This window comes from Plantactinospora solaniradicis, assembly GCF_042658085.1.
Classification (GTDB): domain Bacteria; phylum Actinomycetota; class Actinomycetes; order Mycobacteriales; family Micromonosporaceae; genus Plantactinospora; species Plantactinospora solaniradicis.
Map to the genome: position 1 here is coordinate 1 of NZ_JBHSPR010000095.1, position 97,836 is coordinate 97,836.

The 97,836-nt window shown below is 71.3% G+C and carries 93 protein-coding genes and 4 pseudogenes; 47 read left to right on the plus strand and 50 right to left on the minus strand.

Features of this window, described 5'->3' with window-relative positions; translation table 11 throughout:
• Positions 1–318 precede the first annotated feature (318 nt).
• On the minus strand, positions 319–1,179 hold the full coding sequence (locus ACFP2T_RS45835; RefSeq protein ID WP_377433794.1) for a class I SAM-dependent methyltransferase: 861 nt from the start codon (positions 1,177–1,179) through the stop codon (positions 319–321).
• Positions 1,180–1,367: 188 nt separating this feature from the next.
• Here ACFP2T_RS45835 and ACFP2T_RS45840 point away from each other — a divergent pair, with 188 nt between their 5' ends.
• Positions 1,368–2,828 (plus strand): NF041680 family putative transposase, encoded by a 1,461-nt coding sequence (locus ACFP2T_RS45840; protein WP_377433797.1) that lies wholly within the window; start codon positions 1,368–1,370, stop codon positions 2,826–2,828.
• Between the two features lie 8 nt (positions 2,829–2,836).
• On the opposite strand, the gene ACFP2T_RS45845 is transcribed toward ACFP2T_RS45840, so the two are convergent.
• From ACFP2T_RS45845 to ACFP2T_RS45855, 3 genes are all read right to left on the minus strand, one after another.
• On the minus strand, positions 2,837–3,289 hold the full coding sequence (locus ACFP2T_RS45845; protein WP_377433800.1) for a YbhB/YbcL family Raf kinase inhibitor-like protein: 453 nt from the start codon (positions 3,287–3,289) through the stop codon (positions 2,837–2,839).
• 134 nt (positions 3,290–3,423) lie between these two features.
• Positions 3,424–3,894 carry a DoxX family membrane protein gene (locus ACFP2T_RS45850; RefSeq protein WP_377433802.1) on the minus strand — a complete coding sequence of 157 codons (471 nt, stop codon included), beginning with the start codon at positions 3,892–3,894 and terminating at the stop codon, positions 3,424–3,426.
• A gap of 126 nt (positions 3,895–4,020) precedes the next feature.
• Positions 4,021–5,205, minus strand: a complete 1,185-nt coding sequence (locus ACFP2T_RS45855) for a low temperature requirement protein A (protein WP_377433805.1) — start codon at positions 5,203–5,205, stop codon at positions 4,021–4,023.
• 110 nt (positions 5,206–5,315) lie between these two features.
• Between ACFP2T_RS45855 and ACFP2T_RS45860 the strand changes: the two genes are divergently transcribed.
• A complete protein-coding gene (locus tag ACFP2T_RS45860) occupies positions 5,316–6,311 on the plus strand; it encodes a threonine ammonia-lyase (RefSeq protein WP_377433808.1) in 996 nt (331 codons plus the stop codon).
• Between the two features lie 28 nt (positions 6,312–6,339).
• On the opposite strand, the gene ACFP2T_RS45865 is transcribed toward ACFP2T_RS45860, so the two are convergent.
• Positions 6,340–7,512: a winged helix DNA-binding domain-containing protein gene (locus tag ACFP2T_RS45865; protein ID WP_377433811.1), complete on the minus strand. Its 1,173-nt coding sequence runs from the start codon at positions 7,510–7,512 to the stop codon at positions 6,340–6,342.
• 182 nt (positions 7,513–7,694) lie between these two features.
• Positions 7,695–8,099 carry a nuclear transport factor 2 family protein gene (locus ACFP2T_RS45870; protein WP_377433813.1) on the minus strand — a complete coding sequence of 135 codons (405 nt, stop codon included), beginning with the start codon at positions 8,097–8,099 and terminating at the stop codon, positions 7,695–7,697.
• A gap of 67 nt (positions 8,100–8,166) precedes the next feature.
• On the opposite strand from ACFP2T_RS45870, the gene ACFP2T_RS45875 reads away from it, so the two are divergent.
• Positions 8,167–8,703, plus strand: coding sequence for a TetR/AcrR family transcriptional regulator (locus ACFP2T_RS45875; protein WP_377433816.1), 537 nt, complete (start codon positions 8,167–8,169; stop codon positions 8,701–8,703).
• Between the two features lie 78 nt (positions 8,704–8,781).
• Here ACFP2T_RS45875 and ACFP2T_RS45880 read toward each other — a convergent pair whose 3' ends face one another.
• A complete protein-coding gene (locus tag ACFP2T_RS45880) occupies positions 8,782–9,582 on the minus strand; it encodes an SDR family NAD(P)-dependent oxidoreductase (protein WP_377433818.1) in 801 nt (266 codons plus the stop codon).
• Positions 9,583–9,835: 253 nt separating this feature from the next.
• Here ACFP2T_RS45880 and ACFP2T_RS45885 point away from each other — a divergent pair, with 253 nt between their 5' ends.
• From ACFP2T_RS45885 to ACFP2T_RS45910, 6 genes are all read left to right on the plus strand, one after another.
• Complete coding sequence (locus ACFP2T_RS45885) at positions 9,836–10,603, plus strand: SIR2 family NAD-dependent protein deacylase (RefSeq protein ID WP_377433820.1); 768 nt, start codon at positions 9,836–9,838, stop codon at positions 10,601–10,603.
• A gap of 289 nt (positions 10,604–10,892) precedes the next feature.
• Positions 10,893–12,365, plus strand: coding sequence for an OFA family MFS transporter (locus ACFP2T_RS45890; RefSeq protein WP_377434049.1), 1,473 nt, complete (start codon positions 10,893–10,895; stop codon positions 12,363–12,365).
• Entirely contained in the window at positions 12,362–12,484 is a 123-nt protein-coding gene (locus ACFP2T_RS45895; protein WP_377433822.1) for an MFS transporter small subunit, read from the plus strand. The genes ACFP2T_RS45890 and ACFP2T_RS45895 overlap by 4 nt, the downstream gene beginning before the upstream one ends.
• Positions 12,485–12,735: 251 nt before the next feature.
• Positions 12,736–14,607, plus strand: a complete 1,872-nt coding sequence (locus tag ACFP2T_RS45900) for a hypothetical protein (RefSeq protein WP_377433825.1) — start codon at positions 12,736–12,738, stop codon at positions 14,605–14,607.
• Positions 14,604–16,070, plus strand: coding sequence for an NADH-ubiquinone oxidoreductase-F iron-sulfur binding region domain-containing protein (locus ACFP2T_RS45905; protein ID WP_377433828.1), 1,467 nt, complete (start codon positions 14,604–14,606; stop codon positions 16,068–16,070). Before ACFP2T_RS45900 ends, ACFP2T_RS45905 begins: the two co-directional genes overlap by 4 nt.
• An 86-nt stretch (positions 16,071–16,156) precedes the next feature.
• On the plus strand, positions 16,157–16,975 hold the full coding sequence (locus tag ACFP2T_RS45910) for an inositol monophosphatase family protein (protein WP_377433829.1): 819 nt from the start codon (positions 16,157–16,159) through the stop codon (positions 16,973–16,975).
• Positions 16,976–17,077: 102 nt separating this feature from the next.
• Here the strand turns inward: ACFP2T_RS45910 and ACFP2T_RS45915 are convergent, their stop codons facing one another.
• The gene (locus ACFP2T_RS45915; protein WP_377433832.1) at positions 17,078–17,749 is read right to left on the minus strand and encodes a class I SAM-dependent DNA methyltransferase; all 672 of its coding nucleotides are present in this window, start codon (positions 17,747–17,749) and stop codon (positions 17,078–17,080) included.
• A gap of 115 nt (positions 17,750–17,864) precedes the next feature.
• On the opposite strand from ACFP2T_RS45915, the gene ACFP2T_RS45920 reads away from it, so the two are divergent.
• Positions 17,865–18,788, plus strand: a complete 924-nt coding sequence (locus ACFP2T_RS45920) for a DUF1295 domain-containing protein (RefSeq protein WP_377433834.1) — start codon at positions 17,865–17,867, stop codon at positions 18,786–18,788.
• Between the two features lie 50 nt (positions 18,789–18,838).
• Here the strand turns inward: ACFP2T_RS45920 and ACFP2T_RS45925 are convergent, their stop codons facing one another.
• On the minus strand, positions 18,839–20,542 hold the full coding sequence (locus ACFP2T_RS45925; protein WP_377433837.1) for a cholesterol oxidase substrate-binding domain-containing protein: 1,704 nt from the start codon (positions 20,540–20,542) through the stop codon (positions 18,839–18,841).
• Between the two features lie 167 nt (positions 20,543–20,709).
• Positions 20,710–21,198, minus strand: coding sequence for a MarR family winged helix-turn-helix transcriptional regulator (locus ACFP2T_RS45930; RefSeq protein ID WP_377433839.1), 489 nt, complete (start codon positions 21,196–21,198; stop codon positions 20,710–20,712).
• Positions 21,199–21,364: 166 nt separating this feature from the next.
• Here ACFP2T_RS45930 and ACFP2T_RS45935 point away from each other — a divergent pair, with 166 nt between their 5' ends.
• From ACFP2T_RS45935 to ACFP2T_RS45950, 4 genes are read left to right on the plus strand one after another with little or no spacing between them, the layout of a single operon-like run.
• Positions 21,365–22,273 carry an NADP-dependent oxidoreductase gene (locus tag ACFP2T_RS45935; protein WP_377433841.1) on the plus strand — a complete coding sequence of 303 codons (909 nt, stop codon included), beginning with the start codon at positions 21,365–21,367 and terminating at the stop codon, positions 22,271–22,273.
• 50 nt (positions 22,274–22,323) lie between these two features.
• Complete coding sequence (locus ACFP2T_RS45940) at positions 22,324–22,515, plus strand: hypothetical protein (RefSeq protein WP_377433843.1); 192 nt, start codon at positions 22,324–22,326, stop codon at positions 22,513–22,515.
• On the plus strand, positions 22,512–23,642 hold the full coding sequence (locus ACFP2T_RS45945) for a sensor histidine kinase (RefSeq protein ID WP_377433845.1): 1,131 nt from the start codon (positions 22,512–22,514) through the stop codon (positions 23,640–23,642). Before ACFP2T_RS45940 ends, ACFP2T_RS45945 begins: the two co-directional genes overlap by 4 nt.
• Positions 23,639–24,301: a response regulator gene (locus ACFP2T_RS45950; RefSeq protein WP_377433847.1), complete on the plus strand. Its 663-nt coding sequence runs from the start codon at positions 23,639–23,641 to the stop codon at positions 24,299–24,301. The genes ACFP2T_RS45945 and ACFP2T_RS45950 overlap by 4 nt, the downstream gene beginning before the upstream one ends.
• 56 nt (positions 24,302–24,357) lie before the next feature.
• Here the strand turns inward: ACFP2T_RS45950 and ACFP2T_RS45955 are convergent, their stop codons facing one another.
• Together ACFP2T_RS45955 and ACFP2T_RS45960 are read right to left on the minus strand one after the other, a co-directional pair.
• Positions 24,358–25,623, minus strand: coding sequence for an MFS transporter (locus ACFP2T_RS45955; RefSeq protein WP_377433850.1), 1,266 nt, complete (start codon positions 25,621–25,623; stop codon positions 24,358–24,360).
• Positions 25,620–26,903, minus strand: a complete 1,284-nt coding sequence (locus tag ACFP2T_RS45960) for a GH1 family beta-glucosidase (protein WP_377433852.1) — start codon at positions 26,901–26,903, stop codon at positions 25,620–25,622. The genes ACFP2T_RS45955 and ACFP2T_RS45960 overlap by 4 nt, the downstream gene beginning before the upstream one ends.
• Before the next feature lie 115 nt (positions 26,904–27,018).
• Here ACFP2T_RS45960 and ACFP2T_RS45965 point away from each other — a divergent pair, with 115 nt between their 5' ends.
• Positions 27,019–27,534 (plus strand): GNAT family N-acetyltransferase, encoded by a 516-nt coding sequence (locus ACFP2T_RS45965; RefSeq protein ID WP_377433856.1) that lies wholly within the window; start codon positions 27,019–27,021, stop codon positions 27,532–27,534.
• Between the two features lie 123 nt (positions 27,535–27,657).
• Positions 27,658–28,509 carry an SAM-dependent methyltransferase gene (locus ACFP2T_RS45970; RefSeq protein WP_377433859.1) on the plus strand — a complete coding sequence of 284 codons (852 nt, stop codon included), beginning with the start codon at positions 27,658–27,660 and terminating at the stop codon, positions 28,507–28,509.
• A gap of 143 nt (positions 28,510–28,652) precedes the next feature.
• Here the strand turns inward: ACFP2T_RS45970 and ACFP2T_RS45975 are convergent, their stop codons facing one another.
• Positions 28,653–29,942, minus strand: coding sequence for a helix-turn-helix transcriptional regulator (locus tag ACFP2T_RS45975; protein ID WP_377433862.1), 1,290 nt, complete (start codon positions 29,940–29,942; stop codon positions 28,653–28,655).
• Positions 29,943–30,291: 349 nt separating this feature from the next.
• Between ACFP2T_RS45975 and ACFP2T_RS45980 the strand changes: the two genes are divergently transcribed.
• Together ACFP2T_RS45980 and ACFP2T_RS45985 are read left to right on the plus strand one after the other, a co-directional pair.
• A complete protein-coding gene (locus ACFP2T_RS45980) occupies positions 30,292–30,543 on the plus strand; it encodes a DivIVA domain-containing protein (RefSeq protein ID WP_377433863.1) in 252 nt (83 codons plus the stop codon).
• On the plus strand, positions 30,540–30,752 hold the full coding sequence (locus ACFP2T_RS45985) for a hypothetical protein (RefSeq protein WP_377433866.1): 213 nt from the start codon (positions 30,540–30,542) through the stop codon (positions 30,750–30,752). The genes ACFP2T_RS45980 and ACFP2T_RS45985 overlap by 4 nt, the downstream gene beginning before the upstream one ends.
• Positions 30,753–30,786: 34 nt before the next feature.
• On the opposite strand, the pseudogene ACFP2T_RS45990 reads toward ACFP2T_RS45985, so the two are convergent.
• Positions 30,787–31,140, minus strand: a pseudogene (locus ACFP2T_RS45990) (transposase family protein); the annotation flags it as partial.
• A gap of 130 nt (positions 31,141–31,270) precedes the next feature.
• Positions 31,271–32,443 carry an Ig-like domain-containing protein gene (locus ACFP2T_RS45995; RefSeq protein ID WP_377433868.1) on the minus strand — a complete coding sequence of 391 codons (1,173 nt, stop codon included), beginning with the start codon at positions 32,441–32,443 and terminating at the stop codon, positions 31,271–31,273.
• Between the two features lie 368 nt (positions 32,444–32,811).
• On the opposite strand from ACFP2T_RS45995, the gene ACFP2T_RS46000 reads away from it, so the two are divergent.
• From ACFP2T_RS46000 to ACFP2T_RS46020, 5 genes are read left to right on the plus strand one after another with little or no spacing between them, the layout of a single operon-like run.
• On the plus strand, positions 32,812–33,834 hold the full coding sequence (locus tag ACFP2T_RS46000; protein ID WP_377433870.1) for an RNA polymerase subunit sigma-70: 1,023 nt from the start codon (positions 32,812–32,814) through the stop codon (positions 33,832–33,834).
• The gene (locus ACFP2T_RS46005) at positions 33,831–34,364 is read left to right on the plus strand and encodes a DUF6069 family protein (RefSeq protein ID WP_377433873.1); all 534 of its coding nucleotides are present in this window, start codon (positions 33,831–33,833) and stop codon (positions 34,362–34,364) included. Before ACFP2T_RS46000 ends, ACFP2T_RS46005 begins: the two co-directional genes overlap by 4 nt.
• A 16-nt stretch (positions 34,365–34,380) precedes the next feature.
• Positions 34,381–34,887: a ribonuclease HI gene (gene rnhA, locus ACFP2T_RS46010; protein ID WP_377433876.1), complete on the plus strand. Its 507-nt coding sequence runs from the start codon at positions 34,381–34,383 to the stop codon at positions 34,885–34,887.
• A 60-nt stretch (positions 34,888–34,947) separates the two neighbouring features.
• Positions 34,948–35,685: a Clp protease N-terminal domain-containing protein gene (locus tag ACFP2T_RS46015; protein ID WP_377433878.1), complete on the plus strand. Its 738-nt coding sequence runs from the start codon at positions 34,948–34,950 to the stop codon at positions 35,683–35,685.
• Complete coding sequence (locus ACFP2T_RS46020; RefSeq protein ID WP_377433881.1) at positions 35,682–36,971, plus strand: MFS transporter; 1,290 nt, start codon at positions 35,682–35,684, stop codon at positions 36,969–36,971. The genes ACFP2T_RS46015 and ACFP2T_RS46020 overlap by 4 nt, the downstream gene beginning before the upstream one ends.
• 79 nt (positions 36,972–37,050) lie before the next feature.
• On the opposite strand, the gene ACFP2T_RS46025 is transcribed toward ACFP2T_RS46020, so the two are convergent.
• The gene (locus ACFP2T_RS46025; protein WP_377434050.1) at positions 37,051–37,353 is read right to left on the minus strand and encodes a cellulose binding domain-containing protein; all 303 of its coding nucleotides are present in this window, start codon (positions 37,351–37,353) and stop codon (positions 37,051–37,053) included.
• Positions 37,354–37,458: 105 nt separating this feature from the next.
• Positions 37,459–38,532, minus strand: a pseudogene (locus ACFP2T_RS46030) (PQQ-dependent sugar dehydrogenase); the annotation flags it as partial.
• Positions 38,533–39,253: 721 nt separating this feature from the next.
• Here ACFP2T_RS46030 and ACFP2T_RS46035 point away from each other — a divergent pair.
• Together ACFP2T_RS46035 and ACFP2T_RS46040 are read left to right on the plus strand one after the other, a co-directional pair.
• A complete protein-coding gene (locus tag ACFP2T_RS46035; protein ID WP_377433883.1) occupies positions 39,254–41,809 on the plus strand; it encodes a beta-xylosidase/alpha-l-arabinosidase in 2,556 nt (851 codons plus the stop codon).
• Between the two features lie 69 nt (positions 41,810–41,878).
• Positions 41,879–42,646, plus strand: a complete 768-nt coding sequence (locus ACFP2T_RS46040; RefSeq protein ID WP_377433885.1) for a DUF72 domain-containing protein — start codon at positions 41,879–41,881, stop codon at positions 42,644–42,646.
• On the opposite strand, the gene ACFP2T_RS46045 is transcribed toward ACFP2T_RS46040, so the two are convergent.
• The 6 genes from ACFP2T_RS46045 to ACFP2T_RS46070 all read right to left on the minus strand — a co-directional run bounded on the left by ACFP2T_RS46045 (position 42,636) and on the right by ACFP2T_RS46070 (position 47,035).
• The gene (locus ACFP2T_RS46045) at positions 42,636–43,100 is read right to left on the minus strand and encodes a DUF2267 domain-containing protein (protein WP_377433887.1); all 465 of its coding nucleotides are present in this window, start codon (positions 43,098–43,100) and stop codon (positions 42,636–42,638) included. The two genes, ACFP2T_RS46040 and ACFP2T_RS46045, sit on opposite strands and share 11 nt — an antisense overlap.
• A 48-nt stretch (positions 43,101–43,148) precedes the next feature.
• The gene (locus ACFP2T_RS46050) at positions 43,149–44,018 is read right to left on the minus strand and encodes a DUF72 domain-containing protein (RefSeq protein ID WP_377433890.1); all 870 of its coding nucleotides are present in this window, start codon (positions 44,016–44,018) and stop codon (positions 43,149–43,151) included.
• Between the two features lie 98 nt (positions 44,019–44,116).
• The gene (locus ACFP2T_RS46055; RefSeq protein WP_377433892.1) at positions 44,117–44,515 is read right to left on the minus strand and encodes a TraR/DksA family transcriptional regulator; all 399 of its coding nucleotides are present in this window, start codon (positions 44,513–44,515) and stop codon (positions 44,117–44,119) included.
• Between the two features lie 127 nt (positions 44,516–44,642).
• Positions 44,643–45,281, minus strand: coding sequence for a nucleoside/nucleotide kinase family protein (locus tag ACFP2T_RS46060; protein ID WP_377433895.1), 639 nt, complete (start codon positions 45,279–45,281; stop codon positions 44,643–44,645).
• A gap of 12 nt (positions 45,282–45,293) precedes the next feature.
• On the minus strand, positions 45,294–46,124 hold the full coding sequence (locus tag ACFP2T_RS46065; protein ID WP_377433898.1) for an ABC-2 transporter permease: 831 nt from the start codon (positions 46,122–46,124) through the stop codon (positions 45,294–45,296).
• Positions 46,121–47,035, minus strand: coding sequence for an ABC transporter ATP-binding protein (locus ACFP2T_RS46070; RefSeq protein ID WP_377433900.1), 915 nt, complete (start codon positions 47,033–47,035; stop codon positions 46,121–46,123). The genes ACFP2T_RS46065 and ACFP2T_RS46070 overlap by 4 nt, the downstream gene beginning before the upstream one ends.
• Positions 47,036–47,220: 185 nt before the next feature.
• On the opposite strand from ACFP2T_RS46070, the gene ACFP2T_RS46075 reads away from it, so the two are divergent.
• Positions 47,221–48,495, plus strand: coding sequence for a sensor histidine kinase (locus tag ACFP2T_RS46075; protein ID WP_377433903.1), 1,275 nt, complete (start codon positions 47,221–47,223; stop codon positions 48,493–48,495).
• A 1-nt stretch (position 48,496) separates the two neighbouring features.
• The gene (locus tag ACFP2T_RS46080; RefSeq protein WP_377433906.1) at positions 48,497–49,177 is read left to right on the plus strand and encodes a response regulator; all 681 of its coding nucleotides are present in this window, start codon (positions 48,497–48,499) and stop codon (positions 49,175–49,177) included.
• A 1-nt stretch (position 49,178) separates the two neighbouring features.
• Here ACFP2T_RS46080 and ACFP2T_RS46085 read toward each other — a convergent pair whose 3' ends face one another.
• A complete protein-coding gene (locus tag ACFP2T_RS46085) occupies positions 49,179–49,793 on the minus strand; it encodes a winged helix-turn-helix domain-containing protein (protein WP_377433909.1) in 615 nt (204 codons plus the stop codon).
• Positions 49,794–49,987: 194 nt separating this feature from the next.
• On the opposite strand from ACFP2T_RS46085, the gene ACFP2T_RS46090 reads away from it, so the two are divergent.
• Positions 49,988–50,911, plus strand: a complete 924-nt coding sequence (locus ACFP2T_RS46090; protein ID WP_377433912.1) for an AEC family transporter — start codon at positions 49,988–49,990, stop codon at positions 50,909–50,911.
• A 37-nt stretch (positions 50,912–50,948) separates the two neighbouring features.
• Here the strand turns inward: ACFP2T_RS46090 and ACFP2T_RS46095 are convergent, their stop codons facing one another.
• The 11 genes from ACFP2T_RS46095 to ACFP2T_RS46145 form a co-directional block, all read right to left on the minus strand.
• Positions 50,949–51,656, minus strand: coding sequence for a winged helix-turn-helix domain-containing protein (locus ACFP2T_RS46095; protein WP_377433915.1), 708 nt, complete (start codon positions 51,654–51,656; stop codon positions 50,949–50,951).
• A gap of 53 nt (positions 51,657–51,709) precedes the next feature.
• Positions 51,710–52,213, minus strand: a complete 504-nt coding sequence (locus tag ACFP2T_RS46100) for a rhodanese-like domain-containing protein (protein WP_377433916.1) — start codon at positions 52,211–52,213, stop codon at positions 51,710–51,712.
• A gap of 55 nt (positions 52,214–52,268) precedes the next feature.
• Positions 52,269–52,730 carry a cysteine dioxygenase gene (locus ACFP2T_RS46105; RefSeq protein WP_377433917.1) on the minus strand — a complete coding sequence of 154 codons (462 nt, stop codon included), beginning with the start codon at positions 52,728–52,730 and terminating at the stop codon, positions 52,269–52,271.
• 83 nt (positions 52,731–52,813) lie between these two features.
• Complete coding sequence (locus ACFP2T_RS46110; protein ID WP_377433919.1) at positions 52,814–53,956, minus strand: ABC transporter substrate-binding protein; 1,143 nt, start codon at positions 53,954–53,956, stop codon at positions 52,814–52,816.
• A gap of 92 nt (positions 53,957–54,048) precedes the next feature.
• Positions 54,049–54,864: an ABC transporter permease gene (locus tag ACFP2T_RS46115; RefSeq protein ID WP_377433921.1), complete on the minus strand. Its 816-nt coding sequence runs from the start codon at positions 54,862–54,864 to the stop codon at positions 54,049–54,051.
• Positions 54,861–55,685, minus strand: coding sequence for an ABC transporter ATP-binding protein (locus ACFP2T_RS46120; protein WP_377433923.1), 825 nt, complete (start codon positions 55,683–55,685; stop codon positions 54,861–54,863). Before ACFP2T_RS46120 ends, ACFP2T_RS46115 begins: the two co-directional genes overlap by 4 nt.
• Positions 55,682–56,569: an ABC transporter permease gene (locus ACFP2T_RS46125; protein ID WP_377433925.1), complete on the minus strand. Its 888-nt coding sequence runs from the start codon at positions 56,567–56,569 to the stop codon at positions 55,682–55,684. Before ACFP2T_RS46125 ends, ACFP2T_RS46120 begins: the two co-directional genes overlap by 4 nt.
• A gap of 5 nt (positions 56,570–56,574) precedes the next feature.
• The gene (locus tag ACFP2T_RS46130) at positions 56,575–57,663 is read right to left on the minus strand and encodes a TIGR03842 family LLM class F420-dependent oxidoreductase (protein ID WP_377433926.1); all 1,089 of its coding nucleotides are present in this window, start codon (positions 57,661–57,663) and stop codon (positions 56,575–56,577) included.
• Between the two features lie 6 nt (positions 57,664–57,669).
• On the minus strand, positions 57,670–59,151 hold the full coding sequence (locus tag ACFP2T_RS46135) for a CoA-acylating methylmalonate-semialdehyde dehydrogenase (protein WP_377433928.1): 1,482 nt from the start codon (positions 59,149–59,151) through the stop codon (positions 57,670–57,672).
• Between the two features lie 18 nt (positions 59,152–59,169).
• Complete coding sequence (gene hydA / locus ACFP2T_RS46140; RefSeq protein ID WP_377433930.1) at positions 59,170–60,573, minus strand: dihydropyrimidinase; 1,404 nt, start codon at positions 60,571–60,573, stop codon at positions 59,170–59,172.
• Positions 60,574–60,590: 17 nt separating this feature from the next.
• Positions 60,591–61,430 carry a nitrilase-related carbon-nitrogen hydrolase gene (locus tag ACFP2T_RS46145; RefSeq protein WP_377433932.1) on the minus strand — a complete coding sequence of 280 codons (840 nt, stop codon included), beginning with the start codon at positions 61,428–61,430 and terminating at the stop codon, positions 60,591–60,593.
• 151 nt (positions 61,431–61,581) lie between these two features.
• On the opposite strand from ACFP2T_RS46145, the gene ACFP2T_RS46150 reads away from it, so the two are divergent.
• From ACFP2T_RS46150 to ACFP2T_RS46185, 8 genes and pseudogenes are all read left to right on the plus strand, one after another.
• Positions 61,582–62,964, plus strand: coding sequence for an aminotransferase class I/II-fold pyridoxal phosphate-dependent enzyme (locus ACFP2T_RS46150; RefSeq protein ID WP_377433934.1), 1,383 nt, complete (start codon positions 61,582–61,584; stop codon positions 62,962–62,964).
• 76 nt (positions 62,965–63,040) lie between these two features.
• The gene (locus ACFP2T_RS46155) at positions 63,041–64,108 is read left to right on the plus strand and encodes a serine hydrolase domain-containing protein (RefSeq protein ID WP_377434053.1); all 1,068 of its coding nucleotides are present in this window, start codon (positions 63,041–63,043) and stop codon (positions 64,106–64,108) included.
• A 46-nt stretch (positions 64,109–64,154) separates the two neighbouring features.
• Positions 64,155–64,733, plus strand: a complete 579-nt coding sequence (locus tag ACFP2T_RS46160) for an SMI1/KNR4 family protein (protein ID WP_377433937.1) — start codon at positions 64,155–64,157, stop codon at positions 64,731–64,733.
• 105 nt (positions 64,734–64,838) lie between these two features.
• Complete coding sequence (locus ACFP2T_RS46165) at positions 64,839–65,384, plus strand: MOSC domain-containing protein (RefSeq protein ID WP_377433939.1); 546 nt, start codon at positions 64,839–64,841, stop codon at positions 65,382–65,384.
• Positions 65,385–65,514: 130 nt separating this feature from the next.
• Entirely contained in the window at positions 65,515–66,240 is a 726-nt protein-coding gene (locus ACFP2T_RS46170; protein WP_377433942.1) for an ABC transporter ATP-binding protein, read from the plus strand.
• Entirely contained in the window at positions 66,237–67,007 is a 771-nt protein-coding gene (locus ACFP2T_RS46175; RefSeq protein ID WP_377433945.1) for an ABC-2 transporter permease, read from the plus strand. The genes ACFP2T_RS46170 and ACFP2T_RS46175 overlap by 4 nt, the downstream gene beginning before the upstream one ends.
• Positions 67,004–68,350: a sensor histidine kinase gene (locus ACFP2T_RS46180; protein WP_377433947.1), complete on the plus strand. Its 1,347-nt coding sequence runs from the start codon at positions 67,004–67,006 to the stop codon at positions 68,348–68,350. Before ACFP2T_RS46175 ends, ACFP2T_RS46180 begins: the two co-directional genes overlap by 4 nt.
• Positions 68,351–68,364: 14 nt before the next feature.
• Positions 68,365–69,010: pseudogene (locus ACFP2T_RS46185) on the plus strand (LuxR C-terminal-related transcriptional regulator).
• Between the two features lie 43 nt (positions 69,011–69,053).
• Here the strand turns inward: ACFP2T_RS46185 and ACFP2T_RS46190 are convergent.
• The gene (locus ACFP2T_RS46190) at positions 69,054–69,758 is read right to left on the minus strand and encodes an N-acyl homoserine lactonase family protein (RefSeq protein WP_377433950.1); all 705 of its coding nucleotides are present in this window, start codon (positions 69,756–69,758) and stop codon (positions 69,054–69,056) included.
• A gap of 182 nt (positions 69,759–69,940) precedes the next feature.
• On the opposite strand from ACFP2T_RS46190, the gene ACFP2T_RS46195 reads away from it, so the two are divergent.
• Positions 69,941–71,071 carry a cellulose binding domain-containing protein gene (locus tag ACFP2T_RS46195; RefSeq protein WP_377433953.1) on the plus strand — a complete coding sequence of 377 codons (1,131 nt, stop codon included), beginning with the start codon at positions 69,941–69,943 and terminating at the stop codon, positions 71,069–71,071.
• 120 nt (positions 71,072–71,191) lie between these two features.
• Here the strand turns inward: ACFP2T_RS46195 and ACFP2T_RS46200 are convergent, their stop codons facing one another.
• Together ACFP2T_RS46200 and ACFP2T_RS46205 are read right to left on the minus strand one after the other, a co-directional pair.
• Positions 71,192–71,563 (minus strand): cupin domain-containing protein, encoded by a 372-nt coding sequence (locus ACFP2T_RS46200; protein WP_377433955.1) that lies wholly within the window; start codon positions 71,561–71,563, stop codon positions 71,192–71,194.
• Positions 71,564–71,784: 221 nt separating this feature from the next.
• Complete coding sequence (locus ACFP2T_RS46205) at positions 71,785–73,245, minus strand: LVIVD repeat-containing protein (protein WP_377433956.1); 1,461 nt, start codon at positions 73,243–73,245, stop codon at positions 71,785–71,787.
• 199 nt (positions 73,246–73,444) lie between these two features.
• Between ACFP2T_RS46205 and ACFP2T_RS46210 the strand changes: the two genes are divergently transcribed.
• A complete protein-coding gene (locus ACFP2T_RS46210; RefSeq protein WP_377433959.1) occupies positions 73,445–73,852 on the plus strand; it encodes an ankyrin repeat domain-containing protein in 408 nt (135 codons plus the stop codon).
• Between the two features lie 66 nt (positions 73,853–73,918).
• Positions 73,919–74,872, plus strand: a complete 954-nt coding sequence (locus tag ACFP2T_RS46215; RefSeq protein ID WP_377433962.1) for a DUF3500 domain-containing protein — start codon at positions 73,919–73,921, stop codon at positions 74,870–74,872.
• A gap of 97 nt (positions 74,873–74,969) precedes the next feature.
• Here ACFP2T_RS46215 and ACFP2T_RS46220 read toward each other — a convergent pair whose 3' ends face one another.
• The 3 genes from ACFP2T_RS46220 to secA2 all read right to left on the minus strand — a co-directional run bounded on the left by ACFP2T_RS46220 (position 74,970) and on the right by secA2 (position 78,858).
• Entirely contained in the window at positions 74,970–75,476 is a 507-nt protein-coding gene (locus tag ACFP2T_RS46220; protein ID WP_377433964.1) for a DUF2231 domain-containing protein, read from the minus strand.
• A gap of 108 nt (positions 75,477–75,584) precedes the next feature.
• On the minus strand, positions 75,585–76,322 hold the full coding sequence (locus ACFP2T_RS46225) for a GAF and ANTAR domain-containing protein (RefSeq protein WP_377434055.1): 738 nt from the start codon (positions 76,320–76,322) through the stop codon (positions 75,585–75,587).
• A 241-nt stretch (positions 76,323–76,563) separates the two neighbouring features.
• Positions 76,564–78,858 carry an accessory Sec system translocase SecA2 gene (secA2, locus tag ACFP2T_RS46230; protein ID WP_377433967.1) on the minus strand — a complete coding sequence of 765 codons (2,295 nt, stop codon included), beginning with the start codon at positions 78,856–78,858 and terminating at the stop codon, positions 76,564–76,566.
• Between the two features lie 219 nt (positions 78,859–79,077).
• Here secA2 and ACFP2T_RS46235 point away from each other — a divergent pair, with 219 nt between their 5' ends.
• The 4 genes from ACFP2T_RS46235 (at position 79,078) to ctaD (ending at position 84,053) form a co-directional block, all read left to right on the plus strand.
• Positions 79,078–80,085 (plus strand): glucosyl-3-phosphoglycerate synthase, encoded by a 1,008-nt coding sequence (locus ACFP2T_RS46235; RefSeq protein WP_377433969.1) that lies wholly within the window; start codon positions 79,078–79,080, stop codon positions 80,083–80,085.
• A 52-nt stretch (positions 80,086–80,137) separates the two neighbouring features.
• A complete protein-coding gene (locus ACFP2T_RS46240) occupies positions 80,138–81,286 on the plus strand; it encodes a glycosyltransferase (RefSeq protein ID WP_377433972.1) in 1,149 nt (382 codons plus the stop codon).
• A 132-nt stretch (positions 81,287–81,418) separates the two neighbouring features.
• Positions 81,419–81,865, plus strand: coding sequence for a DUF4383 domain-containing protein (locus ACFP2T_RS46245; protein ID WP_377433975.1), 447 nt, complete (start codon positions 81,419–81,421; stop codon positions 81,863–81,865).
• Between the two features lie 172 nt (positions 81,866–82,037).
• Positions 82,038–84,053 (plus strand): aa3-type cytochrome oxidase subunit I, encoded by a 2,016-nt coding sequence (gene ctaD, locus ACFP2T_RS46250; protein WP_377433977.1) that lies wholly within the window; start codon positions 82,038–82,040, stop codon positions 84,051–84,053.
• 27 nt (positions 84,054–84,080) lie between these two features.
• Here the strand turns inward: ctaD and ACFP2T_RS46255 are convergent, their stop codons facing one another.
• From ACFP2T_RS46255 to ACFP2T_RS46270, 4 genes are all read right to left on the minus strand, one after another.
• Positions 84,081–85,217 carry a SigB/SigF/SigG family RNA polymerase sigma factor gene (locus ACFP2T_RS46255; RefSeq protein ID WP_377433980.1) on the minus strand — a complete coding sequence of 379 codons (1,137 nt, stop codon included), beginning with the start codon at positions 85,215–85,217 and terminating at the stop codon, positions 84,081–84,083.
• Positions 85,218–85,529: 312 nt separating this feature from the next.
• The gene (locus tag ACFP2T_RS46260) at positions 85,530–86,933 is read right to left on the minus strand and encodes a hypothetical protein (RefSeq protein ID WP_377434056.1); all 1,404 of its coding nucleotides are present in this window, start codon (positions 86,931–86,933) and stop codon (positions 85,530–85,532) included.
• 241 nt (positions 86,934–87,174) lie between these two features.
• Complete coding sequence (locus tag ACFP2T_RS46265; RefSeq protein ID WP_377433982.1) at positions 87,175–89,076, minus strand: thiamine pyrophosphate-binding protein; 1,902 nt, start codon at positions 89,074–89,076, stop codon at positions 87,175–87,177.
• Positions 89,069–90,193: a baeRF2 domain-containing protein gene (locus tag ACFP2T_RS46270; RefSeq protein ID WP_377433984.1), complete on the minus strand. Its 1,125-nt coding sequence runs from the start codon at positions 90,191–90,193 to the stop codon at positions 89,069–89,071. Before ACFP2T_RS46270 ends, ACFP2T_RS46265 begins: the two co-directional genes overlap by 8 nt.
• A 173-nt stretch (positions 90,194–90,366) precedes the next feature.
• Here ACFP2T_RS46270 and ACFP2T_RS46275 point away from each other — a divergent pair, with 173 nt between their 5' ends.
• Positions 90,367–90,912 (plus strand): hypothetical protein, encoded by a 546-nt coding sequence (locus ACFP2T_RS46275; protein ID WP_377433987.1) that lies wholly within the window; start codon positions 90,367–90,369, stop codon positions 90,910–90,912.
• 16 nt (positions 90,913–90,928) lie between these two features.
• Here the strand turns inward: ACFP2T_RS46275 and ACFP2T_RS46280 are convergent, their stop codons facing one another.
• Positions 90,929–91,315, minus strand: coding sequence for a DUF3817 domain-containing protein (locus tag ACFP2T_RS46280; RefSeq protein ID WP_377433990.1), 387 nt, complete (start codon positions 91,313–91,315; stop codon positions 90,929–90,931).
• 295 nt (positions 91,316–91,610) lie between these two features.
• On the opposite strand from ACFP2T_RS46280, the pseudogene ACFP2T_RS46285 reads away from it, so the two are divergent.
• Positions 91,611–92,417, plus strand: a pseudogene (locus tag ACFP2T_RS46285) (DMT family transporter); the annotation flags it as partial.
• Between the two features lie 88 nt (positions 92,418–92,505).
• On the opposite strand, the gene ACFP2T_RS46290 reads toward ACFP2T_RS46285, so the two are convergent.
• Positions 92,506–93,597: a PrsW family intramembrane metalloprotease gene (locus ACFP2T_RS46290; protein ID WP_377433992.1), complete on the minus strand. Its 1,092-nt coding sequence runs from the start codon at positions 93,595–93,597 to the stop codon at positions 92,506–92,508.
• 23 nt (positions 93,598–93,620) lie between these two features.
• Between ACFP2T_RS46290 and ACFP2T_RS46295 the strand changes: the two genes are divergently transcribed.
• A complete protein-coding gene (locus tag ACFP2T_RS46295; protein ID WP_377433995.1) occupies positions 93,621–94,244 on the plus strand; it encodes a hypothetical protein in 624 nt (207 codons plus the stop codon).
• Positions 94,241–94,618, plus strand: a complete 378-nt coding sequence (locus ACFP2T_RS46300) for a winged helix-turn-helix domain-containing protein (protein ID WP_377433998.1) — start codon at positions 94,241–94,243, stop codon at positions 94,616–94,618. The genes ACFP2T_RS46295 and ACFP2T_RS46300 overlap by 4 nt, the downstream gene beginning before the upstream one ends.
• Before the next feature lie 18 nt (positions 94,619–94,636).
• Here ACFP2T_RS46300 and ACFP2T_RS46305 read toward each other — a convergent pair whose 3' ends face one another.
• From ACFP2T_RS46305 to ACFP2T_RS46315, 3 genes are all read right to left on the minus strand, one after another.
• On the minus strand, positions 94,637–95,809 hold the full coding sequence (locus tag ACFP2T_RS46305) for a zinc-dependent alcohol dehydrogenase (protein WP_377434001.1): 1,173 nt from the start codon (positions 95,807–95,809) through the stop codon (positions 94,637–94,639).
• A gap of 31 nt (positions 95,810–95,840) precedes the next feature.
• Entirely contained in the window at positions 95,841–96,788 is a 948-nt protein-coding gene (locus tag ACFP2T_RS46310; RefSeq protein ID WP_377434004.1) for an SRPBCC family protein, read from the minus strand.
• A 150-nt stretch (positions 96,789–96,938) separates the two neighbouring features.
• The gene (locus ACFP2T_RS46315; RefSeq protein WP_377434006.1) at positions 96,939–97,667 is read right to left on the minus strand and encodes an acetate uptake transporter family protein; all 729 of its coding nucleotides are present in this window, start codon (positions 97,665–97,667) and stop codon (positions 96,939–96,941) included.
• Positions 97,668–97,836: the final 169 nt, after the last annotated feature.

Here is a 97,836-nt window from a genome sequence, read left to right on the forward strand (position 1 = left end):
GCCTACACCACTACGAAGGACGGACCTGGCAAGGCTGGCACCACCACGTCACCCTCGTCTCCGCCGCTCATGCCTTCCTCACCCTGCACCGCCTGAACCCAGAAGCGGCAGCGCCGGCCTGACCCTCTACGCCGTACTCCGCAACCTGCAACACCAGCTCGTCCGCCTGGCCGGCGCCTGCCCCACCTGCAAAACACGGTTCCCGACAACGAAACCCCGCTACCCACTCAGATTATGACAAAGCACTACTAGCGGACCGAAGGAACGGACAGTCGAAGGCCGCCCCCCGCCATACGCGGGGGCCGGCCTTCGTCGTGCTCAGTGCGCGGCGCGAACCGCCGAGAGGAGTCCGCCCTCGCCCTCGTCCTGCTGCGGCGGGGTGAGCACCGGACGCCCGTAGGCCTCGGCGCGCTCACGCAAAGTAAAGGTCTCCGCCTCCCAACCGAGGCCGTCTAGCCAGCCGACCGGGTCCTCCGGCATCTCCCAGACCCACATCGACGCTGCCGATCCCGGAGCGGCATCCCCGCGAAAGCGTTCGACCACACCGCGCGAGCCCAGTGTGAGGCCCATCCTGCTGCCTGCAGCGGACAGCGCGCCGACCCGTTCGAGCAGCGACTCCACTGCGTCCTCGGGCAGATAGATCAGCAGTCCCTCGGCGATCCACACCGTCGGCTGCGCCGGATCGTGCCCGGCCACGGCCAGGGCGCCGGGCCAGTCCTCGCGTAGGTCGACCGAAACGGTGATCCGCTCGCAGCGCGGAACGGCACGCTCCTGACGCAGCACCGAGGCCTTGAAGCCTAGCGGTTCGGCCGTGTCGACCTCGAACAGCCGCGTTCCCGCGGGCCAGTTCATCCGGAAGGCCCTGCTGTCCATCCCGGCTCCGAGCAGCACGACCTGCCGGACGCCGGACGCGACCGCCCGATCCAGCAGGTCGTCCAGGAACTTCGTCCGGATGACGATCGAGAAGGCCACACCGAGCCAGCGGCGCCGCGCCGCCTCGTCCGCGCGCGGGGGCGGCGGCGTCCCGGGGCCTCTCCCGCCGGCCGTGGCGAAGGCCAGCGCCAGCGGGTCCCGGAATAGCGGCTGTTCGCGTGCCGTCTCCATTGCCCTCACCCTGGCCACGCCCACGGCTGTGGCCCACACCCCGGACGGCTCGATCGGTCCCGCCGCATGAGTCATGCGTTCAGCCTAGCTACGCGGCGTGTCACCCAACACCGTGAACGTTCGTGGTCACAGCACAAGCTTGTCTTTTAACCTTCGGGTTGGTTGGCCTGCTGTTTCATGGTGTCGTGATTGGACAGCAGGACGGCCCTCGGTGATCATGGCGTCTCGCTGAAGATGACCATGATCCTGATCCGAAGGCCGTGATGAGCAGTGTGCCTGACCCCGCTGACCGCGTCGAGTCGCTGCGGCGACTCGGCTGGTTCCGGGAGGAGTTTTACGCCTGTCTGACCAGGCGGCCCGACGCCCTGTTCGAGTTGACGGACGCGCTGTTGTGCGCCGACGGCCCGGTCCAGAGTCTGGTCGGACTGAGCTTGACCGTCGAGCACCGCCGGGGCCATGGCGCCCTCTACGACGCGATCAACCACGGCCGGGTCGACCTGGGCCGACTGCGCCAGGCGGTGACAGCCCTGCCTGTCCCGCTGGCCGCTGACGGGCGGATCGTGCTGGCTATCGACGTGTCCCCGTGGCTGCGGCGGGAGGCCCACACCAGCCCCGAACGGCTCTACTGCCACGTGTCCGGGCAGACCCGAGCCCAGGACCAGCGGGTTCCCGGCTGGCCCTACTCGATCGTCGCCGCTTTGGAGACCGGCCGCACGTCTTGGACCGCGATCCTGGACGCCGTGCGGCTCGGGCCGGCCGACGACGAGATGGCTGTGGCCTGCGCCCAGCTTCGGGAGGTTATCGATCGGCTGATCACCGCAGGACACTGGCGCCCGGGTGACCCGCCGATCCTGATCGTGACCGACTCCGGCTACGACACCGCCCGCCTTGCCCACGACCTGGCCGGCCTACCCCTGCAGATCCTCGGCCGGCTGCGCACCAGCCGGGTGATGCGTTTGCCCGCACCGCAGCGCACACCCACCACGGTCGGCCGGCCTCGCCACCACGGCCCAGAATTGCGGTTGTCCGACGAGAGCACCTGGCCACAACCAGCCCATCACACCCGGACCGAGACCCGCCGCTACGGCATCGCCCAGGCCGTCGCCTGGAATCGGGTGCATCCTCGGCTGACTCGCCGCGCCGCCTGGATCAGCCACAGCGGGCCCTTGCCAATTCTCGAGGGCACCCTCATCCGCCTGACCGTCGACCGTGTTCCATCCGGGCAGAACCCTAAACCGATCTGGCTGTGGTGCTCCACGCCCGACCTGAGCGCCGCCCAGGTCAACCTGCTCTGGCAGGCTTACCTACGGCGTTTCGACCTCGAACACACCTTCCGGCTGCTCAAACAGACCCTCGGCTGGACCCGGCCGCGGCTACGCGACCCGGCCGCCGCCGACACCTGGACCTGGACCTGGACCTGGCTGATCATCGCCGCCCACAACCAACTCCGCCTGGCGCGCAGCCTGGCCGACGACCTACGCCGCCCCTGGGAGAAACCCGCCACTTCAGCCCGGACCGGCCGACTAAGCCCGACACGGGCCCGACGCGCCTTTAGGAACCTCCGGCCGCAGACCAGCCAACCCGCGCAGGCGCCAAAACGCACCCGGCCCGGCCCCGGACGCCCACCCGGCAGCCCCAACCGACACCGCGCACCCCACCACGACGTCGGCAAAACCATCCACCGCGCCCGCACCCAAGCCGACCTGCAGAAACCCGAAGGTTAAAAACAAGACTAGCGGGCGAAGGTGCCGACCATGTTGCCGCTGGCCAGTTCCAACTCCTCGACGGCGGCGTGCACGTCGGGCGCCTGCGGGGCACCGGGAAGTTCCAGTGGCCGGTTCACCGCGTAGAGCCGGAAGAAGTACCGGTGCGGATCGTCGTTCATCGGCGGGTGCGGGCCAGCCCAGCCGGCCGTGCCGAAGCCGTTCGTCCAGGTACGTCCGCCCGGCGGGACCTCACCCTCGTCCACGCCGCCGGAGACCGCCTCGATCCCGGTCACGAGCCAGTGCAGGAACGGTGTCCGCCCCGCGTCCCGGTCCTCGACCAGCAGGACCAGTTCGGTGGCCTCTTCGGGAACATCGAACCACTCCAACGGCGGAGAGATGTTCCCACCGGACCGGGAGAACCGGTCCGGCAGCCGGTCGTGGTCGTTGAAGGCAAGACTCCGCAGGACGATCCCAGCCATACCGTCGCCCTCCCTCCGGATCCCGTCCTCCGGCATCCGGTCATGATCGCGGTGGTGATCCCGGTGGTACATCCGCGCCGCTGCTCCGCTCGCGGGTACCCGGCGTCGGCGCGGCGAAACGGGAGCGGACGGGATCAGCGCCGACGTTTTCCGCAGTTCCGCGCAAAATGCATGCCCGTGGCCCGGCGCTTGCCCGACATCCGCCCGAAGAGGTCGTCCAGCAGCAGCGTGAGTCCCGCACCGATCAGCCAACTGTCCTTGGCGATCGGGACGCCCTGCTGGGTCGGCCGGACGCTGCCCGGCTCGCGGAGCCCGGGGGTGGCCAGGTACAACCGCATCAGGCCGCCGCCGAATCCGACCAGTCCCGTGCCCACCAGTGCCGACGGGATGACCGGCACCAGCAGGGCAGCGCCGAGGGCGAGTTCGGTGCCGGCGAGCAGCCTGGCGAAGACGTCGGGTCCGATCCGCCTGACCTGGGGGATGGCGCCGACGGCCATGCCGTGGGTGGCGGCCGCCGACTCGCCCTCCAGATTCCACTTGGAGAGGCCGGAATTCAGGAAGAACGCGCCGATGGCGACGCGCAGCGGAAGATGGGACAGATTCATCGGTCGCTCCACTCTGCCGGTGCCGCTGTGGCGACCGCCTACCCAGAAAGCCCGGTCGCACACCGCCGGGGCCCCCTGGCCAGCGCTCCGGGTCGCCGCCGCCGATCCACTCCCCCGCGCCCCGGCCTACGCCGGGGGCGCCGGCTGCTCCGGGGTCCGACCCCAACTGCGCGCGGTGTCCACCGCCGCCATTCCGGCCAGCACCAACATGGCGCAGGCCGCCACCGCGACCAGCGGCAGCAGCGTCATCGCCGGAGAGATCGCCCCGAGTACGCCCAGGGCGACCAGCCGGGACGGGGAGACCCGGCCGAAGACCTCGTACTCGAACCGGGACCGGCCGATCAGGAACAGCGCCGGCCCGCCGAGCACGAGTGCGATCATCGCCCAGCCCGAATGGTCGAGCGGATGCGCGATGATGAGTTCGAAGCTGGACGCCTTGAGCACCACCCCGGTCACCATCATCAGATGGGTGTACGGGGCGATCCGGAAGAACCGCCGGGTCTCGATGACCGACTCGATCGCCAGCGGCAGGACCTCCCCGGCCCGGTGGGTGTAGATCCGCCACAGCAGTACGGTGCTCAGGAACGCGATCAGGAACGCCCCGGAATGCGCCGGTCCCGCCCGCACTCCGCTGTAGGCGAAGCCGGTGATCAGGACCGCGTCGCCGAGCGCGATCGTGAAGAACTGCTGGTAGCGCTCGGCGAGGTGGGCGGCGGTGACGTTGTACTGCGACTGCGGCAGCCGCCCGAGCCACGGGGTCGGATAGCCCAGGCTGAAGGCGAGGTAGTCGATCAGCACCGCCAGTGCCCAGAGAGCGATCCGGACGCCCTCCCCGGACATCAGTCCGCCGACGATCCATGGCACCGCCGAGATGGCGAACCAGAAGAAGATCCGGATCGCCCGGCCCTGTGCCCGCTGACCCCGCAGGCTCGGCACCAGGAACAGTCCACGGCCCAGATGGATCCCGACGTACGCGCACGCGAAGACCAGGCCGCCGGAGCCGAACGCGTGTGGCACGGTCGCCGCCATCAGCAGGCTGCCCAGCATGACGGCGACGGTGAGCAACTGGATCGAGACCTGCTGCGGATCGTAGAGGTCGGTCAGGAACGCGGTGATCGCCCACACCCACCACACCCCGGCGAGCAGCACCGCCGACTCGGCGACGCCGAACCAGTCCAGGTTCTGCACCAGGTGTCGCGAGATGAGGGCGAGCGCGACGACGTACACCAGGTCGAAGAAGAGTTCCAGGAGCGAGACCCGGCGCGACCCCTCCGGGTCGCGCTCGAGTGCCGCCTTGGTACTCGCCCTCACCTTGCCAAGACTGCGGCAGAATGAGGTCTTTTGTTGGGGTTAATCCGTATTCCCTGAGCCGTGCGATCTCGGCGTGTCCGCTCCCCGAGCGCCGAGTACCGTCCGTGGGCATGGTTGAGCTGATCCCCGCCGCCCGGATAACGGAAGCCGCTGCCCGTATCCAGCCGCACGTCCTGCGTACTCCCACCGTCGCCAGCCCCGGGCTGGCCGAGGTACTGGACGTCCCGGTCGCGCTGAAGCTGGAGATCCTCCAGCATTCCGGCAGTTTCAAGCCCCGGGGGATCGCCAACAAGCTGCTGTCGCTCTCGCCGGAGGACTTCGCCGCCGGGTTGGTCACGGTCAGCGGCGGCAACCACGGCATGGCCCTGGCGGCGATGGCCGGCCGGATGGGCGGCCGGGCGACCATCGTGATGCCGGAGTCGGCCCCGGCCCGGTCCATCGCCCGGGTCCGCGCCACCGGGGCGACGCTGCTGCTCACCGCCGACGTCTCCCACGCGTTCGAGATCGCCGAGGAGCATCGGCAACGGGGCATGACCTATGTCGATCCGCTGGGGGATCCGGCCATCGTCGCCGGGCACGGAACGGTCGGCGCCGAGTTCATCGCCGACCGGCCGGACCTGACCGACGTGGTGGTCAGCATCGGCACCGGCGGGCTCATCTCGGGGGTCACGACCGCGATCAAGGCGGTGAACCCGGCGGTACGGATCTGGGGCGTGGAGACGGTCGGTGCCGAGAGCATGTCCCGGTCCCTGGCCGCCGGCCACCCGGTCCGGGTCGACGTCACCTCGATCTCGAGCACACTCGGCGCGCCGACCGTCAGCGAACTGACCCTGGCGCACGTCCGGGCGTACGTCGAGGAGGTCCTGGTGGTCTCCGACGCCGAGGCGATCGACGGGGTGCTCACCGTGGCCGACGAGGCCAAACTGTGGTTGGAACCGGCGGCCGGCTGCCTGGTCCCGGCCGCCCGGCGGGTGATCGAACGGGTCGGCCGGGACGCCGTCCTCGGACTCGTGCTCTGCGGCGGCAACGCCACCGTCGCGGACGTCGTGGCCTGGGCGACCCGGACGGGTGGGCTCACCCGCCCGTACCAGCCCGTCGCGGGGTAGATGCCGACGACTCGGCGAGGTGCGCGGGTCAGGCCGACAGTTCGCGCTCCAGTGGGGTCCGGAACTGCGGCGTGACCCGCGCCTCGCCGAGCCGGTCGGTGAGGTCCGCGGCGGCCGTCCGTACCGCGCCGAGCGCGTCCGAGCCGACGTCTTCGAGCATCCGGTACGCGATCTCGCCGTCCTTGCGCTGCGCCCAGCCACCGACGATCCGGCCGTCCCACCACACCGTCGGACCGATGTTGCCGAACCGGTCGAAGAGGTGGGGCGCGTGCGCGCCCAGGAACCAGTCCCGCCGGGACCAGCCCATCGGGGTGGGGTCGAGGCCGGGCAGCAGCGCGGCCCAGGGCTCCACCGGAGCCACCGGTTCGAGATCGTCGGCCAGGACCAGCCCGGTCCCGTCGTCGAGTTCCACCTCGACCGGGTCCAGCCGGGCCAGTGCCCGACGCACCTGGCCGACGGTCCATCCGGTCCACCAGCGCAGGTCCTCGGCCGGAGCGGGCCCGTACGCGGCCAGCCAGCGACGGGCCAACTCGACCTCGGCGTCCTCGGCCGACCACTGCGCCAACGGCTCCGGGTACCAGCGGTCGGCGAGCGACCAGCGGTACGGGCCGTATCGCCAGGTGCTCCGGGGCCGGCCCCGGACGATCCGCCCGTCGGCGGCGAGCAGAAGCAGTAACCGGGTGACGACCCGCTGCCGCCCCTCGTAGGACTTGCCCGGCGACAACACCAGCGGCTGGCGCAGCCGTGGATCCTCCTCGGCCAGTTCCATCGAGGTCAGCTCGCCGCGCGCCTCGATCGCCCGCAGCGCCACCTCCTCGACCTCGGCGAGCCACCGCTCCACGTCGTCGCCCACGCCGGCCTCGGTGAGGAAGCCGAGCATCTTGCGGCGCTCCCGGCCGGCGACCGTACGGGCGCACGCCTCGTGCAGCACCGGTACGAGTTCCACGGGGGTGACGAACATGGTCCGGCGCATCGCCAGCATCCGGATCAGGGCCCGATCCTCGTAGAGGGCCCGGTCGATTGTCGCGACGTCGGCGGTCGTCGACCGGGCGAACAGCGCCAGGTAGACCGTGGGCGGATCGGAGGCGTGCAGCGCCACCAGGTCCCGGGCGACCTCGACCGGATCGTCGGTTCGGGCCGCCGCCGCCAGCCGGTGTCGCCGGCCGATCCTGGCCCGCCGCTGTGCCCCGTCGATCCGCACCCTGCCGTTTCCCTTTCGACTGTCCGACGGGCCCGATCCGCTGTGCGAGGTCAGCGAACGCCCGCCAGCCTGCCCGAAGACGAGCGTGCCGCCCGGCGGCAGGAAGTGCCTGGCTGCGGGTCCCTTCCCATGTGGCGGCCAGCCTAACAACCTCCGCCGGGCCGCTGATTCTTGATCCAGACCTATGCCTGACCCACGGCCTGGGCGATGGCGAGGGTGTGCTGATATTCGCGCCAGTGGGCCAGTTTGCCGTCCCTGGTCCGCAGCACCCCGATGAACGGCGCCGAGGCGGTGACCCCGGTCGCCGTGTGGGTGCCGACCAGTTCGTACTCGACCACGATCACCTCGGGGTCACCGGTCTCGTGCATGACCACGTTGCGGCAGTCGTCGAACCTGACCGGGAACGCCGCCCGGCTCGCTTGCGTGTACTCGAGGACCCGTTGCTTTCCCTCGGTACGCGTAGGGCGACCGGGTGCGGCGAACGGCGTCTCGAGCACCACGTCGTCGGCGAGCAGGTCCGACTCGTAGGTGGGCAGGTTCGCGAGCCACCGGGCGCGCATGCTGTCGAAGATCTCGCTTGGCGTCATGTCGTCCCCCTGGATAATGAGTCAGGACTCGACTTGCGTCACCGATAATAATGAGTGGAGACTCACTTTGCTAGAGGGGCCACCGCTGCGTGCCGACGCGCAGCGCAACCGGGCACGCATCCTGGACGCCGCCGAGGCGGTCTTCGCCGAGGCCGGCACCCGCGCCTCCACAGAGGAGGTGGCCCGTCGGGCCGGCGTTGCCATCGGCACGGTCTTTCGTCACTTCCCCACCAAGGACGACCTGCTCGCCGCGATCATGAAGCGACTGCTGGCGCAGCTCGTGGAGGAGGCCGGAAGACTCGACCTCTTCGCGTTCTTCACGCACGTGGTGGCGCAGGCCGCGGCGAAGAAGGCCGTCGTCGATCTGCTCGCCGGGTCCGGCGTGGACATCCGGCTTCCGGACGCGGTAGGTCGGCTGGAGGAGGCGGTGGGCCGGCTGCTGGAAGCGGCCCAGGCCGCCGGAGACGTCGCCGCCCCGGTACGGCTACCCGAGGTGATGGCGCTCTTTCTCAGCGTATGCCAGGGCGCCCTGCACGCCGGATGGGACAACCAGTTGCAAGCCCGTACGCTCGCGGTCATCTTCGCCGGCCTGAGGTGCGACTGACCGCCGGCCTCGGGGACCAGGTGCGCGTTCACCGGCACCGATCGACCGAACCGTCGTCAGGGCGGGCCGGCTGTGCCGTTAGGGGACGATCGCGTCGACGTAGCCGCCGTCGACCCGGACCGCCGCACCGGTGGTGGCCGAGGCGAGCGGCGAGGCGAGGTAGGTGACCAGGTTGGCGATCTCGGCGGGCTCGATCAGCCGCTGGAGCAGGGACTGCGGCCGGTGCGCCCGCATGAACTCGCGCTGCGCCTCCTCCCACGGCAGTTGCCGGTCCACCAGTTCGTAGACGAAGTCCTCGACCCCACCGGTGTGGGTCGGGCCGGCGATCACGGCGTTGACCGTCACGCCCGTACCGGCGGCTGCCTTGGCGAAGCCCCGGGAGACGCCCAGCAACGCCGTCTTGGAGACGCCGTAGTGGATCATCTCGGCCGGGATCACCACCGCGGAGTCACTGGCGATGTACTGGACCCGTCCCCAGCCGCGCTCCATCATCCCGGGCAGGTATTCGCGGGTCAGCCGGACCGCGGCCAGGACGTTCACCTCGAAGTACCGGCGCCACTGCTCGTCGTCGATCTCCAGGGCCGGAACGGCGCCGAAGATGCCCAGGTTGTTGACCAGGATGTCGACGGTCGGCAGGACCTCCAGAGTCCGCGCCGCCCCCTCGTCACTGGCGACGTCGGCCGCGACCTCGATCACGTCGGCACCGGGCACCTCGGCCCGCAGCGCCGTCGCCGCCCGCCCCACACTGTCGGCGGTACGGCCGTTCACCGCCACCCGGGCGCCGGCTCGGGCGAGCTGGGTGGTGATGGCGGCGCCGATGCCCTGGGTCGAGCCGGTGACCAGCGCGGTCCGGCCGGTGAGGTCGATATTGACGGTCATGCGGTTCCTCTTCGTCAGCACGTTGTCCGGGCCGACCGGCCCGGGTGGGGCCGGCCCGGCTTCCCGACCAGCCCGACCGTAACGGCACCGGCCGGACCTCGCAGCGGCGGCGGTCCGGCCGGGGTGGCCCACGTCACGGCTTCTCACGGGGCCGGCCTCGGTGCGTCGCACATCGCAAGGCGGGCACCGACCCGGCGGGCGTCGAACGATAACCGCTCGCTCCGAGCGTGCGCCGCTGCCTAGATTGGCGGCCATGAACGAGGCGGAGGTCCCCGAGTGGGGCCGGGGCGTCCGGCGGGTCGCCGTGCTGACGGGGGCGGGCATCTCCACCGACTCGGGGGTGCCCGACTACCGGGGCCCGAACGGGGTGTGGACCCGGGACCCCGCGCTCGCGGACGCTTTCCGGTACGACCGCTTCATGGCCGATCCGGACGTCCGGGCGCGGTTCTGGCAGACCTATCTCGGCCACGCCGCCTGGCGGGCCGAGCCCAACGCCGGGCACCACGCCCTGGCCGAACTGGACCGGGCCGGGCTGGCGGTACGGATCCTGACCCAGAACGTCGACGGCCTGCACCAGATGACCGGGATCGCTCCCCGCAAGGTTCTGGAGCTGCACGGCAGCATGCGCTCGGTGGTCTGCACCGGATGCCGGCAGCGGAGCCCCGCCTCGGAGACCCTGGCCAGGGTGGCTGCGGGCGAGACGGATCCGGCCTGCCCCGCCTGCGGTGGCATTCTCAAGCTCGCCGTCGTGCTGTTCGGCCAACATCTCGACCACGACACCTTCGCCCAGGCCGAGAAGATCGCCGAGGCGAGCCAACTGCTGCTGGCGGTGGGCAGTTCCCTCCAGGTCGAGCCGGTGGCCTCGCTGTGCCGGGTCGCGGTGCTGGCCGGTGCCCGGCTCGTGATCGTCAACCGCGACCCGACGCCGTACGACGGGATGGCGGACGCGCTGGTCCGCGAGCCGATCAGCACGGCGCTGCCCCGGATCACCGCCGCGCTCACCGCCGCCCAATCGGCCTGAACCGCCGCCCAAGCGGTCTGAACCACCGCCCGGCCGGCTGAACCGTTCTACGCCGTACCGTGAGCGGTCCGTCACGGCATCGTGTTCGTACGCATGCCGGACGACCGTTCGGCTCAGCCGATCGACCGTCGAGCGATCGGCCGAACGGAGTTGATCATGTCAGCAGGAGCCGGCGACTAGGTTCCGGGCGGTAGAGCAAGCCACGGCGGAGCCGACGACGCGGGCCGTCCACCGCCGTAACCCCCACGCCCTCGCCCGCCCTGCCCGCAAGCGAGGTACGACCGTGCCGCTGCTGTCCGCACTCGACCATCAGCACACCGTCGCCGCCCCGGGATACAGCCGCTGGCTGATTCCGCCGGCCGCGCTGTCCGTGCACCTCTGCATCGGTCAGGCGTACGCGACAAGCGTCTACAAGAACTCTCTGATCGCCCACTTCGACGCCAGCCAGACCGCCATCGGTGTCATCTTCAGCATCGCCATCGTGATGCTGGGACTGTCGGCGGCGGTCGGCGGAACCTGGGTGGAGGCGAACGGACCACGCAAGGCCATGTTCGTCTCGGCGTGCTTCTGGGCCACCGGCTTCCTGGTCGGCGCGCTCGGCATCGCGACCGGGCAACTCTGGCTGGTCTACCTGGGCTACGGCTTCCTCGGCGGGATCGGGCTCGGCATCGGATACATCTCACCGGTGTCCACTTTGATCAAATGGTTCCCGGACCGCCCCGGCCTCGCGACCGGGTTGGCCATCATGGGCTTCGGCGGCGGCGCGATGCTGGCCAGCCCGCTGTCCCGGCAGCTGCTCTCGTTCTACGACCCCGGTTACGATCCGTCGAACTCCGCCTCGGTGGCCTCCGGCGGGGCGCTGGTGGGGCTCTTCGTCACGCTGGGTGTCGGCTACTTCGCCATCATGATGTTCGGCGTGTTCAACGTCCGGGTGCCCGCACCCGGCTGGCGACCGGCCGGCTTCGATCCGGCCACGGTGGCCGCCAAGCCGCTGGTCACCACCGCGAACGTCTCGGCGACGAACGCCATCCGGACCCGCTCCTTCTGGTTGCTCTGGATCGTGCTGTTCTGCAACGTCACCGCCGGCATCGGGATCCTCGAACAGGCCAGCCCGATGATCCAGGACTTCTTCCGCGACGGCGGGACGTCGACCGTCACCATCGCCGCGGCCGGTGGCTTCGTCGGACTGCTGTCGCTGTTCAACATGGCGGGCAGGTTCGTCTGGTCGTCGACCTCGGACGTCATCGGACGTAAGCCGATCTACATGGTCTACCTCGGCGTCGGCATGGTGCTCTACGCCCTGCTGGCCCTGATCGGCTCCACCGCGACCGCGCTCTTCGTGCTGCTCGCCTGCGTCATCCTGTCCTTCTACGGCGGAGGGTTCGCCACCGTCCCCGCCTACCTGCGGGACCTGTTCGGCACCTACCAGGTCGGTGCGATCCACGGTCGGCTGCTGACCGCCTGGTCCGCCGCCGGGATCGCCGGGCCTCTGATCATCAACGGGTTCCTCGACGCCCAGGGCAAGCCGGGCACCCTCACCGCGTCCGCGTACCAGCCGGCGCTGTTCACCATGGTCGGCGTACTGGCCATCGGGTTCGTCGCGAACCTCCTGATCCGGTCCGTACCGGAACGCTTCCACGAGCCGGCCACTCCGGGCGGACCCAGCCCGGCCACAACGGTCGGTGACCAGTCCACCACTACCTCCGAGGGCGGCACCGACGCCGCCGATCCGATCGGTACCGAGAGGAGCACCGCGCGATGACGGAGCAACCGCACGGCCAGTCCGCCCGTCTCTGGATCTCGTGGCTGCTGATCGCCGTCCTTCTTGGCTACGGTGTCGTACAGACCGTCATCACCGCGGCGAAGCTCTTCACCGGTTGACCCCGGATTGCCCACCCCGGAGGGGACCCAACTCCACCGATCGTGAAACATAATCGGCACGGGACTCATCCCCCCGGCCTGTTTCTCCGTACCTGTTGTGGGTCGGACCGCCGGCAGTAGATCGTCGGCGGTGCGACTCCGGCCAAAGTGGCACGATCGGGACGGGGCAGAATAGGCGACCGTGCTCGTCGAGCCGACGGGCGGTCAGCTGGGGCGCGGTGGTGGGCACCGAGGCGGAGATCGAGGAGCGTATGGCCCGGACGAGGCAGATTCAGCGAGCCAGCATCCCCAAGAGCTTCACCAGCCGGGGCAGTACACCTCGGCCGAAGGGGGCTCTCGCGGTACTCGTTGTCTCGGTGTTGGCCGCCCTGTGGGCTGCGGCGATGCTCAGCCCGATCGGCAGTCTGATCAACGCGTACATGTTCGTGTTCATCGTGTTCTTCGCCGGTCCGGTCACCCTGGTGTCGCTGAGCCTGACCGTGATGGCCGGTCTGGTGGCGACCGACCGCATCGTCCTGTTGATCCGGCACCGGGTCCTGCTCCAGTCGGCGCACCGGTCGCTCGGCATCATCGCGGTGATCGCCCTGGTACTGCACGTCTTGACCAAGATCACCGCCGGGCACGTCAGCGCGGGCACCGCGTTCCTGCCGTTCGTCGGTGGTGCCAATGTCTACGTTGGACTCGGCACCGTCGCCGGGGTGCTCATGGTGAGCGTGCTCTGGACCGGCCTGGTCCGGGTCCGGTTCGCCGGTGTCGGCAAGCCGTGGCTGTGGCGCGCCCTGCACAGCGTCTCGTACGCCGCCTGGCCGATCGCGCTGGTGCACGGCTTGCAGGCCGGCCGCGCCGCGGCCACCTGGGTGACCGTCAGTTACCTGCTCTGTGTGGCTCTGGTGGTGGGCGCCCTGCTGGTCCGGCTCTCGGTCTCGCTGGGACGCAAGCGGGAGGAGCAGGGCCAGGGCACCGGCTCGCTGGCTCCGGTCGGCAAGGCGGCCCGGTCGGCCGGACCGGTGCGGAACGGCATCGGCACGGCTCCCGCCAAACGCCGCACGGCGGACGAGATCCGGGCCAGCCGGCAGAATTCCCCGGTCACGGCCGGTCGCCGGAGCGCGACGGACGGTCGAGGGAGCGGCCGGGACAGCCGGTGGGACGACGACACCATGAGCGGTCGCAGGAGTGACCCGGACATCCGGATCGGCCGGGCCGACGACACCATGGGCGGCCGCAGGAGCGACCCGGACATCCGGATCGGCCGGACCGACGACACCATGGGCGGCCGCAGGAGCGACCCGGACATCCGGATCGGCCGGACCGAGGACGGGGGCACCCTGACCGGGCGCGACGACGACCGGGGCACCCGGGTCGGTCGCCGACGCCGGGAGAGCCTCAACGACCTGCGCGACACCGGGTCGGGTTCGGCCATCGACACCTGGGCCCGGGCCGGGGAGTCCGACACGACGGACTCGTCCCGCCGCCGGTCGGACCGGTTCGCCGTCCCCGAGGTGCCGCTGGCGCGGGACGTGGCGACCGGCGCCGGACCCGACGTACCGCCGAGCGACCCGGAACTGCCCTGGGACAGCCCGCGACGCTGGGCGACGAGCGAGCCGGAGGACCCCTGGGACAGGCCGCGACGCGGCGCGGACGACTCCGCGTACCGCCGACCGCTGGCCGACGAGGACGTGCCGCTCCGCGCCACCGACCGCGACGAGCCGCGACCGCCGGTGGTCGACGAGGAACGGCGGCCCCGGTACGACACCGACGGCGCCGGACGGCGCTCGTGGCGGGAGCCCGACGACGAGCCGACGACCGGCGCCACCAGGCCCGGCCGGCGACGCCGGGCGGCGGACGAGGAACCCGCCACGGAGCGCCCCGGGCGGCGGGCCAAGGGCGACGACGACGCCGAGGAGAGTACGAACGAGTGGGGCCGCGCCGTCCGGTACGAGCCCAACCTGGCGGCAGGTCGGGACGACGACGATGACGCCGACCGACCGGCCCTGATCGACCTCGCGTCCCGCCGGGCCCGCAAGTCCGGCGAACCGCCCAGCCGGTCCTCCCGCCGCAAGAAGTCGGACGACGCGGCCGAGGAAGGGGCGTACTGGACCAACCTGAAGGGAGACGCACGGTGAGCCTGACCGCCGTACCGCCGGTGGCCTGCTTCGGCGAACCTCGGCTCACCGCCGGATTCGACGAGTTCGGCAGGCTGGACCTGACCGCGCACGAGATGGTGCACGGCGCCGTCAACCCGCTCTCCCCCAAGGGTCTGCTCCGGTTGGTCGAAGGGATCGAACTCAAGGGCAAGGGCGGCGCCGGCTTCCCGTTCGGCCGCAAGATCCGGGCGGTGCTGGAGTCGGCGGACCGGCAGGACCTGCCGACCGTGGTCGTGGTGAACGCGACCGAGGGTGAGCCGGGCGCGTGGAAGGACAAGGCGCTGCTCACCCGGGCCCCGCACCTGATCCTGGACGGCGCCGCGATCGCCGCGTACGCGCTGGACGCCGAGGAGATCGTGATCGGTGTCGCCGACGACGGCATCGGGGAGGCGTCGCTCACCGCCGCCCTGGCCGAGCGCCGGATGCCGGTACGCACCGGCATCGTCACCGTGCCGCACCGGTTCATCTCCGGCGAGGGCGGTGCACTGGTACGCGGAATCAACGGCGAGGCGCACATCCCGCCGGGGCGCAAGCAGCGGGCCAGCGATGCCGGGGTGGGCGGCCTGCCGACGCTGCTCTCCAACGCCGAGACGTACGCGCAGCTCGCGCTGGCGGCCCGGCTCGGCCCGTACGAGTACGGGACGGTCGGCACCGCCGACGAGCCCGGCACGGTGCTGCTGACCGTGACCGGCGCCGCCGGCCGACCGGCGGTGGTGGAGTGCCCGACCGGTATCCCGCTCCGGGACGTGCTGGAACTCTGCGAGACGCCGACCGGTCCGGGCGTGCTCACCGGCGGCTACCACGGAAAGTGGATCACTGCTGAGGGCGCGGCCACCGCCGAGGTGTCCCGGGCCGGGTTCACCAAGGTCGGCGGCGCGCTCGGTGCCGGCATCATCATGCCGCTGAGTGCCGACGTCTGCCCGCTCGGCGAGGCCGCTCAGGTGGTGACGTACCTGGCCGGAGAATCCGCCGGACAGTGCGGCCCGTGCCGGCTCGGCCTGCCGGACCTGGCCCGGTCGCTGGACCTGATCGTCGGCGGCAGCGCCGCCCCCGAGGTGGTCCGCGCGGCGGCGGGCGCGGTACGCGGCCGGGGAGCGTGCAGCCACCCGGACGGCACCGCCCGGTTCGCCACCTCGGCCCTGGAGGTCTTCACCGAGGACCTGGAGGCGCACGCCAACCGGGGCGGCTGTGGCCGGAAGGTGAAGGGCGTGCTGGGCCTGCCGTCGGCGGCGGATGCCCCGACGTCGAAGCTGGTGGTGGACTGGTCCCGCTGCGACGGGCACGGCCTCTGCGCCCACGTGGTGCCGGAGTTCGTCCGGCTGGACGCCAACGGCTTCCCGTCGTTCCCGTCCACGCCGGTGCCGACCTGGCTGGAGGCGGGCGCCCGCAAGGCGGTGCGGATGTGTCCGGCGCTGGCGCTGCGGATGATGCCGGTGAACTGACCCGGCGTAGCCGATCCGACCGGCACGGCCGGCCGAGCGGAACCCCCGGTCCGGTGGTCCGCTCGGCGGCAGGCGAGGATGAGGTCGTGGAAAACGATCTTCTACTGGCCCGGCGTGCCGCGCTGGCCGGCGCCGCGGTCGGCCTCCGGTACTTCGCGGACCTCGCCCGGCTCGCCCCCGAGCACAAGTCGGACGGCAGCGTGGTGACCGAGGCCGACCGGGCGGTCGAGGCCGCGATCCGGGCGGTCCTGGCCGAGGCCCGGCCCGACGACGCCGTGCTCGGCGAGGAGGCGGGACAGGTCGGCGCGGGCAGCCGCCGCTGGATCGTCGACCCGATCGACGGCACCGCGCAGTTCGTCGTCGGCGACGACCGGTGGCTGGTCCTCGTCGCGCTGGAGGAGGCCGGCGAGATCGTCGTCGGGGTGGCCGCGGTTCCGGCGCAGGCGAAGATCTGGTGGGCCCGGCGCGGCGGCGGCGCGTACGAGGCCGACATCGCCGAGGGACGCGAACGCGACGCACGGCAGATCTTTGTCGACCGGACCGCGCCGGAGCGGTTGTCCGGCAGCCGGCTCGGCGTGGTACCCGTCGACGACCAGGTGTTTCCCGCCGAACGCGAGATGATCGCGCCGCTTAGCGCGGTGACGACCCCGAGCCCGTGGCGCCGGCACGCCGCACTGCTCGTCGCCCGGGGCGAGTTGGACCTCGCCGTGCAGACCCGTGGCCAGGTGTGGGACTTCGCCGCCACCTCGCTGATCGTGACCGAGGCCGGCGGCCGGTACAGCGGGTTCGACGGCCGGACCCGGCCCGGACCCGGCCCGGCGCTGTTCGCCCGGAGCGACGCCCTGCACGCCGCCGCGCTCCGGGTCCTCGACGCCCGGAACGCTCCGACGGCGACGGCCGGCTGAGTTCCGGATACGGCCGCCAGCCCCGCCAGGGCTCAGGCCCGTCGGGGGCGCGGCTCAGGCTGGTCGACGGGGCGTGCGTCAGGCTCCTCGACCGGCTGCGGCTCAGGCTGGTCGACGGGCCCGGACGGCGAACATGATCGGGGTGGGCGCGCCACCCTCGGTGAACCGTTCCAGGGTCAGGCCGGCATCGAGCAGGGCGTGCAGCAGGTCCGGCAGGGGTCGGTGCATGGCACCGACCTTGTCCCGGATCCCGTGGTCGGTCCACGAGTCCTTCGTCCAGTACGTGTCGAGGTAACCGGGGCGGATCAGCACCGCCTCCCGATCGGTGTGGTCGGCGAACCCGCCGCAGAAACAGGGGTGCACCCCGATGTGCACGAAGACCCCACCCGGGGCGAGCACCCGGGCCGCCTCGCGCAGCACCGCCGGGTAATCCGGCATGTCGGTGTGGACCATCACGGCGACGGCCGCCGGAACGGAACCGTCCCGGACCGGCAGCCGGGTCGCGTCGGCCCGGGTCACCGGCAGCCGCCCGGCGGCGTGCCGCAGCATGCCCGCCGACAGGTCGACGCCGAGCGGGGTACGACCGAGCGCCCGGACCTGCTCGGCGTACGCGCCCGTGCCGCAGCCGAGTTCCAGGCAGGGACCGGACCCGGGGCCGAGCAGCAGCCGCAGGGCCGCGCCGATGCCGAGCGGATCGTCGTCGGCGGCCAGCCCGCCGAGGAACTCCCGCTCGTACCAGTCCGCGATCTCGTCGTACGCCGGCACCGTCCCCATCGGACCCTCCCCCGTCGCGCCGCTCGCTCGCCTCCATTCAGCCACCCGTTCGGGGGACGGGGCCAGGGATTCCGCGCACGGCGAAAGCCGGCCGACCAACGGTAAGGTGCTCAGGATGCGGACGTACCGGATCGGCGGTGCCCTCGCCGGGGCGTCCCGGACGATGTCGTTCGGCGTCGTCGGCGGGATCTACCTGGTCGCCGGGCTCGGTGCGGTGCTGACCTGGCAGCTCGCCGGAGCACGGCATCCGCTGACCGGCGCCCTGTACGCGGACCTCGTCGCGACCCTGCTCGTCTTCGCCGCCTCGATGCTGCTGCGCAACGCCAGCATCTACGACCCGTGCTGGAGCGTGGCACCGCCGCTGATCATGGTCGGTTGGATCGTGGCGGCGGCCGAGGACGGGGTGGTGCTCCGCCAGTTCCTGGTGACGGCGCTGGTCACGGTGTGGGCGTTCCGGCTGACCGCGAACTGGGCACGCGGCTGGTCGGGGTTGCGGCACGAGGACTGGCGCTACCGCCAACTCCGGGCACAGACCCGGGGCCGGCTGCCGTGGTGGCTGGTGAACCTCACCGGCATCCAGCTGATGCCGACCCTCGTCGTCTTCGCCGGCCTGCTGTCGGGCTGGCCCGCCGTGGCCGGTGACCGCGCGGTCGGCCCGCTGGACGTGCTCGCGGTGCTGGTCACCGCCGGGGCGATCGGGCTGGAGGCGGTCGCCGACGACCAGCTGCGCCGATTCACCGCCGACCCGGCGAACCGGGGCCGGATCTGCGACCGGGGCCTCTGGCGGTACTCCCGGCATCCCAACTACCTCGGGGAGATCGCCTTCTGGTGGGGGCTGTGGCTGTTCGGCCTGGCCGCCGACCCGAGCTGGTGGTGGACGGTGATCGGCCCGCTCACCGTACTCACGCTGTTCGTCGGGGCGACGATTCCGTTGATGGAACGGCGGTCGCTGGACCGGCGGCCGGGGTACGCCGCGCACCGGCGCGAGGTGCCGATGCTGCTCCCCCGGCCGCCGATCCGGCACCGTATCCCCGACTGAGCCGCCGATCCGGCGACGCATCCCCTGCTGAGCCGCCGGGCCCGGTCAGGTCAGGACGTGCCGGGCAGCAGGACGTCGAGGAACGGGTTGCTGAAGAGTCGGTGCGGGTCGTACCGGTTGAGGGTCGCCACCGCCCAGTTCCAGGTCGGGTCGGGTCCCTGCCGGTACGAGTCGGGGACGACCTGGGTCAGCATGGTCGGATCGGCCCAGGCGGCCCCGTCGGTGTACCCCCAGCCCTTCGACCACTCCACCCGGCAGCCGGCGTACGCGCCGCTGTAGTTGGTGAAGAAGAAGACCTCCATCTCCCGGTAGAAGGCGTGCGCCCGGGGAGCCGTCGGGAAGGTGAGGACGTCGAACCAGACCACGGTGTCCCACTCGGGGTGGTCCGCCCGGGGCCGGACGGCGGACAGGGCCGGCGGCTCCGCCCCGGGTACGCCGACGTCGGCGGCCCGGTCCAGCCCGGCGACCCGGATCTCCACCTGGCCGGTGACCGGGAACTCGCCCCGGCCCTGGTACGTGGCGAGCTGGCGCTGGTAGAACTGGGCGAACTCGCTGACCACCCGCTGGATCGAACTCCGGTTGGTGTGCACCGCGTAGCCGTTCGCCGTCTCCCGCAGGGTGGTCGGCTTGACGTAGAGCAGCAGGTTCTTCGACGGTCCCCACAGGTCGGTGGCGAGGGTGGCGGTCAGCCCGGTGGCGGCGGTGGTGTACTGCACCTGGCCGAACGTCGGCGCGAGCGACCAGGCGCCGTTCAGCATCAGCTCGGCCAGCTCGGAGACGGGTTCGGGAACGTTGTCGGAGAAGACGTAGTTGTACGGCGCGACGACCGGCCGGGAGGTCAGCGGCCGGGTCGGCGCGACGCTCCAGACCTTCAGCCAGGGCTTGTCGGTGAAGGCGAACCAGATCGCCTCCACCCGCCCGGCAGCCGCCACGTAGCTGGCCAGGGTGCGCCGGGCCCCGCTGCCGGGCGGGGCGAACAGCTCCGATACGGGAATGTCCACGGTGCTCACGCAGCGGAGGTTCTGGTTCGCCCCGACCCGCATCGTCACCTCGGTGACGAATGCCCGACCGACGTGGGTGAGCAGGGCCTTGCAGTCCGGATGCGACCGGTCGAAGGTACGCAGCACGTACCCGCCGGCCGCCGGGTCCCAGACCACGGCGGTGAGCGAGAGGATGAGGTTGCTGAGCGAGCCGTAGGTGTGGCCGGGCGTCCGGGTCTCGCCGTCGGCCGGTACCGAGGTGCCGTGGCCGTTGATCGCGAGCACGCCGCCGACGCTGAGGTCGCCGGGTGCGGGGGTGTTGGTGACGCCGAGCCCGTGCTGTTCCAGGAAGCCGAGGAAGTCCTCCATCGAGGCGCCGGTCTGGACGCGTACCGCCGCCGCCGGTCCGGTCGACAGGACGGTCATCGCGGTCAGGTGCTTCGTGGTGTCGACCAGGATGGTGCGGCCGGCGGAGCCGTCGCCGTTCGGCACGGTGAGTGGTGACCAGGTGTGCCGGTATCCACGTGGACGCACCGCATAGCCGTGCCCGTACGCCCAGTTGGTCACGGTGACCACCTCGGCCGGGGTGCGCGGTGCGCAGGTCCACATGCCGTCGACCTGAATCTCGCCGGCCCAGTTGCGGTACGTCTCGCGATAGACGGGTATATCGGTCGGGAAGTCCGGTGGCGCGGATCGGTCAAGTCCCGGCGTCCACAGTGCGCCGACCGCCGTGACGGCCGAGGCTTCCAGGAAACCGCGTCGGGTGAGAGCCATTGCGATCCTCTCTGTTCGGAAGAGGTCGACGCCTTACCCGTCAATATCAATGACGGAACTCGATCAAGCGGCCAACCGGCCTCCCTGATCAAACCGACAACGGCGGCACACCGGCGCCAACCCGACCAACCTCGGACGCGGAGCACTCGACTCCCGGAACCAGACGGTCAGCGTGGTTCGCGGTCCGCCTCGTACGCCGTGAGGTTGTCTTCGAGCCGGTAGAGGGCCCCCAGCGCCTCGCGCTGTTCGTCCGGGCTCATCTCGCCGACGGTACGGCGTTCGAGGTCCTCCCAGAGGCGTCGGACCTGATCCCGCAGGACGAGGCTGGCCGACGTGGGCTCGACCCGGGTGGCACGGCGGTCGTCAGGGTCCGGGACGCGGCGTACGTAGCCGGCCCGTTCCAGGCGCTGCACGGTGCGGGTCATCCGGGCCGAGTCGGTGCCGAACTCGTCGGCAAGGTCGGTCTGGCGCTGCGGCCCCGACTCCCAGAGCCGCATCATGAGCAGTTCCTGGCCCGGATGGAGTCCGACCCTGCGGAGCAGCTGGCCGGCGAGGAGCTTGTGGGTCCGCGCCAGCCGGAAGATCGCGTGGCTGACCGGGCCGCCCGCCGCGACGCCCGGCAGCCGCCGCTCGACCGGCACCTCCTCCGCGTCCATGGCACCAGATTACCTGTGCGGGCCAGGTGTGGCCGCTATCACCTGCCTCGTCGAAATACTCGACCCCCGCCGCGCATTTACCTGTGCAGAACAGCTAACCATCGTCGGCGAAGACGGGGCATCCCGCAGCCTGGACGCCCGTCCGTCCCCGAACAAGGAGAGACTGATGAAGGCCATCACATTCGACACGTTCGGCGGTCCCGAGGTGCTGCGGCTCGTCGAGGTGCCACTCCCCTCGCCCGGACCGGGTCAGATCAGGGTCCAGATCCGCGCCGCCGGGGTCAACCCCTTCGACGGCAAGGTCCGCAGCGGGGCGATGGAGGCGATCTTCCCGACCTCGCTGCCCGCCGTACCCGGCATCGAGCTTGCCGGGGTGGTGGATGCGCTCGGCGACGGGGTGACCGGCGTCGCGGTCGGTGACCGTGTCGTCGGCTGGGCCGACGCACCGACCGGCTCGTATGCCGAATACGCCCTCACCACCACCTGGGCGCCGATTCCCGATGGCCTGGACTTCGTGGCGGCGGTGACCCTGCCGGTGGCGGTGGAGACCGCCAACCGGGTGCTCAACCAGCTCAAGGTCACGACCGGGGAAACCCTGCTCGTGCACGGGGCGAGCGGCGCCGTGGGACAGGTGGCCGTGCAGCTCGCCGTCGCACGCGGGGTCACCGTCATCGGCACCGCCGCCGAGAAGAACCAGGATCGGGTACGTGCCCTCGGCGCTGTCCCGACCGGCTACGGCCCGGGGCTCGTCGACCGGGTACGCGCCCTCGCGCCGGACGGCGTCGACGCGGTGTTCGACGTCGCGGGCAAGGGCGCGCTCCCCGACTCGATCGAACTGCGCGGCGGCGTCGAGCGCATCGTCACCATCGCCGACCCCGACGCCTTCCGCCTCGGTGTCGCCTTCTCCGGCGCGGACGAGCGCTCCACCGACGACCTCGTCGCCTTCGCCGACCGGATGGTCAGGGGCGAGGTCAGCACCGTTGTCGCCGGACGCTACGAGTTGGCGCGGGCCGCCGACGCGCACCGGCTCAGCGACGGCGGCCACGCCGGCGGCAAGGTGGTACTGATCCCCTGATCCGTCGGGTACGCGCCACGGGCCGTGCCCGCCTCGGGAGCGGTCGTCCGGTGCGGACGACCGCTTCCGCGCCGAGCCAGAACGCCGGGGTGTTCCACGAGCAGGCCGATCCCGACAAGCTGATCTTCGGCGACCCGCCGGTACGCCTCCGGCACGGCGGACGTACTGCGGGCGTGGTAGGCGGCTACTCGTCCGCGAGCAGGAGTCGCCGACAACAGCATCCGGCTAGGGTGCGCGCATGAGCACAGGACGGCCGGGTGTTCCGGCCGGTGTCACGGATTGGGCGATCGCCGTCTGCGTGGCGGCGACGCTGCTGGTCGCCGGGCTGTCGGGGAAAGACTCCGCCACAGATCTCGGACTGCTCGGCTACCTACTGTTGGCGGTCGGCGGGCTGGCGCTGGCCGCGCGTCGCCGGGCTCCGGGCCCCGTCCTCGTCGTCACCGGGCTCTGCGCGGTGGGTTACCAGGCGGTCGGTTTCGACGTGCCTGCCATCGCATACCTGTTCGCGGTGTACGCCGCCGTGCGGGCGGGACACCGGGCCATCACGGTGGTGTGCTCCGTGACCATGCTGGCCGCCCTCCCGCTCGCGGCCCTGACCTCTCCGCACGACTGGCCCGTGGCCGAGGCGTTCGCCCAGGCCCGGGGCGCCCTCGAACTGGCCTGGCTGATCGCCGCCGGCGCCGCCGGAGAAGCGCTGCGGCAGGCCGAGCGGCGGGCGGACGAAGCCGAGCGCACCCGGGAGGAAACCGCACGGCGTCGCGCCAACGAGGAGCGGCTGCACATCGCGCGGGAGCTGCACGATTCGCTCACCCACCAGATCTCGATCATCAAGGTGCAGGCCGAGGTCGTCGTCCATCTGGCCCAGCGACGTGGCGAACAGGTGCCGGAGGCCCTGCTGGCGATCCGGGAGGCCGGTCGTGAGGCGACCCGGGAACTACGGGCGACCCTGGAGACGCTGCGCGACGACGGCGAGCCGCCGCCGCATGGCCTCGACCACGTTCCGGAACTGGTGGCACGGGCCCGTGCGACCGGGCTGGACGCCACGCTGACGATCGAGGGACAACGGCACGACGTGCCGGCCGCGGTGGACCGGACCGCGTACCGGATCGTCCAGGAGTCGCTCACCAACGTCGCCCGACACGCCGCCGCCGCCACGGCGTCCGTCCGGATCGACTACCGTCCGGACGCCCTCGCGATCCAGGTCGACGACGACGGCAGGGCCACGCCGGAGACCGCCCCGATGCCCGGCGTCGGGCTGCTCGGGATGCGGGAACGGGTCACCGCCCTCGGCGGTCGCCTGCGCGCCGAACCACGCGGCGGGGGCGGCTTCACCGTCCAGGCCGAACTCCCGGTGGGCCCGACGTCATGATCCGAGTCCTGCTGGTCGACGACCAGCCGCTCCTGCGCAGCGGATTCCGCGCGCTCCTCGACATCGAAGACGACATCGAGGTGGTGGCCGAGGCCGCCGACGGGCGGGACGGCCTGACGCTCATCAGGGAACACCTGCCGGACATCGCGCTCATCGACATCCAGATGCCGGTCATGGACGGCATCGAAGCGACCCGGCAGATCGCCGCGGACCCGACCCTGGCCCGGGTACACGTCGTCATCCTGACCAACTACGGCCTGGACGAGTACGTCTTCAACGCTCTGCGCGCCGGTGCCGCCGGATTCCTCGTCAAGGACATCGTGCCGGAGGACCTGCTACACGCGGTGCGGGTCGCCGCGCGCGGCGAGGCCCTGCTCGCACCGTCGATCACCCGCAAGCTGATCGACCGATACGTCACCGAGCCGTTCCACACCCGCACCGGCACGGAACTGAAGGGGCTGACCAACCGCGAGCGCGAGGCCGTCGCGCTGGTCGCGCAGGGCCTGTCCAACGACGAGATCGCCGACCGCATGGTGATCAGCCCGCAGACCGCCAAGACCCACGTCAACCGGGCCATGACAAAGCTGCACGCCCGTGACCGCGCCCAACTCGTGATCCTCGCCTACGAATCCGGTCTGGTGGAGCGACGTACCGCCTGAGATCGAGGCGGTGGCCACGGCCGGAGCGCGGCGAACCCGTACGGCCACACCCACGGTCACCGGACCGAGCGGATCCGCACCACGAACACGCTGCCGAGGAGGGTGACCACGGCGGTCAGAGCGTACAGGGTCGGGTAGCCGCCGAGGTGGACGACGATCGGGGCGGACAACGCCGGACCGAGCACCTGGGGTGCCGAGTTCGCGATGTTGATGACGCCCAGGTCCTTCGCCCGGTCGGTCGCCTGTGGGAGCACCTGCGTGATCAGGGCGGCGTCGACGGCGAGGTAGACGCCGTACCCGGCGCCGAGCAGCACCGCCGCGACCATCGCCATCGGCCACGACGGCCAGACCGCGAGTAGCAGCGCCGCCACCGCCATGATCACGCCGGACCAGATGACGAAGATCTTGCGGCGGCCGGATCGGTCCGACAGCCGGCCGGCGGTGACCGCGGTGGCCATCATGCCGGCGGTGTAGATCAGGATGAGGACGAGCAGGCCGCCCTCGGGGTCGGCGTACTTCACCCCGTCGGTGAGGAAGTAGAGCAGGTAGAGCGTGCCGAGCGCGTTGCCGACCTGGACCAGGAAGCGGGTGCCCCAGGCCCAGGCGAAGTCGGGATGCTCGCGCGGGCTGATCCACATGCTCCGGAGCAGGGCGCGCGGCCGGAGCGGCGGCTGGTGCGTACGCGGCAGCACGTCATCGGGGGTGACCAGCGCGAACGGGAGGGCCAGGACCAGTACGGCCGCCGCCACGGCCAGATAGCCGGCCGTGTTGCCGGTGAACACGGCGGTGACCAGGACCGCCCCGACGACGAGGCCGAGCGACTGCGGGATGCCGACCCACCCGGAGACCCGGCCACGCTGCTCCACCGGCACCCGGTCGGGAATGGCCGCGGTCAGCGTGGCGAGCGCGGCGTTGAAGCAGATCTGGGCGACCACCCAGCACACCGCCACGCCAGCGATCGTGCGCTGCTGGCCGAGGATCGCGAGCGACACTGCGCCCAGGACCGCGCTGCACAGCGTCCAGACGTGTCGCCGGCCGTACTCGCGGTCGCCGATCCGCAGGCAGGTACGGTCGGAGAGCGCGCCGACGAGCGGGTTGGCCACCACGGCCGCGAGCGCGCCGAGGCCGGTCACGAGGCCGAACATGGCCTCCTTGTCGGCCGGGTCGATCAACTCGACCTGGGTGGGCAGCAGGACCTGGATCGGGGTGAAGAACGCCATCCAGACGCCGAGGTTCGCGCTGAAGAACAGCACGATCCAGCCACGCCGGACCGGTACGGCGGGTTCGGCGAGCGCCGCCGGCAGCGGAAGGTCGACCCTCATCGGCTGGCCCTGATGAGATCCCGGTACCACGTGTACGAGGTCTTCGGCGTCCGCACCTGGGTCTCGAAGTCGACGTGTACCAGCCCGAACCGCTTGCCGAAGCCCTCCGCCCACTCGAAGTTGTCCAGCAGGGACCAGACGAAGTAGCCGCGCACGTCGACGCCCGCCGCCATCGCCGACCGTACGGCCTCGATGTGACCGTCCAGGTACGCCACCCGCTGCGGGTCGTCGATGCCCTCGTACGCGCAGCCGCTCTCGGTCACGTGGATCGGTGGAAGGGCCTCGCCGTACTCCTGCCGAAGGCCGACGAGCAGTTCCCGCAGCCCGTCCGGCACGACCGGCCAGCCGAAGTCGGTCGTCGGGTAGCCGTCCAGCGGAACGAGGTCGAACGGCATCGGACCGTCCGGGGACGATGGCGCCCGTACCTCGGTGGGGTTGTAGTAGTTGACGCCCAGCGCGTCGAGCGGCGCGGCGATGACGTCGAGGTCGCCGTCCCGGACGATCGCGGGGTCGAGCCCGATCTCGGGGTAGCCCCGGCCGAACAGCGGGTCGGTGAAGAGCCGGTTGTGCAGGGCGTCGTACGTCGCCGCGGCGACCAGGTCGGCCTCGGTCCCGCCCTGCGGCCAGACCGGCGTGTAGTTGTTGGTGATGCCCACGGCGGCGGCGCCCCGGTCCCGCAGCGCGGCGACCGCCAGGCCGTGGCCCAGCAGTTGGTGGTGGGCGGCCGGCAACGCGCCGAACAGGTGCGTATGACCGGGGGCGTGCGCGCCGGTGGCGTAGCCGAGGGTCAGGTGGACGAACGGCTCGTTGAGCGTGATCCAGAGCCGGATCCGGTCGCCGAGCGCGTCGGCGACGAGCCCGGCATAGTCGGCGAAGCGGTACGCGGTGTCCCGGTCCAGCCAGCCGCCCTGGTCTTCCAGGGCCTGCGGTAGGTCCCAGTGGTAGAGCGTCAACACCGGGTCGATGCCCTTGTCCAGGAGGGCGTCCGCCAGCCGGTCGTAGAACGCGATGCCCGCCGGGTTGGCCGGTCCGGTGCCGTCCGGCTGGATGCGCGGCCAGGCGACGGAGAAGCGGTACGCGGACACGCCCAGCCCGGCCATCAGCTCGACGTCTTCGGCGTACCGGTTCCAGTGGTCACAGGCCACGTCGCCGGTACTGCCGTCGACCACCCGACCGGGCACGTGGGTGAACGTGTCCCAGATCGACGGTCCGCGACCGCCGTCGGTCACCCCGCCCTCGATCTGGTACGCCGAGGTCGAGACGCCCCAGGTGAACGCCATACACCACCCCTAGGACATGAAAGTTCCTCGCACTGTAGTCCGCCACCATGCCCTGGGGAAGCCTCTCCTGGGCGCCGAACGGACCGGTAGGCGGCTGTCGTAACGGGGTAGCGCGATGCGCGAGCCGGCCCGCATCCTGAGCTGCGTGATCCATGACCTCTCGATTCGAGCCGTCACGTCATCCGACCTGGAAGCTCTCGTGTCGCTGACGGGATCGCGCGACCGGGCCCTGGTGCGGCTGCAAGCGGCGCAACATGGCGATGACAGCATGCTGGTCGCCGTGAGGTCGTCCACCGTCGTCGGCGTGGAGAGCATCCGATGGCGCGACGGCTGCGACGCGCCGCATCCCTGGCTGTACGGGCTCGAGGTCGCCGCAGGGTTGCGCCGGCAAGGGATGGGCCGGGCACTCGTGCTGGCCGCCGAGGTGCTCAGCAGGCAACGGGGCGCCGGCCAGTTGACCCTCGATGTCGACACCGATGATGACGCGGCGTCTGCCTTCTACTCGGCGCTGGGCTATACCGTCGCGCGACCTCATCGCCACCACTGGCGGTCCTTGGACCCCCACACCGGAGCTGTTGTCGCAGAAGGATACGCGCCGACCTTGATCATGAGACGAGCGCTGTGCCGCTGAGGCGTTGGTCGGTTCCCGGCTGCGGTCTCCCCGGCGACGAGGCATCCGGTGAAAGGCGACGGGGTAGGCTTTCTGCCTCCAAACCCGTACGCTCGGGGGCTTGTCGATTGTGGAGCTGATGTCGTGACCACGCCCAGTGACGGAACCATGCCCGTGATCCGGCAGGACGTGCCCACCTCGGCCCGGATGTACGATTACTGTCTCGGCGGCAAGGACAACTTCGCCGTCGATCGAGAGGCAATGCAGGTTGTCTCCAGCCACTTCCCGGAGGGCCTGGACGCGGCCCGCGACAACCGGCTCTTCCTCTACCGCGTGGTTCGCTACCTGGCCCGTGACGCCGGCATCCGGCAGTTCCTGGACATGGGCAGCGGGCTGCCGACGCAGGCCAACGTGCACCAGGTCGCCCAACAGTTCCAGCCGGACGCGCGCGTGGTCTATGTCGACAACGATCCGATAGTGCTGGCCTACGGGCGGGCGCTGCTCGCCGAGGACCAGAGCACGACGGTCATCGCGGCGGACATGGTCGCGACGGAGCTGATCCTCACCGACCCGGAGACGCAGCGGCTTATCGACTTCTCCGAGCCGGTGGCCACGCTGTTCCTCTCGATCGGTCACTCCATCGTCGACGACGAGACCCTGCGGTCCATGTTCCGGACCGTCTGGGACGCGGTCGCCCCCGGCAGCTTTCTCGTCTTCTCCCAGATGTGCGGAATCGATCGGGCGGCCGTGGAGGAGGCCAACGAGATGTCGCGCGGCCTGGGCCTGGTGTGGCGGAACCGTACGCCGGACGAGGTGGCCGAGCTGCTGCGGGGGATGGACCTGGTGGAGCCCGGTCTGGTCGAGGTCGTCGACTGGCGCCCCGACCCGAACCAGCCGCCGTTGGCACAGGTCGACGAGCCGTTGCGGCCCTTCCTGGGCGCCGCCACGAAGAACCGGCGGGTCATGGAGTACGGGGCGCTGCTGCGCAAGCCCTGAGCCCTCCGTCGTCGAGTCGCCGTACGTGACCCATCTGCGCCACACGGTCGCGAGGTGGACGGCGGCCCAGGCGACGCGTCGGACCAAAGATCAGCAGTTGTGAATGCGCCGGTGGTCGACGTTCCGCCAAATCTGGGTGAGCGTCATGTGGTCGGCCATCCGGCGGTGGTCTGGTCGTACGCCTCGACGAAGGCCCGGACCCTCGGGCTGCGGCTACGCTCCCGCCCGAGGCCCGCCCTGACCTCGGCCAACCGCGCGGCGGTCCGCCGGGACTGGAGTGCGGCCACGCTCGGCAGGGCGGCGAGTGCGATCTCGGCGGCCTGGCTCGCGTCGTGCTGCCGGCGGACGGCCTCGGCCAACAGCACCTGATCTCCAACGTCGTTCCGCTCATGGCCCGGGGTCGGCGGGGCTGCGGTATTGGCCCGGAACATCGCGGCGGCCCGGTCGGGGCGCCCGAGGGCCAGGTACGCCAGCCCCTGGGAGGCGCGTGCCTCCCGCTCGGTCACGAAGGCCAGGACAGGCAGGTCGTCGTCGTGCGTGCCCCTGTCCAGATGGGTCAGCGCCTTGCTCACCTCGCGACCGAAGGCGCCGGCATCCTGCTGATGCGCGTACGCGTGCGCGGCCCGCAGGTGCAGCAGCGCCCGGAGCCGGGGCGTGGCCCACCCCGCCGAGACACGCTGGGCGGCCTCGACGCACTGGAGCGACTCCTTCGGCTGCTTCTCCCGGGTGAACAGCGCGAGGCAGGCGAGGGCGCGGGCCTCTTTGCGGGGATCGTCGACGATGCGGGCCCGGCTGATCGCCTCGTGCAGGTATCGGCGGGACTCCGCACGGCGTTCCGCGTCGATGGTCAGCCAGCCGATCTCGTTGGCCAGGTCCGCGAGCGTGGCTTGCAGGGCCTCCCCCACCTCCCGGCCGTAGGAGGAGTGGGTCGCCAGGGTCGAGAGCCGCTGATGCACACCCATGGCCAGGTCACACAACTGGTTCGCCCCCGCTGCCGCATCGGCGAGGCGAAGACGGTCGACCAGGGAGGCGGCGAACCTCACCTGCTCCAGGCCGATCGACCGGGGCACTTCGGTGGAGGCGAAGACGTCACGTGCCGGCCCGACGACGCCGAGGGCCGTCAGTGCGGCGCTGATCGCGAAGGTCCGTCGGTCCGTGGTGTCACCTCGCTCATCGGTCCCCTTCGCCACGGTAACCCCGACGGGTGGGGAGTTGTCCAGGGTGGTGGCGACAATTTCCGAGATCAATACATCCAACTCGTCCAATGACACATCGAGGGCGGCGGCCAGCCGTTTGCGTACCCAGGGCTGCGGCTCGCTGTCGCCGCGTTCCCACCGCACCACAGTGGTCCGGTCGACGCCGAGTTCTTCGGCAAGGGATTCCTGGGTGTAGCCGAGCGCCTTTCGACGTTGGACGAATTGCTTTCGCTTCAATGCCACCTCGCGGCCCCCTCGTCGCCGGTGGTGATGAATTGGCTCTACACAGTTAGCAGTTCAGGAAGATCGATGCAACATCCGCCCTACCCCGGTCCGTCGCCGGCGCTCTGTCTCCGATCTCCGGAAACGAACAGGCTGGTGTCACGGCCCGGGGCGGGTGCTGTGGCCACCGGTTTCACCTGTACGGCGTGATTACCGACCCCGCCCGCCTCGGTGCCCAGCCATTCGGGGAGTCGACGGTCGGAGGGGCACGGATGAGATGTACGGGAGCCGCCCGGAGGGCGGGGTGGGGTGGTGTTGCGGTTGGGGTGTCTGTGGGCGTACCGCGCAATGGTGGTGGTCCACGGTGAGCGCGGTATATCCGAGATTGACCTCGGCGGACATTCGCACCGCGAGATTCGGGCGGTCGTGGCGGCGCGGTCTGGATCCGGAAGAGGTGTACGCCTTCCTGCTCCGGGTCGCCGACGAAATGGAGCTGCTGCGTCGGGATGTACGGGTGGCCCGGGACGACGCGGATCGGGTGAAGGCGGCACTACGAAACTGGCAGACCCGCAACACCCGGATCTCCGATGGCCGGTGGCGGGGTGGTCGCCGATGACGGGTCGCCCGGTCGAACGGGTGTCGGCGGCGGTGCAGGTATCGGACGAGATGACGGCGCATTTCCGGGACACGATGCTGGCGCACGCGAATGATCCGGAATCGGGGATGTGTGTGCGGTGCGGCCAGAGTCGGTGTGACGAGTGGCGGTGGGCGTACGAGCGGCTGGTCCTGGCCGGTCGGCTCGACGACCTGTCCGACAACTCGTGATCGGGTGAGTACTCGCCACGTGTCCGCGCAAATCGGCGTGGCGCGGGCAGCAGCGCAACTTGACCAGGATCTTCCGGGTCTTCAGGGCCGGGACGGCGCGTTCGCCGAGGGCTCGGACGCGGGCGTGGGAACGGTTCACCGCCTTCTGGTGGCGTGACAGTCGGGGCCGGTGCCGACGGCGTTTGAACGGGGTCCATACCGTGCCACCTGCGCCCTGGTAGTCCTTGTCCGCGAAGGTCACCACCTCGTGTCTGGTCAGCGATCGGGATAAGGGTGCCGTCGAGGGTCGCGTACGCCAACCGCGCCGCCCCCTGGCGGCGGGGTTCAGGTCGCCGGCGAGGGCGGCCAGCAGGCCGATCGCTTCGCGCACGTACCGCCAGGCGGTGGTGAGGCTCCCGGCTAGGACGTCGGACCTTGGTCGACTGACGTCTTACCGGGAGCATCACCCGACCACGAGTCGGACCTCCGCTCCTCCGTCATGGCCAGCTCGATGCTTGACGCCGACACTGCCGATCGCGTCAGCGGCCGTCGAGGGCCCGGGACGGCGCGGGGATCGGTCGGTTCGGGAATCTGATGTTGACCGTTGCGCTGCTCCGCTTGCCCTCTTCGACGACTTGGTAGGTGAATCTGTCGGTGCGGCCGTGGGCCTGGTTCGGCCGGTAGATCACTCGCCGGTCGGAGAGCACCTGGACGGTTCCGTACCGGGGTGGAACGGTGATGATGATTTCGGCGTAGCGGCTGACGAAGTCGTTGGCGAGGATGTCGATGGCCAGCGGCTTGACGGTGGTGAGGGTGACCTGGTCGGTGTTGGCGTCGGGTGCCCTGGTCAGGGAGAAGTCCCCGCCGCCGATGTTGATGAAGTAGCTGACCTCGCCGGTGGTCTGGTTGACGGTGCGGACGTCGGGGAACCGGTCGCCGTTGGCGTTGGTGAGCTGGGCGGTCCAGGTGGTTCGTCCGGTGGGGTCTATTTCGAGGTGGCGGGTGGCGCCGTCCTGGCGGATCTCCACCACTCCGCTGCTGTTGTCGGCGCAGCCCCTGGTGTAGGTGAGCAGGACGCTGTCGATGCCGTCGCTGTTCCAGTCGGCGATCTGCACGGTGGGGGTGTCGACGGAGCAGAAGGCAACCGGACCGGGAGACACGATGTTGCCCTCGACGGTGTAGCTCAGCAGGCCGCCGGGTCCGACCGCGTAGGGGCTGTACCGGCCGCCGGGGTTGAACCTGGCCTTGCCGGAGTAGGTGGGTCGGGCGATCGTGGAGGTGTACCAGGCCGAGGGTGTGAAGAACGGGGGCTGGAGGACCAGGCGGTTGAAGTCGATGGTCGCCGGGGCACCCTGGGACCAGGCGACCCACAGTTCGTCGGCGGGGTCGTCATCCAGGTTCGCCGCTACCCCGATATCCGGGCAGTCGGAGACGCCGCCGCCGAGGGTCAGGTAGGTGTAGGCGACCGGGGGCAGGTAGACACCGCTCGCTGCACCGTACGTGACGATGGTCGAGCAGCGGTTCGGCGAAACCGCGCCGAGCACGGCCACGTCCTGGAAGCCGTCAGCGTTGAAGTCGCCGGTCAACGGCTCTCCACGCGCACCGGCTTGAGCCGCGGGCGGCACGGCTCCGACGCCGACGGTGACGATCAACACGACCACCGTTGCGATCCGTTTGTTCCACATGGTGCTCTCCCACTGCGCGCTATGCACGGACTCTCCAGTTTGCTCCTGCTTGTGAAATTAGACCCGTTCCAGCGCTGACGGATATTACTAGTGGTGATCCGACAGTAACTAGTAGTGACTCTCATTGCGGTGTCGCTCAGCACCTGCCCGGTCGTTGGCTGCTCGCCGCTGTGGATGAGCCGGTGTTGGGGGCGCCGCGCTTCGCTTGGGAGAACGGGATTTGGGGGCCACTGCTGGCCCGCAAAGGTGAACTCCTACTACCCGACTGCGGGTCACCAATGGCCAGTTCGCTTGAGCCGGGACCAGAAACGTGAGAGTCCCGCCCTGGTGATGAGTTGTCGCGCCCGCACCCGTCATACCTACGACGCGACACGACGAGGCGGAAGGATGACGTGATGGGTGCGGACACGCGAATGGAGGAGCTGGGCGTGAGCGGGCTGGGCGTGAGCGGGCTGGGCGAGGTCGACGAGCCGGCGTTCTCGGGGCTGGCGGAGCGGCACCGGCGGGAACTGCACGTGCACTGCTACCGGATGCTCGGGTCGTTCGAGGACGCCGAGGACACCGTGCAGGAGACGTTCCTCCGGGCCTGGCGGCGGCGGGAGACCTTCGAGGGGCGGTCGACGTTCCGGGCCTGGCTGTACCGGATCGCCACCAATGCCTGCCTGGACCTGCTCGCCAAGTGCCGCCCGGAGCCCGCGACCGGCGGCGAGGTGCTGTGGTTGCAGCCCTACCCGGACCGGCTGCTCGACGAGCTGCCCGCGGGCGACGCGGACGAGCCGGAGAACGTCGCCGTCGCGCGGGAGACGATCGAGCTGGCGTACCTGGTCGCGATCCAGCACCTCGCGCCGCGCCCGCGGGCCGTGCTGATCCTGCGGGACGTGCTCGGCTGGCCGGCGAAGGACGTCGCGGAGCTTCTCGGGGACTCCGTCAACTCCGTGAACAGCGCGCTGCAGCGGGCCCGCGCCGGAATGCGGGAGCACCTGCCGGCCGAGCGGCAGGACTGGACCGGCGGCGAGGAGGACGCCGGGACGCGCGAGCTGGTGCGCCGCTTCACCGACGCCAGCATTGCGAAGGACGTCAACGGGCTCGCCGCACTGCTGCGGGACGACGTCCGCTGCTCGATGCCGCCCACGCCAGGCCTGTGCGTCGGCCGCGACGCGGTGGTGAACGACTGGGTCGAGGACGGCTTCGAGAGCCTGGGTGACCTGCGCGCCGTCCCCACCTCCGTGAACCGGCAGCCCGCCGTCGCCTTCTACCTCTGGCAGAAGCGGGAGGGTGCGTACCTGCCGCTGACGCTCGACGTCCTGCGCGTCACCGGCGGGGCGATCACCGAGATCTTCACATTCCACGACGACCAGTTTTCGCGGCTCGGGCTGCCGGAGCGCCTGTCGGCCGACGGCACGGAGTGGTCCCGATGAACAGCATGAATGACGCCGAGGGCGTCGCCGGCCCGGCAATGGGCCAGACCAGCCACGCCTACCGGCTGCGCGGGCTCGCCGGCACCGGCCTGGTTGCCACGCTCGCGGCGGTGCTGGCCACCACCCTCGCCGCCGCGCTCGCCCGGGCCGCTGGCGTCGACTTCGAGGTCCCCGATGGTGGCGAGACGATCCCGTTGTCCGGGTTCGCCGTGGTGACCGGCTTCTTCTCGGTCGTGGGCATCGTCATTGCCGTCGCCCTTCTTCGTTGGAGCGCCCGCCCCGCCGAGCGGTTCGTGTGGACGGCAGTGTCGCTGACCGCGATCTCGTTGGTCCCGCCCCTCCTCTCCGGGGCAGACACCGCCACCATCACCGCCCTCCTCGGGCTACACCTCGTCCCCGCGGCGGTGATGATCCCCACCCTGGCGCGGAGCCTCCGCACCCGGAGCGGTTGGCGATTCCGCACCGGGCCAACGCGGGGTCGGGACGCACCGGGACCCGGGGCGGGTACGTCGGCACGCTCCAGGGCGTAGTCGGTATCTTGCCGGGGTGACAGACCAGACAGCGTCGCAGACCGTGGACATCTACACCGACGGGGCGTGCAGTGGCAATCCCGGTCCGGGCGGCTGGGGCGCGGTGCTGCGGTACGGCGACCGGGAGCGGGAGATCTGCGGTGGCGAGGCGGGCGAGACCACCAACAACCGGATGGAGCTGATGGCGGCGATCCGGGCGCTGGAGAGCCTGACCCGTGCGGTCTCGGTGCGGATGCACACCGACAGCACGTACGTCCGCGACGGCATCACCAAGTGGCTGCCGAACTGGAAGCGCAACGGCTGGCTGACCGCCGCGAAGCAGCCGGTCAAGAACGCCGACCTGTGGCAGCGGCTGGAGGCCGCCGCCAGCCGGCACGAGGTGCGCTGGCACTGGGTCAAGGGCCACGCCGGGCATCCCGAGAACGAGCGGGCGGACCGGCTCGCGTTCCGGGGACTACAGGAGGCGGCGGCCAACGCGGTCGGCGCCCGGCCGGCCCGCCGGTCGCCGGTCGTGCCGGCCTGAATTCGTTTGACCGTCAACCATGGGTTGACGATCCTGGCCGCGTCAACCTACGGTTGACGCATGGAGGAACTTCCGGTCCGCCTCGACGACCTCATCGAGTACGTACGCCGGCAGCACCCGGAGGGTGACGCCCTGGAGCGACTGTCGGACGCCGTCCTGGTGTCCGAATACCTCGGCGAGCTGGCCGACCACCTGATCGGGCACTTCGTCGACCAGGCCCGCCGGGCCGGCGCCTCCTGGACCGATATCGGGCAGAGCATGGGCGTGACCAAACAGGCCGTGCAGAAGCGGTTCGTGACCAAGAGGTCCGATCAGGACGTGACGATCCCGGCCAGCGCCTTCGCTCGGTTCACCGAGCGGGCCCGCAACGTGGTCGTCAAGGCGCAGGAGGAGGCCCGGCGGTTCGGCGCCGTCCAGGTCGGCACCGAGCATCTACTGCTCGGCATCCTGCACGAGCCGGCCGGTCTGGCCTGTCGGGCGATCGAGGCGCTGGGCGTGCCCGCCGACACCGTACGGGAGCGGACGGTCACGCTCCTCGGCCCGTCCGGCGAGTCGAGCCCGGCGCACCTGCCCTTCTCCCCCGAGGCGAAACGGGTCCGGGACCGGACCTTCCAGGAGGCGCTGCGGCTCGGCCACAACTACGTCGGCACCGAGCACATCCTGCTCGGGCTGCTCAACGAGGAGACGGAGCCGGGCGCCCGGGTGCTGATCGACCTGGGCCTGCACCGGGACCGGGTCGAGGAGTGGGTCGTCGAGACCCTGCGCGGGATGCCGCGCTCGGCCAGTTCCGGCAGGTGACCACCACGGAGTCGCGCCCGACGGCCGGCCCGACCGAGCAGGACGCCGCGCCGCTGTGGCGTGGACGCGACTTTCCGCTGTTCTGGTCCGGACAGACCCTCTCCGCGCTCGGGGACTCGTTCTCGCTCGTCGCCGTGCCGCTACTGGTGCTGCACGCGACCGGATCCGTCGCCCGGATGGGGCTGCTGACCGGCCTGGCCGGCGCGGCGACGATCGTGGCCGGGATCTTCGCCGGATTCCTGGTGGACCGGGTGGACCGGCGGATGCTGCTGATCGGCTGCGACCTGGCCCGCGCGGTCGGGTACGCCCTCATCCCGCTGGTCTGGCTGGTCTCGCCACAGCTCTGGCCGCTCTACCTGATCGCACCGGCCTGCGCCGCGATCGGGATGATCTTCCAGGTCGGCTACGTCGCCGCCGTACCGCGACTTGTCGCCCCCGGCCAGGTGACCAGGGCGAACGGTCAGCTCTACGCCAGCTACGCGGCGGCGGGCCTGACGGGTCCGCTGCTGGCCGGGGTCCTCTCCGCCGCGTTCGGGCCGACCGCCGCCATCGGCATCGACGCCGGCACGTTCGCCGTCTCCGCGCTCGGCCTCTGTTTCGTCCGGCTCCGCGCGCCGGCCGTGGCCCCGGTCGACGAGCGGAGCGGCACCCCGGCCGCCCGGGGCAACTGGACGGACCTGCTGCTGGGAGTGCGGTTCCTCTGGCGCCATCCGGTGCTACGCGCGCTGACCGTCCTGCTGTCGTTCCTGACCTTCCTGACCATCGGGTTGACCGACATCTTCATCTACCACGTCAAACACGACCTGGGTCGGTCGGACGGCGACGTCGGCTACGTACTGGCCGCCGCCGCGGCGGGCACCATCGTCGCCGCGTTGCTGGTCGCACCGGTCCGCCGCAGGCTCGGCTTCGGAACCTGCTGGATCGGCGCGTACGCCCTCGCCGGGCTGGCCATCGCCGGGGCCGGGCTGTCCGGGAACGTGCCGGCGCTCGCGGTCGCCGTCACCGGGTACGCGTTCTGCACCGCCACCGCCGGGATCTGCTCCCTGTCGCTGCGCCAGCAGGTGACCCCCGACCTTCTGCTCGGCCGGGTCACCTCGGCGTTCTGGACCCTGCACTCGGCGCTCGGCCCACTCGGCGCGGCGGTGCTGACCGTCGCCGTGGCCCGGTACGGCACCGCGCCGGTCTGCCTGGCCGCCGGGGCGGTCTGCCTCGGCATCGCCGCCGTCGCGACGCTGACCCCGATCCGGCAGCCCCGGCCCGAACTCCTTCCGGTACCGCCGAGCTGACCGCCACCGTGCTGGGCCGGGAAACCGCCGGCCGCCCGACACCGGTGCGGATGTCGGGCGGCCGGCGGAACGGGCTGGCTCAGGGACTGGTACAGGTGAGGTTGGTCGGTGGGGCGTTGGTTCCGTTCCAGGTGCCGGTGAAGCCGACGGTGACCGAGGCGTTGGGTGCGAGCGACCCGTTCCAGCTGACGTTCCGGATCGTGATCGAGGATCCGCTGGCGGTCAGCGTGCCGTTCCAGACCTGGCTGATCGTCTGTCCGTTGGGGAAGGTCCACCGCACCGTCCAGCCGTTCAGTGTCGTGGTGCTGGTGTTCCGGACCGTCACCTCGGCCTGGAAGCCACCCTGCCACTGGTTGGTCTGCCGGTACGTCGCGGTGCACACGCCGCTGCTCGGCGGCGGTGTCGTGGTCGGGACGACGGTCGGGGTGACCGGCGGCGTGGTCGGCGGGCGGGTGGTCGGGTTCGCCGTCGGCGTCGTCCCGGTCGGCAGGAACCGCAGGATCCGGTCGTCGGTGGCGGCCGGCGAGCCCCGGCCGTCGCGGTTGCTGGTGGCCACCCAGAGCGAGCCGTCCGGAGCCCGCTCGACCGTACGGAGTCGGCCGTACTGGCCGGTGAGCTGGGCGACCGGGGTGCCGGCGTTGCCGTCGCCGGTCAGCGGAACCTGCCAGAGCCGGGTGCCCCGCAGCGCGGCGACGAACAGCACGTTGCCGTCGATCGTGGCGCCGCTCGGCGAGGCCTCGGCCGTCGTCCAGGTGACGATCGGGTTCCGGAACCGTGGATCGTTGCCCCGGCCCTCCACAGTCGGCCAGCCGTAGTTGCCGCCGGGCACGATGTAGTTGACCTCGTCCCAGGTGTTCTGCCCGAACTCGCTGGCGTAGAGCCGGCCCTGGCTGTCCCAGGCGAGCCCCTGCACGTTGCGGTGACCCATGCTGTAGACCAGCGAGCCGGCGGTCGGGTTGTCGGTGGGGACGCTACCGTCCGGCCGCATCCGCAGGATCTTTCCATTGCGGCTCTGCGCGTTCTGCGCGTTGGCGGTCACGCCCGCGTCGCCGACGCCCGCGTAGAGCATCCCGTCGGGGCCGAAGGCGATCCGGCCGCCGTCGTGGAAGTTGGCCTTGGCCAGCCCGGTGAGGATCGGCGTCTGGGTCTGTGCGGCGTTGAGCCGGAACCGGACGATCCGGTTGTCACTGCTGGCGGTGAAGTACGCGTAGACGTACTGGTCCGAGGCATAGGTCGGTGAGACCGCCAGGCCGAGCAGACCGGCTTCGCCGCCGGGCGTCACTCCGGAGATCGTCGCCACCTGTTGCGGCGTCTGCCCCGGACGGATCTGCAACACCCGGGCGCTGTCCCGCTCGGCAACCAACGCGCTGCCGTCGGGCAGGAAGGCGAGTCCCCACGGCGCCACCAGGTTGGTGGCGACGGTCTGCGGGCGACTGAAGTCGAATTCACCGGCCGCCATCACCCCGGCGCCGCCCTGCGGCGTCGTCCCGGCGACGGCGAACCCGGCACCGCTCAACCCGACGACCAGGGCTGCACCCGCGACGAGAAGGCGATTCCTCATTGACACACCTCCAGCTGGACCGACCTGCCGCCGCAGGCAGGATCGCCCACCGAAGGCAGAGATAGATATCAATGTATCACTGCCACGGTCAACAGTCGAGATCGCCACTGCCGCCGAGGGCGGGCGAGCCGGTCCCCGCCCGGCCGGCTCGCCCGCGTTCTCGGCGGGTCCCCCGCCCGCCCGTTACGACCCGAGCCCCACCACACCCCACCGCAAGGTGTTCAGGTGGGACTGCCCGGTCGGGTCGCGCCAGGTGGTCGCCGCCGTCCGGACACCGCCGGACGCATCGTTGACCTGTCGATCGGGCCGCGTGCCGGTCGAGGCCGAGATGATCATCACCTTCGCGGCACGCCGGCGGTGGGATACGGTGCTCTCCCTGGGCTCTCGCACGAATCCGCCGTCCCTTCGAAGTGCCCCCGGGCCAGACGCTTCCGGAAGACCGGCCAACATTTGCGGCGGGCGTCGCCGAGCGCCCCGCAAACTTCCGGAGGCGGCCCGATAATTCATCGCGATGCGGCGCACGCTACGACTCTGTGAACAAACGGTCAAGGGCTTCCCGGTGAGGAAACTTGCGAGCTACTTTCGGTCGCACTACCCTCTCGACGCGGGCCGGACTTTCCGGAAACATGTCGGAAGTACGCGCGCCGGCAGCCCGACCCACTTCTCTCGACGTGCGGCGGCTGGCGAAAGAGGCCCAGGAACAAGCGACAGGAGGCTGCTCGTGAGCAGCAACCGCAACGCCGCCGATGCCCCTCGGACAACCACCGAGGTCGGGCGGCTTGAGGTCACGGGGGTGCACGACGGGCATCCGCACGACGGACAGCTCACCGTCACCGCGGCCGACGTCCCGGCGGACAACGCCGCGCCCAGCAGCACCCCCGACGCCCCGCCCCGGTGGCAGGATCCACGTCTGCCCGTGGCGCGGCGGGTCGAGGACCTGCTCGCCCGGCTCTCGCTCGAAGAGAAGATCGCGCAGCTGTACGGCGTCTGGATCGGTGGCAACTCGACCGGCGACGACATGGCGCCGCACCAGCACGAGATGGTCGCCGAGGTGCCCGACTGGCGCGACCTGATCAATGTCGGCCTCGGCCAGCTCACCAGGCCGTTCGGCACCGCGCCGATCGATCCCGCCCTCGGAGCCCGCGCACTGGCTCGGATGCAGGAGGAGATCGTCGCCGCCAACCGGTTCGGCATTCCCGCCATCGCGCACGAGGAGTGTCTGACCGGGTTCATGACCTGGCGGGCCACGGTCTATCCCACCCCGCTGGCCTGGGGCGCCACGTTCGACCCGGCGCTGGTCGAGCGGATGGCCGTCCAGATCGGCTCGGGGCTGCGGCAGGTCGGCGTACACCAGGGGTTGGCGCCGGTGCTCGACGTGATCCGGGATGCGCGCTGGGGGCGTACCGAGGAGTCGATCGGCGAGGACCCGTACCTGGTGGCCACCGTCGGCACCGCCTACGTCCGCGGCCTCCAGTCGACCGGGGTGATCGCCACCCTCAAGCACTTCGTCGGCTACTCCGCCTCCCGCGCCGGCCGCAACTTCGGCCCGGTCGCGATCGGCCACCGGGAACTCGCCGACGTGCTGCTGCCCCCCTTCGAGATGGCGCTCCGGGAGGGTGGCGCCGGCTCCGTGATGCACGCCTACACGGAGATCGACGGCATGCCGCCGGCCGCCGACCCGGACCTGCTCACCGGGCTCCTCCGGGACCGGTGGGGATTCGCCGGCACGGTCGTCGCCGACTACTTCGGGATCAGCTTCCTCCAGCGGCTGCACAGCATCGCCGCGGACCTCGGCGAGGCCGCGGCACTGGCTCTGGCCGCCGGGGTGGACGTCGAACTGCCCGCCGGGCACTGCTACAGCGAGCCGCTGATCGACGCGGTCAGCGCCGGCACGGTGCCGGAGTCCCTGGTCGACCGGGCGGTGACCCGGGTACTCCGGCAGAAGTGCGAACTCGGGCTGCTCGACGCCGACTGGTCCCCGCTGCCGCCCGCCTTCGCCGGCACCGCCGAGCAGGGCAACGGCGGCGCTCCCGGCCCACTAGAAGGAAGCATCGACCTCGATCCGCCGGCCAACCGGGAACTGGCCCGGGAACTCGCCGAGGAGTCGGTGGTGCTGCTGGCCAACGCCGGAGCACTGCCACTGCGCCCGGGGGGCCGGATCGCCCTCGTCGGGCCGCTGGCCGACAGCGTGACCGGGATGCTCGGCTGCTACACCTTCCCCAGCCACGTCGGCGGGCAGCACCCCGAGCTGCCGGACGGCGTCGAGATCCCGACCCTGCTCGCGGCGTTGCGGGCCGAACTGCCGGACAACCCGATCCGGCACGCCCCGGGTGGAACGATCGACGGCCCGGCGGACGACTCGACGGACAACCCCGAGAACTCGGTCGCGACGGCGGTAGCGGTGGCCACCGACGCCGACGTCTGCGTCGCGGTGCTCGGCGACCGGGCCGGGCTGTTCGGCCACGGCACCTCCGGCGAGGGTTCCGACGCCGCCGACCTGCGTCTGCCCGGCACCCAGGCGGAGCTGCTGGAGGCACTGCTGCAGACCGGAACCCCGGTGGTGCTGGTCCTGCTGGCCGGTCGGCCGTACGCCCTCGGCGACTGGGTCGACCGGGTGGGCGCGGTGGTGCAGGCGTTCTTCCCCGGCGAGGAGGGCGGACCGGCCGTGGCCCGGGTGCTCAGCGGCCGGGTCAACCCGTCCGGACGGCTACCGGTGAGCGTTCCCCGGGGCACGGGCGGACAGCCGGCCACCTATCTGAGCCCGGCACTGGGACACCGGACCGAGGTCAGCAGCGTCGACCCGACCCCGCTCTTCCCGTTCGGCCACGGCCTGTCGTACACCGAGTTCAGTTGGCCGGAGGTCCACGTCAACGGCGCGGCGCCGGTGCCGGGACGCCCGGTGGAGATCCCGACCGACGGCGAGGTGACCGTGTCGGTCACGGTACGCAACGACGGCGACCGCAGCGGCACCGAAGTGGTCCAGCTCTACCTGCACGATCCGGTGGCCCAGGTGACCCGGCCGGTGGTGCGGTTGACCGGGTACACCCGGGTGCCACTCGCGCCCGGCGAAACCCGTCAGGTCGACTTCCGGGTGCACACCGACCTCACCTCGTTCACCGGACGGCACGGCCACCGGGTGGTCGAAGCCGGCGACCTGGAACTGCGGTTCTCCGCCTCCAGCGCCGACCACCGACACACGGTCGCGCTGCGTCTGGTCGGCGACGAACGCCGGCTCGACCACTCCCGGCGCCTCACCGCCGAGGTGACCATCCGATAGCCGACGAGCCAGCGCGGCGCCGCCCTTCGCCGGGCGGTCCGCCGCGCTGGCCGGCATACTGACCGGACGATGATTCTGCTCGGCACCTCCGGATGGCAGTACCGGGACTGGCGCGGCCGGTTCTATCCGGCCGGTCTGCCGCAGTCGCGCTGGCTGGAGCACTACGCCGAGCGGTTCGCCACGGTCGAGGTGAACAACGCCTTCTACCGGCTGCCCGAGCGGGACATCTTCGCGCGATGGCGCAGCCGGACCCCGGACGACTTCTGCGTCGCCGTCAAGATGAGCCGCTACCTCACCCACATCAAGCGGTTGCGCGAGCCCGAGGAACCCGTCGACCGGTTCCTGGGGCGGGCCACCGCACTGGGCGACCGACTCGGCCCGGTGCTCCTGCAACTGCCGCCCAACCTGTCGGTCGACGTACCGGCCCTGGATCGGACGCTGTCCCGGTTCCCGCCCGAGGTGCGGGTGACGGTCGAGCCGAGACACCCGTCCTGGTGGACCGACCAGACGCGTCAGGTACTGGAGCGGCACCGCGCGGCGCTCTGCTGGGCGGACCGGGGCGGCCGCCCGGTCACCCCGCTGTGGCGTACCGCCGACTTCGGCTATCTCCGGCTGCACGAGGGCCGCGCCCAGCCCCGCCCCCGGTACGGGCGTGCCGCGCTGCGCTCCTGGGTCGACCGGATCGGCTCGACGTTCAGCGAGCACGAGACGACCTTCGTCTTCTTCAACAACGATCCGGGCGGCGCCGCGATCACCGACGCCGCCGCGCTGGCCAGGACCGCCCGCCGGCTGGACATCCGGATCAGCCGTGCACCGGCGCTCCGCGCTACGGCATGATCCGGGTCAGGTCCTTCGGCATGCTGGACTTGACGTCGTCCCACTCGCCCTCGGTGACGTGCCGGCGAAGCGCGTTCAACACCGTGTTCACCACGGTCGCCGGGCCGCCCTCGACGTCGAACGGGAAACCGGCCCGGACCTCGTAGAGGAACTCCTCCCGATTCAACTTGATCGGGACGACGCTCGGGTCCCAGCCCTCGAAGTAGATTCCCCGTACCAACACCGGCAACTGGGCCGCGAAGTGCACGCTCTCCTGCACCGGCAACCTGTCCCGGAGCAGGTGCAGAACCGTCCGCAGGGCCGCGTACGACTGGTTGCGGCGCTCCTTCGACCACCCGTACGCCTGCTCGATGTCCTTCAGGATGAGGTTGGTCTTATCCAACGACGACTCGAAGACCGAGTACGAATTGTTCGGCACGACTGATCCCCCGTTCCTGATGCCCACCCTCGACATGCTCGCCGAGAAGCGGGTGAGGGTCGCTCACCCGGTCCGGGTGAAACGTCATCCCCGCAGCAGGTCCGTCAACTGGTCCGCGTTCGTCTGGGCGTAGTCGCGGTAGCAGTTGTTGAACAGGACGTGGGTCTCGGCCGCGTCGTCGGCCAGGCGGCGGAGCCTGGGGGCCCAGTCCGCCAACTCCCGATCGGAATACCGGTAGCCGAACTTCTCGTAGATGTTCTTACTGGTCCACTTCTCACTGTGGCCGTGGAACCGGACCACCGCCAGGTCGGCGGTGGCGACCAGCACCGGCGGCACCGACGACCGGTGGCCCTGCGGCATGTCCACGCAGACGTACGGCAGCTCGTGCTCGCGCAGGAACTCCAGCGTCTCGTCCCGGTTGCCGTCGGCGAACCAGGACGCGTGGCGGAACTCGAAGACCGCCCGCATCGGGTCGCAGCGTCGCCGCACCTCCAACAGGTACTGCTTGTTGTCCCGCCGGATGGTGAACCACGGCGGGAACTGGAACAGCACCGACCCCAGCTTGCCGGCCCCGGCCAGCGGCTCCAGCGCCGACAGGAACCGGGTCCAGACCTCCTCGTACGCCTGCGGGTCCAGGTCACCCGGGTAGATGTTCTTCTTCTCGGTCTCCGGCCGAAGGTCCTTGTACAGCGCGGAGACCCGGGTCGGGTGCCCGGTCAACAGGCTGAACGCCTTCACGTTGAAGGTGAAGTCGCCCGGCGTACGACCCACCCACAGTTCGGCGGTCCGTTCCGCCGGCGGCGAGTAGTACGTGGCGTCGACCTCGACCAGCGGGAAGTGTGTGGCGTAGTGGGCGAGTCGGCGTTCCGGCGTGTCCGCCTTCGCCGGGTACCAGCCTGACTCGAGCAAAGTCTTGTCCGTCCACGACGCCGTACCGACCTTGATCTCGCCCATGACTCCAGTTCACCCGCCCCGACCGGACCGGGCAAGTCGGGCGCGCGACACGGACGCAGGCCGGACGCGCCGGGCGCGTGACACGGACGCGGGCCGGCTCAGGCGGCCCGGCGTTCCCGGGACTGCTTGCAGGAGACGCAGGTGGTGGCGGACGGGAAGATCTCCAGCCGCTCCACCGGAATCGAGTCGCCGCAGCCCTCGCACCAGCCGTACGCGCCCTCGTCCAGCCGGGTCAGGGCATGCTCGAACTGCGCCCGGCGATCGAGGATGGTCCGCAGCAGCGACTGGGCGGTGTCCCGCTCGGCGGTCTTCGTGCCGCTGTCCGCCTGGTCGTCGCCGGCCGTGTCGCCGACCTCCACCAGCCGGAGCACCTGGCTCTGCGTCAGCGCCTCGTCGTACTCGACGGTCAGCTCGTCGTAACGAGCCCGCAGGGCGCGACGGATCTGGTCGCTGTCCGCCGCAGAACGGCGGGTACCGATTGCCTCGTTGACGAGCATGGGCTGCCTGCCTTTCCGTAGAAGAGACGGAACCGCCGTCCTGGACGGTAATGTCCGGGTGCACTCCGTCATGAGCAGCGCGATTACCCAGCGGTCGGCGCGACCAAACCGTCGATTCGTCCGCCGGTCATCCGACACTTTCCGGGTCGACCATCGCGGGATGGCGCGGATCGTCCATCCGGACCACCACGTCGGCGAACATCGACGGTCCGACCTCCTCGGCATAGCGGGCGAACGCCGGCAACGTCCAACGCGCCGAGGCCGGGGTACGCCGGACGAGCGCGCCCGGCGACAGCACGAGATGGACCGTCAGGTCGAACGGAAGAGCCCCGCCGAGCAGCAGGGACCCGCTGACCAGAAGCACGCCGCCGGGCGGCAGGGTGCGATAGTCGGCCCGGGTGGCCCGGTCGGTCTCCGCGTTCCACAGCGACGGCAGGATCCGGCCCGAGCCACCCGGACCGGCCGGGTCGAGCACCTCACGACGCAGTCCCGCCTCGTCGAGCCAGCTCGTGTAGTAGGCGTCGGGGCTGGTTCGGCCGTACTCGTACCGCAGGGACGCCGGACGCAGGAAGTCCGCCGCGTCGACCCGTACCGCCGGACGCCCCCTGACCCGCAACGGGTCGACGAGCGCGTCGGCCAGCCGGCCGGGCTCGGCGGCCGGCGGCCCGTCGACGGCGACCCGCAGCCAGCCGCCGCCACCCGCGCCGGCCAGCCGCTCGGCCACCTCGTCCACCAGCAGTTCCGGGGTGATCGGTCGGACCTTCATCCGACCATCGTGTCAGGCGTCGCGGCGGCGCAGCACCAGGTAGCCGCCGAGCAGCGAGGCGGCCGTCCAGAGTACGAGGATGCCGATGCCGGTCCACGGGCCGTAGTCCCGGGCCCAGCGCGCCTCGTCCTGCGGGCCGGCCAGATGCATGATCACCCAACTCGTCTGGTCCGGCAGGAACTGGGTGACGGTCCGGACCTTCGGAATGTTGCCGAGCCCCTGGGAGCCGAGGAAGAACACCGGCAGCAGGACCCCCAGCGAGCGGACCGAACCGCGCAGCATCGCGGTCACCCCGAGGGCGAACAGGCAGAGCAGGGTCAGGTGCAGGCAGGCGCCGACGACCGCGGCCGGTGCCCCGTCGGAGCCGAGCGAGACTCCGTACCGGCCCAGTGCCGCCTGGGCGGTGAAGAAGGCGGCCAGCACCGTGGGCACCGCGACCGCGAGGGCCAGCAGCCCGGTGGCGAGCACCTTGCCGAGGTAGCCCAGGCCGCGCCGTGGCACCGCGACCAGCGTGGCCCGGATCGTGCCGGAGCTGTACTCGCTGCCCAGCACCAGCACCCCGAACACCACCAGGGCGAGTTGGCCGAGGGTGAGGCCGTAGAAGGCGACGAAGAGCGGATCGAAGTTGTTCCGCTGCTCCGGTGGCTGGCTGGCGAAGCTGAATCCGACCAGCAGGCTCAGGCCGACACTGACGACGAAGGCCGGCAGCAGGGTCCAGATCGTCGACCGGACGGTCCTGATCTTGGTCAGTTCCGCCAGCAGGACCGCTCCGGCCGAGGCCAGCCCCAGCCGGTTCCGCGTCGATCCGGCGTGGACGGTCGAAGCGCCATCGGTGCCGCTCATCGCCGCCCACCCTCCGCCCGGTACTGCACGGCATCCCCGGTGAGCCGCATGAACGCCTCCTCCAGCGAGGCTCCCTGCGCGCTGACCTCGTGCACGGTCAGCCGATGCTCCGAGGCCAGCTCGCCGATCCGCGCGGCCTCCGCGCCGTACGTCTCCAGCGCGCCGTCCCCGGCCGTCCGGACCTGGAGACCGGCGGCGGTCAGGACGTCCCGCATCCGCTCCGGCTCCGGGGTACGGATCCGTACGTGGGAGCCGGAGTGCGCCGCGACGAACTCCCGTACGCCGGTGTCGGCGAGCAGCCGGCCCCGGCCGATCACCACGAGATGGTCGGCGGTGAGCGCCATCTCGCTCATCAGGTGGCTGGAGACGAGGACCGTCCGCCCCTGTGCGGCGAGACCTCGCATCAGGTCGCGGATCCACCGGATGCCCTCCGGGTCGAGCCCGTTGACCGGCTCGTCGAAGAGCAGCACCGGCGGGTCCCCGAGCAGCGCGGCGGCGACACCGAGCCGCTGGACCATCCCGAGCGAGAAGCCACCGACCCGCCGCTTCGACACGCCCTCCAGACCGACCAGCGTCAGCACCTCCCGGACCCGGGCCCGGGGAATCCGGTTGCTCTGCGCCAGCCAGAGCAGGTGGTGGTACGCGCTCCGGCCGCCGTGCACGGATCTGGCCTCGAGCAGGGCTCCGACCCGGCGCAGGGGCGAAACCTGGTCCCGGTAGGGCCGCCCGTCGATCAGGACCTCTCCCGCGCTCGGGCGGTCGAGGCCGAGCATCATCCGGATGGTCGTGGACTTGCCGGCACCGTTCGGCCCGAGGAAGCCGGTCACCTGCCCGGGGCGCACCGTGAACGAGAGCCCGTCGACCGCCACCGTGCTCCCGTACCGTTTGCTGAGATTGCGTACGTCGATCACGCCCGTCACGCTAGGGAACGGCGGCGGCCGGAACAGTCCTCGAAAGTCGCCGATCCCGGCGACGAAGGTGAACCGGAGTGCCGCGCCGGTCGACCCGGCCGGGACGGTGACGCCGAGCGGGAGGGTGACGCCGAGCGGGCTGCGGTGGGCGCGACAGATGATGACCAGGACGTAGCCTGCATTGCATGATGCGCCGACACCTTCTCGCCGCCGCTGTGCTGACGGCGGACACCGCGATGCTGGCGGGCAGGCACGGAGCCGACCTGCCGGTCTGGGCGATCCCGGCGTACGCCCTCGTCGTGGCGCTGGTGATCGCGCTGTGCCGGCGGGCTCCACTGGCGGCGCTCGCGGTCGCGCTCGTCCTCACCCCGGTGACCGGTACGGCGTACGTCCTGTTGCTCTGGGTCGCCTACCACGCCGGCCGGGAAGTCGTCTCCCGTTCCGGTACGGCCATGTTGACCGGCACGGTGCTCGGCGCGCTGACCGTCCAACTCGTCGGGCTGCCCGCGCGGCCGGGCGCGGTCTCCAGCCTGCTCGCGACCTACCTCGTCTTCGTGGCGCTGCCGGTGCTGGTCGGCCGGTACCTGGCCCAGCAGGAGCGGCTGGTGTCGACGCTCGACCGGCACAATCGGCAACTCCGCCGGGAGCGGGAACTCGTCGCCGAGCAGGAGCAGTTGCGGGAGCGGCTACGGATCGCCCGGGACATGCACGACTCGCTCGGCCACCGGCTCAGTCTGGTCTCGGTGCAGGCGGCGGCGTTGGAGGTGTCGGCACTGCCGCCCCCGCAGCGCCAGGCCGTCCAGCACCTCGCCCGCGCCACCCGGGACGCCATGGACGAGCTGTACGGGCTGGTCGGCGCGCTCCGGAGCGAGCGCGGTACCGCCCAGCGGTCGCCGGGGGTGGAGTCGATCGACACTCTGGTGACGCGGTTCCGGACGGCCGGCGTACCGGTGACACTGCGGCGATCCGGAACGCCCCGACCGCTCGCACCGGCCGCCGGGCAGGCGGCGTACCGGGTGGTGCAGGAGGGGCTGACGAACGCGGCCAAGCACGCACCGGGCCGGGCCGTGACGGTACGGGTCACGTGGGAGCCGGACGCCCTGCTGATCACCCTGGTCAACCCGCTGCCCGACGGCGCCGCCCCGAGCGGTGACGGTAGTAGCCCGAGCGATCCGGCCGTCGCCGCCGGGCATGGCCTGGCGGGACTCCGCGAACGGATGGTCCCGGTCGGCGGGTTCGTCGAACACGGCCCGTCCGGGGACGGTTGGCGCCTCGTCGCCATGCTGCCCGCTACCGCCGGGCTCGCCGACCTTCCCGAGTGGGAACCCGCCGGGCTCACCGGTTTCCCCGAGCCGGAACCGGTCCCGGCCGGACGGATCCGAACCCTCGGACTCGGGCTCGCGACCGCGAGCGTGATGTTCCTGCTGCTACCCGGCAGCATGCTCCTCGGGATCGGTTGAGATGGTCCGGGTACTGCTCGCCGACGACGAGCCGCTGATCCGGGCCGGCATCCGTACCGTGCTCGAATCGGCCGCCGACATCACGGTCGTCGCCGAGGCGACGAACGGCCGGGCGGCGGTGGACGAGGCGGTCCGGCACCGCCCGGACGTGGCGCTGCTCGACATCAAGATGCCGGTGCTGGACGGGTTGGGCGCGGTCGAGGAGCTGCGCCGGCAGGTACCCGGACTCCGGGTCGTCCTGCTGACCTCGTTCGGCGCCGAACCGAACGTGCTGCGGGCGGTGCAGCACCGGGTGGCGGGCTTCGTCCTGAAGAACTGCACGCCCGACGAACTGATCCGCGCGGTCCGGGCCGCGCACGAGGGCGACGCCTACCTGTCCCCCGCCGTGACCCGGCTGCTGCTGGGCATGCTCACTCCGGTGGCGGTCGAACGCAGGCGCGAGGCCACCGACCGGCTGGCGGCGCTGAGCCCCCGGGAGTCGGACGTCCTGGGCCTGGTCGCCGAGGGCCTGTCCAACGCCGAGATCGGCCGGCGGTTGCGGATGAGCGAGGCGAGTATCAAGACCTACGTGAGCCGGATCCTGACCAAGCTCGACTGCACGAACCGGGTCCAGGCGGCCCTGCTGGTCCGGGACGCGGAGGTGCCGGCTCCCGGACCCGGCGTCGCCCGGACCCGCCCCTGACTCAGCCGTTGCGGTCGATCGTCACCACCGCGTCGTCGGCGAGCCGGTAGCCCACGCCGTACACCGTGGTGACCAGTGGTACGTCGGCGCCGACCTTGCCGCGCAGCCGCCGGATGTGCACGTCCACGGTCCGTACTCCGGTGTGCTCGTATCCCCAGACCGCTGCCAGCAGCTGAAGCCGGGTGAAGACCCGGCGTGGATGGGCGACCAGATGCATCAGCAGGTCGAACTCGAGGCGGGTGAGCGGCAAGGGGTCGCCGCCGAGCAGCACCGACCGGGACGCCGCGAGGATGTGCAGCCCGGGGTGGCCGACGTCGGTCGCGGAGCGGGCGGCGGGTCTGGCCGTCAAGTTCTCGCCGCGGCGTTCCGCCGTGCCGACGGTCCCACCACTGATCGTGGCCTCGCCTCTCTCCACCAGCTCGCGAGCGGCTTCGAGTAGCCGGCGGGCCGGTGGGGTGAGGGTCTCCTCGCAGCCGACGAGCGGGATGGAGAGCGTCACCGTCAGCGTCGGCGAGGCCGAACCGGCGGGCCGGCGCGACGCGCCCGGGGGTCGGCCTGGTCCGGCGGGCTGGGCGGTGTGCCATCCGGCACGCGGCGAGGCGGGGCTGACCGACATGGTCCTCCTTGGCTACTCGGGGTGTTCCCCGCACGGCCCGAACCGCCGCTGACTCGATGCTTCCGGCCACCGGGGCGAGGGTCAAGGGGACACGGCGATGCATGAATGTGACAATCGACAAACTCACCGGAATCACTTGCTTGCTCTTAGTACCAGATCTTGGCGTCCGCCGTGCACCCGGCAGGATGGTCAACATGCGGGGAGTGTTGGCGGGATTCGGGGTGATCTGGTCGGTCACCCTCGTCGGTTACCTCGTCGGCCGGTACGGCCTGCTCGGTCCACACGGCACGGCGGTGATCGCGCGGCTCGTCTTCCTGATCGCCACCCCGGCCCTGCTGCTCGGCACGCTGGCCCGGTCCACAGTGGCCGATCTGTTCAGCCCGGCCCTGGCCGCCTTCGTGCTGAGTACGCTGATCGTCGCGGCGGTCTATCTCCTGCTCGCCCGGTACGTCTGGCACCGCCCGACCGGAGAGGCCACCGTCGGCGCGCTCTCCGCGTCGTACGTCAACGCCGCCAACCTCGGACTGCCGGTCGCCGCGTACGTGCTGGGCGACGTCTCGTTCGTCGCTCCCGTACTCATCTTCCAGGTGCTGGTGGCGGCGCCCGTCGCACTGGCCGTGCTCGACTCCACCGCGGCCGACCGGCGCCCCTCGGTGCGTCGCCTGGCGCTACTGCCGACCCGGAACCCGATCATGCTGGGCTGCGCCGGCGGGTTGCTGATCTCGATCTCCGGTTGGCATCCGCCGGTCGAGGCGCTGCGGCCGTTCGAACTCGTCGGATCGGCCGCCGTGCCGCTGGCTCTGCTCGCCCTGGGCATGTCACTGCCCGGCAGCCGGCCGTTGGCGGCCGGTTCCGACGCCGTCCCGCGCATCGTCGCGGTGGTGCTCAAGATACTGGTGCAGCCGTTCCTGGCGTACCTGATCGCGCGGTTCGCCCTGGGGTTGGCCGGGCCGACGTTGCTGGCCGCCGTCGTCACCTCGGCCCTGCCGACCGCGCAGAACGTCTTCGTCTTCGCCACCCACTACCAGCGGGCGCAGGCACTGGCCCGCGACGCCGTCGTGCTCTCCACCGTGGCCGCCGCGGTCTCGCTCACCGTGATCGCCGCCTGGCTGACCTGACCGGCCCCGGTGGCGGCCCGGCAGGCCCGGCACACCGTCACAGCAACGAGACGCCGGGACCCCAACCGTCGCCATCGCCGTCGTCACCGTCGTCGAGCCGGATCGGGGCGTCGTCGGCGAGTCGGTAGCCCACCCCGTGCACGGTGGTCACCAGCGGCACCCCGTCGCCCACCTTGGCGCGCACCCGGCGTACGTGCACGTCGACGGTGCGGGCCACGGCGTGTTCGTAGCCCCAGACGTTGCTGAGCAACTGCAACCGGGTGAACACCCGGCGGGGATGTCGGGCCAGGAACACCAGCAGGTCGAATTCGAGCCGGGTGAACGGAACGGGCGATCCGCCCCGGAGCACCACCCGGGGCCCGGTCAGCACCCGCAGGGTCCGGGCGTCGTCCGTACCCGCTCCGGCCGGCTGGTCACCGGGACCGCCGCCCGGGTCGACGTCGCCGGCCGGCGGGGTGGGCAGCGGCCCGGCGTGCGCCGGCTCGGCGCCGACCGGTGCGGCCGAGGTCGGCCTGGCCGCCACCGCGGTCACCGCCGTGACGCCCACACCCCGGTCGACCAGGTCCCGGACCAGATCGAGCAGCAGCGACAACTCCGGGGTGAGCCGCTCGCCGACGAGTGGCACGTCGAGGGTGACCCGGAGGACCGGGACGTCCTTGGCGGACGAGGGCCGGCGCCGGGACGATCCGGCCCGGGACGGCCCGGCCGGCGAGTACGTGCGCGGGTGGATGGCGACGACCGACATGAAAGCTCCTTCGTGGGATGCGGTCCGGTCCCCCGCGCGCGGTGGCGCGCGGGTCAGGTGAACGCCCGCCGGGCGGTTTCCAGCGGTGCGGGGGTGGGCTGGGCGAAGACGTCCGTCGGTCCGAAGGCCGGCAACCCGAGCCCCCGCCAGGCGACGAATCCGCCGACGACGTCGGTGGCCAGCCGCAGACCGAGGTCCTGCAACGCGGCGGCGGCCAGCGACGAGGTGTAGCCCTCCTGGCAGAAGACGATGACCGGCAGGTCGTACCGGTCGGCGACGGGCAGCCGGGCGGCGCTGCGCGGGTCGAGTCGCCATTCCAGGACGTTCCGTTCGATGACGAGCGCGTCGGGAATCGATCCGGTGGCGGCCCGCTGGGCGGCCGGACGGATGTCCACCAGCACCGCGCCGGCGCGGGCGGCGAGGTGCGCCGCCTCCGGCTCCAGGCGACGCAGCCGCACCCGGGCGGCATCGAGGATCTCGTCGATGCTCCTCGAACCCGCCGGGGCCTGCGCTCCCGCACACTCGCCGACCGGCTCTCGGAGGTTGGTCAGGTTCACCGCACTGTCCTTCCGTCGTATCGGGCCTCGATCCCACCCCGCGCGGCAGCCCCGCTCACCAGGCGACCCCGGCCTCGGCCACCTCCGCGACCCGCAGTCGCCCCTCCTCGAGGTGATAGCGGGTCATGCTGCGCAGCGCGGGACGGTAGACGTGCACGCTCACGGCGGGCTGGTCACCCCGGTTGCTCACCCGGTGCACGTGCCGGGCGCCGAAGCGGCGACCGGTACCCATGCCGAGTTCGCGGGGACGCAACCCGCCACCGACCACCGCCTCCTCGGTGAGCACACCGGCGGCGACCAGGAAGGCTCCGGCCGATCCGCCGTGGTCGTGCAGGTCGGTGTGCTGGCCGGGCAGCCAGGTCAGCAGCCAGACCTCGTGGTCGGTGGCGGCGGCGAGCCGGTGGTACCAACGCTGCGCCGGGTCGAACTGGAGCGGGACGGGCCAGCCCGCGGCGCCGGCCGCCTCGGCGGCGTACCGGCGGGCGATGGTCAGCGGGTCCGGGGAGATGGAGATCATTTGTGGGTCCTCGTGGCAGGCGTTCAACTACCGAGAAGAGTAGCCCATAAAACCTACCTGTTTTATAGGTTATCCCACAACCCTCATGCTCCACCCTCGTTCAGCGTGACCGTGATCGGCTGGTAGCCGGTGCCGGTCACGTCGAGGCCGCTGGCCCTGACCTGGTCGAGCGCCGTTCGGACGTAGTCGTTGATGAAGGCGGTCGGCTCCGGCTGCTTGGTCAGCACGGTCTTGCCGTCCTGGTTCCGGGTGGTCATCGCCAGGTCGACCGTCGCCTTCCAGGCGGCCTCGTCGATCACGCCGATCCCGCCCTGCGACGGCCACACCAGCTTGTTGACCTCGTTCGCCTGCCACAGCTGGTGACTGGCGCCCAGCTTGGAGCCCCGCTTCACCACCAGGTCACGGCACTGGGACACGTTGTCCCGGCAGTAGATCCAGCCCTTCAGGGTGCCGGCGAGGAACTTCGTCGCGGTCTCCTGGTACGCCTTGTCACTCGCCAGTCTCTCGCTGTTGGCCCACACCGCGTCCTGCAACATCGCCGTGCCGACCCTGTTCCAGTCCAGTACGGTGAACGCCTCCGGCCGGTAGAGCTGGCCGGTCTTCGGATCCTTCGCCTCCAGCAGTTGGGCGTACTCGTTGTAGCTCATCGCCTGGGCGGCGTCGATGTCCCCGCGCAGCAGCGCCTGCATGTCGAACTGCTGCTGTACCAGGGTGACGTCCCGGCCCGGATCGAGGCCCGCCTTCGTCATCGCGGCGAAGAGTTCGAACTCGTTGCCGAAGCCCCAGTTGCCGACCTTCTTTCCCCGCAGGTCGGCCGGCGAGGTGATCCCCCGGTCCGCGAAACTGACCTGGTAGGTCCCGGACCGCTGGAAGATCTGGGCGATCTGGGTGATCCCGGCGCCCTGCTCCCGGGAGGCCAGCGCCTTCGGCACCCAGGCCACCGCGAAGTCGGCCTGGCCCTGCGCCAGCACGGTCTGCGGCACGATGTCCACACCGCCCTCGAGAATCTGCACGTCCAGACCCTGCTCGGCGTAGAAGCCCTGGTCCGCCGCCGCGATGAAGCCGGCGAACTGGGCCTGGACGAACCACTGCAACTGCAACCGGACCTTGGTGGTCCCACCCGTTCCGCCCGACGGGGTGCCGGCGGGATCCGCCGTCCCACAGCCGGCCAGCAGGGCACAACTCAGTAGCCCGGCGACGAGGCCACGACTTGCCGATGTACGCATCGATCCTCCAGCGGTGAACTCTGCACGCGGAGCCGGTCGACTCCGCCGGTCGGGCTGCGCCGGGCGGGCGAGGTGCCAGGCGGGTCGGTCCGTCAGCCCGGCCGCCGCGCGCGCCAGGGCATCGCGAGGCGTTCCAGGCCGAGGGTGGCGAGGTAGAAGACGAGACCGAGTACGCAGGCGCCGAGGACGAACGCCCAGGCACGCGGGTACGCGGTGTAGGAGGCCGCCGAGGTGATCCGGGAACCGAGACCGTCCTGCCGGCCGCCGAAGTACTCGGCCACCACCGCCGCGATCACGGACAGCGCGGCCGCCTGGCGCAGTCCGGTGAAGACGAACGGCAGCGCACCCGGCAACCGGACCAGCCGGGTGAAGGTCCATCCGCTGACCGCGTAGCTGGTCATCAGCTCCCGGTGCACCGGGTCCACCTGGGCCAACCCGCGCAGGGTGTTCAGGAAGACCGGAAAGAAGACCACGATCGCCACCACCAGCCGGCGCGGGATGCTGCTGGTCGAGTCGAACATGTTGTTCAGGATCGGCGCCAGGGCGATGATCGGCAGCGCGTTCAATCCCGCTGCCAGCGGCACCGACACCTCGCCGAGGAAGCCGAACCGGCCGGTCAGCAGCGCGGCGGCCAGCGCCACCAGCGCCCCGACGACGAGACCCACCCCGGCGTTCGTCCCGGTGGCGAGCCCCACCTGCCAGATGGTGCCCCAGTTGTCCCAGAACTCCGCGCCGATCCGGGACGGCGCGGGCAGGATGAACGGCGCCACCCGGCCCAGCGTGACGGTCAACTCCCAGAGCACCAGCCCGACGACCCCGAACAGCAACGGCGGCCAGGTCGCCCGGAGCAGGCCGGTCGGGCCCGCCCCCCGGCGGCGACCCCGGGTTCGCTCGCTGCGCTCGCTCATGGCGCCGGCACCGTCACGGCGGTGCCCCGCAGCGCCTGCCGCACCCGGGTGATCCCGGTGAAGAACGGGGGTGACTGGCGGGTCGCCTCGGTCCGCTCGCCCAGCTCGACGTCGACGATCTCGACGATCCGACCGGGCCGGGCGGACATCACCACCACCCGGTCCGACAGGTACACCGCCTCCGGGATCGAGTGGGTGACGAACAGGGTGCTGGTGCCGGTCCGCGCGCAGATCCGCAGCAGCTCGTCCTGCAACCGTTCCCGGGTCATCTCGTCCAGCGCGCCGAACGGCTCGTCCATCAGCAGCAACGGCGGATCGCCGGCCAGGGCGCGGGCGATCGCCACCCGCTGCTGCATCCCACCGGAGAGCTGGTCCGGATAGTGCCCGGCGAAGTCGGCGAGCCCGACCAGTTCCAGCAGTTCCCGGGCCCGGGCCTGCCGCTCGCGCCGACTCCAACCGCGCACCTCCAACGGCAGCTCCACGTTGCGGGACACGGTCCGCCAGTCCAGCAGCCCGGACTGCTGGAACGCGATGCCGTACGCCCGGTCCCGCCGGGCCCGTCGCGCCGGCCGCTCCGCGACCATCACGGTGCCGCCGGTCGGCGCCACGAGGTCGGCCACGAGCCGCAGCAGGGTGGACTTGCCGCAGCCGGAGGGCCCGATCAGGCTGACGAACTCGCCCGGCCCGACCGTCAGGTCGATTCCGGCCAGCGCGGTGACCTCGTCCGGCCGCCCCGGGTTGAACACCTTCGTCAGGCCGGCCACCTGCACCGCCGGCCGGGTCCCGCCGGGCTGGCCCGTGCTCGTCTCGTTCACGGTCACCGGGTCGACACCCTTCGTCGGGGGGACAGCAGCAGTTCCGCGAGACCGACGGCACCGGCCACGGCGAGCCCGAGCAGCGCGGCACCGAGCAGCGCGGTGAAGACCTTGGCCGGGTCGGTGGTCGCCTCCCGGGAGTACTCGATGACCAGCCGGCCGATGCCACCCCGGGCGCCGATGGAGATCTCACCGACCACCGCGCCCACCACCGCCGCCGCGCCGGCCAGCCGCAGAGCCGGAAAGAGGTACGGCCGGGACGCCGGCAGCCGCAGCTTCACCAGAGTGCGCCACCAGCCCGCGTTGTAGCTGCGCATCAGCTCCTCGGTGATCGGGGCGGGTGACTGGAGCCCCCGCAGCAGCCCCACCGCGATCGGAAAGAAGGCCAGGTACGCCGCGATGGTCGCAACCGACATCCACGGCTCCCACGGCCGGGAGCCGATCGAGAGCCGGCCGCCCCAGCCGGCGATCAGCGGCGCCAGGGCGATCAGCGGAACGGTCTGGGACAGGATGACGTACGGCAGCAGTCCCCGCTCGACGACCCGGAACCGCTGCATCAGCACCGCGAGCAGCAGCCCGACCACGACGGCGAACCCGAACCCGAGCGCCACGCTGCGCAGGGTGAACAGGGCGGCGCGCAGCACCACGAGCCAGATCGGCTCGGCACCGGCCAGTTCGGGGGCGGCGAACCGGCCCAGGATCTCGGCGATGTGCGGCATGGCCGCGTCGTCGGCCCGGGGCAGCACCCGGACCCCGAACAGCTTCCCGCCGTCCGGAGCACCGAACGCCTTGTAGCCCTCCCAGAGCAGGCCGAAGAGCAGCGCCGCGCCCACGGCACCGGCCACGACCCGGGCCCGGTGCCGCCAGCGGTGGCCCGACGCCTCCGGCATGGGAGTCAGACCGCCGTCGCCGGTACGTCCGCCGCGATCCGCGCCCCCGGCGGCGGCGTCGAACCGGGCGGTGGTGCCGCCGCGGACGTCCCACGCACCGCAGGAATGATCGACTCGCCGTACGCGGCCAGGGTGTGTTCCTTGTCGTCGTGCTGGAGATAGACGGCGAACTGGTCGACGCCGAGTTCCCGCAGCGCGGCGAGCTTGTCCAGGTGCGCGGAGACCGGGCCGAGCAGGCAGAACCGGTCGACGATCTCGTCCGGTACGAAGTCGGTGTGCCGGTTGCCGGCTCGGCCGTGCTCGGCGTAGTCGTACCCCTGGCGGCCGGCGATGTACTCGGTGAGCGCCTTCGGTACGGCGCTGGAACCCGTACCGGTGCCGTACCGACCGACGATGTCGGCGACGTGGTTGCCGACCATGCCACCGAACCACCGGCACTGGTCACGTTGGTGCGCGAGGTCGTCGCCGACGTACGCCGGGGCGGCCACGCAGAACCGGATCGCCGCCGGATCCCGACCGGCCCGTTCCGCCGCGCCGCGTACCGCCCCGATCATCCAGGCCGCGATGTCCGGGTCGGCGAGTTGCAGGATGTAGCCGTCCCCCACCTCGCCGGCCAGGGCCAGCGCCCGGGGACCGTACGCGGCGATCCACATCTGGAGCGAACCGCCGGAGACCCATGGGAACCGCAGCTCCCGCCCCCGGTAGGTGGCGGTCCGGCCGTGCGCCAGCTCCCGGATCACCGTGACGCAGTCCCGGAGTTCGGCGATGGTCGTCGGCGGGTGGCCCAGGGTACGCAGCGCGGAGTCGCCCCGGCCGATCCCGCAGACCGTGCGGTTGCCGTACATCTCGTTGAGGGTGGCGAAGAGGGACGCGGTGACGGTCCAGTCCCGGGTGCCCGGATTGGTCACCATCGGCCCCACGACCACCCGCTCGGTCTGGGCCAGGATCTGGGAGTAGATCACGAACGGTTCCTGCCACAGCAGGTGCGAGTCGAACGTCCACACGTGACTGAAGCCGGCCGCCTCGGCCTGCCGGGCCAGCCGCACCACCTCGCTGGCCGGCGGATCACACTGGAAGACGACACCGATGTCCATCGCCGCTCACCGCACCTTCGGGAAGCCGAGGTCGACCTCGCTGGTCGCCGGATCGGGCCAGCGCGAGGTGACCACCTTGGTCCTGGTGTAGAAGGCCAGCCCGTCCGGGCCGTACATGTGCAGGTCGCCGAAGAGGGACGCCTTCCAGCCGCCGAAGCTGTAGTAGGCGACCGGTACCGGGATCGGCACGTTGACGCCGACCATCCCGCAGACGACGTCGTACTGGAACCGGCGGGCCGCTCCGCCGTCCCGGGTGAAGATCGCGGTCCCGTTGCCGTACTCGCAGGTGTTCACCAGTGCGACGGCCTCGTCGTAGGTCTCCGCCCGGACCACCGACAACACCGGCCCGAAAATCTCGTCGAGGTAGTAGGCGGAGTCGGTCGCCACGTGGTCGACCAGCGACGGCCCCAGGAAGAACCCGGGCCCGTCGGCGTCGGGCAGCGTCCGCCCGTCGACCACCACCCGCCCACCGGGCTGATCGAGGTACGACCGCACCCGGTCCCGGTGTTCACCGGTGATCAGCGGTCCCATCTCGGCATCCGGGTCGCTGGCCGGGCCGACCCGGATCCGGCCGATCCGCTCGGCGATCGCCTCGACCAGCCGGTCCGCTACCGAGCCGACCGCGACCACCACCGAGACGGCCATGCAGCGCTCCCCCGCCGAGCCGAACCCGGCCGAGACGGCGGCGTCGGCCGCGGCGTCGACATCCGCGTCCGGCAGCACCACCATGTGGTTCTTGGCGCCGCCGAGTGCCTGGACCCGCTTGCCGGCCCGGGTGCCGGCCTCGTAGATCGACCGGGCCACCGGGGTCGAGCCGACGAAGGAGAGCGCGGCGATGTCGGGGTCGGCGATCAGCGCCTCGACGGCCGACCGGTCCCCCTGGACCACGTTGAACGCCCCGTCCGGCAGCCCGGCCCGGCGCAGCAGGTCGGCCAGCAGCAGCGAGACGCTCGGGTCCTTCTCGCTGGGCTTGAGGACGAAGGTGTTCCCGGCGACCAGCGCGGTGCAGAACATCCACATCGGCACCATGGCCGGGAAGTTGAACGGGGTGATCCCGGCGACCACGCCGAGCGGCTGACGGATGGAGTACACGTCCACCCCGGTCGCCGCCTGCTCGCTGTAGCCGCCCTTGAGCAGGTGCGGGGCGCCGGTGGCGAACTCGACGTTCTCCAGGCCCCGGGCCACCTCACCGGCCGCGTCGGCGACCGTCTTGCCGTGTTCGGCGGAGAGCAGGGTGGCGATCTCCTTCCGGTTGGCGTCCACCAGGTCGCGGAACCGGAACATCACCTCCGCGCGCCGGGACAGCGACGCCGCCCGCCAGCCCGGTTGCGCGGCGGCTGCCGACCGGACCGCGGCTCGTACCTCCGGACCGGTCGCGGCGACCACCTCGGCCTGCCGCTCGCCGGTGGCCGGGTCGTAGACCGGCAGCCGCCGGTCCCCGGTGCCCGCGACCTCGGTTCCGTCGATCCAGTGTGGAATCTCCCGCATCACGCCACCTCGTTCCGGTCAGCTCAGGTACGTCGACAGGCCGCGTCGGAGGAACCGGCCGTGGCCGCGCCGCCCGTGGTACGTCCCGTCGGAGAGCAGTACGGTGCCCCGGGACAGGACGGCGTCGACCCGTCCCGCGATCTCGTAGCCCTCGTACGCCGAGTGGTCCATGTTCATGTGGTGGGTCCCGACGCCGATGCTGGTCCGGCCGGCGGGGTCGTAGACCACGATGTCGGCGTCGGAGCCCGGCGCGAGGACGCCCTTGCGCGGATAGAGTCCGAACATCCGGGCCGGGGTGGTGGCGATGGTCTCCACCCAGCGTTCCAGGGTCAGCTTGCCGTCGACGACGCCCTGGTAGAGCAGGTCGACCCGGTGCTCGACCCCACCGATCCCGTTCGGGATCTTCGAGAAGTCGCCGAGCCCGAGTTCCTTCTGGTCCTTGAAGCAGAACGGGCAGTGGTCGGTGGACACCACCGCCAGGTCGTTGCTGCGCAATCCCTGCCACAGGTCGCGGTGGTGCGACTCGTGCTTGCTGCGCAGCGGGGTCGAGCAGACCCACTTTGCGCCCTCGAAGCCGGGCGCGCCGAGCTGGTCCTCCAGGGTCAGGTAGAGGTACTGCGGGCAGGTCTCCGCGAAGACGTTCCGGCCGGCGTCCCGGGCCGCCGCGACCTGTTCGAGGGCCTGGCTGGCGCTCAGGTGCACGATGTAGAGCGGGCAGTCCCGGGCCACCTCGGCGAGCCGGATCGCCCGGTGGGTGGCCTCGGCCTCCAGGGCCTCCGGCCGGGTCAGGCCGTGGTGGATCGGGTCGGTGTCGCCCCGGGCCAGGGCCTGCCGCACGAGGACGTCGATCGCGATGCCGTTCTCGGCGTGCATCATGATCATGGCGCCGTTCTCCCGGGCCCGCTGCATCGCCCGGAGGATCTGGCCGTCGTCGGAGTAGAACACCCCCGGGTACGCCATGAACAGCTTGAAACTGCTGATCCCCTCGTCGGCGACGAGCTGGTCCATCGCCTTGAGCGCGTCGTCGTCGACCCCGCCCAGGATCATGTGGAACGCGTAGTCGACGTGGCAGTTGCCCTCGGCCTTGACGTGCCAGGCGGTCAGCCCGTCCTGCACCACCTCGCCGGTCCGCTGCACCGCGAAGTCGATGATGGTGGTGGTGCCGCCGTACGCCGCCGCCCGGGTGCCGGTCTCGAAGGTGTCGCTGGCGTTGGTGCCGCCGAACGGCAGCTCCATGTGGGTGTGCGCGTCGATCCCGCCCGGGATGACGTACTTCCCGGTCGCGTCGATCGTCTCGTGGTCGCCGTCCGGTGCCCGGCCGGGGGCGAACAGCGCGGCGATGGTCTCGCCCTCGACCAGTACGTCGGCGCGGTGCGTTCCGGTGGGCCCGACGACGGTGCCGCCGCTGATCAGCAGTGCCATGGCTCGCCCTCCCCTGTCTACGGCCGGACCAGGCTGTCGTACGCGTCCGGGCGGCGGTCCCGGTAGAAGGCCCACCGGTCGCGTACCTCGGCGAGCAGGCCGAGGTCGAGGTCCCGGACGATCAGCTCCGGGGCGTGGTCGTCGCCGACCTCGCCGACGAACTGTCCCTCGGGATCGACGAAGTACGAGGTGCCGTAGAAGTCGTTCTCACCGAGGTCCTCGACCCCGACCCGGTTGATCGCGCCGACGAAGTACTCGTTGGCCACCGCCGAGGCCGGCTGCTCCAGCTTCCACAGGTACGCCGACAGGCCCCGACTGGTCGCCGACGGGTTGAACACCACCGTGGCGCCGGCCAGGCCGAGCGCCCGCCAGCCTTCGGGAAAGTGCCGGTCGTAACAGATGTAGACACCGATCCGGCCGACGGCGGTGTCGAAGATCGGATAACCCAGGTTTCCGGGCCGGAAGTAGAACTTCTCCCAGAAGCCCTTCACCTGCGGAATGTGTGTCTTCCGGTATTTACCGAGATAGCTGCCGTCGGCGTCGATCACGGCAGCGGTGTTGTAGAGCACGCCGGGCTGTTCCTGTTCGTACATCGGCAGCACCATCACCATGCCGAGTTCGGCGGCGAGGGCGGCGAACCGTTCGGTGGTCGGCCCGGGAATCGTCTCGGCGTACGCGTAGTAGCCCTGGTCCTGCACCTGGCAGAAGTACGGACCGTAGAAGAGTTCCTGAAAGCAGATGACCTTCGCACCCTGGGCCGCCGCCTGTCGGGCGTACTCCTCGTGCGCCTTGATCATCGATTCCTTGTCACCGGTCCAGTTCGTCTGCACCAGGGCCGCGCGAATGATCTCTGCCATGGTCGTACCTCCTCGGCACCGGGCTGGGCGGTGCCCGTCGGTGTGGAGCTTGCTGACCTTGTGATTTTCTGGCCGGATGGCGTAGGACTTTAGTGACACAAGTCGGGACGGACAATGGCCAATTTGTTACTGATTTTTTCGGAGAAGTAACATGCTGCAGCTCATCGCCAGTGCGATCGACGACCGTACGGCGCGCGGCGTCGCGGCGGCGGTGAGCCGACTGGTCCGGACCGGTGAGCTGCCGGCCGGCGCCCGACTGCCGACGGTGCGTTCCGTCGCCCGGGAACTCGGGATCAGCCCGACCACCGTCAGCGAGGCGTGGCGATCACTGGCCAGCGCGGGCGCGATCCAGACCCGGGGCCGCTCCGGCACCTTCGTACTGCCCCCCAACCCGCTCCGCCAACACCTCCGGTACGCCCGGCTCACCGCCAGCCCGGCCACGCTGCCGCACGACCTCTCCACCGGGGTACCCGACCACGACCTGCTGCCGCACCTGGCGCCGGCACTGCGCCGGATCGGCGACACCCGGCTCACCACGTCCTATCTGGAGGAACCGGTGCTGCCCCGGCTGGAGGCGGTGCTCCGGGACCGCTGGCCGTACCCGCCGGAGCGGCTCACCGTGGTCGACGGGGCGCTCGACGCACTGGACCGGATCGTCGGGGCACTGGTCCGGCTCGGCGACCGGGTGCTGGTGGAGAACCCGGGCTTCCCGCCCGTACTCGACCTGCTGGAAGCGGTCGGCGCGGTGCCGGTGCCGGTGTCACTGGACCCGTACGGCATCGAGCCCGCCTCGCTGTCGGCCGCGCTGGACCGCGCCCCGGTGGCCCTGGTCCTGCAACCCCGGGCGCAGAACCCGACCGGGGTGTCCATGACGACCGGCCGCGCCGTCGAGCTGGCCGCCACGATGCGGGCGCACCCGCTGGGCCGGTCCGTCGCGGTGGTCGAGGACGACCACGCCGGCGACATCGCCTGCACCCCGCCGGTGTCGCTCGGCGAGTCGCTGCCGGAACAGGTGGTCCGGATCCACAGCTTCTCCAAGAGCCACGGCCCCGACCTGCGGCTGGCCGCGATCGGCGGGCCGGCGGCCCTGGTCAGCTCGGTCGCCGACCGGCGGCTCCTCGGCCCCGGCTGGTCCAGCCGGGTGCTCCAGGCCGTGCTGCTCGACCTGCTCACCGACCCCACCACGGTACGCTCCCTCGCCGACGCCCGACACGAGTACGCGCGCCGCCGTACCCTGCTCTGCGCCGCCCTGGCCGCCCGGGGCGTCTTGGCGCCGACGCCGGACGGCATCAACCTGTGGCTGCCGGTCCGGGACCAGCAGCGCGCGATACTGTCGCTGGCCGCCCACGGCATCGCGGTCGCCCCCGGCACCCCCTTCGAGGTACGCCCGCTCGGCGGCGACCACGTCCGGGTGACCGTCGGGCTGGTCCGGGACGGCTTCGAGGACCTGGCCGAGTTGCTGGCCGAGGCGGCCGACGGACCGAACCGGGCCAGCGGCCGCCGCTCCCACTCGCTACGCCGGGACGGCCGCTGAGGTCCGCCGCAGGTGCCGTCCCGGAGAAATTCGGTCGACTCCCGAGCTGCCCGGATGTGACGATCGACCGGTGAGAATGGATGCCGATGCGGTGGGCTGGCCCGTCCCGGGCCCGCTCGACTGGCTGCCCCGCTTCCGGGCGGTGGTCGCGGACGAGTCGGCCGAGGGCAGGTTCACCGGTGCCGTGCTGGTGGCCCGCGGCCCGGAGGTGCTCTTCGCCGAGGCGTACGGCTCGGCCGATCGTGAGCGGGGAATCCCGAACCGGCCGTCCACGAGGTTCCGCAACGGGTCGCTCAGCAAGATGTTCACCGCCGTGGCGGTGGGCCAGCTGATCCAGGCCGGACGGGTGGATCCGGCGGCGCCGGTCGGTACGTACCTGACCGACTATCCGAACCGGGACGTGGCCACGAAGGTCACGGTCCATCACCTGCTGACGCACACCGGCGGCACCGGAGACATCTTCGAACCGGAGTACCTGGCCCGCCGTGACCAGGTACGCACGGTCGCGGATTTCCTGGCCATGTTCGGTGCGCGTGGCCCCCTGTTCGAGCCCGGTGCCTGGTTCGACTACAGCAACTATGGCTTCCTGCTGCTCGGCGCCGTGATAGAGCAGGTCAGCGGGCAGAGCTACTACGACCACGTCGACGAGCACGTCTTCGGGCCGGCGGGGATGACCCGTACCGGTGCGCTGCCGAAAGAGGCAGCCGTGCCGGACCTCGCCGTCGGATACACCGGCGAGGGCGGGGCCGACGGCCCCAACACCGACACGCTGGCGTATCGGGGAACCCCGGCCGGTGGTGGTTACACCACCGTCGAGGACCTGTGGCGGTTCGCTACCGCGTTGACCGGCAACGGGTTGCTCGACGCCCAGCACACCACCCTGCTGACCACCGCGAAGGTGAACGCCGGGTGGAGCGGCAGGTGCGTCGGGTACGGGTTCCTCGCGAACACCGTCTACGGGATCCGGTCGATCGGCGCCACCGGCGGAGCACCGGGCACGAGCGCCAAACTGACGATCTATCCCGACTCCGGGTACGTCGTAGCGGTTCTCGCGAACGTCGACCCACCCGCCGCGGAGGCGGTCGACATGTTCATCTGCCACCAACTGCCGGTCATGCCGCCGTACGATCCTCGTCCGGTCTGACCGCGCACCTTTCGTTGCCGGCAGCGCGGCATGCCAGCATGCTGCGGTGACACTTTCCGAACAGCTCGCGCAGTGGCGGAACTGGCTGGCCCGGCTGGACGCCCCGGTCGCGCCCGCGCTCCTGCCCGGAGCCGACCGGACCGCGATCGGTGCCGCGCTCGGCCCGACGGTTCCGCCCGCCGTCCTCGACTGGTTCACCTGGTGCGACGGCGTCGGACACCAGCCCGGCCAGACGATCGGTGACACGTACGCGATCCCCGGCTACTGGCCGATCTCGCTACGGGACGCGGTCGAGGTCAAGCCGATCCACGCCGACCCCGACGATCCGCTGCTCGCCGAGCACTGGATACCACTGCTGGAGAACGGCAGCTCGGACCTGTACGTGGCGGTCTGGTCGGACGGCACCGAGCCGGCCGTGGCATCGATCATGCCGGAGTACGGCCCCGCCAGCGTGGAGTTCGACAGCATCCCGCAGATGGTCGCGGTGTTCAACGCGTGCTTCGCCCGGTCGGCCTACTTCCTGGACGACGAGGGCCAGTTGGACGTCGACGACGACCGGTACGCCGAGATCTACCAGGAGATCGTCGGTCGCCATCCGGATCGGGACGACGACGAGGACCTCTGACCACCGGCTGTCCACCAGCACCCGCCCGATTCGGACCGATTATGATCAGCAGGTGGTCGCGACCGCCCCGGCGGACGCGGTGGCACCGGACGACGGGGAGGTCGGATGAACGCGGCGGTGGTGACGGCGGTGGCCCGGGACGAGGGGCACAATTTCAGCAAGCCGAGCCAGGACAGCATCCGGCTGCTGGCCGGGCTGGGTGTGGAGGGCGACGCGCATCTCGGCGTCACCGTCAAGCACCGCTCCCGGGTGGCCCAGGATCCGACCCAGCCCAACCTCCGCCAGGTGCACCTGATCCACTCCGAGCTGCACGACGAACTGCGTGCCTCCGGTCACCGGGTCGCGCCCGGTGAAATGGGGGAGAATGTCACCACCCGGGGCGTGGACCTGCTCGGCCTGCCCGTCGGCACCCTGCTCCGGCTCGGCGACGCGGCGGTGGTCGAGGTGACCGGGCTGCGCAACCCGTGCGCGCAGATCGACAACTTCCAGTCGGGGCTGCTGAAGCGGGTCCTGGGCCGGAACGAGGCGGGCGACCTGGTCCGCCTGGCCGGCATCATGGGCGTGGTACGCGAGAGCGGCGAGGTCCGGCCCGGCGACGGGATCCGGATCGAACTGCCTGCGGAGCCACACCGCCCGCTCGATCGGGTCTGATCCCTCCCCCGCTCAGCGGGTGAGGGGGTCGCCAGCTGGGTCGGGACCGCGATGGGGGTGGAAAACCTCCAGGCCGAGTCGGATGGTTTCCGGCTTCCGACCGCCGACGGCGTTGCCTAGCGTCGATCATGTGATCGAACTACGTGAGCTGACGAAACGCTATGGCGACCGGGTCGCCGTCGACGGGCTGAGCGTCCGGGTGCAGCCGGGGGTGGTGACCGGCTTCCTCGGCCCGAACGGATCCGGTAAGTCGACGACGATGCGGATGATCCTCGGCCTGGATGCCCCGGACCGTGGCGAGGCACTGATCGGCGGCGTCCGGTACCCGGACCTGAGCTGGCCGTTGAAGACGGTCGGCGCGCTCCTCGATGCCGGGGCGTTCCATCCCGGGCGCAGCGCCCGTGCACACCTGACCGCGCTGGCCGCGAGCAACGACATCCCCGGTTCCCGGGTCGAGCAGGTGCTGCGCAACGTCGGTCTGTCCGACGCGGCGGCGCGGCGTGCCGGCACGTACTCGCTCGGCATGCGCCAGCGGCTCGGCGTCGCCGTGGCCCTGCTCGGCGACCCGGGCGTCCTCCTGCTCGACGAGCCGGTCAACGGACTGGATCCGGAGGGCATCCGCTGGATCCGGGACCTGCTGCGCGGACTCGCCGCCGAAGGCCGGACGGTGTTCGTGTCCAGCCACCTGATCGCCGAGATGGCGCTGACCGCCGACCGGCTGGTGGTCATCGGCCGCGGCCGGCTGCTGGCCGAGACGACCGTCGCCGAACTCGCCGCCGGCGACCACAGCCTGGAGGACGCGTTCTTCCGGCTCACCTCAGCGGCCACCGACTATCGCGCAGTGGGAGCGTCATGAACGGGTACGGATTCCGGCACGTGGCCCGGATGGAGCGGATCAAGTTGAGCAGCGTCCGGTCGACGTGGTGGCTCGCGATCGCCGCGGTGGTCTCGATGGCCGCGGCCGGCACCGGGGTGGGACTCGGGTACCGGTCGCACACCCCGGTCGCCACCGCCGCCCAGATCCTGAACAACAGCCTCGGCGGCGCCATCGTGGCCCAACTGCTCCTCGGAGCGCTCGGCGTCCTGATGGTGACCGGCGAATACGGCACCGGGATGATCCGGTCGACGTTCGCCGCCGTCCCGCGACGTCGGATCCTCCTGGCGGCGAAGGTCGCCGTGTGCGGCGGCGCGGCTCTCACCGTCGGCCTGGTCGCGAGTTTCGCCGGCTATCTGGGCGGGCAGCTCGCGATCCGTGGCACCGCCATCCCGGCCGCCTCTCTCGGGGAGCCGGCGATCCTGCGCGCGGTCGTGCTGACCGGCGTGTATCTGGGCGCCACCGCGCTGATCGGGGTCGGCATCGGGACGGTCGTGCGGCACTCGGGCGCCGCGATCGGCACGCTGTTCGGTCTGATGTTCGTCCCGATGATCGTGGCCGGCCTGTTCGGCGAGAGCGGAATCGCGGTGGGCCGTTTCGTTCCGCTGCTGATGCTGCTCAACTCGATCGCGGTGACCTCGCCCATACCCGGGCTGTTCGCCGGCTGGATCAGTGCGCTGCTGATGTGCGGGTACGCGGCGGTAGCGATCCTGTGCGGCGGGGTGCTGCTCCGCCACCGTGACGCGTGACCAGCGACAATGGGCTGATGACCGCGCTGCGCGCCCCGTTCACCACGCTGGCCCTGCGCCGGGCGGTGTTCTGCGTCGTCGGCGTGGTCAGCGCGGCCGCGATCCTGAGCGTACCGGCGATCGTGCCGGCCCTGGGCGTCGGAATGCTCTGGGCGAGCGGAGCCATGTCCGAGCAGCCCGCACCTACCGTCGCACCGCTGTTCCTGGTCCTGTTTCCGCTCACCATCGCGCTCCTGGTCGTGCTGGCCGCCCCGATCGGGCGCGCGATGGGAGCCGTGCACCGCTCACTCGCCGACCGGCTGCTCGACGTGCACGTGGACGCCCCGCCGCCCCGGCCCTCGAAGCGGATCAGCGCCCTGGTCGCCGACGGACCGGGCTGGCGTGCCGTCGGGTACGGCCTGCTCAAGGTGCCCCTGGCCATCCCGGAGGGCTACGGCGCGTTCTGCTACGTGTTCGGTGTGGTCAACCTCAGCTACCCGGTGTGGTGGCCGCTGTTTCGCAACCACCCGCCCGGAACGCGCCTCGGACCGGTGTGGGCGCTGACGCCGTTCGGCACCATCGGTACGCGGACGTTCGCCGGAACGTTCCTCATCGCCGCGGCCGGCCTCGCCATGCTGCTGGTCGCACCGTGGTTGATGCGGGCCGGTACGACGCTGGACCTTGCCGCCATGCGACGGCTGCTCGGTCCGCGTCGGCTCGCCGAGCGGGTACGCGAACTGCAGGTCACCCGGGCCCGCGCGATCGACGACGCGGCCGCGATGATGCGCAGGCTCGAACGGGACCTGCACGACGGCGCGCAGATCCGGCTGGCCACGCTGGCGATGAACCTCGGCATGGCGACCGAGAAGCTCGGTGTCGACGGCCCGCCACCCGACCTCGCACAGGCCCGCGAACTGGTCGCGCTCGCCCACCGCGGCGCGAAGGACGCCCTCGCCGACCTGCGCGACCTGGTGCGCGGGATCCACCCGCCGGTCCTCGACAACGGTCTCGGCGACGCGCTGGCGACGCTCGCGACGAGCAGCGCCATCCCGGTGGCGGTGAACGTCGAGCTGCCCGACCGGCCGGCGCCCGCGATCGAGACCATCGCCTACTTCTGCGCCTCCGAGCTGCTCGCGAACGCGGCCAAACACAGCCGGGCGACCCGGATCGGGCTCGGCGTCGTCCGATCCGGCGAGCACCTGATGTTGACCGTCAAGGACGACGGCATCGGCGGGGCGAACCCGGACGGTCCCGGCCTGTCCGGCCTGGCCCGCCGCATCGCCGTCGTGGACGGCCGGATCCGCGTACACAGTCCGACCGGCGGTCCGACCCGGGTCGAGATCCAGCTGCCCACACAGGTGTGAACGGAGGCGACGACATGCGGGTGGTGATCGCGGAGGATGCCGCGATGATGCGCGAGGGGCTGGTCCGGCTGCTCACCGACCGCGGTTTCGAGGTGTGCGCGGCGGTGGCCGACGCGGATGCGTTGCGGTCCGCGGTTGCCGCCAGCGTACCGAATGTAGCGATCGTCGACATCCGGATGCCGCCGACGCACACCGACGAGGGCCTGCGGGCCGCGATCGACATCCGACGCGACCATCCCGACGTCGGTGTGCTGGTGTTCTCCCAGTACGTGGAGACCCGCTACGCGACCCGCCTGCTCGCCGACCGGCCGACCGGCGTCGGGTACCTGCTCAAGGACCGCGTCGCCGACGTCGCCGATTTCGTGGACGCGCTGACCCGGGTGGCATCCGGTGGCACCGCGCTGGATCCGGAGGTGGTCGGCCACCTGATGCGGGCCGGGCAGGGCACGGCCGGGGTGGCGTCGCTGACCCGCCGGGAGCGCGAGGTGCTCTCGCTGATGGCCGAGGGACGATCCAACGCCGGGATCGCGGCGGCTCTTGTCATCACCTCCTGTCGTGGAGAAGCACGTGGCGAACATCTTCGCGAAACTCGGCCTGCCGTCCTCGGACAGCGACAACCGCCGCGTCCTGGCCGTCCTCCGGCACGTCAGCGGCGGCTGATGCCGCGTGGGCTGACGTCCTTACCGGACAGGTGGCGGTGAGGTCAGAACCGCGGTTCCCAGACCGCGCCGTCGTGCGCGAAGAGGACCCGGGCCGGGTCGAGGTCGACCAGCCGGGGCAGCCACCCGGGCACCGACGGCAGCGGCTCGGGAACACCGTCACGGGACGCCCGCAGCGCCAGCTCGTCCGAGCCGTACTGGCTGGCGAAGTCCCGGGCCTGACCGGCGAGGATGACGGTGCCGTCGGACTGGCGCAGGACCAGGGACTGGTGCCCGGCGGTGTGTCCGGGAGTCGGGATGATCCGGACACCGGGCCAGATCTCGGCTTCGCCGTCCAGTTCCTCGTAGCGGGCACCCGGAAAGTCGACCAGTTCGGGGATCGTGTGGCCGGGCCCCCTGGCGACGGCGAGTTCCGTACGTTGCACGACGATCGGGCGGCCGGCGAGGGCGGGGTTCCCGCCACAGTGGTCGAAGTGCAGGTGACAGTTGACCACCAGCGTGATGTCGTCGAGTTCCACTCCGGCGGCGTCGAGTGCGGTCGCCAGTGGGCGGCGGCTCGGCCGGTAGTGGGCCTCGGTACCCGGGTCCACCGTGCCGATGCCGGTGTCGAACAGGAGCAGCCCCTCGGGCCGCCGGACCAGATAGCCGTACGCCGGCTCGATCCTCGGATCCGGCCCACCCACCTCGACGGCCGGGCGGACGAAGTAGCCAAGGTCCAGGCGGCGTACCGCCGCGTCCCGCACGATCACCACCTCATCCTCGTCGGCGGCGTCACCGCGTCAAGACCGGTTCACCCCGGGCGTAAATCCGCCACCGGCCCGGCCAGCGTTGTGCCGACTTGACCGGTTGAGTTCGGACACAGTTACCTGCTTCAATGTCTCGGGAGCACAGGGCCGGCACGTACCACCCATCACCGTGACAGGAGACGACCATGCTCCGCAGGCCCCTGCTCAACGCCGTCCTCGCCGCGCTCGTCGTGGCCCTCGGGACGCTCGTCATCGCGCAGCCCGCACAACCGGCGGCACCCGCCCCGGTCCGCATCATGCCGCTCGGTGACTCGATCACCGGCTCCCCCGGCTGCTGGCGGTCCATCCTCTGGAACCGGTTGCAGAACACCGGCTACACCAACATCGACTTCGTCGGAACGCTCGGGCCCCAGGGCTGCGGACAGCCGTACGACGGGGAGAACGAGGGTCACGGCGGTGCCCTGGTGACGACCGTGGCCGACCAGAACCAGTTGCCGCCCTGGCTGGCCGCCACCCGCCCGGACATCGTGCTGATGCACTTCGGCACCAACGATGTCTGGAGCAACCGGGCTCCGGCGACCATCCTGGCCGCGTACGGGAAGCTGGTGGACCAGATGCGGGCCAGTAACGCCAGCATGAAGATCCTGGTCGCGAAGATCATCCCGATGAACCCGAGCACCTGTGCCGAGTGCGCCCAACGGGTGGTCGCGCTCAACGACGCCATACCGGCCTGGGCGGCCTCGAAGACCACCGGCCAGTCGCCGGTCGTGGTGGTGGACCAGTGGACGGGCTTCAGCACCGGCAGTGACACCTACGACGGCGTACACCCGAACGCCGCCGGTGACCAGAAGATGTCCGACCGCTGGTACCCGGCGCTGGTGTCGGCCCTGAACGGCGTCACCCCGACCGCGACTCCGACCCCGACCCGGACCCCCACGCCCACCCCGACCCGGACTCCCACGCCCACCCCGACCCGCACCCCGCCAGCGACGACCACCCCGCCGCCGACGACGGGCGGCTGTGCGGCCACCTACCGGTCCGTGGGCCAGTGGCAGGGCGGCTTCCAGGGCGAGGTCACGGTCCGGAACGACGGCACGACGGCGAGCCGGACCTGGACGGCGCAACTGGTCTTCGGCGCCGGCCAGCAGGTCAGCCAGGCCTGGAACGCCCAGCTCACCCAGAGCGGAGCCACTGCCAGCGCCCGCGACGTGGGTTGGAACGGTGCGCTCGCCCCCGGCGGGTCGGCGACGTTCGGCTTCATCGGCAGTTGGAACGGCAACAACCCGGCACCGACGGTCGGCTGCACCCTCGGCTGAGCCCGCCGTCCGCCCCGTGACCGGGGACCGGCCGCACCGCACCGACGGCGCGGCGGCCGGTTCCCTGGTCACGGGGATCGGAGCCGGTCACGGGCTCCCCGGGAACACCCCGTCCCGAGGTCAGCGCGGTACGACCTTGTAGCCGGCGACCGAGGGCCAGCGGACGGTCAACACCACCGCCTCCTCCGGCGCCAACCACGAGTGGTCCACTCCGGGCCCCCAGACCACGTAGTCGCCGGGCTTGGCCAGCACGACGGTACGGTCCCGCAACTCGACGTGGAACCGACCGGAGACCAGCACGAGCAGGGCGGTACGTCGTTCGCCGGTCACCCACTCCGCCCGGGTGTCCCCGGGTGGGTGCACGCCCCACTTGACCTCGACGTCGGCGCTGTGCCGAGGGTCCAGTCCGGGCGGCATGAAGTGGCCGAGCAGCCAGCCTCCGTTGTCCGCGCCGTCCACACCCGCGTTGCCCACGTAGACACCCTCGTCCACCGGCCCTCCCTTCACACAGGTCGGGCAAGTTATCACGCACCCCGTCGACACCCGCCGGCCGGACCGGGAACGGCCTCCCGACGGAGGTCTCCGGGTCGGCGCCGTCGCGGTCACGGTGCGAAGCAGCGTACGTCGATCTTCGTGGCGACGCCCGTGGCCGCCGCCGAACGCGAAGCGGCCCGGTCCGCAGGGGACCGGGCCGCTCGTTGGTGCGGGACCGCCTACCAGTTGCTACCCAGGTAGCCGGGCTGGCTCTGCACGTTCAGCTCCTTGACCTTGGTCAGGTGCGCCGTCCAGATCCGCCAGTCGTTCATCTCCAGCACGTCCAGACCCTTCTGGATGTCGCTGGAGTAGATGTTGCCGTTGTACCAGTACGCCGACCACGAGCCGCCGATGATCCGCCGGTCCGCCGAGAGCGGGCCGCGCTCCCAGTAGCCCAGCTCGACCGGTCGGGCCGAGTTGGTGAAGTCCCAGACCGAGACGCCGCCCTGGTACCACGCCTGGACCATGATGTCGCGACCGAGCACCGGGATCAGCGAGCCGTTGTGCGCCACGCAGTTCTCCAGCGTGGTGTTCAGGCGCGGGATCTTGTAGTAGCTCTTGAACACCAGGCTGCGGCTGTCGCCCCGGCCGGTGATGTCGTAGATGGCGTTGGCGCCCCGGGTGGGCTCCACCGTCTCGACACAGGTCGCACCGGAACCGCCGCCGAGCTCGTCGGTGAAGACCACCTTCGAACCGTCGTTGTTGAACGTCGCCGAGTGCCAGAACGAGAAGTTCACCGTGTCCCGGACCCGGTTGATCACCTTCGGGGCCTCCCGGTTGGCGATGTTCAGCAGGATCCCGTCACCCATGCAGGCACCGGCGGCCAGGTCCTTGCTCGGGTAGACCGTGATGTCGTGGCAGCCGCTCGTGGTCGAGCTGCCGTTGCTACCCGGGTTACCACCGTCCGGGAAGAGGTTCGGCACGGCCACGATGGCAGCCTGGGTCGGCTTCTTCAGCGGAACCTTGATTATGGAGATCGAGTCGTGCGGCGGCGCGCAGCCGGCGTAGCTCGCCGACGGCCCGTACGACGACACGTAGACGTAGACCGACTTGCGATCCTTGGCCGGCACCAGGGTGTGGGTGTGCGAGCCACAGGCGGTCTTGACCGACTTGATGTAGCGCGGGTTCTTCTTGTCCTTGATGTCGAAGATCTTCATGCCCTCCCACACCGTCCCGCTGCTCGGCACGCCCGTGCTGGCGCACGAGTCGTCGCTGCGGGGGGAGTCGGTGGACAGGAACAGCAGATCGCCGTAGACGGAGATGTCGTTCTGCGAACCCGAGCAGAGCACCTGGGACACGATGGACGGCCGCGACGGGTTCTTGATGTCGTAGATGACGAACCCTTCGTAGTTGCCTACGAACGCGTACCGGCCCTGGAAGGCCAGGTCGGAGCCGAGCGCACCCTCGGTGTTGAACGGCCCCTGCTTGGGGATGTTGGCTATCTGACGGATGTTCCGGCTACTGGAGATCTCGTCCACGCCCGGCAGTGCGGCAACATCTGTTGTGGTCGAGTCCATTGTGGCCGGTGGTGTCTGGGCGTTGCTTGCCGGAGCAACGGCTACGGTCACCACCAGGAAAGCTGATGCGGCGATCCCGACGATCCGGAGTCGCCGCGACCCTTGTGGGGAGTGTCTGAACATCTGGCGGCACCCTTCGAAAGGGGTTGACGGTTGTGCAGACCTTACCTAGGACTTAGTGGACGTCGATGTGACCTCGGTCACATTTCAAGCTTGCTGGAACTGATCATCGTGGACCGGCGACGGGGCCGTCACCGACGGTTCCAGGAACGGGTTCGCCACGCCCGGCCCGGGGACCATGAGCAGGCCCTAGGGTGATCCAATGGACGAGGAACCGGACGAGGAACTGGACGAGGAAACCCTGGCGTTCGCGCACCGGATGTTCGACCTCGCCCGCGCCGGCAGTACCGAGGACCTGATCGGGTACGTCGACGCGGGACTGCCGGTCAACATGACCAACGACAAGGGCGACACACTGTTGATCCTGGCCGCCTACCACGCGCACCCCGGGACCGTGGCGGCCCTGCTCGACCGGGGCGCCGACCATTCCCGTACCAATGACCGGGGCCAGACCGCGCTCGCCGCCGCCGCGTTCCGCAGCTCGACCGACGCGGTGACGGCGTTGCTGCGCGCCGGGGCGGATCCCACCCACGGCAGCCCGTCCGCGATCGAGACGGCCACCTTCTTCGACCTGCCCGACATGCTCGCCCTGCTCCGGCCCGCACCCTAGTCGCGGTGGCTGGAACACCCGAAACCTCCTCGCGGCGGCCGGAGCACCAGCCGGTATACAGAGAGCATGCGAAACACCACCCTGGCCGGACAGATGCGGACGGCGGCCACCGCCCTGCTGGACGCGTTACCCGGCCCGGTCCGGGAACTGGCCGCTCGTCCGTTCGCGGACGAGGCTGGCCGGCGCTGGATCGAGTACCGCCCGCTGCCCCGGCCCGGCGCCTGCCTCGCCGACCTCGACCGGACCGGCCGGAAGGCGACGCACCGGCTGCTGGCCACCGCGCTGAGTCCACACGCCTATGCCCAGGCCGCCACGATCATGGCCCTGGAGGAGGTGCTCGACCGCCAGGAGAACTGGCAGCGGGGCCGGCACAGCGACGACTACCGGATCGTCGTCTTCGGCGACCCGGCTCGGGACGACGCCTGGTCCTGGCGGTTCGAGGGGCACCACCTCTCGGTGACCATGACGGTCTCCGGAGACCGGGTCTCCCCCGCACCCGTCTTCCTCGGCGCCAACCCGGCCACGGTGAGCTACGCCGGCCGTGCGGTGAGCCGACCACTCGCGCCCGAGGAGGACCTGGCCCGGGCCCTGCTGGACGCGCTCGGCCCCGACGGCCGCGCCGCCGCGATCGTCGCCGACCAGGCACCCGCCGACATCCGCAGCGGCACCCGACCCCGGTTCGCCAGCCGGATCGAGCCGGCCGGTCTGCCCGCCGCGACGCTCGGACCGACCCCCCGGTCGCTGCTCGACCAGCTCGTCGCGCTGTATCTCGACCGGCTGCCGCCCGAACTCGCCGCCCAGGAATCGGCCCGGATCGGCGCGGGCGAACTGCACTTCGCCTGGGAGGGCCCGACCGTGCCGGGCCGCCGCCACTACTACCGGATCCAGGGCGAAGACCTGTTGATCGAGTACGACAACACCAGCGAGGACGGCAACCACGCGCACACCGTGCTCCGCCGCCCGCACAGCGATTTCGGTGACGACGTGCTCGCCGTGCACCGGGAAACCGCCCACCGCTGACGTCGGAGCCCCCAGCGCCCACGAACCGCCCACCGCTGACGTCGAAGCGCCCACTCACGACCTGGGCGCGCCCACTCCTCCGGTCAGGCGGAAGGGCTCACCTGGACCGTCGCCGGCCGAAGCCACCAGCCACCGAGGTGGCCGGTGGGCCGAAGCCGTCGAAGCTGGTCGGCTCGGCGTTCCGCTGGTCGAACTGACGCACCAGGCTGGCGCCCAGACGTACGCCCACGGCGCCGACGAGCAGGCCCATTAGCTCGATCAGCACCAGCGCACCGGTCGCCCCGTGCTCCGGCACACCGGACCTCATCAGGGCGCCGAAGACGAAGAGGACCGCGACCGAGGCGTTCACCAGGTTGAAGGTCACCGCCGTCCGGCGGGTCCGGTCACCCGGCACGTCCCACAGGTCGACCATGCCGGCCGCCACCGCGAGCCCGGCCGCGAACAGCGCGGCCACCGCCGTCCAGTAGCCGACCAGACCCAGCATCGCCGGTCCACCGAGCACGTCAGTCAGGTCGAAGACCGTCGCACAGACGAAGAGTCCGAAGGGGAAGGTGACGAGCATCGGCTGGATCGGATGTCCGTGCACCCGCAGGCGGCTCTGCATGGTGGCGCCTCCCGGCTCGTACCTCGACCAGCCCTCGCCTGCTACCCCCGGGCCGCCGCGCCGAAACGACGCGACGACGTACGGGCGCCGGACAGCGACGGCGGTTGGTCAGGTGTCCCGGGGACGGGCCACCGAGGTGACCAGCCGCTCGGCCACGTCCCGGAGCGGGATGGCCAGGGCCGCCGAAGCGGAACGCAACACCCGTAGCGCCTCCGTGGCCGGACAGCCACGTTGGGTCATGATAACCCCGACTGCCTGATCGATGACCTGACCCGCGGAAAGCGTCTCGTCGAATTCGCCGGCCGGATCGGCCCCGGACCGGTCCCGGACCGCGCCGAGCAGCAGTCCGGCGTGCTCGGCGAGCAGCATCGCCGTGAGTTGCTGGCTCGCGGTCAGCACGCCGGGCTCGCGGGCGTAGAGACTGATCGCGCCGACCACGTGCGCGTCGATGTCCACCGGCACCGCCAGCACCCCGCGCACACCGAACCCCATCGCCCGGCTGGTCCAGGAGCGCCACCGGGTCTCGGTCCGCAGATCCGCCGACCAGACCAGTTCCCGGGTACGGATCGCGACCATCGCCGGCCCGTCTGCGCCGTTCCGGACGTCGTCGAGGTCGCCGAGCCGGGGCTCGGAGGCGGCGACCGACGCCGGCGCTCCGGCCCGCAGGACCGTCACCCCGCACCAGGTCACTCCCGGAATGGCGTCCCGGACGGTGCCCACCAGGCGGTCCAGCGCGGTGTCGAAGTCACTACTCGCGATGAGCCCCGCGGTCACCTCGCGGAGCAGAGCGGCGGTTTCCAGCACGCCCGGGGCCTCGGCCCGTACCTCCGTCGTTCCCAGTCTCACCACCGCGCCGGGACCCCCGCCACCACCGCGGCTGCCGCGGTACGTCCGGTTCGTGCCGTCGCCTGTGTCATGGTCGCCTCTCCCCCGCCGTTACCGATCCCACGCCGGCACGGACCTGCGCTACTACCCGAGCGCTGGGTGGACAAACCACCCGTTTCCAAGAAGAGAACGATCCCGAACGCCACGGGGTTGCCGTCAATTACCAGACGGCAACCCCGTGGTCCAGATCCGGTAGGTGGGCTCAGCGCGGAGCCGAGCTGAGCCTCCGTCCGACCGCCGCGATCAACCGGTCGAGTTCGGAGCCGAACGGGTTGTCGTGTACCAGATAGGTCCAGGTCGCGCTCGGCCGCGCCAGCTCGGACTCGTCCGGCTCCCAGTCGTCGGTGAACTCGGACTCGTCGAAGGTCTCCACCGTCCGGGTCTCGATCTCCGGAACCAGCGCGTTGAACGCCGGCACCGCCGACCGGTGGAACTCGTCCAGCGGATCGAGCCGGCCCAGCGCCCGCAGGTGTACGCCCTCGCGTACCTCGGAGAGTTCGGCCAGGTGGTGCGCCCAGAGCCGGTCGAGGTGGTAGAGGGCGATCGACCGCCCCACCCGGGAGAGGAGGTCCTCGTCCATCTCCTTGGCCCGGTCCGGGAACCGCTCGGTCAGCATCTGCGCGGCGACCTCGGTGGTGAGCAGGCGCTCCCGACGCTCGGCGAGCGCCTTGCGCTGCTGCTCGATCACCACGCTGTACCGCCAGGTGTTGCGGTGGATCTCGTGGTTGACGCCCTCCGCGATCCGCTGCGCGTGCTCGACGGCGAAGTCCACCTGCTCGTCGGTGACCAAGCCGTCGGCGTTCATCCTCGGCGAGGCCGGGATCGCGTCCGGGGCGTGCCGGACGACCAGGTTGTCCTCCAGGCTGACGAAGAAGACGGACCGGCCCGGGTCGCCCTGGCGTCCGGCGCGACCACGCAACTGGTCGTCGACCCGCCGGCTGTCGTGCCGGCCGCTGCCGATCACGAACAGGCCACCGAGGTCGGCCACCTGGTCCCGGTCGGTCTGGTCACTGCCGCCCAGCCGGATGTCGACACCCCGGCCGGCCATCTGGGTGGAGACGGTGACCGCGCCGTGCGCGCCGGCCTCGGCGATGATCGCCGCCTCTTCGGCGTCGTTCTTCGCGTTCAGCACCGTGCACGGCACCCCGGCCTCCCGGAGGGCCTCGGCGAGGCGTTCCGACTCCTTCACGTCCAGCGTGCCGATCAACACCGGACGGCCGGTCTCGTGCTGCTCCTGGATCTCCTGGATCAGCGCCTCCTCCTTCTCCGCCCGGGTGGCGTAGATCCGGTCGGGGTCGTCCACCCGCACACACGGGGTGTTCGGCGGGATCACCGCGACCTCGAGGGAGAAGAACTCGCGTAGCTGGTCGCCGACCAGCACCGCCGTGGCGGTCATCCCGCACACCGTGCGGTAGAGCGCGACGTACGCCTGGACGGTGATCGTGCCCAGCACCTCGCCCTCGGCGGTGGCGTCCAGGCCCTCCTTCGCCTCCACGGCCGCCTGCAACCCGTCCGGCCAGCGGCGGCGCTGCGCGACCCGGCCACGCATCTCGTCGATCAGCTCGACGCCGTCGTTCCGGACGATGTAGTCGACGTCCCGGTGCAGGAGGGCGTGCGCGTGCAGGGCGACGTTCACCGCCGAGAGCTGCTCGACGTGCTCGTCGTCGTACAGGTCGACCCCGCCGAGCCGGGTCTCGACCTCGGCCAGTCCGGCATCGGTGAAGGCGACGCTGCGGCCGTCGTCGGCCACCAGGTAGTGCCGCCCGGCGCGCAGCCCACGGACCACCGCCGCGGCGGTGTGCACCGGGTCCTGCTCGCCGGGAACCGCACCGGCCAGCACCATCGGCACCCGCGCCTCGTCGATCAGGATGGAGTCGGCCTCGTCCACGATCGCCGTGGTCAGCGGCGGCTGCACCCGGTCGTCGATGTCGGTGACCAGCTGGTCCCGGAGGAAGTCGAAGCCGCCCTCGCTGACCGACACGTAGGTGACGTCGCAGGCGTACGCCTGCTGCCGCTCGTCGCGGGTGGAGGCCTCGGTGACCCAGCCGACGCTCAGGCCGAGCCGATCGTAGACGGGCTTCATCCACTCGGCGTCCCGGCGGGCCAGGTAGTCGTTGACGGTCAGTACGTGCACCGGCCCGTTACCCCGCCGGACGTGCCCGTACGCGGCGATCGCCGCCGTCAGCGTCTTGCCCTCACCGGTGGCCATCTCGGCGACCTTGCCGGCGAGCAGCGACATGACGCCGAGCAGCTGGACGTCGTACGGCCGCTGGTCGAGTCCACGCCGGGCGGCCTCGCGGCCCACCGCGCAGATCTCCACGAAATCCTCGGCCCGGCCAGCCGCCTCGGTCAGCTCCGCGTCGTCGAGTTCGGTGAGCTCCTCCTCGCGCGCCTCGATCGTGGGCAGCAGCTTCTCCAGCGGCGCCAGATCAACTGTGGTGCCCGGCCGTTGGAGGAAACGCCGGACCCTGGTCTTCAACCGTTGCGACACACCCATGACGCGCAACGGTACGCGAACTCGCCCGCAAAGTGCTGCCCGCCCGGCCGGTGGGACATCAGGTTAACAAGGGCCCCTTCTTATACAGAAAGCGATAAGAAGGGGCCCTTCCTTACAGTCTGTCCGAGTGGTTAGACCCCGGTGGGCGGGGAAAGCCCGTGGGACTGCACCGGAGGCCGTCGAGGGCTCTGGGCGGAGGCATCCGGGGAGGTTGGTTCCATGCGGCGCTCGCGATCGGCCGTGTCACCTGCGCTGGAGGCATGGTCCACCCACCGGACCGGGGTGGCCGACCAGTGGACCGCCCGGCAACTGGCCCACGCCAAGGGGGCCCGCAGGATCAGCGTCGTCATCCCGGCCAGGGACGAGGAGGCGACCGTGGGCGCGATCGTGGCGTCGATCCGTGCCTGTCTGGTCGAGCAGGTCGCGCTGGTCGACGAGCTGGTGGTCGTCGACTCGCGGTCCTCGGACGGGACCGCCAGGGTCGCGGCGGCGGCCGGCGCCCGGGTGATCAGTCAGGACGAGATGACCCGTGGTCTCCCCCGGCTGGACGGCAAGGGGGACGCGCTGTGGGCGGGACTCGCCGGATCCGACGGGGACATCGTCGCCTTCATCGACGCCGACCTGCGGGAGTTCCAGCCGCACTTCGTCACCGGTCTGCTCGGCCCCCTGCTCACCGACCCGTCCATCGCCTTCGTCAAGGGCTTCTACCACCGGCCGTTGGTCGGCTCCACCGGTGTGGAGGTGGAGGGCGGCGGCCGGGTCACCGAACTGGTGGCCCGTCCCTTGTTCAACCTGTTCTGGCCGGAACTGGCCGGCTTCGTCCAGCCCCTGGCCGGCGAGTACGCCGGTCGGCGGGACGTGCTGGAGCGGGTGCCCTTCGTCTCCGGGTACGGGGTCGAGACGGCCATGCTGATCGACCTGCTGGAGATGTGCGGCCTGAACGCCCTGGCCCAGGTCGACCTGGGTGAGCGCCTGCACCGGCACCAGGACACCGAGGCGCTCGGCCGGATGTCGGGGCAGATTCTGCACACGGTGTGGCAGCGGCTGTGCCGGCGGGGCCTGGTCGACGAGACCGAACCCCCGGCGAACCTGCTCGTCCAGTTCCGCCGGGACGGCACCACCGCCCTGCCGAACCTCGACCGGGAGATCGTGGTCAGTGACGTGTCGGTCCGGGAGCGCCCTCCGCTGGTCGAACTCCGGGAGTCGTTGCGCGGGGCGCCGGTATGACCGCTGCGGGGCACGGGCCAGGACGGGTCGCCGAGCGGAGCCGGGGGGACCGATGAGCCTGACCGTACTGATGAACGCCGGCCCCTGGCTGCCGGTACCACCGCCCGGCTACGGCGGGATCGAGAACGTCGTCGCCACGCTGGTGCCCGAGCTGCGGCGACTCGGCGTACGGGTGGTGCTCGCCTCGACGGCCGACAGCACGCTGCCGGTCGACGAACTGATGTCGGTCTTTCCCGACGGGCAGTTCGGCGCCCTGCAACGGCCGTACAACCAGGTGTGCGGGATCTCGCACGCGCACCTGAACGGGGTGGTCCGGGCACTGCGTGAGCGGGACGACATCGACCTCGTACACGACCACGTGGAGGCGGTCGGACTGGCCGTACTCACCGCGATGGGGCCGGGGGCCGGTCCGGCGCTGCACACCCTGCACTGGGACCTCGGCAAGCACCCCGATCTCTACGGGTACGTGGACGGTGGCGACCGGGTCCGGGTCAACGGCGTCTCGGCCTCGCAGCTCGCCCGGGCCCCACAGGCGCTCCAGGACCACGCGGTCGGGCACGTGCACCTCGCCACCCCGCTGGCCGTCGACGCCGACCTGCGGCCGCCGGTCGAGAAGTCCGACCATCTGGTGATCCTCGGCCGGATAACACCCGGAAAGGGCCAGCACATCGGGGCCCGGCTCGCCCATCAGGCCGGCTTCGACCTGGTCCTGGCCGGGCCGGTCGGGCCGTACCGCCGCCCCGAGGAACTCGCCTCGGCCGGACCGGAGGCGGGGCAGAATCCGGACGTACGGTACTGGCGGGAGCAGGTGGCGCCGCTGGTGGACGGCGTACGGGTGCGCTGGGTCGGGATGGTGGCCGGAACCGCCCGCGACGACCTGGTGGCGAGCGCCCGGGCGACGCTCTTTCCGCTCTGCTGGGAGGAACCGGGCGGCACGGCGGTGATCGAGTCGCTGGCCGTCGGTACTCCGGTGGTCGCGATCGGTCGGGGCTGCCTGCCGGAGTTGATCGAGCACGGCCGTACCGGGCTGCTGGCCGACGACGAGGACGGGCTGGCCGACCTGGTGCCGGAGGCCTCCGGGCTGGACGAGCGGGAGTGCCGCCAGGAGGCGAGCCGGCGGTTCACCCCGGCGACCATGGCGGAGCGGTACGTGGACCTGTACGAGCAGGTACGCCGAGCGGCCGCCGCCAGCGCCGCCTGACCCGGGTCGCCAGCGCCACCTGATCAGGTCACCCCTCCTGTGACCAGGGAGTTTGCGGCGCTCGGCCGTTTGCCGCAGCGGTCGCCGGGTAGGCGGCCAGGGCCGTTCACCGTCGTCGAGGTGGTGCCCGCAGTGCACAGAGCCAGTTCCACGGTCAGCCGGCCCCACACCGGGCGGGGGCGGGTGAGCACCGCCGCGGTCGCGGTCGCCGTCCTCTTCCTGGCGCTCGGTGTGTTGGGCTTCATTCCGGACATCACCTCCCGCTACGACGACCTGCGCCTCGCCGGGCAGCATTCCGGCGCCAGGCTGTTCGGCGTGTTCGAGGTGTCGGTGCTGCACAACCTCGTACACCTGGTGTCCGGGGTGGGCGGCCTGGCGCTGGCCCGTACGGCCACCGGGGCGCGGACCTTCCTGATCGGCGGCGGCGCGATCTACCTGGTGCTCTGGGTGTACGGCCTGGCGATCGAGCAGGACAGCGCCGCCAACTTCCTTCCGGTCAACGATGCCGACAACTGGCTGCACCTCGGGCTCGGGATCGGCATGCTCGCGCTCGGCGCACTCAGCAGCCGACGCAGGTAGGCCCAGGCGCCGCAGGTGTAGGCGCAGGGCGCCGGCGGGCAGGCGAAGGCTCCGTCCGATTTCACCCGTTCAGGGCAAAGAATGCGGATTTTCCGGAGCTGCCGCGTTTCGCCACTGAGATCCCGGGTAGCCACCCGCTCGTCCTCAATGGGTCGCATACGGGGTGAGTGGGATGCCGAAACGGGTGGTAACCGAACCGGGACAGGAGCGGGGACCGCTGATCCTCGCCCCCGCCCGCTCCGGCGGATATCCGGGGCCGGTACGGGAGGCGATCCGGGGCAACAGGCTGATCAAGATGCTCGGCACCACCGACGCCAAGCAGATCGGCCTGATGTATCTGAGCACCGCGTTCGGATTCTTCCTCGTCGGCGGCGCGATGGCGATGCTGATGCGCGCCGAACTGGGCCGCCCGGGGTTGCAGTTCCTCTCGAACGAGCAGTACAACCAGCTCTTCACGGCACACGGCACGATCATGTTGCTGCTCTTCGCCACGCCGCTGGCACTCGCGTTCGGCAACTTCGTGGTGCCGTTGCAGATCGGCGCCCCCGACGTGTCCTTCCCCCGGCTCAACGCGCTGGCGTACTGGCTGTACCTCCTCGGCGGTTCGCTGGTGCTGCTCGGATTCCTCACCCCCAACGGCTCTGCCGACTTCGGCTGGACGGCCTACACGCCGCTGAGCCGGGACCAGCACTCCCCCGGCATCGGCGCGGACATGTGGGTTATCGGGCTGGTCCTCTCCGGGCTCGGCACGATCCTCGGCGCGGTCAACCTGATCACCACGATCATCACGCTGCGGGCACCCGGCATGACCATGTTCCGGATGCCGATCTTCACCTGGAACATGCTCTTCACCGCGCTGTTGATAATCCTGGTCTTCCCGTTGCTGGCCGCGGCCCTGCTCGCGCTCTACGCCGACCGAAGACTCAACGCCCACGTCTACGATCCGATGAACGGTGGTCCGCTGCTCTGGCAGCACCTCTTCTGGTTCTTCGGCCATCCCGAGGTCTACATCGTCGCGCTGCCGTTCTTCGGCATCATCACCGAGATCATTCCGGTCTTCTCCCGAAAGCCGATCTTCGGTTACAAGGGCCTGGTCGCCGCGACGATCGCTATCACGATCCTCTCGATGACGGTCTGGGCCCACCACATGTTCGGCACCGGACAGGTGCTGCTGCCGTTCTTCAGTTGGCTGAGTTACCTGATCGCGGTGCCGACCGGCGTCAAATTCTTCAACTGGATCGGCACGATGTGGAAGGGACAGCTCACCTTCGAGACCCCGATGCTGTTCTCCGTCGGTTTCCTCGTCACCTTCCTCTTCGGCGGCCTCACCGGTGTCCTGCTGGCCAGCCCGCCGGTCGACTTCCACACCACCGACACGTACTTCGTGGTCGCCCACTTCCACTACGTACTGTTCGGCACCATCGTCTTCGCCGCGTTCGGTGGGGTGTACTTCTGGTTCCCCAAGATGACCGGCCGGCTGCTGGACGAACGACTCGGCAAGGTCCACTTCTGGACCATGTTCCTCGGCTTCCACACCACCTTCCTGGTCCAGCACTGGTTGGGCAACGAGGGATTCCCCCGCCGGTACGTCGACTACCTGCCCACGGACGGCTTCACCGTGCTGAACACCGTCTCCACGATCGGCTCGTTCGTGCTCGGCGCGTCGACCCTGTTCTTCATCTACAACGTCTGGAAGTCCTGGCGGTTCGGGCGGATGGTGGACGTCTACGATCCGTGGGGCTTCGGGAACTCCCTGGAATGGTCGACGACCTGCCCGCCGCCCCTGCGCAACTTCGACCGGATGCCCCGGATCCGCTCCGAGCGGCCCGCCTTCGACGACAAGTACGGCCCGCTCGTCGCCGACCTCGGCCGCGACCTGCCGCAGCGCTCCACCCTGCCGCCGCAGGTGATCCGCGACGAGCTGCACCAGGCCGTCCGCCATCCCGAGGGCGAGACCCCGAGTCCCGAGGGGGCGCACGGCGCCGACGCGGCGGTCGCACACCACCCACCGGCGGAGTCCGGTGCCCGACCGATCGAGGTGCCGGAGCCGGAGGACGTACGCCGGCCGCACTTCCAGCCGAGCGAGCCGGACGAGAACAACGACAGTGTGGACCGGGGTGGACCGGAGCGGAGCCGTCGCTGGCGGACCGGGCGGCCCTCCGAGGACGACGAGGAGGAGCAGCGGTGAGAACGACCGCAGCAGCGACCGCCCGGGTCAGTCCGCGGGCAGCGCGACCAGACCGGCGGCACTGAGCGAATGCTGGACCTCCGGTTGGGCCCGAGCCAGGCGCCACCGTACGCCGGTGCGGTGCGCCGCGTCCCGACCGGCGACCAACGCGGCGAGAGCGGGACCGTCGAGCTTCGCGACGTCGGTCAGGTCGATCGCCACCTCCGCCGGATGCCCGGTGGAGACCGCCTCGACGACCGCCTGACGCAACTGCTCGGCGGTGTCCCGGTCGACCTCCCCGGTCACCTCGACCACCACCCGGTCCCCCACCTCGCGGACCGAGAGCCGGGCCGGTTGACCGGCCGGGTCGGCCCCGCCGGTCTGCCACGGCGCGGGCGTGTCGGCGAGCATCGCCTGCCGGAGCCAGGTGAGCGCCCGGGAGAGCAGCCGGGAGACGTGCATCTGCGAGATGCCGAACCTGGCCGCGATCTCGGCCTGGGTCTGGTTGCCGTAGAACCGCATCGCCAGGATCCGCCGTTCCCGCCACGGCAACCTGCCCAGCAGTCCGCTGACCGTCACGCGGTCGTCGACCGACTCCAGGTCCGTGTCGGACTCCCCGACGAGGTCACCGAACTCCGCCGAGCTCTCCCCGCCGACCGGCGCGTTGAGCGACGCCGGGCTGTAGCCGGCCGCCGACTCGAGCGCCGCGAGGATCTCCTCCTCCGGCGTCTCCAGCCGGGCCGCGAGTTCCGCCACGCTGGGCGAGCGGGACAGCTCACTGGTCAACGCCGCCGTGGCCTGCCCGACCTCCAGGATCAGGTCCCGGAGCCGGCGGGGCACGTGCACCCCCCAGGTGCGGTCCCGGAAGTGGCGCTTGATCTCCCCGACGATGGTGATCGCCGCGTACGCGGTGAACGAACCCCGTTCCGGGTCATACCGGTCGACCGCGTTGACCAGGCCCAGTCGGGCGACCTGTTCGAGGTCTTCGAGAGGTTCACCACGGCCCCGGTAGCGGCGTGCCAGCCGGCCGGCGAACGGCAGCGCGAACCGTACGAGGTCGTCGCGCGCCTCCTGCCGGCGTTCCGGCGGCAGACCGGCGATCCTGGCCGCGTACGCCAGGGCGGCCGCGTCCAGGTCTTCCAGCCCACGCTCCGCCGGTGCTGTAGTGGTGACTTGTCCGAACATCCGCGCCTCCCTCAGGAAGGTCCCCCGCCCGGAATGCGTATCCGGTCATCGGTGCCCTCGACGGCAACCAAGCCGGAAGCGAACACGTAGCCGAATGTTGGCGAGCAAACGCCCACCGCAGGTAATGCAGCGTTGTTGGCCAGTTGCAGTCAGCGTTTCTTCCCGCCCTGTAGGTACTCAATCACGGGACGTGACTTCTTCGGGGAGTTTTGGCAGCGCCCGGGACCCGGCCGGAGCCGATTGCCCGGCCCGATTCCGGCACCGCGCCGCAATCGGTGAATCCGGAGCGATGGCTCAGTTCCGGGGCATGACTCAACAGACGAGCAGACCCTGGGGCGTACCGCTGGCGCGCAGTCCGGCCAACGCCTCGACCACCCGCAGCGGCGGGGGCGCCGGCAGGTCGTACGGCTGCCCGCGAAGCACCTCGGTGGCGTGCCGGGTGGCCACCGAGGTCACCGGATAGCCACGGGCCGCCACCCGGTCCACGGCCCGGCGTCGACGCCCGAACGAGGCGACCGCGAGCCACTGCGGCAGCCCGGCGAGCGCCGGTGACCGCAGCCCGGGGGGCTCGGGCAGGACGTCGAGCGAGCTGAACGGCGTACTTCCGGCAAGCCACCACTCGGCGCCGGTCACGCTGCGCTCGGTCGCGCTCTCGCACCAGTACGGGACCAGGCCGGCGCGGACCACCTGCCACGGATCGATCAGCCGGCCGCACTCGACCACGCACCGGTCCCCGCTCTTACCGGCCGCCCGTAACCAGCCCCGGTACACGTCGGCGGCGGCGGCGCTGAGGGCGTCCGGTCCGGGGAACAGCACCCGGTGCACCTGGCTGCCGGCGACCTCCGCCCAGTCCAGCAGGCTCGCCTCGAACCCCGGTTCGACACCGTGTTCGGCGTACCCCGGAAGGCCGGGATCCGGGGCGTCCCAACTCGCCCCGTCCCCGCCGGCGCCGTGCAGCACCTGCCCGAGTACGTCGCTGTCCGGCCGGAAGTCGGCCGGCTCCAGTCCGCTGGTCGGCCCGCCGACCTGGAAACTGTGCCCGTCGCCGGATTCGAGGACCGGCCAGCTTCGGACGTCGCGAAGCAGCAGTACCGGCGCGCCGGGCGCGAGCTGGCTGCCGAGGAACTCCCGGTACGGGTCGGGTAGGCGGTGCCACCGCACCACCAGCGAGACGGTCGAACCGGCCAGTACGCCCCGAGCGGCCGGATCGTGCACCTGGCGGACCCGTACGGCCGGGTTGGCGCCGAGCAGCCGTTCCGCCACCCGGGCGCCGTACGCCAGCGCGCCGGCGGGATCGGCGACACCGCCGCCCGGCCACTGCACCACCACGTCGAAGGCGGTGGGTAGCCACGGCACGCCCATCGCGGTGGCCAGGTGCACCGCACCACCGTGCGGCGAGCCGAGCACGATGCCCGGATACCGGCGCGGCGGATAGTGCCCCACCATCCACCCGGCGACCCGGTCCGCGTCGAACGTGCCGGCCTGCTCGGCGCTGACCGCGGCCCGCGCAGCGGCCCGGGCCAACGCGGTACGGCGGACGCTCTCCGGTGCGCCCCGGAACCTCGACAGCACCGGGTGGTAGCCGAGATCGGCACAGTCCCGGCCCCGGACCGCTCGGGAGGCCACCGCCAGCAGTACCCGACCGGTGCTCTCCGGTGACACGATCCGGTCCGGTCCGGGAAGTCCGGGCCCGCCCGCGGCCAGCCACTCCTGCATCTCCCGCACGGGGCCCACCTTCCCTCGATCGCTGTCCCGGCGTTCCCGTCCGAATCGGGTTCAAACGGGCGGTCAGCAACGTGTCAGGGCCAATCCGAAGTTCGGCGGCCAATCTCCGCACGGCGAGGCAGCCGGACAACCAGGTAACCAGGCACCCGGTCAGCCAGGCGCCATCCACAGTGGAGCAGGGGTCAGGGTCGTCCGGTGGGCTCACCGGGCCGGATCGATCCGGCGTCGGCGACTACACGAGGTCGGCGCCCTGGGCGGCGTGTTCCCGCAGGGTCTGGGCCCGTCCACGCACCGCCGCCGTGCCGGTGCCCTCGGCGACCCCGTCGGCGGACAGCCCGCGCAGGTCGGCGAAGGGCTGCTCCGGTGGCTCCAGCGGAATCGCCGAGTCGACCACCGCCTCGATCAGGGTCGGCCGATCGGCCGCGATCGCCTCCTCCCAGGCCGCACCGACCTGCTCCGGCCGGTCGACCCGGATGCCGTGCATGCCGAGCAGCCGGGCCCATCCGGCGTACGGGATGTCGCCGGCCCGGACCTGTTCCGGTGACGGCAGCCCGGAGCCCGCCGGGCGGTCCGGCTCGGCACCCACCGCCCGGACCGGCTCCGTGGCGGGCCCCCGTTCCGGCTCCCCACCCCGGCCGCCCCGGTCCGCGTTGTTGAGCACCAGCACCACGAGGCGTGGGTCCGGCCATTCCGGCCAGTGCTGCGCCACGGTGATCAGTTCGGCCAGCCCTCCGGCCTGCATGGCGCCGTCGCCGAGCAGGGCGAACACCGGCTCGTCCGGATGGGCGAGCTTGGCCGCTATGGCGTACGGCAGGGCGGAGCCGGCCGAGGCCAGGGTCCCGCACAGGTGGGCCCGTACGCCCAGCGGCAGCTGAAGGTGCCGGGCGTACCAGTAGGTCACCGAGCCGACGTCCACCGCGACCGAGGAGTTCTCCGGCAGCCGGGGCGAGAGTTCCCGGAGCACCAGCCGGGGGTTGAGCCGCTCGGTCGGCGCCTCGGCCCGGGCGTCGCACTCGACCCGGGCCCGGTCCACGGCCGCCTCGATCATGTCGCGCCAGTCCCGGTTCCGCCGCTCCGGCACCCGGGACAGCAGGGCGCGCAGGGTTTCCCGGGCGTCGCCGATCAGCGGGATGTCGATCGGGTACCGGCTGGCCAGCCGGCTGCCGTCGATGTCGATCTGCACGGCGGTGGCCTGACCGGGCATCGGGTAGTAGCCGGTCCACGGGTCGTTCGTCCCGATCATCAGCAGCGTGTCGCACCCGGCCATCAACTGCGCGCTCGCCGCCGTGCCGACCTGGCCCAGCACTCCCGTGTGGTAGGGCAGCCGCTCGTCCAGCACCGGCTTGCCCAGCAGCGACGTCGCCACCCCGGCGTCGAGCCGGTCGGCCAACTGCATGATCTCGTCTGCGGCGCCGTACCCGCCCTGGCCGACCAGGATCGCGACCCGCCGCCCGGCGCTGAGCAACTGGGCCGCCGCGCCGAGGTCCTGCTCGTGCGGCACGACCCGGGCCGGCGGCAGGCCGGGTGCGGCCGCGATGACCCCGCCGCCGTCGGGATGCGGCAGGCCGTCGGGTACGACCTGGTCGAGCAGGTCGTGCGGCACCACCAGGCAGGTCGGGCTCCGGGTCGACACGGCGGTACGGATCGCCTGGTCGACCAGGTACGGCACCTGCTCCGGCACCGCCGCGGTGCGCAGGAACTGGGAGCACACGTCACCGAACAGCCGGTGCAGCTCGATCTCCTGGTACGCGCTGCCCAGCGCGCTGAACGTCTGCTGGCCGATGATCGCGACCACCGGCTTGCCGTCGAGCTTGGCGTCGTACAGGCCGCTCAGCAGGTGCAGGGCGCCGGGGCCCTGGGTCGCCAGGCAGACCCCGACACCTCCGGCGTACCGGGCGTGGCCGGAGGCCATGAAGCCCGCCGCCTCCTCCTGACGGGACGGTACGAAGGCGGGATCGCCGCCGGCCCGGTGCAGCGCCTCGACGATCAGCGCCACCCCCTCGCCGGGATGGCCGAAGACCCGGGGAACCCCCCAGGCCCGCAGCCGTTCGACCACGAGATCGGCGATCGTCCGCTCCGACTCGCCCCACGCCAGCCCGGCCGGCCCGGTCGCGGCCCGCACCGGCTCAGCCATCGTCGCGCGCCGGGGTACTCGCGTCCACGTAGCGCAGGACCGCGCCGACCCCGTCGGTGAGGTCCGGCGCCTCGTCGGGATCGAGTACGGTCACCGCCGCGTCGGTGCCGACCAGCGCCCGGACCAGCGCGGCGTCGGCGCGTACCTGCTGTGGCTGCGTGACGGACATCGCGACGAGTTCCTCCGGTCCGGTGGCGATCTCGGTCGGTTCCGGGCCGATCCACAGTCGTTCGGTCGACGACGGGTCGTCCACGATGAGCATCGTGTCGACCTGGCCGCGTTGCAGCGCCGTCACCACGGCGTCCAGGCCCTCGCCGACCTGCTGCTGCATGCCGAACCTGTCCAACGCCTCGTCGGTGTGTGCGGCGGCGACCTCGGCGATGGCCTGCACGGTGACGTCGTCGAAGGCGAACTGCTTGGCACCGGGCGCCGGGAAGCCGGCGTCGGTCTGGACCACCCGGTCCTGCCAGAACTCCGGCAACTGGGCGGCGAGCAGTTGCCGGGCCCGGGTCTCCCCGGCCACCACGATCACCTCCGCGCCGACCCGTTCGGCCAGGTCGGCGGTTGCCGCCGCGGCGTCGCCGGCGTTGCGCCGCCAGGACACCAGCGCGTTGCGCTGCCAGTGGGACTGGGACCAGCCACCCGGCTGGACCCGGCGCAGCGGGTACTGGTTGCCGCCCTTGACGTGCGCGTGCCGGGGTACGCCTCCCGCGCTCACCCCGTCCACGTCGGCACCGGTACGACTGGCCAGCACCCGCACCCAGGGCACCTGCTCACGGCGCTGCGCGACCAGCGGCATGGTGTGCGGAAGGGGTCCGTGCGCGGCGAGGTCCTTCATCGGCGGCGCGGAGAGGTACTCGGTCAGCACCACCTCGCCCCCGGTGGCGAACGCCGCGAGCCCGTAGTCGCCGGGCATCGGTTCGTGCCCCCGCACCACGTCGTCGAGGGCCGCGACGGTACGCGGGTCGGCCCGCTGCTCCGCCAGACGCTCCTGTAGGGCACGCCAGCGCAGTTCCAGCGCGGGATGGGCGTCGTGGGTGTCCCGGGAAGCGTCCAGGTAGACCGACGTCCACGGGCCGGAATGGGCACATATCGGACGCAGGAAGGACAGCTGCATGGGTCGCCCCCTCTCCAAGTCGTCCCGGGCATACCCACGCCGATCGGCTTGTCACCTCGGCATCCGTCCGTAGGCCAACCGTCACGCTGTGGTGAACCGATTCACTCACTCTGCTTTCATCAGCCATGATCGATACACTTCGTCACTGGGGGCGGACTCTCGGTGGTGAGCGCATGGATGGTGAACTGTTTCCCGAACGGGTCGCCTGGCGGAGCGGCCCGATCATTACCGGTCATGTCGTACGACTGATGGAGGGTTACTCCCGAGAGGTGCGGATCGGGCAGCCGATCCTCGTCGCCGTTCTCAGTACGGCGGCACTGGTCAAGGTGGTGCTGCTGCTACTGGCCTCGGTGCTCCGGGCCGGCGCTGCCGGAGGCGCCCGGCGACGCTGGGGAGAACTGCGCAAGGGTCCCGAGTTCCTGGTGACCCCGCTACGACTGCGCGACGGTGGCGGCGTGCTGTGCGAGATGGAGATCCACGGCCACCTGCCGCAGAGCGCACTCGAACCGGACGACCACGTCCAGGTGACCGTACGGTCGCAGAAGGCCGAGGGTCTCGCACCCCGGGTCGAGCGGATCGTCAACCTCACCACCGGGCAACTGCTCACGCCGCGTACCCCGACCCTCTGGTCGCATCTCGGGCCCGCGCTGCTGCTACAGGCCGGGCTCGGGGTGGTGCTGCTCGGCGGGATCCTCGCCTGGGTACTGATCGGGCGGTAGTGCGGCGCCGGGCGGGTCAGCGGCGGACGGAACCCGGTAGGGCGTGATCGGCGTCGGCCCGGACCGCAGCGCCGGCATCAGCCGGTGCCGGGGCACCGAACGGGCGGCCCAGCAGGCCACGACGATGGGCCCACCGCTCGAAGCCCACCGTGGCGAACGGCGGGACCGCGCAGACCAGCGCGGCCACGACGGTGAGCCAGCCCCACCGGTACAACCGGGAGACCAGCAGGACCAGGGCGACGTAGGCGACGAAGAGACCGCCGTGCACCGGCCCGAAGATCTGCACCCCGATCTCGTTCTCCGGCGGGCCGTACTTGACCGCCATCCCGATCAGCAGCGCCAACCAGGAGATCGCCTCGGCGATCGCCGCCAGGACGAAGAGTCTCGCCGCCGTACGGTGCATCCGCGTCCTTCCGCAGGTCCGGCTGTCTCGGGCAGTGGCCGGCGCGATCAGCCACCATTCCGGCTGACAGCTTAGGCGACCCCGGGCCGTCGGCCGGAGCGGACCGGCCGGGGCGGGAGCGGACCGGGGCCGATGGCCGGAGGGACTAACCCTTCCGGGGGAACCGGAAGGGGGACGTCTACGCCTGGAGAACTACAGGTGATGCCGACCACGGGGTGACGCCAGAACGGCATTTCCGGCGGATCATGGAGGTCATGACGGTTCATGGTCTCGGGGGCCGACCGTGATCGCGCTCGTGCTGGCGATTGCTCTGTCGGTGGCCTCGGCGGCGGCCTACGCGGCCGCCGCGGTACTACAGGAACGACTCGCCGCCCAGGCCGGCTCGACGTCGGCCGCCGGACGGGGCTACCTCGCGACCGTTCTCGGTCGTGCCGGCTGGTGGGGTTCGGTGGCCCTGAACGGCACCGGTGCCGCCCTGCACGTGGCCGCGCTGGCCTACGGCCCGCTCTCCGTGGTGCAGCCGCTGGGCGTACTGACCCTGGTCCTCGCGCTGCCGATCGGGGCGGCGGCGATCGGCCGCCGGGCCTCCGGCCGGCAGTGGCTCGGCGCCGGTGCGACCGTGGCCGGACTGGCCCTGCTGCTGGCGTTGACGCTGCCCGGAGCCGGCGACCACGAACTCGCGACCGGTCAGGGCTGGCTCCTGACCGGCGTGGCGACCGCCCTGGTCGCCGGGCTGGTGCTGGCCGGCCGGGCGCGCCGTTCGGCCCTGCCCCGCAGCCTGCTCACCGCGACCGCGGCCGGGATCGCCTTCGCGGCCGCCTCCGCGCTCACCCAGCTCGTGTCCCGACTCGTCGGCTCGGGCGGATCGGTCTGGTCGACCGCCGGCCTGATGCTGGCGCTGGTCGGAATGGCCACGGCCGGGCTGCTGCTGTCCCAGGTCGCCTACCGGGGCGCGGGCCTGGGCGCGCCGCTGGCCACGGTCACCCTGGCCAACCCCGTCGCCTCGGCGGTGATCGCGATGCTGCTGCTCGGCGAGCGGACCGCCGGCGGGGGCCTGGGCGCGCTCGCCGCGCTCGCCGGGGCCGGTCTCGCGGCCTGGGGCGTGCTGCTGCTCGCCGCTGCCGACCGCGCCGCGCCGACCGGCCGGAGGACGCGAGCCAGGCGCCGGGGCGGCCGGGCGCCGGCCCGGTTCAGGGGCGCAGTACGGCTTCCCTGGACGACGAACCGGTCGGCACCCGCCATCCGGTCCTCGGTCTCCCCGACCCGTGCTGGGCGGATCGCCACAGCGCCACCAGCCAGACGACGCCGACCACGGCGACGACCGCCATGCCAAGCCCTTCCAGCGCCGGCATCAAAGCCCCCTGGGTCGGGGTCGGCTCCCCCAGGGAACCGTCCAGGGTGACCCGGTTGTCGCGGGCCCCGGTGAGGAACAGGGTCAGGAACAGGGCGATGACGTGCATCGCGTCCCACAGCGCGTGGAGCAGCGCCACCCCCAGATAGGCGAACAGGAGCCGGATCCCGACCACGAAGTGGTCCCGACTGCTCGCGGAGAAGAGCACGCCGCCGAGGATCGCGGTCCACAGCCCGTGCCCGACCGGAGCCACCAGGCCGCGGAGGATCTCCGTCTGCACCACCTGCACCACCGACAGCCCCTGCACGGTGAAGAGCGCGATGAAGGCGTAGCCGGCCGACTCCAGCGCCGAGAAGCCGAAGCCGACGGCGGCGCCGAGGATCATCCCGTCCCGTACGGTCTTGGCCGCCAGGTGCCGGGTCAGCAGCGCCAGGGCGGCCAGTTTGGCGGCCTCCTCGATCAGGCCCACCCCCAGGAACAGCAGCACCGACGGGCGCAGCAGGTACGACTCCAGCACGGCGGAGGCGAGTACCCCGAGCACCCCACCGGCGAGGAAGGTGCCGAAGACCAGCGAGACGGTGACCTCGCCGGTGTCCCGCCGCTGGAAGGCCCACGCCACGAAGGTCACCGGAACGAGGAAGCTGCCCAGCAGCACCAGCGTGGGTAGGAGCGTCGGGTTTCCGGTCAGGAGGATGGCCCCGACCGTGGCGAGCCAGAGCGCCAGACCACCGAGGAAGATCCGCAGCCACTGCCGGCGCGGGGTGACCGGGACCGCCGCCGTCCACTGCCTGCCGACGCCGTCCATCACGCCTCCGCCGCATCGATCGGGGTCCGGGCTCCGGGCGTACCCGTTGGCGGTGCGGCCGAACGTGCCGCTGGCCCGCCGCAGGCTCGCCGTGCTCGGGCGGGAGTGCCGGGAGCGCCGGGACACCTACTTTCCTTGAAGGAAACTAGATGCTACTTTCTTGCCTGGAAAGTAGGTGTGGCCGGTCGACGGACGAGGAGGACGAGATCGTGGAACCCGACGACGCCCGAGTCGCGCTCGACGAGGTCCGCGCCCGCGACCACCAGGTCCGGGTCGAGTTGGCGCGACAGCGTCCCCGGCGGTCGGCGACCCTGATGATGCTCGCCGGCTACTACCTCGCGATGGCCGGGTTGGACTTCCCGTTTCCCGTGCCCCTCACGTTCGCGGCCGGCGCCGCGCTGCTCATCGCCGGCCACGTCGCCCAGTCGAGAAGGTCGGCCAGCGGTAACGTCCGGCACCGCCGGGAGTCCTGGCGGCCCGGCAACCTGCTGCTCACCGCCGCCTGGCTGATCGCGCTGACGGCCGTGTTCGCCGTGGCGCGGCTGCTGCTCCGCCCCGTGGTCGCGGAGGGGATGACCTCGGTCCTCGCGGCCGTTCCGTCCACCCTGGTCCTCGCGGCCATGATCCGCTGGCAGTACCGCGCCGTCTACGGACCGCCGCCGGCTGCTGAAGCGGTACCGCTCGCCGACAGATCCGCGTCACAGGCCGGTGCCGGGCGGGCCCCGGCGCGGACCGACGCCGGGGAGACTCCGCCGCAGACCGGGACCCGATGACCGAGCCCCGGTTCGACGAGTTGATCCACGCACCGGCCCGGCTCTCCCTCGTCGCCCTGCTCGCGCCCGTCGACGCGGTGGAGTTCGGCTACCTGCGCGAACAACTCGGGCTCAGCGACTCGGCCCTGTCCAAGCACATCAGCGCGCTGGGCGCGGCGGGCTACGTCAGCGTGCACAAGGAGAACCGGGGTCGCGGCATCCGGCGTACCTGGGTCGTCCTCACCGACGCCGGCCTGACCGCGTTCGACGGGCACGTCGCCGCGCTGAACCAGATCGTGGCCCGGGCCCGCCCGACCGGGCTCGGTGCCAGTGGCGGTACCGAGCCGACCCGTGCACCGGACAGCCTGGGTCTGCCGCCCCGCCGCCCCGGATGAGATCCGGCGGCGCCCGGCTCAGAGCTTGAGCACCACCTTGGTGCAGTCGTCCTGCTTCTGCCGGAACATCTCGTACCCGATCGGCGCGTCCTCGAGCCGCAGCCGGTGCGTGATGACGAAGCTCGGATCGATCTCACCCCGGCGGATCCGGTCCAACAGCATCCGGGTGTAGCGCTGGACATGGCACTGCCCGCTACGCAGCGTCAGGGACCGGTTCATCAGCGACCCGATCGGGAACTTGTCCACGAACCCGCCGTACGCCCCGATGATCGAAACCGTGCCACCGTTGCGACAACTCATGATCGCCTCGCGGAGCGCGTGCGGCCGGTCCGTCTCCAGCCGGACGGACTGCTTGGCCCGGTCGTAGCCGTGCAGCACCGCCGACGAGTGGTGCCCCTCCATCCCGACGGCGTCGATGCAGGCGTCCGGTCCCCGACCGCCGGTCATCTCCCGGAGCGTCTCGACGACATCGACCTCCTCGTAGTTCAACGGCTCCGCCCCGGCCTGCTCCTGGGCCATCCGCAGCCGGTACGGGATCCGGTCGATCGCGATCACCCGTTCGGCACCGAGCAGGTAGGCGCTGCGCATGGCCATCAGACCCACCGCGCCCGCGCCCCAGACCGCGACGACCTCACCGCCGGAGATCCCGCACATTTCCGCGCCCATGTACCCGGTCGGAAAGATGTCGGAGAGGAAGAGCACCTTCTCGTCCGGCAGGTCGTCCTCGACCTTGATCGGACCGATGTCGGCGAACGGCACCCTGGCGTACTCCGCCTGGCCGCCGGCGTACCCGCCGAGCATGTGCGAGTAGCCGAAGATGCCGCCCGGCGCGTGCCCGAACAGCCGCTCGGCGATCCCGGCGTTGGGATTGGAGTTCTCGCAGACCGAGTAGAGACCGGACTGGCAGGCGGCACAGTTGCCGCAGGCGATCGGGAACGGCACCACCACCCGGTCACCGATCCGCAGGTTGTGCACGTCCGGCCCGACCTCGACGACCTCGCCCATGAACTCGTGCCCGAGCACGTCGCCCTTCTTCATGCTCGGGATGTACCCGTGGAACAGGTGCAGGTCGGAGCCGCAGATGGCGGAGCTGGTGATCCGTACGACGGCGTCCCGGGAATTCATGATCTTCGGATCGGGCACCTCCTCCACGGCGACGCTCTCCCGGCCCTGCCAACAGATCGCCTTCATCGCGTCCCTCCCAGGGTGTGTCGGCACGGGGTCAACGGGGCTGTCCTGCGGCCCGCGGGCGCGCCGGCTTCTGGAGCACCTGCTGTCGGGTGGACATCCCCGCCGGGCTTCCGTCCGACAGGACCACCTCGCCCGTCTCGATGACCTGTTTGAACCGGCGCAGGTCGTCCCGGATCTGCTGCTCGGGCTCCTCGCCGAAGAGCTTCGCGACGGCCCGACCGACCGCGCCGCCCGGCGGGGCGTACGCCAGGTCCACCCGGACCTCGGTACCCCGGCCGCCCGCCGCACGGGCGAACCGCACCCGTCCCGCGTTGGGGACCCGGGCACCCCGGACCGAACGCCAGGTGATCACCTCGCTCAGGTGGTCCTCCACGATCTCGGCGTCCCATTCGACCCGCCGGCCGGCCGGAGCCTTGACGGTCCAGTGCGACCGCCCGTCCCCGTCGGAGCGGACCGACTCCAGGTGGTACATGAACCGGGGCAGGTTCTCGAAGTCCCGCCAGAACCGGTAGACCTCGTCCGCCGGGCGGTTGATCGTCACCGTCGCGCTGGCCCGTATCGCCCGGCGTCGCGCCCCGGCCGCCCGACTGCCCAACACCCCGGCCAGTACGTCGACCGCCGTGATGCCGGCGACGACCGCCAGGGTCGCTGCGACCCGTTGCCGCCGCTGCCCCTGCCGCTCCCGCACGGCACCGGCGAGCACGGCCAGGTCCATGGCGTCCCCGGCGACCCGGGTCCAGACCCAACCGGACGGCCGACGGCCGACCAGGAGCCCGACGGCGGAGAGCAGCTCGCGGGCACCGACTCCCGGCAGCACTACGGTCCGGGCGGTCATCGAGTCGTCCACCCCGATCAGGCGGCTGACCTGGGACCGCGCGCCGATCGCGGCGACACCGAGTCCGAGGCTCAGCAGGCCGAGCGACCGGGGCAGGAGGCCGCGCTTGTCTTCGTCGGGGATCTCCACCGCTGTCCCACGCATTGTCCTCACCGTCGCCCTCGCCTGGTCTCGGATGCCGGATGCCGGATGCGATCACCGCACGGTTGCGCGACGGGGCTCCGGCCCGCCCGACCGGAACCCGTTGCCGCCACGGCCGGCCGGACCGGCGACCCGACCGACCGACGCTGGACGCTACTGGCCGACCTTGATGCCGGGTTCGCCAGCGGTGAACTGGATGACCTGACGCGGTTCCCGGCCCGGCACGTTCGGGCCGCGCATCTTGCCGATCGGCAGGATCACCCGGCGGAAGGTTCCCTCCAGCATCATCGCCGTGGCGGTGTACCAGGCGATCACCGCGGAGGCGATGAAGAGGTAGGCGCCCACCGTCCGCCAGGCGGAGATGTCCGCGATCTGGCCGACCGCCTGACAGCTCGCTCCGGCGGCGAGCGTCGCCAGTACGCCGGTCACTCCGAGGTTGTCCGCCAACGCGGCGAACGCTCCGGACCAGGTGATCGCGGCGAGCGCGGCGAACCAGAAGCCGAGCGCCACGAACGGGGTCGGCTGGACCAGTACGCCGATGGCGATCAGCAGGTAGAGCAGCCCGTAGGAGAGCCAGAACGCTCCCCAGATGCCGTGCATGGCCGTGGCCAGCCCGTCCCGGGCCCGGAACGCCCACATCCCGGCGAGGAACTGCGCGAGCCCGCCCAGGAAGGCGGCGAACGGGAACAGGAAGGTCGGAGTGCTGGTATTGCCGTACCAGCCGGCAAGGTTGGTGGCGACGACGAAGGTGGCGCCCGCGAAGCCGAAGAGTCCGAGAATCGATGGAGCGGCCACCGGCTGGAGCGTTATCTGCGCGTGGTTGCGCCAGAACTCGAACTCACCGTCATGGCTGGGTTGTGCCGATCGTGACATTGGGTTCATCACTGGCTCCTTCTACGCGGCGATTCGCACCGCCTCGACGCGGTCGGACACGTAGCCCCCGACTACCCAGCGTGAAAGTACTTACACGGAACGCCCAAATCGCGGGCGATGTCGACCGCCGACCCCAGAGCGCAGCGTCACTCGCCCGGGGTACGGAAACGGGCGGGGG

What these genes read in the sequence shown, in the direction of transcription:
- ACFP2T_RS45835 (WP_377433794.1), bottom strand. Translation starts at nt 1,179, where the DNA reads ATGACTCATGCGGCGGGACCGATCGAGCCGTCCGGGGTGTGGGCCACA.
- ACFP2T_RS45840 (WP_377433797.1), top strand. Translation starts at nt 1,368, where the DNA reads ATGAGCAGTGTGCCTGACCCCGCTGACCGCGTCGAGTCGCTGCGGCGA.
- ACFP2T_RS45845 (WP_377433800.1), bottom strand. Translation starts at nt 3,289, where the DNA reads ATGGCTGGGATCGTCCTGCGGAGTCTTGCCTTCAACGACCACGACCGG.
- ACFP2T_RS45850 (WP_377433802.1), bottom strand. Translation starts at nt 3,894, where the DNA reads ATGAATCTGTCCCATCTTCCGCTGCGCGTCGCCATCGGCGCGTTCTTC.
- ACFP2T_RS45860 (WP_377433808.1), top strand. Translation starts at nt 5,316, where the DNA reads ATGGTTGAGCTGATCCCCGCCGCCCGGATAACGGAAGCCGCTGCCCGT.
- ACFP2T_RS45870 (WP_377433813.1), bottom strand. Translation starts at nt 8,099, where the DNA reads ATGACGCCAAGCGAGATCTTCGACAGCATGCGCGCCCGGTGGCTCGCG.
- ACFP2T_RS45880 (WP_377433818.1), bottom strand. Translation starts at nt 9,582, where the DNA reads ATGACCGTCAATATCGACCTCACCGGCCGGACCGCGCTGGTCACCGGC.
- ACFP2T_RS45885 (WP_377433820.1), top strand. Translation starts at nt 9,836, where the DNA reads ATGAACGAGGCGGAGGTCCCCGAGTGGGGCCGGGGCGTCCGGCGGGTC.
- ACFP2T_RS45895 (WP_377433822.1), top strand. Translation starts at nt 12,362, where the DNA reads ATGACGGAGCAACCGCACGGCCAGTCCGCCCGTCTCTGGATCTCGTGG.
- ACFP2T_RS45900 (WP_377433825.1), top strand. Translation starts at nt 12,736, where the DNA reads ATGGCCCGGACGAGGCAGATTCAGCGAGCCAGCATCCCCAAGAGCTTC.
- ACFP2T_RS45915 (WP_377433832.1), bottom strand. Translation starts at nt 17,749, where the DNA reads ATGGGGACGGTGCCGGCGTACGACGAGATCGCGGACTGGTACGAGCGG.
- ACFP2T_RS45920 (WP_377433834.1), top strand. Translation starts at nt 17,865, where the DNA reads ATGCGGACGTACCGGATCGGCGGTGCCCTCGCCGGGGCGTCCCGGACG.
- ACFP2T_RS45925 (WP_377433837.1), bottom strand. Translation starts at nt 20,542, where the DNA reads ATGGCTCTCACCCGACGCGGTTTCCTGGAAGCCTCGGCCGTCACGGCG.
- ACFP2T_RS45930 (WP_377433839.1), bottom strand. Translation starts at nt 21,198, where the DNA reads ATGGACGCGGAGGAGGTGCCGGTCGAGCGGCGGCTGCCGGGCGTCGCG.
- ACFP2T_RS45935 (WP_377433841.1), top strand. Translation starts at nt 21,365, where the DNA reads ATGAAGGCCATCACATTCGACACGTTCGGCGGTCCCGAGGTGCTGCGG.
- ACFP2T_RS45945 (WP_377433845.1), top strand. Translation starts at nt 22,512, where the DNA reads ATGAGCACAGGACGGCCGGGTGTTCCGGCCGGTGTCACGGATTGGGCG.
- ACFP2T_RS45950 (WP_377433847.1), top strand. Translation starts at nt 23,639, where the DNA reads ATGATCCGAGTCCTGCTGGTCGACGACCAGCCGCTCCTGCGCAGCGGA.
- ACFP2T_RS45955 (WP_377433850.1), bottom strand. Translation starts at nt 25,623, where the DNA reads ATGAGGGTCGACCTTCCGCTGCCGGCGGCGCTCGCCGAACCCGCCGTA.
- ACFP2T_RS45960 (WP_377433852.1), bottom strand. Translation starts at nt 26,903, where the DNA reads ATGGCGTTCACCTGGGGCGTCTCGACCTCGGCGTACCAGATCGAGGGC.
- ACFP2T_RS45965 (WP_377433856.1), top strand. Translation starts at nt 27,019, where the DNA reads ATGCGCGAGCCGGCCCGCATCCTGAGCTGCGTGATCCATGACCTCTCG.
- ACFP2T_RS45985 (WP_377433866.1), top strand. Translation starts at nt 30,540, where the DNA reads ATGACGGGTCGCCCGGTCGAACGGGTGTCGGCGGCGGTGCAGGTATCG.
- ACFP2T_RS46000 (WP_377433870.1), top strand. Translation starts at nt 32,812, where the DNA reads ATGGGTGCGGACACGCGAATGGAGGAGCTGGGCGTGAGCGGGCTGGGC.
- ACFP2T_RS46005 (WP_377433873.1), top strand. Translation starts at nt 33,831, where the DNA reads ATGAACAGCATGAATGACGCCGAGGGCGTCGCCGGCCCGGCAATGGGC.
- ACFP2T_RS46015 (WP_377433878.1), top strand. Translation starts at nt 34,948, where the DNA reads ATGGAGGAACTTCCGGTCCGCCTCGACGACCTCATCGAGTACGTACGC.
- ACFP2T_RS46040 (WP_377433885.1), top strand. Translation starts at nt 41,879, where the DNA reads ATGATTCTGCTCGGCACCTCCGGATGGCAGTACCGGGACTGGCGCGGC.
- ACFP2T_RS46045 (WP_377433887.1), bottom strand. Translation starts at nt 43,100, where the DNA reads ATGTCGAGGGTGGGCATCAGGAACGGGGGATCAGTCGTGCCGAACAAT.
- ACFP2T_RS46050 (WP_377433890.1), bottom strand. Translation starts at nt 44,018, where the DNA reads ATGGGCGAGATCAAGGTCGGTACGGCGTCGTGGACGGACAAGACTTTG.
- ACFP2T_RS46055 (WP_377433892.1), bottom strand. Translation starts at nt 44,515, where the DNA reads ATGCTCGTCAACGAGGCAATCGGTACCCGCCGTTCTGCGGCGGACAGC.
- ACFP2T_RS46060 (WP_377433895.1), bottom strand. Translation starts at nt 45,281, where the DNA reads ATGAAGGTCCGACCGATCACCCCGGAACTGCTGGTGGACGAGGTGGCC.
- ACFP2T_RS46065 (WP_377433898.1), bottom strand. Translation starts at nt 46,124, where the DNA reads ATGAGCGGCACCGATGGCGCTTCGACCGTCCACGCCGGATCGACGCGG.
- ACFP2T_RS46075 (WP_377433903.1), top strand. Translation starts at nt 47,221, where the DNA reads ATGATGCGCCGACACCTTCTCGCCGCCGCTGTGCTGACGGCGGACACC.
- ACFP2T_RS46080 (WP_377433906.1), top strand. Translation starts at nt 48,497, where the DNA reads ATGGTCCGGGTACTGCTCGCCGACGACGAGCCGCTGATCCGGGCCGGC.
- ACFP2T_RS46085 (WP_377433909.1), bottom strand. Translation starts at nt 49,793, where the DNA reads ATGTCGGTCAGCCCCGCCTCGCCGCGTGCCGGATGGCACACCGCCCAG.
- ACFP2T_RS46090 (WP_377433912.1), top strand. Translation starts at nt 49,988, where the DNA reads ATGCGGGGAGTGTTGGCGGGATTCGGGGTGATCTGGTCGGTCACCCTC.
- ACFP2T_RS46095 (WP_377433915.1), bottom strand. Translation starts at nt 51,656, where the DNA reads ATGTCGGTCGTCGCCATCCACCCGCGCACGTACTCGCCGGCCGGGCCG.
- ACFP2T_RS46105 (WP_377433917.1), bottom strand. Translation starts at nt 52,730, where the DNA reads ATGATCTCCATCTCCCCGGACCCGCTGACCATCGCCCGCCGGTACGCC.
- ACFP2T_RS46110 (WP_377433919.1), bottom strand. Translation starts at nt 53,956, where the DNA reads ATGCGTACATCGGCAAGTCGTGGCCTCGTCGCCGGGCTACTGAGTTGT.
- ACFP2T_RS46115 (WP_377433921.1), bottom strand. Translation starts at nt 54,864, where the DNA reads ATGAGCGAGCGCAGCGAGCGAACCCGGGGTCGCCGCCGGGGGGCGGGC.
- ACFP2T_RS46125 (WP_377433925.1), bottom strand. Translation starts at nt 56,569, where the DNA reads ATGCCGGAGGCGTCGGGCCACCGCTGGCGGCACCGGGCCCGGGTCGTG.
- ACFP2T_RS46130 (WP_377433926.1), bottom strand. Translation starts at nt 57,663, where the DNA reads ATGGACATCGGTGTCGTCTTCCAGTGTGATCCGCCGGCCAGCGAGGTG.
- ACFP2T_RS46135 (WP_377433928.1), bottom strand. Translation starts at nt 59,151, where the DNA reads ATGCGGGAGATTCCACACTGGATCGACGGAACCGAGGTCGCGGGCACC.
- hydA (WP_377433930.1), bottom strand. Translation starts at nt 60,573, where the DNA reads ATGGCACTGCTGATCAGCGGCGGCACCGTCGTCGGGCCCACCGGAACG.
- ACFP2T_RS46145 (WP_377433932.1), bottom strand. Translation starts at nt 61,430, where the DNA reads ATGGCAGAGATCATTCGCGCGGCCCTGGTGCAGACGAACTGGACCGGT.
- ACFP2T_RS46150 (WP_377433934.1), top strand. Translation starts at nt 61,582, where the DNA reads ATGCTGCAGCTCATCGCCAGTGCGATCGACGACCGTACGGCGCGCGGC.
- ACFP2T_RS46155 (WP_377434053.1), top strand. Translation starts at nt 63,041, where the DNA reads ATGGATGCCGATGCGGTGGGCTGGCCCGTCCCGGGCCCGCTCGACTGG.
- ACFP2T_RS46165 (WP_377433939.1), top strand. Translation starts at nt 64,839, where the DNA reads ATGAACGCGGCGGTGGTGACGGCGGTGGCCCGGGACGAGGGGCACAAT.
- ACFP2T_RS46175 (WP_377433945.1), top strand. Translation starts at nt 66,237, where the DNA reads ATGAACGGGTACGGATTCCGGCACGTGGCCCGGATGGAGCGGATCAAG.
- ACFP2T_RS46195 (WP_377433953.1), top strand. Translation starts at nt 69,941, where the DNA reads ATGCTCCGCAGGCCCCTGCTCAACGCCGTCCTCGCCGCGCTCGTCGTG.
- ACFP2T_RS46205 (WP_377433956.1), bottom strand. Translation starts at nt 73,245, where the DNA reads ATGTTCAGACACTCCCCACAAGGGTCGCGGCGACTCCGGATCGTCGGG.
- ACFP2T_RS46210 (WP_377433959.1), top strand. Translation starts at nt 73,445, where the DNA reads ATGGACGAGGAACCGGACGAGGAACTGGACGAGGAAACCCTGGCGTTC.
- ACFP2T_RS46215 (WP_377433962.1), top strand. Translation starts at nt 73,919, where the DNA reads ATGCGAAACACCACCCTGGCCGGACAGATGCGGACGGCGGCCACCGCC.
- ACFP2T_RS46220 (WP_377433964.1), bottom strand. Translation starts at nt 75,476, where the DNA reads ATGCAGAGCCGCCTGCGGGTGCACGGACATCCGATCCAGCCGATGCTC.
- secA2 (WP_377433967.1), bottom strand. Translation starts at nt 78,858, where the DNA reads ATGGGTGTGTCGCAACGGTTGAAGACCAGGGTCCGGCGTTTCCTCCAA.
- ACFP2T_RS46235 (WP_377433969.1), top strand. Translation starts at nt 79,078, where the DNA reads ATGCGGCGCTCGCGATCGGCCGTGTCACCTGCGCTGGAGGCATGGTCC.
- ACFP2T_RS46240 (WP_377433972.1), top strand. Translation starts at nt 80,138, where the DNA reads ATGAGCCTGACCGTACTGATGAACGCCGGCCCCTGGCTGCCGGTACCA.
- ctaD (WP_377433977.1), top strand. Translation starts at nt 82,038, where the DNA reads ATGCCGAAACGGGTGGTAACCGAACCGGGACAGGAGCGGGGACCGCTG.
- ACFP2T_RS46255 (WP_377433980.1), bottom strand. Translation starts at nt 85,217, where the DNA reads ATGTTCGGACAAGTCACCACTACAGCACCGGCGGAGCGTGGGCTGGAA.
- ACFP2T_RS46260 (WP_377434056.1), bottom strand. Translation starts at nt 86,933, where the DNA reads ATGCAGGAGTGGCTGGCCGCGGGCGGGCCCGGACTTCCCGGACCGGAC.
- ACFP2T_RS46265 (WP_377433982.1), bottom strand. Translation starts at nt 89,076, where the DNA reads ATGGCTGAGCCGGTGCGGGCCGCGACCGGGCCGGCCGGGCTGGCGTGG.
- ACFP2T_RS46270 (WP_377433984.1), bottom strand. Translation starts at nt 90,193, where the DNA reads ATGCAGCTGTCCTTCCTGCGTCCGATATGTGCCCATTCCGGCCCGTGG.
- ACFP2T_RS46275 (WP_377433987.1), top strand. Translation starts at nt 90,367, where the DNA reads ATGGATGGTGAACTGTTTCCCGAACGGGTCGCCTGGCGGAGCGGCCCG.
- ACFP2T_RS46280 (WP_377433990.1), bottom strand. Translation starts at nt 91,315, where the DNA reads ATGCACCGTACGGCGGCGAGACTCTTCGTCCTGGCGGCGATCGCCGAG.
- ACFP2T_RS46295 (WP_377433995.1), top strand. Translation starts at nt 93,621, where the DNA reads ATGCTACTTTCTTGCCTGGAAAGTAGGTGTGGCCGGTCGACGGACGAG.
- ACFP2T_RS46300 (WP_377433998.1), top strand. Translation starts at nt 94,241, where the DNA reads ATGACCGAGCCCCGGTTCGACGAGTTGATCCACGCACCGGCCCGGCTC.
- ACFP2T_RS46305 (WP_377434001.1), bottom strand. Translation starts at nt 95,809, where the DNA reads ATGAAGGCGATCTGTTGGCAGGGCCGGGAGAGCGTCGCCGTGGAGGAG.
- ACFP2T_RS46310 (WP_377434004.1), bottom strand. Translation starts at nt 96,788, where the DNA reads ATGCGTGGGACAGCGGTGGAGATCCCCGACGAAGACAAGCGCGGCCTC.
- ACFP2T_RS46315 (WP_377434006.1), bottom strand. Translation starts at nt 97,667, where the DNA reads ATGAACCCAATGTCACGATCGGCACAACCCAGCCATGACGGTGAGTTC.